The organism is Janthinobacterium sp. GW823-FHT03B06 (assembly GCF_058796955.1).
In genome coordinates, this window is the sequence record NZ_JBXAJE010000002.1 from 323099 (window position 1) to 435277 (window position 112179).

The 112179-nt window shown below is 63.0% G+C and carries 111 protein-coding genes and 4 tRNA genes (2 of these 115 only partly in view); 22 read left to right on the forward strand and 93 right to left on the reverse strand.

Translation table 11 applies throughout. The features are described from left to right. From AC1RBA_RS07355 to rpsO, 5 genes are all read right to left on the reverse strand, one after another. A protein-coding gene (locus AC1RBA_RS07355) for a methyl-accepting chemotaxis protein (protein WP_070224117.1) crosses the window boundary here: on the reverse strand, positions 1-656 show its 5' end (the start). 1291 nt of this gene lie to the left of the window's left edge; only the first 656 of its 1947 coding nucleotides appear in the window; it begins with the start codon at positions 654-656; the stop codon falls past the left edge of the window. A 143-nt stretch (positions 657-799) separates the two neighbouring features. Beyond that, positions 800-1096, reverse strand: coding sequence for a hypothetical protein (locus AC1RBA_RS07360; RefSeq protein ID WP_070311338.1), 297 nt, complete (start codon positions 1094-1096; stop codon positions 800-802). A 9-nt stretch (positions 1097-1105) separates the two neighbouring features. Next, positions 1106-1801 (reverse strand): hypothetical protein, encoded by a 696-nt coding sequence (locus tag AC1RBA_RS07365; RefSeq protein WP_070311337.1) that lies wholly within the window; start codon positions 1799-1801, stop codon positions 1106-1108. 216 nt (positions 1802-2017) lie between these two features. Beyond that, complete coding sequence (pnp, locus tag AC1RBA_RS07370; RefSeq protein ID WP_070224120.1) at positions 2018-4135, reverse strand: polyribonucleotide nucleotidyltransferase; 2118 nt, start codon at positions 4133-4135, stop codon at positions 2018-2020. Between the two features lie 232 nt (positions 4136-4367). Beyond that, entirely contained in the window at positions 4368-4637 is a 270-nt protein-coding gene (gene rpsO, locus AC1RBA_RS07375; protein ID WP_010399743.1) for a 30S ribosomal protein S15, read from the reverse strand. 185 nt (positions 4638-4822) lie between these two features. Here rpsO and bamE point away from each other — a divergent pair, with 185 nt between their 5' ends. Further along, positions 4823-5320: an outer membrane protein assembly factor BamE domain-containing protein gene (gene bamE, locus AC1RBA_RS07380; protein ID WP_492417444.1), complete on the forward strand. Its 498-nt coding sequence runs from the start codon at positions 4823-4825 to the stop codon at positions 5318-5320. A 76-nt stretch (positions 5321-5396) separates the two neighbouring features. Here the strand turns inward: bamE and AC1RBA_RS07385 are convergent, their stop codons facing one another. From AC1RBA_RS07385 to AC1RBA_RS07425, 9 genes are all read right to left on the reverse strand, one after another. Next, positions 5397-6941 carry a 2-isopropylmalate synthase gene (locus AC1RBA_RS07385; RefSeq protein WP_492417446.1) on the reverse strand — a complete coding sequence of 515 codons (1545 nt, stop codon included), beginning with the start codon at positions 6939-6941 and terminating at the stop codon, positions 5397-5399. A 48-nt stretch (positions 6942-6989) separates the two neighbouring features. Further along, positions 6990-7841, reverse strand: coding sequence for a CDP-diacylglycerol--serine O-phosphatidyltransferase (pssA, locus tag AC1RBA_RS07390; protein ID WP_070288765.1), 852 nt, complete (start codon positions 7839-7841; stop codon positions 6990-6992). Positions 7842-7998: 157 nt separating this feature from the next. Beyond that, the gene (locus AC1RBA_RS07395; RefSeq protein WP_492417448.1) at positions 7999-8754 is read right to left on the reverse strand and encodes an SIMPL domain-containing protein; all 756 of its coding nucleotides are present in this window, start codon (positions 8752-8754) and stop codon (positions 7999-8001) included. Between the two features lie 115 nt (positions 8755-8869). Beyond that, positions 8870-9625 carry an SIMPL domain-containing protein gene (locus AC1RBA_RS07400; protein ID WP_492417450.1) on the reverse strand — a complete coding sequence of 252 codons (756 nt, stop codon included), beginning with the start codon at positions 9623-9625 and terminating at the stop codon, positions 8870-8872. A 205-nt stretch (positions 9626-9830) separates the two neighbouring features. Further along, complete coding sequence (locus AC1RBA_RS07405) at positions 9831-11057, reverse strand: MFS transporter (RefSeq protein ID WP_492417452.1); 1227 nt, start codon at positions 11055-11057, stop codon at positions 9831-9833. A 177-nt stretch (positions 11058-11234) separates the two neighbouring features. Then, entirely contained in the window at positions 11235-11645 is a 411-nt protein-coding gene (locus tag AC1RBA_RS07410) for a hypothetical protein (RefSeq protein WP_492417454.1), read from the reverse strand. A gap of 149 nt (positions 11646-11794) precedes the next feature. Further along, positions 11795-12811: a ketol-acid reductoisomerase gene (gene ilvC, locus AC1RBA_RS07415; RefSeq protein WP_034750044.1), complete on the reverse strand. Its 1017-nt coding sequence runs from the start codon at positions 12809-12811 to the stop codon at positions 11795-11797. Positions 12812-12885: 74 nt separating this feature from the next. Beyond that, positions 12886-13377, reverse strand: a complete 492-nt coding sequence (gene ilvN / locus AC1RBA_RS07420; protein WP_010399754.1) for an acetolactate synthase small subunit — start codon at positions 13375-13377, stop codon at positions 12886-12888. 1 nt (position 13378) lies between these two features. After that, a complete protein-coding gene (locus AC1RBA_RS07425; RefSeq protein ID WP_071650268.1) occupies positions 13379-15109 on the reverse strand; it encodes an acetolactate synthase 3 catalytic subunit in 1731 nt (576 codons plus the stop codon). A 496-nt stretch (positions 15110-15605) separates the two neighbouring features. Here AC1RBA_RS07425 and AC1RBA_RS07430 point away from each other — a divergent pair, with 496 nt between their 5' ends. The 5 genes from AC1RBA_RS07430 (at position 15606) to AC1RBA_RS07450 (ending at position 18361) form a co-directional block, all read left to right on the forward strand. Continuing rightward, the gene (locus AC1RBA_RS07430) at positions 15606-16175 is read left to right on the forward strand and encodes an RNA polymerase sigma factor (protein ID WP_034779551.1); all 570 of its coding nucleotides are present in this window, start codon (positions 15606-15608) and stop codon (positions 16173-16175) included. Further along, entirely contained in the window at positions 16172-16576 is a 405-nt protein-coding gene (locus AC1RBA_RS07435; RefSeq protein ID WP_070311322.1) for a DUF3619 family protein, read from the forward strand. Before AC1RBA_RS07430 ends, AC1RBA_RS07435 begins: the two co-directional genes overlap by 4 nt. Then, positions 16577-17344, forward strand: coding sequence for a DUF3106 domain-containing protein (locus AC1RBA_RS07440; protein ID WP_492417456.1), 768 nt, complete (start codon positions 16577-16579; stop codon positions 17342-17344). It abuts the gene before it with no gap. Next, entirely contained in the window at positions 17334-17870 is a 537-nt protein-coding gene (locus tag AC1RBA_RS07445) for an RDD family protein (protein WP_230505106.1), read from the forward strand. Before AC1RBA_RS07440 ends, AC1RBA_RS07445 begins: the two co-directional genes overlap by 11 nt. Positions 17871-17932: 62 nt before the next feature. Then, complete coding sequence (locus AC1RBA_RS07450) at positions 17933-18361, forward strand: group III truncated hemoglobin (protein ID WP_492417458.1); 429 nt, start codon at positions 17933-17935, stop codon at positions 18359-18361. Here the strand turns inward: AC1RBA_RS07450 and AC1RBA_RS07455 are convergent. The 15 genes from AC1RBA_RS07455 to AC1RBA_RS07525 all read right to left on the reverse strand — a co-directional run bounded on the left by AC1RBA_RS07455 (position 18358) and on the right by AC1RBA_RS07525 (position 30087). Further along, positions 18358-19116 (reverse strand): rRNA pseudouridine synthase, encoded by a 759-nt coding sequence (locus AC1RBA_RS07455; RefSeq protein WP_492417460.1) that lies wholly within the window; start codon positions 19114-19116, stop codon positions 18358-18360. The two genes, AC1RBA_RS07450 and AC1RBA_RS07455, sit on opposite strands and share 4 nt — an antisense overlap. Before the next feature lie 198 nt (positions 19117-19314). Beyond that, positions 19315-20232 (reverse strand): class I SAM-dependent methyltransferase, encoded by a 918-nt coding sequence (locus AC1RBA_RS07460; RefSeq protein WP_070311301.1) that lies wholly within the window; start codon positions 20230-20232, stop codon positions 19315-19317. Beyond that, positions 20219-20413: a Fe-S cluster assembly protein IscX gene (gene iscX / locus AC1RBA_RS07465; RefSeq protein ID WP_070288776.1), complete on the reverse strand. Its 195-nt coding sequence runs from the start codon at positions 20411-20413 to the stop codon at positions 20219-20221. Before iscX ends, AC1RBA_RS07460 begins: the two co-directional genes overlap by 14 nt. Before the next feature lies 1 nt (position 20414). Beyond that, positions 20415-20756, reverse strand: a complete 342-nt coding sequence (gene fdx / locus AC1RBA_RS07470; RefSeq protein ID WP_034750070.1) for an ISC system 2Fe-2S type ferredoxin — start codon at positions 20754-20756, stop codon at positions 20415-20417. Positions 20757-20827: 71 nt separating this feature from the next. After that, positions 20828-22708: a Fe-S protein assembly chaperone HscA gene (gene hscA, locus AC1RBA_RS07475; RefSeq protein WP_492417462.1), complete on the reverse strand. Its 1881-nt coding sequence runs from the start codon at positions 22706-22708 to the stop codon at positions 20828-20830. A 108-nt stretch (positions 22709-22816) separates the two neighbouring features. Then, positions 22817-23332 carry a Fe-S protein assembly co-chaperone HscB gene (gene hscB, locus AC1RBA_RS07480; RefSeq protein ID WP_492417464.1) on the reverse strand — a complete coding sequence of 172 codons (516 nt, stop codon included), beginning with the start codon at positions 23330-23332 and terminating at the stop codon, positions 22817-22819. 66 nt (positions 23333-23398) lie between these two features. After that, positions 23399-23719, reverse strand: coding sequence for an iron-sulfur cluster assembly protein IscA (gene iscA, locus AC1RBA_RS07485; RefSeq protein WP_034750079.1), 321 nt, complete (start codon positions 23717-23719; stop codon positions 23399-23401). Positions 23720-23770: 51 nt separating this feature from the next. Further along, positions 23771-24160, reverse strand: a complete 390-nt coding sequence (gene iscU / locus AC1RBA_RS07490; RefSeq protein ID WP_034779562.1) for a Fe-S cluster assembly scaffold IscU — start codon at positions 24158-24160, stop codon at positions 23771-23773. A 175-nt stretch (positions 24161-24335) separates the two neighbouring features. Next, on the reverse strand, positions 24336-25592 hold the full coding sequence (locus AC1RBA_RS07495; protein ID WP_070288779.1) for an IscS subfamily cysteine desulfurase: 1257 nt from the start codon (positions 25590-25592) through the stop codon (positions 24336-24338). 40 nt (positions 25593-25632) lie between these two features. Next, positions 25633-26109, reverse strand: coding sequence for a Fe-S cluster assembly transcriptional regulator IscR (gene iscR, locus AC1RBA_RS07500; RefSeq protein WP_034779566.1), 477 nt, complete (start codon positions 26107-26109; stop codon positions 25633-25635). Positions 26110-26298: 189 nt separating this feature from the next. Then, the gene (gene ybiA / locus AC1RBA_RS07505) at positions 26299-26850 is read right to left on the reverse strand and encodes a riboflavin biosynthesis intermediates N-glycosidase (RefSeq protein WP_070224139.1); all 552 of its coding nucleotides are present in this window, start codon (positions 26848-26850) and stop codon (positions 26299-26301) included. A 38-nt stretch (positions 26851-26888) separates the two neighbouring features. Continuing rightward, a complete protein-coding gene (locus tag AC1RBA_RS07510; protein ID WP_070288781.1) occupies positions 26889-27668 on the reverse strand; it encodes a uracil-DNA glycosylase family protein in 780 nt (259 codons plus the stop codon). Positions 27669-27804: 136 nt separating this feature from the next. After that, positions 27805-28455 (reverse strand): maleylacetoacetate isomerase, encoded by a 651-nt coding sequence (gene maiA / locus AC1RBA_RS07515; RefSeq protein WP_070288782.1) that lies wholly within the window; start codon positions 28453-28455, stop codon positions 27805-27807. Between the two features lie 15 nt (positions 28456-28470). Beyond that, positions 28471-29505 carry a fumarylacetoacetate hydrolase family protein gene (locus tag AC1RBA_RS07520; protein WP_492417467.1) on the reverse strand — a complete coding sequence of 345 codons (1035 nt, stop codon included), beginning with the start codon at positions 29503-29505 and terminating at the stop codon, positions 28471-28473. Positions 29506-29553: 48 nt separating this feature from the next. After that, positions 29554-30087, reverse strand: coding sequence for a VOC family protein (locus tag AC1RBA_RS07525; protein ID WP_070224143.1), 534 nt, complete (start codon positions 30085-30087; stop codon positions 29554-29556). Positions 30088-30193: 106 nt separating this feature from the next. Here AC1RBA_RS07525 and AC1RBA_RS07530 point away from each other — a divergent pair, with 106 nt between their 5' ends. Both AC1RBA_RS07530 and AC1RBA_RS07535 read left to right on the forward strand, forming a co-directional pair. Beyond that, positions 30194-31162 (forward strand): LysR family transcriptional regulator, encoded by a 969-nt coding sequence (locus AC1RBA_RS07530; protein WP_492417469.1) that lies wholly within the window; start codon positions 30194-30196, stop codon positions 31160-31162. Positions 31163-31191: 29 nt separating this feature from the next. After that, positions 31192-31851, forward strand: a complete 660-nt coding sequence (locus AC1RBA_RS07535) for a gamma-glutamylcyclotransferase (protein WP_492417471.1) — start codon at positions 31192-31194, stop codon at positions 31849-31851. Here the strand turns inward: AC1RBA_RS07535 and AC1RBA_RS07540 are convergent. The 12 genes from AC1RBA_RS07540 to AC1RBA_RS07595 all read right to left on the reverse strand — a co-directional run bounded on the left by AC1RBA_RS07540 (position 31848) and on the right by AC1RBA_RS07595 (position 44712). Further along, on the reverse strand, positions 31848-33038 hold the full coding sequence (locus tag AC1RBA_RS07540) for a PA0069 family radical SAM protein (protein ID WP_492417473.1): 1191 nt from the start codon (positions 33036-33038) through the stop codon (positions 31848-31850). The two genes, AC1RBA_RS07535 and AC1RBA_RS07540, sit on opposite strands and share 4 nt — an antisense overlap. A gap of 80 nt (positions 33039-33118) precedes the next feature. Beyond that, complete coding sequence (locus AC1RBA_RS07545; RefSeq protein ID WP_492417475.1) at positions 33119-33826, reverse strand: tRNA-uridine aminocarboxypropyltransferase; 708 nt, start codon at positions 33824-33826, stop codon at positions 33119-33121. 86 nt (positions 33827-33912) lie between these two features. Further along, positions 33913-35670 (reverse strand): methyl-accepting chemotaxis protein, encoded by a 1758-nt coding sequence (locus AC1RBA_RS07550; RefSeq protein WP_492417477.1) that lies wholly within the window; start codon positions 35668-35670, stop codon positions 33913-33915. Positions 35671-35934: 264 nt separating this feature from the next. Continuing rightward, positions 35935-36447 (reverse strand): lipocalin family protein, encoded by a 513-nt coding sequence (locus AC1RBA_RS07555; RefSeq protein ID WP_070224147.1) that lies wholly within the window; start codon positions 36445-36447, stop codon positions 35935-35937. 25 nt (positions 36448-36472) lie between these two features. Continuing rightward, on the reverse strand, positions 36473-37273 hold the full coding sequence (locus AC1RBA_RS07560; RefSeq protein WP_492417479.1) for a substrate-binding periplasmic protein: 801 nt from the start codon (positions 37271-37273) through the stop codon (positions 36473-36475). A 33-nt stretch (positions 37274-37306) separates the two neighbouring features. Continuing rightward, a complete protein-coding gene (gene tssA, locus AC1RBA_RS07565; protein WP_492417481.1) occupies positions 37307-38344 on the reverse strand; it encodes a type VI secretion system protein TssA in 1038 nt (345 codons plus the stop codon). Between the two features lie 34 nt (positions 38345-38378). Beyond that, positions 38379-41021 carry a type VI secretion system ATPase TssH gene (tssH, locus tag AC1RBA_RS07570; protein ID WP_492403276.1) on the reverse strand — a complete coding sequence of 881 codons (2643 nt, stop codon included), beginning with the start codon at positions 41019-41021 and terminating at the stop codon, positions 38379-38381. Continuing rightward, on the reverse strand, positions 41018-41494 hold the full coding sequence (tssE, locus tag AC1RBA_RS07575) for a type VI secretion system baseplate subunit TssE (protein WP_409028177.1): 477 nt from the start codon (positions 41492-41494) through the stop codon (positions 41018-41020). Before tssE ends, tssH begins: the two co-directional genes overlap by 4 nt. 65 nt (positions 41495-41559) lie before the next feature. Beyond that, positions 41560-42051 carry an Hcp family type VI secretion system effector gene (locus tag AC1RBA_RS07580; protein WP_034750126.1) on the reverse strand — a complete coding sequence of 164 codons (492 nt, stop codon included), beginning with the start codon at positions 42049-42051 and terminating at the stop codon, positions 41560-41562. A 31-nt stretch (positions 42052-42082) separates the two neighbouring features. Next, complete coding sequence (tssC, locus tag AC1RBA_RS07585) at positions 42083-43573, reverse strand: type VI secretion system contractile sheath large subunit (RefSeq protein ID WP_070224152.1); 1491 nt, start codon at positions 43571-43573, stop codon at positions 42083-42085. 1 nt (position 43574) lies between these two features. Then, on the reverse strand, positions 43575-44084 hold the full coding sequence (tssB, locus tag AC1RBA_RS07590; RefSeq protein ID WP_121670092.1) for a type VI secretion system contractile sheath small subunit: 510 nt from the start codon (positions 44082-44084) through the stop codon (positions 43575-43577). A 37-nt stretch (positions 44085-44121) separates the two neighbouring features. Further along, positions 44122-44712 (reverse strand): tetratricopeptide repeat protein, encoded by a 591-nt coding sequence (locus AC1RBA_RS07595; protein WP_099411616.1) that lies wholly within the window; start codon positions 44710-44712, stop codon positions 44122-44124. A 271-nt stretch (positions 44713-44983) separates the two neighbouring features. Here AC1RBA_RS07595 and tssJ point away from each other — a divergent pair, with 271 nt between their 5' ends. Genes tssJ through icmH form a run of 3 tightly spaced genes read left to right on the forward strand, consistent with a single transcriptional unit; the run spans position 44984 to position 47770 of the window. Continuing rightward, the gene (gene tssJ / locus AC1RBA_RS07600) at positions 44984-45580 is read left to right on the forward strand and encodes a type VI secretion system lipoprotein TssJ (protein WP_070288792.1); all 597 of its coding nucleotides are present in this window, start codon (positions 44984-44986) and stop codon (positions 45578-45580) included. A 37-nt stretch (positions 45581-45617) separates the two neighbouring features. Beyond that, positions 45618-46988 carry a type VI secretion system baseplate subunit TssK gene (tssK, locus tag AC1RBA_RS07605; RefSeq protein WP_492417484.1) on the forward strand — a complete coding sequence of 457 codons (1371 nt, stop codon included), beginning with the start codon at positions 45618-45620 and terminating at the stop codon, positions 46986-46988. Continuing rightward, positions 46985-47770, forward strand: a complete 786-nt coding sequence (gene icmH, locus AC1RBA_RS07610; protein ID WP_070224157.1) for a type IVB secretion system protein IcmH/DotU — start codon at positions 46985-46987, stop codon at positions 47768-47770. The genes tssK and icmH overlap by 4 nt, the downstream gene beginning before the upstream one ends. Before the next feature lie 14 nt (positions 47771-47784). Here icmH and AC1RBA_RS07615 read toward each other — a convergent pair whose 3' ends face one another. The 4 genes from AC1RBA_RS07615 to AC1RBA_RS07630 form a co-directional block, all read right to left on the reverse strand. Beyond that, the gene (locus AC1RBA_RS07615) at positions 47785-48564 is read right to left on the reverse strand and encodes an OmpA family protein (RefSeq protein ID WP_070311256.1); all 780 of its coding nucleotides are present in this window, start codon (positions 48562-48564) and stop codon (positions 47785-47787) included. Positions 48565-48573: 9 nt separating this feature from the next. Continuing rightward, the gene (tagF, locus tag AC1RBA_RS07620) at positions 48574-49554 is read right to left on the reverse strand and encodes a type VI secretion system-associated protein TagF (RefSeq protein WP_492417486.1); all 981 of its coding nucleotides are present in this window, start codon (positions 49552-49554) and stop codon (positions 48574-48576) included. Then, positions 49551-53372 (reverse strand): type VI secretion system membrane subunit TssM, encoded by a 3822-nt coding sequence (gene tssM / locus AC1RBA_RS07625; protein ID WP_492417488.1) that lies wholly within the window; start codon positions 53370-53372, stop codon positions 49551-49553. The genes tagF and tssM overlap by 4 nt, the downstream gene beginning before the upstream one ends. A 217-nt stretch (positions 53373-53589) precedes the next feature. Beyond that, positions 53590-54429, reverse strand: a complete 840-nt coding sequence (locus AC1RBA_RS07630; protein ID WP_070288797.1) for a M15 family metallopeptidase — start codon at positions 54427-54429, stop codon at positions 53590-53592. Between the two features lie 144 nt (positions 54430-54573). On the opposite strand from AC1RBA_RS07630, the gene AC1RBA_RS07635 reads away from it, so the two are divergent. Continuing rightward, positions 54574-55278, forward strand: coding sequence for a hypothetical protein (locus AC1RBA_RS07635; RefSeq protein WP_492417490.1), 705 nt, complete (start codon positions 54574-54576; stop codon positions 55276-55278). A gap of 23 nt (positions 55279-55301) precedes the next feature. Here the strand turns inward: AC1RBA_RS07635 and AC1RBA_RS07640 are convergent, their stop codons facing one another. Both AC1RBA_RS07640 and AC1RBA_RS07645 read right to left on the reverse strand, forming a co-directional pair. Next, on the reverse strand, positions 55302-55679 hold the full coding sequence (locus AC1RBA_RS07640; protein WP_492417492.1) for a VOC family protein: 378 nt from the start codon (positions 55677-55679) through the stop codon (positions 55302-55304). Beyond that, the gene (locus AC1RBA_RS07645) at positions 55676-56467 is read right to left on the reverse strand and encodes an alpha/beta fold hydrolase (RefSeq protein WP_070288798.1); all 792 of its coding nucleotides are present in this window, start codon (positions 56465-56467) and stop codon (positions 55676-55678) included. Before AC1RBA_RS07645 ends, AC1RBA_RS07640 begins: the two co-directional genes overlap by 4 nt. 340 nt (positions 56468-56807) lie before the next feature. Here AC1RBA_RS07645 and AC1RBA_RS07650 point away from each other — a divergent pair, with 340 nt between their 5' ends. After that, positions 56808-57191: a hypothetical protein gene (locus AC1RBA_RS07650; RefSeq protein ID WP_227742012.1), complete on the forward strand. Its 384-nt coding sequence runs from the start codon at positions 56808-56810 to the stop codon at positions 57189-57191. 151 nt (positions 57192-57342) lie between these two features. Here AC1RBA_RS07650 and AC1RBA_RS07655 read toward each other — a convergent pair. After that, positions 57343-57418 (reverse strand) — tRNA-Asn (locus AC1RBA_RS07655). 270 nt (positions 57419-57688) lie between these two features. Here AC1RBA_RS07655 and AC1RBA_RS07660 point away from each other — a divergent pair. Next, a complete protein-coding gene (locus AC1RBA_RS07660) occupies positions 57689-58396 on the forward strand; it encodes a GntR family transcriptional regulator (protein ID WP_492417494.1) in 708 nt (235 codons plus the stop codon). A 68-nt stretch (positions 58397-58464) separates the two neighbouring features. Here the strand turns inward: AC1RBA_RS07660 and AC1RBA_RS07665 are convergent, their stop codons facing one another. From AC1RBA_RS07665 to AC1RBA_RS07700, 8 genes are all read right to left on the reverse strand, one after another. Continuing rightward, complete coding sequence (locus AC1RBA_RS07665; protein WP_492417496.1) at positions 58465-59763, reverse strand: NCS2 family permease; 1299 nt, start codon at positions 59761-59763, stop codon at positions 58465-58467. A 99-nt stretch (positions 59764-59862) separates the two neighbouring features. Then, positions 59863-60264: a GtrA family protein gene (locus AC1RBA_RS07670; protein ID WP_070224166.1), complete on the reverse strand. Its 402-nt coding sequence runs from the start codon at positions 60262-60264 to the stop codon at positions 59863-59865. A 143-nt stretch (positions 60265-60407) separates the two neighbouring features. Next, positions 60408-61886: a c-type cytochrome gene (locus tag AC1RBA_RS07675; RefSeq protein ID WP_492417498.1), complete on the reverse strand. Its 1479-nt coding sequence runs from the start codon at positions 61884-61886 to the stop codon at positions 60408-60410. Further along, positions 61883-63541, reverse strand: a complete 1659-nt coding sequence (locus AC1RBA_RS07680) for a GMC family oxidoreductase (RefSeq protein ID WP_070224167.1) — start codon at positions 63539-63541, stop codon at positions 61883-61885. Before AC1RBA_RS07680 ends, AC1RBA_RS07675 begins: the two co-directional genes overlap by 4 nt. Continuing rightward, complete coding sequence (locus tag AC1RBA_RS07685; RefSeq protein ID WP_492417500.1) at positions 63538-64197, reverse strand: sugar dehydrogenase complex small subunit; 660 nt, start codon at positions 64195-64197, stop codon at positions 63538-63540. The genes AC1RBA_RS07680 and AC1RBA_RS07685 overlap by 4 nt, the downstream gene beginning before the upstream one ends. A gap of 290 nt (positions 64198-64487) precedes the next feature. Further along, positions 64488-64790 carry a hypothetical protein gene (locus AC1RBA_RS07690; RefSeq protein WP_492417502.1) on the reverse strand — a complete coding sequence of 101 codons (303 nt, stop codon included), beginning with the start codon at positions 64788-64790 and terminating at the stop codon, positions 64488-64490. Positions 64791-64927: 137 nt separating this feature from the next. Further along, positions 64928-65003 (reverse strand) — tRNA-Asn (locus AC1RBA_RS07695). A gap of 73 nt (positions 65004-65076) precedes the next feature. Beyond that, a complete protein-coding gene (locus AC1RBA_RS07700) occupies positions 65077-65403 on the reverse strand; it encodes a Dabb family protein (RefSeq protein ID WP_492417504.1) in 327 nt (108 codons plus the stop codon). Between the two features lie 203 nt (positions 65404-65606). Between AC1RBA_RS07700 and AC1RBA_RS07705 the strand changes: the two genes are divergently transcribed. Continuing rightward, positions 65607-66545: an alpha/beta fold hydrolase gene (locus tag AC1RBA_RS07705; RefSeq protein ID WP_492403299.1), complete on the forward strand. Its 939-nt coding sequence runs from the start codon at positions 65607-65609 to the stop codon at positions 66543-66545. 12 nt (positions 66546-66557) lie between these two features. Here the strand turns inward: AC1RBA_RS07705 and AC1RBA_RS07710 are convergent, their stop codons facing one another. From AC1RBA_RS07710 to AC1RBA_RS07730, 5 genes are all read right to left on the reverse strand, one after another. Then, positions 66558-67304: an alpha/beta hydrolase gene (locus tag AC1RBA_RS07710; protein WP_492403301.1), complete on the reverse strand. Its 747-nt coding sequence runs from the start codon at positions 67302-67304 to the stop codon at positions 66558-66560. Between the two features lie 186 nt (positions 67305-67490). Continuing rightward, positions 67491-67566 (reverse strand) — tRNA-Asn (locus AC1RBA_RS07715). A 122-nt stretch (positions 67567-67688) separates the two neighbouring features. Beyond that, positions 67689-68920 (reverse strand): IS3 family transposase gene (locus AC1RBA_RS07720; RefSeq protein ID WP_492417506.1). Its coding sequence is split into 2 segments (ribosomal slippage): positions 67689-68552 and positions 68555-68920, totalling 1230 coding nucleotides; the frame shifts between segments, so codons are not numbered across the junction. Positions 68921-69019: 99 nt separating this feature from the next. Further along, positions 69020-69095, reverse strand: a tRNA-Asn gene (locus AC1RBA_RS07725). Positions 69096-69226: 131 nt separating this feature from the next. After that, positions 69227-70441, reverse strand: a complete 1215-nt coding sequence (locus AC1RBA_RS07730) for an amino acid aminotransferase (RefSeq protein WP_492417507.1) — start codon at positions 70439-70441, stop codon at positions 69227-69229. 112 nt (positions 70442-70553) lie between these two features. Here AC1RBA_RS07730 and uvrB point away from each other — a divergent pair, with 112 nt between their 5' ends. Then, positions 70554-72641: an excinuclease ABC subunit UvrB gene (gene uvrB, locus AC1RBA_RS07735; RefSeq protein WP_492417509.1), complete on the forward strand. Its 2088-nt coding sequence runs from the start codon at positions 70554-70556 to the stop codon at positions 72639-72641. A 135-nt stretch (positions 72642-72776) separates the two neighbouring features. Here the strand turns inward: uvrB and denD are convergent, their stop codons facing one another. The 6 genes from denD to AC1RBA_RS07765 are packed head-to-tail and all read right to left on the reverse strand — an operon-like array spanning position 72777 to position 78766. After that, the gene (gene denD / locus AC1RBA_RS07740) at positions 72777-73748 is read right to left on the reverse strand and encodes a D-erythronate dehydrogenase (protein ID WP_492417511.1); all 972 of its coding nucleotides are present in this window, start codon (positions 73746-73748) and stop codon (positions 72777-72779) included. A 2-nt stretch (positions 73749-73750) separates the two neighbouring features. Beyond that, complete coding sequence (otnI, locus tag AC1RBA_RS07745; RefSeq protein ID WP_492417513.1) at positions 73751-74542, reverse strand: 2-oxo-tetronate isomerase; 792 nt, start codon at positions 74540-74542, stop codon at positions 73751-73753. 17 nt (positions 74543-74559) lie between these two features. Then, positions 74560-75204: a 3-oxo-tetronate 4-phosphate decarboxylase gene (gene otnC, locus AC1RBA_RS07750; RefSeq protein ID WP_070221939.1), complete on the reverse strand. Its 645-nt coding sequence runs from the start codon at positions 75202-75204 to the stop codon at positions 74560-74562. Then, entirely contained in the window at positions 75201-76502 is a 1302-nt protein-coding gene (gene otnK / locus AC1RBA_RS07755) for a 3-oxo-tetronate kinase (RefSeq protein WP_492418128.1), read from the reverse strand. The genes otnC and otnK overlap by 4 nt, the downstream gene beginning before the upstream one ends. 21 nt (positions 76503-76523) lie before the next feature. After that, a complete protein-coding gene (ltnD, locus tag AC1RBA_RS07760) occupies positions 76524-77423 on the reverse strand; it encodes an L-threonate dehydrogenase (protein ID WP_492417515.1) in 900 nt (299 codons plus the stop codon). Between the two features lie 14 nt (positions 77424-77437). Beyond that, positions 77438-78766 carry an MFS transporter gene (locus AC1RBA_RS07765; RefSeq protein WP_070221935.1) on the reverse strand — a complete coding sequence of 443 codons (1329 nt, stop codon included), beginning with the start codon at positions 78764-78766 and terminating at the stop codon, positions 77438-77440. A 189-nt stretch (positions 78767-78955) separates the two neighbouring features. Here AC1RBA_RS07765 and AC1RBA_RS07770 point away from each other — a divergent pair, with 189 nt between their 5' ends. Then, a complete protein-coding gene (locus tag AC1RBA_RS07770; protein ID WP_492417517.1) occupies positions 78956-79768 on the forward strand; it encodes a FadR/GntR family transcriptional regulator in 813 nt (270 codons plus the stop codon). A 39-nt stretch (positions 79769-79807) separates the two neighbouring features. Here AC1RBA_RS07770 and AC1RBA_RS07775 read toward each other — a convergent pair whose 3' ends face one another. Continuing rightward, a complete protein-coding gene (locus tag AC1RBA_RS07775; protein ID WP_070221933.1) occupies positions 79808-80722 on the reverse strand; it encodes a LysR family transcriptional regulator in 915 nt (304 codons plus the stop codon). A gap of 252 nt (positions 80723-80974) precedes the next feature. Between AC1RBA_RS07775 and AC1RBA_RS07780 the strand changes: the two genes are divergently transcribed. Together AC1RBA_RS07780 and AC1RBA_RS07785 are read left to right on the forward strand one after the other, a co-directional pair. Further along, on the forward strand, positions 80975-81778 hold the full coding sequence (locus AC1RBA_RS07780; protein ID WP_141749872.1) for a substrate-binding domain-containing protein: 804 nt from the start codon (positions 80975-80977) through the stop codon (positions 81776-81778). A 32-nt stretch (positions 81779-81810) separates the two neighbouring features. Continuing rightward, positions 81811-83145 (forward strand): MFS transporter, encoded by a 1335-nt coding sequence (locus tag AC1RBA_RS07785; RefSeq protein ID WP_492417519.1) that lies wholly within the window; start codon positions 81811-81813, stop codon positions 83143-83145. Positions 83146-83172: 27 nt separating this feature from the next. Here AC1RBA_RS07785 and AC1RBA_RS07790 read toward each other — a convergent pair whose 3' ends face one another. After that, entirely contained in the window at positions 83173-83799 is a 627-nt protein-coding gene (locus tag AC1RBA_RS07790) for a flavin reductase family protein (protein WP_070292226.1), read from the reverse strand. A 203-nt stretch (positions 83800-84002) separates the two neighbouring features. Between AC1RBA_RS07790 and AC1RBA_RS07795 the strand changes: the two genes are divergently transcribed. Together AC1RBA_RS07795 and AC1RBA_RS07800 are read left to right on the forward strand one after the other, a co-directional pair. Then, the gene (locus AC1RBA_RS07795) at positions 84003-85064 is read left to right on the forward strand and encodes an AI-2E family transporter (RefSeq protein WP_409028158.1); all 1062 of its coding nucleotides are present in this window, start codon (positions 84003-84005) and stop codon (positions 85062-85064) included. Between the two features lie 130 nt (positions 85065-85194). After that, positions 85195-85854, forward strand: coding sequence for a glutathione S-transferase family protein (locus AC1RBA_RS07800; protein WP_070310464.1), 660 nt, complete (start codon positions 85195-85197; stop codon positions 85852-85854). 19 nt (positions 85855-85873) lie between these two features. Here AC1RBA_RS07800 and AC1RBA_RS07805 read toward each other — a convergent pair whose 3' ends face one another. The 19 genes from AC1RBA_RS07805 to ndk all read right to left on the reverse strand — a co-directional run bounded on the left by AC1RBA_RS07805 (position 85874) and on the right by ndk (position 104566). Next, positions 85874-86179 (reverse strand): NIPSNAP family protein, encoded by a 306-nt coding sequence (locus AC1RBA_RS07805; protein WP_492404643.1) that lies wholly within the window; start codon positions 86177-86179, stop codon positions 85874-85876. After that, positions 86176-87102 (reverse strand): WD40 repeat domain-containing protein, encoded by a 927-nt coding sequence (locus AC1RBA_RS07810; RefSeq protein WP_492417522.1) that lies wholly within the window; start codon positions 87100-87102, stop codon positions 86176-86178. The genes AC1RBA_RS07805 and AC1RBA_RS07810 overlap by 4 nt, the downstream gene beginning before the upstream one ends. Further along, a complete protein-coding gene (locus AC1RBA_RS07815; protein WP_492417524.1) occupies positions 87099-87608 on the reverse strand; it encodes a GNAT family N-acetyltransferase in 510 nt (169 codons plus the stop codon). Before AC1RBA_RS07815 ends, AC1RBA_RS07810 begins: the two co-directional genes overlap by 4 nt. Before the next feature lie 65 nt (positions 87609-87673). Next, positions 87674-88219: a phosphoribosyltransferase gene (locus tag AC1RBA_RS07820; protein WP_034752020.1), complete on the reverse strand. Its 546-nt coding sequence runs from the start codon at positions 88217-88219 to the stop codon at positions 87674-87676. A 66-nt stretch (positions 88220-88285) separates the two neighbouring features. Then, positions 88286-89599 (reverse strand): adenylosuccinate synthase, encoded by a 1314-nt coding sequence (locus tag AC1RBA_RS07825; protein WP_034752021.1) that lies wholly within the window; start codon positions 89597-89599, stop codon positions 88286-88288. 3 nt (positions 89600-89602) lie between these two features. Continuing rightward, positions 89603-90763, reverse strand: a complete 1161-nt coding sequence (locus AC1RBA_RS07830) for an ATP phosphoribosyltransferase regulatory subunit (RefSeq protein WP_070310467.1) — start codon at positions 90761-90763, stop codon at positions 89603-89605. A gap of 267 nt (positions 90764-91030) precedes the next feature. After that, positions 91031-91918 (reverse strand): protease modulator HflC, encoded by an 888-nt coding sequence (gene hflC, locus AC1RBA_RS07835; RefSeq protein ID WP_070221917.1) that lies wholly within the window; start codon positions 91916-91918, stop codon positions 91031-91033. Next, positions 91918-93210, reverse strand: a complete 1293-nt coding sequence (gene hflK, locus AC1RBA_RS07840; RefSeq protein ID WP_070221916.1) for an FtsH protease activity modulator HflK — start codon at positions 93208-93210, stop codon at positions 91918-91920. The genes hflC and hflK overlap by 1 nt, the downstream gene beginning before the upstream one ends. A 2-nt stretch (positions 93211-93212) precedes the next feature. Further along, on the reverse strand, positions 93213-94436 hold the full coding sequence (gene hflX, locus AC1RBA_RS07845) for a GTPase HflX (RefSeq protein ID WP_046685708.1): 1224 nt from the start codon (positions 94434-94436) through the stop codon (positions 93213-93215). Positions 94437-94550: 114 nt separating this feature from the next. Next, a complete protein-coding gene (gene hfq / locus AC1RBA_RS07850) occupies positions 94551-94787 on the reverse strand; it encodes an RNA chaperone Hfq (protein ID WP_008450615.1) in 237 nt (78 codons plus the stop codon). 242 nt (positions 94788-95029) lie between these two features. Continuing rightward, positions 95030-96376 (reverse strand): ribosome biogenesis GTPase Der, encoded by a 1347-nt coding sequence (gene der / locus AC1RBA_RS07855; RefSeq protein ID WP_034752028.1) that lies wholly within the window; start codon positions 96374-96376, stop codon positions 95030-95032. A 4-nt stretch (positions 96377-96380) separates the two neighbouring features. After that, positions 96381-97526 (reverse strand): outer membrane protein assembly factor BamB, encoded by a 1146-nt coding sequence (gene bamB, locus AC1RBA_RS07860; protein ID WP_070221914.1) that lies wholly within the window; start codon positions 97524-97526, stop codon positions 96381-96383. Between the two features lie 88 nt (positions 97527-97614). Then, on the reverse strand, positions 97615-98283 hold the full coding sequence (locus AC1RBA_RS07865) for a YfgM family protein (protein WP_070221913.1): 669 nt from the start codon (positions 98281-98283) through the stop codon (positions 97615-97617). 54 nt (positions 98284-98337) lie between these two features. Then, a complete protein-coding gene (gene hisS, locus AC1RBA_RS07870; RefSeq protein WP_070221912.1) occupies positions 98338-99699 on the reverse strand; it encodes a histidine--tRNA ligase in 1362 nt (453 codons plus the stop codon). Between the two features lie 57 nt (positions 99700-99756). Next, complete coding sequence (ispG, locus tag AC1RBA_RS07875; protein WP_070221911.1) at positions 99757-101019, reverse strand: flavodoxin-dependent (E)-4-hydroxy-3-methylbut-2-enyl-diphosphate synthase; 1263 nt, start codon at positions 101017-101019, stop codon at positions 99757-99759. Between the two features lie 39 nt (positions 101020-101058). After that, a complete protein-coding gene (locus AC1RBA_RS07880; RefSeq protein WP_492417526.1) occupies positions 101059-101994 on the reverse strand; it encodes a helix-turn-helix domain-containing protein in 936 nt (311 codons plus the stop codon). 67 nt (positions 101995-102061) lie between these two features. Further along, on the reverse strand, positions 102062-102838 hold the full coding sequence (pilW, locus tag AC1RBA_RS07885; protein ID WP_492404656.1) for a type IV pilus biogenesis/stability protein PilW: 777 nt from the start codon (positions 102836-102838) through the stop codon (positions 102062-102064). Positions 102839-102849: 11 nt separating this feature from the next. Next, entirely contained in the window at positions 102850-104025 is a 1176-nt protein-coding gene (gene rlmN / locus AC1RBA_RS07890) for a dual-specificity RNA methyltransferase RlmN (RefSeq protein WP_034752035.1), read from the reverse strand. A gap of 124 nt (positions 104026-104149) precedes the next feature. Continuing rightward, entirely contained in the window at positions 104150-104566 is a 417-nt protein-coding gene (ndk, locus tag AC1RBA_RS07895; protein WP_070223377.1) for a nucleoside-diphosphate kinase, read from the reverse strand. Between the two features lie 219 nt (positions 104567-104785). On the opposite strand from ndk, the gene AC1RBA_RS07900 reads away from it, so the two are divergent. After that, entirely contained in the window at positions 104786-105472 is a 687-nt protein-coding gene (locus AC1RBA_RS07900) for a Bax inhibitor-1/YccA family protein (protein WP_034752039.1), read from the forward strand. Between the two features lie 129 nt (positions 105473-105601). Here the strand turns inward: AC1RBA_RS07900 and AC1RBA_RS07905 are convergent, their stop codons facing one another. The 5 genes from AC1RBA_RS07905 to rlmD form a co-directional block, all read right to left on the reverse strand. Next, complete coding sequence (locus AC1RBA_RS07905) at positions 105602-106447, reverse strand: LysR family transcriptional regulator (RefSeq protein WP_409028154.1); 846 nt, start codon at positions 106445-106447, stop codon at positions 105602-105604. Positions 106448-106459: 12 nt separating this feature from the next. Beyond that, positions 106460-107620, reverse strand: coding sequence for a cyclopropane fatty acyl phospholipid synthase (gene cfa / locus AC1RBA_RS07910; RefSeq protein ID WP_492418130.1), 1161 nt, complete (start codon positions 107618-107620; stop codon positions 106460-106462). A gap of 284 nt (positions 107621-107904) precedes the next feature. Next, entirely contained in the window at positions 107905-108945 is a 1041-nt protein-coding gene (locus AC1RBA_RS07915; protein ID WP_492417528.1) for a cupin-like domain-containing protein, read from the reverse strand. An 81-nt stretch (positions 108946-109026) separates the two neighbouring features. Then, positions 109027-110949 (reverse strand): glycosyl hydrolase family 18 protein, encoded by a 1923-nt coding sequence (locus AC1RBA_RS07920; RefSeq protein WP_492417530.1) that lies wholly within the window; start codon positions 110947-110949, stop codon positions 109027-109029. 627 nt (positions 110950-111576) lie between these two features. Further along, positions 111577-112179: the 3' portion of a 23S rRNA (uracil(1939)-C(5))-methyltransferase RlmD gene (gene rlmD, locus AC1RBA_RS07925; protein ID WP_492417532.1), read on the reverse strand. Its footprint extends 738 nt past the window's final position; only the last 603 of its 1341 coding nucleotides appear in the window; the start codon falls outside the window, past its right edge — the gene reads right to left on this strand; the stop codon is at positions 111577-111579.

A 112179-nucleotide genomic window follows, 5' to 3' on the forward strand; every position in this document is an offset into this window, starting at 1 on the left:
GCGCTCAGGCCCGGGTCCAGTTCGGCCAGCGGCTTCAGGGTCAGCTTGCCGTCCGGGTGGGCGATGATCTTGCCGCCGCCGTCGACAAGGAAGGCGTAGCTGGATGCCGTCGGCTTGATCGAGGCGACGTTTTGCACGACGGCATCCATCATCACATCGGCCGCCATCACGCCCGTCACGCTGCCCTTGCCGCCCAGCGGCTCGGCAAACGTCACCACCAGCTTGCCCGTGCTGGCGCCGATATACGGCGCCGTGATGATGGGGCCGCCCACTTCGGACGCCAGCTTGTACCAGGGCCGTGCCGTGGGATCGTAGTCGGCGGCGCGCTTGCGCTCCTGCGAAAAGACGGCGTGCTTGTCGGCAAAGCCGATATACGCCATGTCGAACGTGCCTGCCTGCTCGGCCGCCTTCAGCGCCGGCAAGGGATCGGCCGCCGTGGCGCCCTGCTTGAGCGAGCCCACGACGGCTTGCTTGGAACGCAGCCATTCGGCGATGGCTTGCGCATGGCTGTGCGACAACTGCAGCATCTGCGTGTCGAGCGCGGCCAGGGTACTTGCGCGCGTCGTGAAGAAATTGGCGATGGCGACGGCCAGCATGGCCAGCACGACGATGGAAACGGCGATGGCGATCAGCCGCGCCTTAAGGGAGGACAACATGGTGCATCCAATAAAAAAGAGAAAATCGGGAGGGATGCGCCATGGTCAGGGAATAAGATTTTGTCGTCAAGCAATACCGACTCTCAATTACCCATAAACAACAATTGATACCTTATATTAAGCGCGCGATAATATAATATTAACTATATCTCGCCGCGCAGCTTGCGCAGGGCCGGCGATTCGCCGCCCGTTGCTTCGATGCGGAAGCGGGCAAATGCCTGCTCCAGCGCGGGATACCGGCGCAAGCCGCCCTCCGTAAAATAGCGCCCGCCGGGGATATCGCCCCACGGCAGCGGTGCGCTCAAGGCACCGCTGCCCGCCAGGGCCAGCAGCGGCTCGAGCGCGCTGCGCAGGTCGGCCACCTCGCCGTCGGCGCTCGCCAGGCGCGCCAGCAACTGCTCCAGTTCAGCGGCATGGGCTTGCAAACGCTGCTGATCCATCTTCTCTCCTCAATTCTTGATCGTGCCGATCAGCACGGGGGCCGACCACAAGCTGCGGTTGGGGAGCAAATACTGCTGCGCCCCGCCCTTGCGCCGCACCAGCCCGCCCAACTCTTCCGTCGGCGCGACCTGGCTGACGAACACGTTGACGGTGCCCTTGGGCATGATCTGATACACATCATACAGCGGCGCCTCGCTCTTCAAGGGCAAGCCGAAGCAGTCGGCCAGGGTGGCGCAGCGGCCCGATGCCAGCTGCAACTGCGCGCTGGTGGTGAAATATGGCGAATACGGCGACACATTCTGGCCATGCGGCACGATTTTTACCAGCGCGGCAGCCATGGGCTGCAGGTCCGGCAAGGTGCTGCCGGACGCGAGCTGCTCGACGGCCCGCGCATAGAGGGTGTCGGCCGAGGCGGCAGGATCGGCGGCGCGCAGTTCGCGCAAAAATTGCTGCCCTGGTCCGCTATCGAGATAGGAGTCGATAGCGTCCCGCGGCAAGCCCGCCGTCCTGAAGGTGCTGAGGTCATTGATTTCGCGCGCATGCACGGCGCGCAAGGCGTCGAGGTCTTGCGCCGGCATGGCCCCAGACGCGGCGGCGATGGGGATGGGCAGCGGCACCGGCGTGGGTGCGTTGTCCAGCTGTGCCCAGGCGCCGGGCGAAACGGCAAGCAGAAAGGCGGCGGCCAGCCCGCAGAATGTGCGCATGCTGCATCTCCTTGGAAGACTCGTTCGAGGGAAAATCCCACTTCGAATCTACAAGGCGCGGCAGCGGCCGATACGCGCTGGATCAAGGCCCGTGCACGCGTCGGCATACATCTTCGATACAGCGCAAACGCCGCGCATAAAAAAACCGCCAGGGCTTGCGCGCTGGCGGTTGTTGAGCATGCGGCCGAGGCCGCATTCAGGCGAACTCGAAGGAAATTAAGCGGCTGGCGCTTCGTTGCCTTCGGCAGCTTTCATCGACAGCTTCAGGCGGCCGCGGTCGTCCGTTTCCAGCACTTTGACGCGGACCAGCTGGCCTTCTTTCAGGTAGTCGGCCACGGCGTTGACGCGCTCGTTGGCGATCTGCGAAATGTGCAGCAAGCCGTCCTTGCCTGGCATGACTTGCACGATGGCGCCGAAGTCCAGCAGTTTCAGCACGGTGCCTTCGTAGGTCTTGCCCACTTCGACGGAGGCCGTCAGTTCTTCGATGCGGCGCTTGGCTTCCTGGCCGGCGGCAGCATCGACGGAAGCGATGGTGACCACGCCTTCGTCGCTGATGTCGATCTGCGTACCCGTCTCTTCGGTCAGCGCGCGGATCACGGCGCCGCCCTTGCCGATCACGTCACGGATTTTTTCCGGGTTGATCTTGATGGTGATCAGACGCGGTGCGAAATCGGACAGTTCGGTTTTGACGTGCGGCATGGCTTTTTGCATTTCGCCCAGGATGTGCTCGCGGCCTTCCTTGGCTTGCGCCAGCGCCACTTGCATGATTTCCTTGGTGATGCCCATGATCTTGATGTCCATCTGCAGCGCCGTGATACCGTTGCGGGTACCGGCTACCTTGAAGTCCATGTCGCCCAGGTGATCTTCGTCGCCCAGGATGTCGGACAGCACGGCAAACTTGCCGCCTTCCTTGATCAGGCCCATGGCGATACCAGCCACGTGTTCTTTCATCGGCACGCCGGCGTCCATCAGTGCCAGGCAGCCGCCGCACACCGATGCCATCGACGAGGAACCGTTCGATTCCGTGATTTCCGATACCAGGCGCACCGAGTAGCTGAACTCCTCGGCTGCTGGCAGGGCAGCGATCAGCGCGCGCTTGGCCAGGCGGCCGTGGCCGATTTCGCGGCGTTTTGGCGTACCGACACGGCCCGTTTCGCCGGTGGCGAACGGAGGCATGTTGTAATGCAGCATGAACGAATCGGTGAACTCGCCCATCAGCGCATCGATCTTCTGGCTGTCGCGGGCGGTGCCCAAGGTAGCGACGACCAGCGCCTGCGTTTCGCCGCGCGTAAACAGCGCCGAGCCGTGGGTGCGTGGCAGCACGCTGGTGCGGATCGAGATCGGACGCACGGTGCGCGTGTCGCGGCCGTCGATGCGTGGCTCGCCGTCCAGGATTTGCGTACGCACGATCTTGGCTTCGATGTCGAACAGGATGTTGTTCACTTCAGCGCTGTCGATCGACGCGCCGCCGTTGGCAGCCGCTTCGGCCGACAGGTCGGCGATCACTTCCGACGTTGCCGCCTTCAGCTTGGCCGTACGCTCTTGCTTGTCCTTGGTTTGATACGCATCATTGATCTTGGCGTTGGCGAAATGCGCGACGCGGGCGATCAGTGCTTCGTTTTTCGGCGCAGGCGCCCATTCCACTTCCGGCTTGCCGCCGTCACGCACCAGGTCGTGAATCGCGTCGATGACGACTTTCATCTGGTCGTGGCCGAAGACCACGGCGCCCAGCATGATTTCTTCGGACAGCTGTTTCGCTTCCGATTCGACCATCAGCACGGCCGTTTCGGTACCGGCGACCACCAGGTCCATTTCCGACGTTTTCAGTTGCTGGACGGTCGGGTTCAGGATGTACTGGCCGTTGGCGTAACCGACGCGCGCGGCGCCGATAGGACCGTTGAAAGGCACGCCCGACACGCACAGGGCGGCGGAGGCTCCGATCATGGCGGCGATGTCCGGATCGATTTCAGGGTTGACCGACAACACGTGAATGATGACTTGCACTTCATTCAGGTAGCCTTCCGGGAACAGCGGACGGATAGGACGGTCGATCAGACGCGATGTCAGTGTTTCTTTTTCGGAAGGACGGCCTTCGCGCTTGAAAAAACCGCCCGGAATTTTACCGGCAGCATAGGTTTTTTCGACATAATCAACCGTCAAAGGGAAGAAATCCTGGCCTGGCTTGGCATCTTTGCGTGCCACCACCGTTGCCAGAACGACGGTATCTTCGATCGACACCAGCACTGCGCCGGATGCCTGACGTGCGATTTCGCCGGTTTCCAGGGTCACTTGATGTTGACCGTACTGGAAGGTTTTCGTAACTTTGTTAAACATGGGGTATCCCTTTTCTAATTGCCGACAGATTTTCAGGGGCTGTCGTTCACCTCACCACAGGCGGCGTAAAAATGCTGCCTTTACTTGTTACCACCTTTGCTACTTTACTTTTAAAACATGATATCGGTAGAGAATACTGTACTTCTCGACATAAATCCGGAATTCAAATGACAAAATGCCCGCGTCAGCGAACTGGCGCAGGCATTTCTGTATAAACCTTGTACGGCAAAAATTACTTGCGCAGACCAAGTTTAGCGATCAGGTCGCGATAACGGGTAGCGTCTTTAGCCTTCAGGTAGGACAACAGGCTCTTACGACGGTTGACCATCATGATCAGGCCGCGGCGGGAGTGGTGATCTTTCGAGTGGGCTTTGAAGTGGCCGTTCAGTTCGTTGATGCGAGCTGTCAGCAGTGCAACTTGCACTTCAGGGGAGCCGGTGTCGTTTTGACCACGTGCGTTGTCCGCGATGATAGCGGCTTTGTTGATGTTTTCTACTGTCATGATAAACCTTTCACATGCGGTGCACAGAGTCTGAACCCTATCCACCGTGAACTACGATTATTAAAATACTGGCCTAGGCTTCCAACCAGACGCGCAAGTATATCGGAAAAATGCCCGCCTGTATCCTGCCGTGCGGGCTTTTCTCGGTGCATGATAGGATTTTCCTGCATTTCAGGAGGTCCAACATGAAAAAACTGCTCAAATTAGCAACACCACTGCTGTTTGCCGTGCTGGCCGGCTGCGCCAGCTGGAACGCCCCGCCACCGCAGCCGGGCGAACCGCGCACCGCCGTGGAAGCACGCCTCGGCCGTCCGACGAATATCTACCAGTTGCCCACGGGGCCCGAACTCGAATACGCGACGGGGCCGTACGGCCAGTACACGTATATGGCCCGCTTCGGCCCCGACGACAAGCTCATTTCCTACGAACAGGTGCTCGACACGCCGGGCTTTGCCCGCATCAAGGTAGGCGTGTCGACGCAGCAAGACGTGCTGCACACCCTGGGCCGCCCGACGGAAACATCGTATCTGCCGCTGCCCAAGCTCCACGTCTGGTCCTACCGCTACAAGGAATCCGGCGTGTGGGATTCCATGATGCACGTGCACTTCGACCACGACGGCATCGTGCGCATGATGATGAACGGGCCCGATCCGGACAAGGAAGAGCGCCGCTTCTTCTGGTGACGAGCGTCTTGCACCAAGACTAGCGCCTATCCCAAATGCAAATTCTGGGGTCAGACCCGGCGGGTCTGACCCCGGCTTACGGCTGCGGGTCGATGCGCTCGTCTTTCGCGTGTAATTTATTCAGCGCCGACAAATACGCCTTGGCCGACGCGACGATGATGTCGGGGTCGGCGCCCACGCCGTTGACGATGCGCCCGTCGCGCGACAGGCGCATCGTCACTTCGCCCTGCGACTGCGTGCCCGTGCTGATGGCATTGACTGAGAACAAGACCAGTTCCGCGCCGCTGGCGGCCGCGCTTTCGATGGCGTTGACGGTCGCGTCGACGGGGCCGTCTCCCCGCCCTTCGCAGCTGCGCTGTTCGCCGCCGACGAGAAATTCCACGCGCGCATGGGGCACGGCGCCCGTCGTCGACTGCTGCGCCAGGGAGATGAAACGGTAGTGCTCACTCTCCTGCGCCTGCTGCTCCTCGCTGACGAGGGCCATGATGTCTTCGTCGAAAATCTCGGATTTGCGGTCGGCCAGCTCCTTGAAGCGCAGGAAGGCGGCGTTGACTTCCGCCTCGGATTCGAGCGCGATGCCCAGCTCGTGCAGGCGCTGCTTGAAGGCATTGCGGCCCGACAGTTTGCCGAGGACGATCTTGTTGGCCGTCCAGCCCACGTCTTCGGCGCGCATGATTTCATACGTCTCGCGCGCCTTTAAAATGCCGTCCTGGTGGATGCCGGACGCGTGCGCAAATGCGTTCGCGCCGACCACGGCCTTGTTCGGCTGCACGGCGAAGCCCGTAATTTGCGACACCATTTTCGAGGCGGCCACGATTTGCGTCGTATCGATGCCCACCGTCAGGTTGTAATAGGCGGCGCGCGTGCGCAGCGCCATCACCACTTCTTCCAGCGCCGTGTTGCCGGCCCGCTCGCCCAGGCCATTGACCGTGCATTCGATCTGCCGCGCGCCGCCGATCATGACGCCGGCCAGCGAATTGGCGACAGCCAGGCCCAGGTCGTTATGGCAATGGACAGACCAGATGGCTTTATCGGAATTCGGTATGCGTTCGCGCAAGCGCTTGATGGTATTGCCGAAGATTTCAGGCACGGCGTAGCCGACCGTATCGGGGAAATTGATGGTGGTGGCGCCCTCGGCGATCACGCCCTCCAGCACGCGGCACAGGAAATCCTCGTCGGAGCGGCTGCCGTCTTCGGGGCTGAATTCGATGTCGTCCGTGAACTGGCGCGCGTAGCGCACGGCGTTCTGCGCCTGCAGCAGGACTTCCTCGGGCGTCATGCGCAGCTTCATCTGCATGTGCAGGGGCGAGGTGGCGATAAACGTGTGGATGCGCTTGCGCTCGGCGGGCGCCAGCGCTTCGGCGGCGCGGGCGATGTCGCGGTCGTTGGCGCGCGACAGCGAACAGATGGTCGATTCGCGCACGGCGCCGGCAATCGCCCGTATCGACTCGAAGTCGCCCTGCGAGGCGGCGGCGAAGCCCGCTTCGATCACGTCGACCTTCATGCGCTCGAGCTGCTTGGCGATGCGCAGCTTTTCCTCGCGCGTCATGGAAGCGCCCGGCGATTGCTCGCCGTCGCGCAAGGTGGTGTCAAAAATGATGAGTCGGTTGCTGGTGTTCATGGCTGCTCCTGGCTGGCTGAAGACTGGCGACGCTACCGACTCGCCGTATTAATGCTCGGGGTCGGTCTGGATGATGCTGACGGGCTTGCCCTTCGCCATGCGCCAGAAAAACACGGCGTAGCCGGACAAGCCATAGACGACGAAAATCGGGAACAGCACTTTCGGCGGATCGATGGAAATGAGCGCGAAGAACAATGCCAGCAGGAATACCACGATGAAGGGCACGGACTTGCGGAAATTCACATCCTTGAAGCTGTAGAACGGCACGTTGGTGACCATGGTCAGGCCCGAGAACAGGGCGATCGTCCACGACACCCAGGCCAGCTGGTTGCCGGCAAATTCCAGGTCGTTCATGAGCAGGATGAAACCGGCCACCATGGCCGCCGCCGCCGGGCTGGGCAAGCCCTGGAAGAAGCGTTTGTCGACCACGGCGATGTTCGTGTTGAAGCGGGCCAGGCGCAGGGCGGCGCCCGCGCAATACACGAAGGCGGCCAGCCAGCCCAGTTTACCCATGCCGCGCAGCGACCATTCGTAGATCACCAGCGCCGGTGCGGCACCGAACGACACCATGTCGGACAGGCTGTCGTACTGGGCGCCGAATTCGCTCTGCGTATTCGTCAGGCGCGCGATGCGTCCGTCGAGGCCGTCGAGGATCATGGCGATGAAGATGGCCCAGGCCGCGTGTTCGAATTTCTGGTTCATGGCCATGACGATGGCGTAGAAGCCGCAAAACAGGGCTGCCGTCGTGAAGGCGTTCGGCAACAGATAGATGCCGCGGCGGCGCAAGGTTTTCTTGCCAGTGCCATCGGTCACCGGCTGGCGCACGAATTTGCTGAAGCGGGACGCTTTGGATACTGCGGGGGTGCCGTTCTTGCCTCTACGACGGGGGAAGTTTGCCATGTTGTTCCATATCTTGTGTACTGCGGGGGAATCGGTGCCAGATGGCAGGCGCATGACTGTCAGGGCATGCGCCTGCCGATGTTGTCATTATAGAGGAGCCGCCGCCAAAGAAAAGCGCGGCGGCGTCAAGCCGGCAATATTGACACCAATACTAGCCTTATTTGAACTTGACCTTGGCCACCAGGCCCATGTTGAGGGTCGTTTCGCCCGGTTCAAAGCTCGGTTCGGCCACCTGGCTGCCGCCGTAGCCCATGGAATCGGCGCTCATGGCGCGCGCGCCTGCCACGTTCGCGCGCTGCGCATAGTTGCCCGAACCTTCGAAATCGATGGTGTCGATCACGGCGTCATTGACGTTGCGGCCCATGGCGCCGGCGATGGCGGCCACGCGCTCGCTGAGGTTCTTGTAGGCGGCGGCGATGCGCTGGTCGTCGAGCTTGCGCACGGTGGCGGGCGCCAGGCCGAAGTTCAGGCGGTTCAGGGTCAGCACGCCTTGCGCGGCCGACACGGTTTTCGGCAAGGCGGCCAGGTTGGTCGTCGTCACCTGCAGGTACTGGCCCACTCGCCAGCCGGTCGGCACCCTTGGCTTGGCGGCGACGCCCGGCGGCAAGGGCGCCGTTTCCGGGTACACGGCATACGTGTAATAGCCCTGTGTCTTCAGCACGGCTTGCGGATCGGCCTTCTTGACGATGGCCGTGCCCTGGTTCATCTTCTGGTTGACGCGCGAGGCGGCGGCGGCCTTGTCCTTGTCCTGCTCTTCGATGGCCAGGGTGACGGTCACCTGGTCGTTCGCGTGCACCACTTCGCCATTGGCGGGCACCACCACGAGGGTGCCGGAAGTGGGCAAGGCCTGGGCTTGGGCGCCCAGGGCAACGGTAGCGGCGGCTGCGGCCAGCAGCGATTTCATGACGGTCATGGTGTTTCTCCAGGAAAATAATGGGGCAAAAACGACCATGGGGCCAACAGCCCCATGATTTTTAAAACATGCTGACGCGGAAATTTTCCCGCCGCATTGATCAGCTTACTTCAGCTTACTTGAACTTGACCTTGCCGACGACGCGCATGTCGAGCGTCGTTTCGCCCGGCTCGAAGCTCGGTTCGGCGACGGTGCTGTCTTCGGCCATCTTGGCGCTGCGCATCATCATCGGCGCGGCGGCAGGACGGCTTTCCGTGGCGTAGTTGCCCGAACCTTCGAAGTCGACCGTATCGAGCACGGCGTCCGAGACGTTGCGGCCCATGGCCTTGGCGATGGCAGCCACGCGCTCGTTCAGGTTTTTATAGGTGGCGGCGATGCGCTGGTCGTCCAGCAAGCGGATGGTTTCCGGCTTCAGGCCGAAATTCAAGCCATTCAGGGTCAGCACGCCTTGCGCCGCCGACACGGTTTTTGGCAGGGACGCCAGGTTGGCCGTCGTCACTTCCAGGTACTGGCCGACGCGCCAGGCCGTTGGCAAACGCGGCTTGGCCACGGCGCCAGCCGGCAATGGACGCTCTTCCGGATACACAGGGTAGGTGTAGTAGCCGTACGATTTCAGTGCCGCCGACGGGTCGGCCTGCTTGACGATGGCGATACCCTTGTTCATCTTCTGGTTGACTCTCGACGCAGCGGCAGCCTTGTCCTTGTCCTGTTCTTCGACGGCCAGGGTAGCGACCACCTGGTCATTGACATGCTTGACTTCGCCAAACGCGGGGACCACCACCAGGGTGCCGGAAGTCGGCAAAGATTGGGCTTGCGCGCTCAGGGCAACGGTGGCTGCGGTGGCAACAAGGACGGATTTCATCACGGTCATGGGGGTACTCCTAGGTAGTTAATGTGGCTGACAGCCCGCGAAAGGGACGCTTTTGCCATCCCTTTCGCCTGAGAAACTTGTCAAACTGTGTAGATTCTAACGCCTCATTCATTCCCGTGGCGCAAATTAACAAATCGTCACAAAATGTGCTTGCCAGTCACATCTGCTCACATTTCAACACACTGTTATTCAAAATAACAATGTGTTAATGACCCAGCACCGCGCCGCCGCTGCGCCGGCCCGGCTTGAAACTGTGGCGGTGCGCGCACCAGGCGATGGTCAAGGCCACCAGCAGCAAGGCCAGCATGGCCCACGGGAACGATGCCGCGCCATAGCCGTCGAGCAGCATGCCGCCCGCCAGGCCGCCGCCCGCGATGGCCACGTTCCAGATGGTCGCCACCATCGCTTGCGCCACGTCCATGCCGTCGCCGGCCGCGTCCGCCGACGCCGTCTGCAGCAGGGTGCCGGCGCCGCCAAAGGTGATGCCCCAGATGGCCATGCTGACATAGATCACGGCGGGCGAGTCCATCGCCAGGCCCAGCGCCACCATCACGAGGGCAAAGGCGGCGATGCAGCCCAGCACCAGCGGGCGCAGCCAGCGGTCGATCAGCTGGCTGACCAGCCAGATGCCGGCCAAGGAGCCCACGCCATACACGAGCAGCACCAGGTCGACGCGGGGGCGCAAGCCGGACGGCGCCAGGAACGGCGCGATATAGGTATAGAGAATGTTATGCGCCAGCATCCAGGCGACGATCACCGCCAGAATCGGCCGCACGCCCGGCGTCATGAACACCTGGCGGATCGACAGACGCTCGCCGTTCTTTTGCCCCGGATAATCGGGCACGATCAGCAGCACCCACGCGACCAGCACCACGGCCAGGCCGGACATGATGCCGAAGATGCTGCGCCAGCCCAGCACGCCGCCCATCAAAGTGCCCAGCGGCACGCCCAGCGACAGGGCCAGCGGCGTGCCGATCATAGCGATGGCCATCGCCCTGCCCTGCTGCTCGACGGACACCATGCGGCGCGCGTAGCCGGCCATCAAGCCCCAGGCCAGGCCGGCCGCCATGCCCGTCACGAAGCGCGCGACCAGGGCGACGATGTAGCTGGGCGCCAGGGCCGTCGCCGTATTGAAGATCAGGAAGCCGATGATGGCCAGCAACAGGACATTGCGCCGGCGCCAGGTGCTGGTCAGCGCCGTCAGGGGGATCGCCGTCAGGATGGAACCGATGGCGTACACGGTCACAAGCTGGCCCGTCATGACTTCGGAAATATTCAGGTCGCGGGCAATCTGCGGCAGCAAGCCGGCCGGCAAGGTTTCCGACAGGAGGGCGAGAAACGCCGTCATGGCCAGGGCCAGCAAGGCCAGGATGGGAATGGAAGAGTCAACAGCAGCCTGCGAGGGCCCCGTGGCGGTGATACGGTCAGTCATGGAGGTCTTTCTGGTTGCGCAAGCGGCTAAAAAACTAGCGCCTGGCGTGCTACAAAAGCGGTGATGCGCGTTGCGGTCGGCAGATACCGAAACAGATGCAGTCCATGGGAAACTGCAAAGGAAGGGCGGGATTGTAAAGCAAACGCGCCAACAGCGTGTGCACGAAATCAACCGTACTCAAGCTGGCGTCATGCAAGCATCATTGGCCGCCTTGCGCGGCGAAAACCAGGCATTCGATTTCGGACTGTACAGGAAGGCGCAGATGACGGCGAACATGAGCGCGCCAGGCAAGACGTTCATCTTCAGCGGCAAGGTCGCCAGACAGAACGCAATGTCGATCACGCCCCACACCAGATACACGGTGCGCGCGCCACGCTGCCTTTGCAGCATGGCCAGCGCTGTCACCAGGGTAAGGCCCAAGCTGAAGAGCATCATCGCGTATTGCACCTCGGCGGGAATCACGCCGTGCCCCATGCCGGCCAGCATGGAGGGATCGTTGCGGCCAAGGTAAGCCGAGGCCAGCGATAACAACGAGCCGAGGACCAGAAACCAGCAGCTGATGGCAACCGAGACGGGGCGCTTGACCACATGAAGATTCCCGACAAAAACTTTAGAAAAAACGAGCATGGTGCTGACGCTATGGTTGAATGGGCCTGATTGTAACGGATGTTGGCGGCCAAACGCCCGCGCAAAAAAAAGCCGGCTTGCGCCGGCTTCGTGTGAGGAACGATTGCTGCTTAGTTCTTCGACTGGTCAACCATCTTGTTCTTGGCGATCCAAGGCATCATGGCGCGCAGTTTCGCGCCCACTTCTTCGATCTGGTGCTCGGACGTCAGGCGGCGGCGCGAGATCAGGGTCGGTGCGCCTGCCTTGTTTTCCAGGATGAAGCTCTTCGCGTATTCGCCCGTTTGAATGTCTTTCAGGCATTGACGCATCGCATCCTTGGTGGCCGAGGTCACGACCTTAGGACCGGTCACGTATTCGCCGTATTCCGCGTTGTTCGAGATCGAGTAATTCATGTTGGCGATGCCGCCTTCATAGATCAGGTCGACGATCAGCTTCAGTTCGTGCAAGCACTCGAAGTACGCCATTTCAGGCGCGTAACCCGCTTCCGTCAAGGTTTCGAAACCGGCCTTGATCAGTTCCACGGCGCCGCCGCACAGCACGGCTTGTTCACCGAACAGATCCGTTTCGGTTTCTTCGCGGAAGTTCGTTTCGATGATGCCGGCACGGCCGCCGCCGTTGGCCGAGGCGTACGACAGGGCGATATCGCGGGCGATGCCCGATTTGTCCTGGTACACGGCGATCAGGTGGGGCACGCCGCCACCCTGGGTGTAGGTGGCGCGCACGGTGTGGCCCGGCGCTTTCGGTGCGACCATGATCACGTCCAGGTCGGCGCGTGGCACGACTTGGCCATAATGCACGTTGAAGCCGTGGGCGAAGGCCAGTACGGCGCCCTGCTTGGCGAATGGCGCGATGTTTTCGTTGTAGACCTGGGCGATGTTTTCATCCGGCAGCAAGATCATGATGACGTCGGCCGCTTTCACGGCGTCGTTGACTTCCGCTACTTTCAGACCCGCTTGCTCGACCTTGGTCCACGAAGCGCCGCCCTTGCGCAGGCCGACGGTGACGTTGACGCCCGAATCGTTCAGGTTTTGCGCGTGCGCGTGGCCTTGCGAACCATAGCCGATGATGGCGACGTTTTTGCCTTTGATCAAGGAGAGGTCAGCGTCTTTGTCGTAAAAAACTTTCATGGTATTTCCTATCATTTGATGATGCGTTGTTGTTTTAAATGCGGCCCCAGGGCCGCGTAGTGCTGCTTATATTTTTATACTTTGAGGATGCGTTCGCCGCGGCCGATGCCGGAACCACCCGTACGGACGGTTTCCAGAATGGCGGCGCGGTCGATCGAATCGATGAACGCGTCGAGCTTGACCTTGTTGCCGGTCAGTTCGATCGTGTACGTCTTTTCGGTGACATCGATGATGCGGCCACGGAAGATATCGGCGGTGCGCTTCATTTCCTCGCGCTCCTTGCCCACGGCACGAACCTTGATCAGCATCAGCTCGCGTTCGATATGCTGGCCTTCGGTCAGGTCCACCACCTTCACCACTTCAATCAGACGGTTCAGGTGCTTGGTGATCTGCTCGATGATGTCGTCCGAACCGCTGGTGACGATGGTCATGCGCGACAGGGTCGAGTCTTCCGTCGGCGCCACGGTCAGTGTTTCGATGTTGTAGCCGCGTGCCGAGAACAGGCCCACCACACGCGACAGGGCGCCCGCTTCGTTTTCCAGCAAGACAGAAATAATATGGCGCATATTAGAGATCCTCCGAACCGAGCATCATTTCGGACAGGCCTTTGCCGGCTTTCACCATGGGCCACACGTTTTCGGACTGGTCGGTAATGAAGTTCATGAATACCAGCCTGTCTTTCATGCCAAACGCCTCTTTCAGCGCGCCGTCGACGTCGCCCGGTTTTTCAATTTTCATGCCCACGTGGCCATAGGCTTCCGCCAGCCTTTCGAAGTCGGGCAGCGAATCCATGTACGACTCGGAATAGCGCGAACCGTAATCGATTTCCTGCCACTGGCGCACCATGCCGAGGAAACGGTTGTTGAGCATGATGATCTTCGGCGTCAGGTGATACTGCTTGCACGTGGCGAGTTCCTGGATGCACATCTGGATCGAACCTTCGCCGGTAATACAAGCAACGGTGGCGTCCGGATTGGCCATCTGCACGCCCATGGCGTACGGCAAGCCGACACCCATGGTGCCCAGGCCGCCGGAATTGATCCAGCGGCGCGGCTTGTCGAAGCCATAGTATTGCGCCGCCCACATCTGGTGCTGGCCCACGTCGGACGTGATGAAGGCGTCGCCCTTGGTGATCTGGAACACTTTTTCCACCACCGATTGCGGCTTGATGACCAGGTCGGAAGTCGGGTATTTCAGGCATTCGCGGCCACGCCATTCGGCGATCTGCTTCCACCAGTTGCTCAAGGCATTGACGTTCGGCTTGGCTTCGGCCGCGTCGAGTTGCGCGAGGAACTCGATCAGCACGTCCTTGACGTTGCCGACGATGGGGATATCGACCTTGACGCGCTTGGAAATCGACGATGGATCGATGTCCACGTGGATGATCTTGCGCGGATGCGAGGCGAAATGTTTCGGGTTGCCGATCACGCGGTCATCGAAACGGGCGCCGATGGCGATCAGGACGTCGCAGTTCTGCATCGCCATGTTCGCTTCATAGGTGCCGTGCATGCCGGGCATGCCGACATACTGCTCGCTCGAGGCGCGGTAGCCGCCCAGGCCCATCAAGGTGTTGGTGCACGGGAAACCCAGGCGGTCGACCAGCTTGTTCAGCTCGGCCGAGGCATTTGCCAGGATGACGCCGCCGCCCGTGTAGATCATCGGGCGTTCGGCTTGCAGCAACAGCTGCACGGCCTTGCGGATCTGACCCGAATGGCCCTTGTCGACGGGACGGTAGGAACGCATCTCGACTTCCTTCGGATAATCGAAATGGCATTTGTGCATGCTGATATCCTTGGGGATATCGACCAGCACGGGTCCCGGACGGCCGGTACGGGCGATAAAGAAGGCTTTCTTGATCGTCGCTGCCAGGTCCTTGACGTCCTTGACGAGGAAGTTATGCTTGACGACGGGGCGGGTGATGCCGACCGTGTCGCATTCCTGGAACGCATCCTGGCCGATGGCGTGGCTCGGCACCTGGCCGGAGATCACCACCATGGGAATCGAGTCCATGTACGCGGTCGACAGGCCCGTGACGGCATTCGTGACGCCCGGACCGGACGTGACGATGGCGACACCGACTTTGTTCGAGCTGCGCGAATAGGCATCGGCGGCGTGGATCGCGGCCTGCTCGTGGCGTACCAGGATATGCTGGAATTTGTTTTGCTGGAAGATGGCGTCGTAGATGTAGAGTACGGCTCCGCCCGGATATCCAAAGACGTGCTCGACGCCCTCTTCAGCCAGACAGCGCACGACAATTTCTGCGCCCGTAATTGGTCCTGCTGCTGCTTCGGTATTCATGAAACATTCCTTTCAAGGTCCATTGGAGATTGATCGGATGTTCTTTCCTGACGAGGTACGCCTAACGCAACAGTGCTCCTGCTTCCCTTTTCATGCGGTCACGCAATTTCTTTGGGCACCCATAGATACCTTACAAAACAACGCTTAACGCAACTCGTTTGGCCGGAGTTTCTGTGGCGCCTGTACGAACCGCTCGCGCTTGTGGCGCGGGTTAGAACAAACTGCCTACAAATGAAAGCGCGTCTTGCCGCTGCTGGCCTTGTGTGCCGGTCGCGACCTGACCATAGGGCTTTGGGGTGTTCAAAGCGTCCCATACGTTATCGCGTTGCACCATGATGGTCAAGGAAAATGTCGGCCTCGCTGCATTTTTGCTCGCACAACGTGCAAAAACCCTGCGGAAACGCACATTTTTTGCTAGCATGCACGGGGTTGCAAAAAGCATACCCGCCCCCATTTCGCCCACCGCACCCCGCAGCCGCTAAGATCCCCATACCGCATGGCAACAGACAAAGAATTATCCGACTTTCTAGAAAATGTCGAGCGGCGCGCTTTCAAGCAGGCCGCCTACGCGGTCCGCAAGGAAGAATCGGCCCTCGACATCGTGCAGGACGCCATGATCAAGCTGGCCGAGAAATACGGCGACAAGCCGGCCGCCGAGCTGCCGATGCTGTTCCAGCGCATCTTGCAGAACACCATCCTTGATTATTTCCGCCGTGAAAAAGTTCGCAACACCTGGGTCAGCCTATTTTCCGGCATGAAGCCCTCGGGCGACGAACATGAAGATTTTGATATACTTGACACCTATGAATCGGAACAGGGCTCCAGCGCCGCCGAATCGTCGGCCGACCAGGTCGAACGCGCGCAAATCCTTGATTTGATTGATGCCGAGGTACAAAAACTGCCCTCACGTCAACGCGAAGCCTTCCTCATGCGTTATTGGCAGGACATGGATGTGGCTGAAACAGCGGAAGCGATGGGTTGCTCCGAAGGTAGCGTGAAAACACATTGCTCTAGAGCTACCCACACGCTCGCCGAATCGCTGAAAGCCAAGGGAATTAAATTATGAACACCGACGATCTCAATTTCGCTTACAAAGTGCGCCATGCACTGAACGAAAAACTCGACGACCTGCCCGCATCGACCACCGATCGCCTGGCAGCGGCACGCAAGCAGGCTCTGTCGCGCAAGAAGGCGGACGCGCCCGCCGCTGTCGCCGTGCGCCAGAACGTGTTCGCCGGCGTCGCCAGCAGCCTGTTCGTCGAGCCGCTGTCGTGGCTGGGCCGCATGAGCGTCATCATCCCCCTGCTGCTCCTCGTCGGCGGCCTGGTGGGCATCTATCAGTTTGAGCAGGAACAACATATTGCCGAACTGGCAGAAATCGATGCCGCCGTGCTGTCGGACGAATTGCCGCTGTCTGCGTACATGGACCATGGCTTCAACGCCTACCTGACGAAACGCGAGCAATAAATGGCAGGCACGAGCGTACGCAAAGGCTGGCTGGCCGGCGGCATCGGCCTGGGCGCCTGCGCCCTGGCGGGCGCCGCCTGGGTAGGCGCGCAGCAACATCCCGCGCCCGCCGCGCCTCCCGTGGCGCCAGCGCCCGTGGTGGCCCCGGCCCCGGCCTCAGCCGTCAAGCCCGGTTCGCCCCGCACAGCCGGCAAGGGCGGCACGCCGCCCAAGGCCAGCGAGAATCCATCGTGGAACAAGCTGTCGCGCGCGCAGCAGGAAGCCCTGCAGCCGCTGGCGGGCGAATGGAACAAGCTGGAACCGCTGCGCAAGCAGAAATGGCTCGATATCGCCAGCCGTTTTGCCTCGATGACGGCGGACGAGCAAATCCGCGTGCATGAACGCATGCGCGAATGGATCAAGCTGACGCCGGAACAGCGCCGCCTCGTGCGCGAAAACTACACGCGCACGAAGAAGATTGATCCGGGTCAAAAAACCGCGCAATGGGAGCAATACCAGCAATTGCCGGAAGATCAAAAGAAAAAGCTGGCGACGGAACTCGTGCCGAAAAAACCGCTGGGCAAGGTGCCAGCGATCAATTCGACCACGAGCAAGCCGCCCGTGATCGTGCCGCCCGCCACGCCGGCAGCGCCTGCCGCCGCGCCCGTCCTGCCGCCAGCCGCTGCGCCAGCGGCGGCCGTGCCGCTGACGGATCCTGCCGCGGCCCCCGCCGCCGTGCCTGTCACGCCACCTGTTACGCCTGCCCCACTGCCGACCAATGTCAAATAGCACGCCCGCCGCCAGCATCACTTCCCATCCCACGATCAAGCGCCGCCTGATTTCCATGGTGTACGAGTCGCTGCTGGCCCTGGCCGTGCTGTTTTTGCCCTTCCTGCTGTTTGAACTGGCCGTGCAGGGCGCGCATACGCCCATGACGGAACACATGCGACAATGCCTGGCCTTCCTCGTCATGGGCGCGTATTTCATCCACCAATGGAGCCGCGAAGGGCAAACCCTGGCCATGAAGACGTGGCGCCTGAAAGTCGTGCTGCCGGGCCACGCCCACGTGCCGCTGCGCGTGGCTGCCTACCGCTACATCCTGTCATGGATGTGGCTGCTGCCAGCGCTCGTGGCGGCGTATGCCTTCGACCTGCAGCACTGGACAGCGCTGGGCGCCATCGGCGTGGGCATCCTGGCCTGGTCGGCCACGGCCCTGTTCACCGGCAACGGGCAATTCCTGCACGACAAGCTGGCGGGCACGCAGATCGTGCAATTGCCGGCACCCGCGAAAAAGTCGAAGAAAGTCGCCGCCTGAGTTTTATGCGGCTTGACCTGGGTCATTGAAGCGCCACGGGGGCTCTGCGATCATGGCATGCCATGAATAATACCGCCCCCCTCCCCCACACACGCTTCGCCCCCTATCGCGAGGAAGTCTGCAGCGAAGACGACGTCAAGCATCTCGTCCACACCTTTTATGCGGCCGCGCGCGACGACGCCATGCTGGGCCCCATCTTTGCCGCCGAGGTCAAGGATTGGGATGCCCACTTGGCAACATTGGTCGATTTCTGGTCAGGCTTGCTGCGCGGCACCATGCGCTACCACGGCAAGCCGCTGGCCCAGCACGCGAATATGGAAAACCTGACGCCGTGCATGTTCCGCCGCTGGCTGACCCTGTTCTTCGCCACGACGGAAAGCATGGGCAACCCGGTCCTGCAGGAAAAGGCCGATACCATCGCCTTGAATATTGCCGAACGGCTATGGAAAAGCTTTGCGGAAAACCACGCCATCGTGGCACCGCAGCTTTAGAACCTCTCGTAACCTTGAAGGTAACGCCATTGCCCCACGGGCATGGCGCCCATCGGGATGCGGCCGATGCGCAAGCGCTTCATGGCAACGACGTCCAGTCCCACCATCTTGCACATATGGGCGATCTGGCCCAGCTGCACGTTTTTCAGGGCGAAGCGCAGGCGCGTCTCGTTCTGCCAGCTGACCTTGATCGGCGGCAAAGGCTTGCCATTGAAGGGCAAGCCGTGATTGAGCAGCGCCAGGCCATTCTCAGCGATAGTGCCCGACACTTCCACGATGAATTCCTGCTCCACCGTTTTCGCTTCATCGACCAGCTTGCGGGCGACGCGGAAATCCTGCGTGAACACTAGCAGGCCGGACGCCATGGTGTCGAGCGGATTGGTGATGGTCAGGCCGATCAAATGGCGCTTGAGGAAACGCGTGATGGAGCTGGGCGCCACGTTTTCCGGCGTAAAAATCTCTTCGGGACGCAAACAGCTCAGGGCAGGCTTGCCTTCCGCGCCGACGCCGCCATTGATGCCGGCCGGCTTGTGCAGCAGGATCGTCACGGGCGGCATTTCTTCCAGCGTGGCGTTCGGCAGCAGCACCACGGTCTGGTTGTCGGCCACGCGCGCGCCCGACTCTTCCACCAGCACGCCATCGACCGTCACCCAGCCGCCCTCGATATACAGCTCGGCCTCGCGGCGCGAACAGGGCACGTCTTCGGACAGGCGCTTGGCCAGGCGGACGGTGGGCATTTCGTGTGGTGTGGTCATGGGGAGGCGCAAAAAGCAGGAGGAGGAGAAAGCCGGTATTGTAACCGACCCGCTCCTCCCCTTTTACGACTTGCGCTGCTGATTGTCGGATTACGCTGCTGATTGTCGGATTACGCTGCGCTAATCCGACCTACCCGACCTACCTGACCATGTGCGGTTTTGTAGGTTGGCTTAGCGGCTTGCCGCGTAAGCCAACAATCAGGCTTGCGCCTTGGCCAATTCCTCGGCAAAGAAGCGGTGGCCCATCTCTTCCAGGCCCAGCGTTTGCAGCACTTCCTGCAGGCGCTCCGTCGGGCGCTGGCGCGGCAGATTTTTGTAGCTGGCGATGATCAGTTCATTCTTCATCGAATGCTCCCAGCCCACCAGTTCCGTCACGCTGACCTGGTAGCCATGGGCTTCCAGCTGCAGACAGCGCAGCACGTTGGTGATCTGGCTGCCGAACTCGCGCGTGTGCAGCGGGTGGCGCCACAATTCCGTCAAGACGTTCTTGCCCAGGCTCTTGCCCTTGTTCTTCTTCAGGACGGAAGCGACTTCGGCCTGGCAGCACGGCACCAGCACCATGAACTTCGCCTTTTTCTTCAGGGCGAAGTGGATGGCGTCATCGGTGGCCGTGTTGCAAGCGTGCAAGGCCGTGACGATGTCGATCTGCTGCGGCAGCAGGTTCGATTCCGTCGATTCGGCCACGGACAGGGGCAGGAACGACATGCCGGGGAACTTGAATTTCTTCGCCAGCTCTTGCGAGCGCTGCACCAGCTCTTCGCGCGTCTCGATGCCGTAGATGTGCGAACCGTCGTTGCCGTTCTTGAAGAACAGATCGTACAGAATGAAACCCAGATACGACTTGCCGGCGCCGTGGTCGACCAAGGACACGCCGGGGTGGTCCAACTGCACTTCGCGCAGCAGCGGCTCGATGAACTGCGTCAGGTGGTACACCTGCTTGAGCTTGCGGCGGCTGTCCTGGTTCATCTTGCCGTCGCGCGTCAGGATGTGCAATTCCTGCAGCAAGGCGACCGACTGGCCATCCTTGATCTCGGGCATGTTGCTGGCGGCCGTGATGACGTCTTTCGGCGCAGCGGCTGCGGTGGCGGCGGGTGCCGCGCCCTTAGCGCGCTTCATCGATCCACGCCATCTGTATCGCTTCGAGCACTTTTTCGCCGCCGCGCGTGTGGTCATCGTCGAAGCCGTCCAGTTCCACCACCCAGTTGTGCAGGTCGGTGAAACGCACGGTCAGCGGATCGATGTCCGGATGCGCATCGAACAAAGCCTCGGCGATCGCGTGTATGTCGGACCATTTCATGTTAGTGGCTGCCTTCGCTGACCTGGTTGATCGTGTATTTCGGGATTTCGACGACGAGGTCGGCCTCGGCCACGATGGACTGGCACGACAGGCGCGACACGGCTTCCAGGCCCCAGGCCTTGTCCAGCATGTCTTCTTCCAGTTCCGTCGCTTCGTTCAGGGATTCGATGCCTTCGCGCACCAGCACGTGGCAGGTGGTGCAGGCGCACGATTTTTCGCAGGCGTGCTCGATGTCGATGTCGTTTTCCAGCAGGATGTCGCAGATGGACTTGCCGGCCGGGGCTTCGATGACGGCGCCGTCCGGGCAAAGCTTGGCGTGCGGCAGGATAACGATTTGTGGCATGGTTTCTTCTTTCAGTCTGTCATTCGGAGCGCCGCCGCGGCGAGTGCCTGCGGCGTGCTGTTCAATTAGTGTTATACGACCTGATCCAGCGACTTGCCGGTGAGAGCAGTACGCACGCTGCGGTCCATGCGGCGCGAGGCGAAATCCTCGGTGCCGTCGGCCAGCGCCTCGATCGCCAGTTTTAATGCCTGGTGGTCGATGGCGCCGCTTTGCGACTGCGCAATGGCGTCGCGCACCTTCGTCATCAAGCCATCGACAGCCACGCGCTCGGTGTCGTCCAGCAAGCCGCCGTCCTCGTCCAGCGCCGACTGCGTGGCCAGCAGGATGCGTTCCGCTTCCACCTGCTCTTCGCGCAGCGCGCGCGCCACCATGTCGGTGTCGGCCGAGGTGTAGGAATCCTGCAGCATGCGGGCGATGTCGTCGTCGCCCAGGCCGTAGGCCGGCTTGACGCTGATCGACGCTTCCACGCCCGAGCGCAGTTCGCGCGCCGAGACGGACAGCAAGCCATCCGCATCGACCTGGTACGTGATGCGGATGCGCGCGGCGCCCGCCACCATCGGCGGAATGCCGCGCAATTCAAAGCGCGCCAGCGAGCGGCAATCGCTGACCAGTTCGCGCTCGCCTTGCAGCACGTGCACGGCCAGGGCCGTCTGGCCATCTTTAAATGTCGTGAATTCCTGGGCGCGCGCGCACGGTATCGTCGAATTGCGCGGAATGATCTTTTCCACCAGACCGCCCATGGTTTCGATACCGAGCGACAGCGGAATCACGTCCAGCAACAGCCAGTCGTCGCCGGCGGCACGGTTGCCGGCCAGCAAGTTCGCCTGGATGGCCGCGCCCAGCGCCACCACCTTATCGGGGTCGATATTCGCGTGCGGCGTCGTGTGGAAGAATTCGCTGACGGCGCGCTGCACGTGCGGCATGCGCGTGGCGCCGCCCACCATCACCACGCCGTCGACGTCGTCCGCATCCACGTTCGCGTCGCGCAAGGCTTTCTTGATGGCATTCATGGTCTTGGCCACCAGGTGCTGCGTCATGGCGGCAAAGTCCGCGGCCGTGATGCGCAGGTGGATCTCTTCGCCCGAGTTCAGGGCCGCATCGATCATCGTTTCCGGCTTGGTCGACAGCGTTTCCTTGATCTCGCGCGCTTTCACCATCAGGATGGCCGTGTCTTCGTCGGACAGCGGTGCCAGCTTGGCCTGCTCGCTGATCCAGCAGAACAGGCGGCGGTCGAAATCGTCGCCGCCCAGGGCCGAGTCGCCGCCCGTGGACAACACCTCAAACACACCCTTGCTCAGCTTCAGGATCGAGATATCGAAAGTGCCGCCGCCCAGGTCGTACACGGCGTACACGCCTTCGGAGGCGTTGTCGAGGCCATACGCGATGGCGGCAGCCGTCGGCTCGCTCAGCAGGCGAAGCACATTGATGCCGGCCAATTGCGCCGCATCTTTCGTCGCCTGGCGCTGCGCATCGTCAAAGTAGGCGGGCACGGTGATCACGGCGCCCACTAGGTCGTCGCCGAGCGAGTCTTCCGCGCGCTGGCGCAAGGTGGCGAGGATTTGCGCCGACACTTCGACGGGGCTTTTCACGCCGGCCACGGTTTTCAGCTGCACCATGCCAGGCGTATCCTGGAAGTCGTACGGCAGGTTTTCCGCGTAGGCGATGTCGGCCAGGCCGCGGCCCATGAAGCGCTTGACGGACACGATGGTGTTCTTCGGGTCGGTGGTTTGCGCGGACAGGGCCTTGTAGCCGATGTTGGCGTGGCCGTTCGGCAGGTAGCGCACGACGGACGGCAGCAAAGAGTGCCCTTCTTCGTCGTTGAGCACCTCAGGAATGCTGTTGCGCACGGTCGCGACCAGGGAATTGGTGGTGCCAAGATCGATGCCGACGGCCAGGCGGTGCTGGTGCGGCGCGGTCGACATGCCTGGTTCGGAAATTTGCAGAAGTGCCATTGTATTCGTGCCTCGATTAATTTTTTGCGTGATGCAGCTGATGCCTGGTGCGCATTATAAGACGGGGGCCGGACTGGCGCTTGGCACGCCGGTCAAGCGATCGCCGGGTCAAGCCTCGATGGCCTCATAGGCAAAACGCACTTCCTCGCCGAATTTGTCGAGGAACATCAGGGCGCGCACGCTTTGCGCCGCATTCACGTAGTCGGCGGCGTCCAGCTGGGCGGCCACCTGGGCCAGCAGTGCCTTGCGTTCGCCGCGCAGCTGGCGGTCCAGGGAGTCGAGCGCGTCGGCATCCTTGCCCGCGCGCGCATCGCCCAGTTCCTCGCGCCATTCCATTTGCTGAATCAGGAAGCTGACGGGCATGGCCGTGTTCGATTCCGTCTGCAGGTCGACGCCATTGAGTTCGCACAGGTATTGCGCGCGCTTTTGCGGGCTTTTCAGGGTTTGGTAGGCTTCATTGGCGCGCGTGGCCCATTGCATCGCTACGCGCTTCTCGGCGCTGCTGGCGTTGATGAAACGGTCCGGGTGGACCTTGCCCTGCACGTCGCGGTAGGCCGCGTCCAGCGCGCTCATGTCGAGCCCGAACTGCGCCGGCAACTGGAATAATTCGAAGTGGTTTTGCATAATTGTCAGTGGTCGCTGTACCGCAATCGATGGGTACAGCGCACCGACCGGGGTCTTGCCAGCTGTTTAAATCCTGAAGGACTCGCCGCAGCCGCAGGCGTCTTTTTCGTTCGGATTGTGGAACTTGAAGCCTTCGTTCAAGCCTTCGCGCGCGAAATCGAGTTCCGTGCCGTCGATGTAAGGCAAGCTTTTCGGGTCGACGAAGACTTTCACGCCGTGCGATTCGAAGACGCTGTCTTCGGCCGCCGCCTCATCGACATATTCGAGCTTGTAGGCCAGGCCCGAGCAGCCCGTGGTGCGCACGCCGAAGCGCAGGCCCATGCCCTTGCCGCGCCGTTCGATATAACGGTTGATGTGTTTCGCCGCTTTTTCGGTCAGTGTGATCATGTATTTCTCCGTAACTGCCCCGGCCTTGCGGCTGGGGCGGGCTACCAACGATTAAGCTGCTGCCGGGTGACGCGTTTGATAATCCAATACCGCCGCCTTGATGGCGTCTTCCGCCAGGATGGAGCAGTGGATCTTCACTGGCGGCAGGGCCAGTTCTTCGGCGATCTGCGTGTTCTTGATGGCCAGCGCCTGGTCCAGGGTTTTACCTTTGACCCATTCCGTTACCAGCGAGCTCGACGCGATGGCCGAACCGCAGCCATAGGTCTTGAATTTCGCGTCTTCGATCAGGCCATCGGCGCCGACCTTGATCTGCAGTTTCATCACGTCGCCGCAGGCGGGCGCGCCCACCATGCCGGTGCCGATGGTTTCATCACCCTTGTCGAAAGCGCCCACGTTGCGCGGGTTTTCGTAGTGATCGAGTACTTTGTCCGAGTAAGCCATTTTGATGCTCCTTTAATATTCTTGCCGGCCCCATTCACGAGGCCAATTTATCTTCAAGTGCCTGGAAAACCGTAGCGAGCGGCAGTGAGTTGTGGCCGAGAAGCGGAACTGTGCTGTAGCACAGTGAGCATCGCAGGCCGCAAATCGCGACGCGCAGTAGGTTTAACAGGTGCTTTTAGTGGGCTGCCCATTGGATGGAGTTAATATCGATACCCTCTTTGAACATGTCCCACAGCGGCGACAGTTCGCGCAGCTTGTGTACTTTCGATTTCAGCAGGTTCACGGCGAAGTCGATGTCTTCCTCGGTCGAGAAGCGGCCGATGGTGAAGCGGATCGAGCTGTGCGCCAGTTCGTCGCTGCGTCCCAGGGCGCGCAGCACGTACGATGGCTCCAGGCTGGCCGAGGTGCAGGCCGAACCGGACGACACGGCGATATCCTTGATCGCCATGATCAGCGACTCGCCTTCGACGTAGTTGAAGCTGACGTTCAGGTTGTGCGGCACGCGGTGGTCCATGTCGCCGTTGATGTAGACTTCTTCGATCTCCTGCAGGCCCTTGGCCAGGCGGTCGCGCAAGGCCTTGATGCGGCCGATTTCGCTGTCCATCTCTTCCTTGGCGATGCGGAAGCTCTCGCCCATGCCGACGATCTGGTGCGTCGGCAAGGTGCCCGAGCGCAGGCCGCGCTCATGGCCGCCGCCGTGCATCTGCGCTTCCAGGCGCACGCGCGGCTTGCGGCAGACGTACAGGGCGCCCACGCCTTTCGGGCCGTAGGTTTTATGTGCCGTGAAGGTCATCAGGTCGACCTTGGTCTTTTGCAAGTCGATGACAACCTTGCCCGTCGCTTGCGCGGCGTCGCAATGGAAGATGATGCCTTTCGAGCGGCAGAACACGCCGATCTCGTCGATCGGCTGGATCACGCCGATTTCGTTGTTCACCAGCATCACCGACACGAGGATGGTATCCGGGCGCACGGCCGCGGCCAGCTGCTCGACGGTGATCAGGCCGTTGTCCTGCGGTTCCAGGTAGGTCGCTTCGAAGCCGATGCGTTCCAGTTCGCGCACCGTGTCGAGCACCGATTTGTGCTCGGTCTTGACGGTGATGATGTGCTTGCCCTTGGTCTTGTAGAACTGTGCCGCGCCCTTGATGGCCAGGTTGTTGCTTTCCGTCGCGCCGGATGTCCAGATGATTTCGCGTGGGTCGGCGTTCACCAGGGCCGCCACGTGGCCGCGTGCCTCTTCCACGGCTTTTTCCGCCGTCCAGCCGTACATGTGGCTGCGCGATGCCGGATTGCCGAACTGCTCGCGCAGGTATGGAATCATCTTGTCGGCGACGCGTGGATCGATCGGCGTGGTGGCCGAGTAATCCATGTAGATCGGGAAATGCGGTGCGGTTTCAAAGTGCACTTGGCCTACGTTTTTTTCTGGGGCGTTCATCAATAACTCCTGCAATCAGCAACTTGGTATTTTGTTATGTTCAACCGAGGGCGGCGTGGTTACGGTGCATCACCATCACGCTTTGTTCGGCAATCTTTTGTCTCTGCTGGTCGACCAGGTCCTGCAAGGACACAGAATCCAGATAATCGACCATTTTTTCGTTGAGCGTGGACCACAATTCATGCGTCATGCAGCGCGCGCCCGTGGCCGCGTCGGCGCCGTGGCAATGCTCCTTGCCGCCGCACTGCGTGGCATCGAGCGGCTCGTCGACGGCGATGATGATGTCGGCCACCGTCACCTTGTCGGCACGGCGCGCCAGGCTGTAGCCGCCGCCCGGGCCGCGGATCGATTCGACGATCTCATGCCGGCGCAGCTTGCCGAACAGCTGCTCCAGGTAGGACAGGGAAATCGACTGGCGCTGGCTGATGCCGGACAAGGTGACCGGTCCCTTGCCCTGGCGCAGGGCAAGATCGATCATCGCTGTCACGGCAAAACGGCCTTTTGTAGTCAGACGCATACATCCTCTGGTCAACTGGTTTAAAATATTGCGGTTTTTCAACTCCTCAAACCCTGAGTAGTTGAATGATTTAGTCAAGTATAACAAATTCGGCGGGGTTTGTCAGAGCGCCCCTCGATGACCACAGGGCTGGCAGGGGCATGGCCGGCCGCGCCAGGCGCGGCGGCATCAGGAAAACAACAATACTGCTCAGGCACGCAGAGCGCTACGTACTTTCATTAACTCAAACCCCAGCAGGTTCAAGCCGTCCCAGCGGGCCGGATCGCCGATGCGCGGATTGTCCGACGCCAGGCCCACGCCCCAGATGCGGTCGACGGGACTGGCTTCGACGATGACGCGCTCGCCCGTACCCAGCAAGAACTTGCGCAGCGCGGCTTTTTGCGAGAACTTGGCGAAGTTGCCATCGAAGACGATGCCCGCGCGCGCCGCCTCCCACGCCCTGGCGTCAAAATTGGCCACTTCGCGCCCCAGCTTCTTCACTTCCGACGGCCGGGCGGCCGCCACGATGCGCGCCTGCACGGCCGTGTCGCCGAACAGGGCCGCCTTTTGCGCCATCATGTAGTGCTCGGCCGTGGCATACGTCACGCCAGCGAGGCTGAACGGCGACGGAAACCACTGGCTGAAGCAGCTTTTGTCGGGCACCTGCGGCTGCGCCGGCGTGTGGCCCCAGAAATACAGATAGTCGGGCTCGCCGCCCGCCGCGATCCACGCCTTCAATTCTTCCACGTTACTGATTTGCATATTCCCCGCACTTCCGCCAGACAGGCGATGATTCAAGCTCAAGCACGCAACAGTTGCATCGGCCCAAACAGGGCCTGCATGTCGCTGTTGCCGATAAAGGACAGATTATACGGATGTTCCGCCGTCACCTGCGGCAAGGCTGCGGCCACCGGCAAGCGTTTGATGAGCTCGGCAATCTTGCCCCACAGCACCAGTTGCGGCAAGGCCGCCCCGCCCTGCAGCGCCAGCGCTTCCAGCACCACCTGCAGGAAAGGCAGCCAGCCGCGCGCATCCTGCACGGGCGGCACGTGGGCACGGAATACCAGCGCCGCATTGAGCAGCAAGAAACCCTGCTCCGTCATCTTGCGCTGCAAGTCGGGCAGGGTCTGGATCGCGCCGCTGCCCGGCAGCTGCGCGGCGGCGGCCACGGGCGCCATGGCCACGCCGGACGTGTCGCCGCCCTGCAGCTGGCCATCGGCCACCAGCAGCATCTTCATGAAGTTGCGCAGGGATGTGGCGCGGTTGACGGGCTTCGACAGGCCCGTCGCCGACCACAGGCTGCCCACGGCGCCATCCATGAAGCACACGCCCGTGGCGCTGTCGGCGCGCGGATACGGTCCCTCGCCCACCAGCACGTAGCGCACCTGCGCCAGCGGCAGGGCAAAGGCGGCGAACAGCCGGCCCTGCGTGGGCAGATAATCGTCGGCAGCCAGCGCCGGCAGGTAGGCGGGATCGGCCGCCATCACGGCGTGCAAGCCGCGCAGCAGGACGGGACGCCAGGAAGCATGCGCCAGGGACAGGGCATCGGTGATGCTGGCAGGAACGGTTGTTGCGGTCATGGCGCGTCAGTAAAATATTTGGGCAAACGCAAATTGTAGCCTACCGGCAAGCGGGTATTGACTGCCCAAATCAAGCACGCATAAAAAAACCCCGCCTGGTGCCCGGCGGGGTGTTCTGGCTCGCGCCTTATAAAAGCTATTCGGCGTCGGGCTGCTGCGACGGATGGGCGGCGGCAAACGCCGGCAAGCCGGCGCAATGCGCGTGGATGCGCGCCACGCGCGGGTACGGCGCCAGGTCGATGGCGAAGCGCTGCGCATTGAACACTTGCGGCACCAGGCAGCAGTCGGCCATCGTCGGGCTGTCGCCATGACAGAACAGGCCAACTCCGGCCGGATCGCCCTGCGCCAGCAGCGCTTCCACGGCCGCCAGTCCCTCGGCCATCCAGTGGCGGTACCATTCCTGCTTGGCCTCGTCCGACAGCCCCAGGGTGTTTTTCAGGTATTTCAGGACGCGCAGATTCGTCAACGGATGGGCGTCGCAGGCGATCGCCAGCGCCAGCGCGCGCACGCGGGCGCGTCCCAGCGCATCCGCCGGCAGCAGCGGCACCGCTGGCCGCGTCTCGTCGAGGTATTCGAGCATGGCCAGCGACTGCGTCAGGATGGCGCCCTCGTCGTCGAGCGCCGGCACCAGGGCCGACGGGTTGACGGCGCGGTAGGCCGGCAGCAGCTGCTGGCCGCCGTCCTGCAGCAGGTGCACCGGGATGCTGTCGTAATCGATGCCCTTCAAATTCAAGGCGATGCGCACGCGGTAGGCGGCCGAACTGCGGAAATAGGTGTACAGCTTCATGGCGCGGCCTCCCCCTCAGGCGCGGCCGGCGCTGTTGCCAACATACAGCGCGACCGTCTGCTCGATGCTGCCGAAGATGCTGGCGCCGGCCGCGTCGCGCATCTCGATGCGCACCGTGTCGCCGAACTTCAGGTACGCCGTTTTTGGCGCGCCGTGTTCGATGGTTTCATACATGCGCACTTCGGCCAGGCAGCAGTAACCGACGCCGCCGTTTTCGATGCTGGAGCCGAACAGGTTGCCCTGCTTGTTCGACACGGTGCCGGAGCCGACGATGCTGCCGGCGCCCAGTTCGCGCGTCTTCGCCGCATGGGCGACGAGCTGCGCAAAATTGAAGGTCATGTCTTCGCCCGCATTTGGTTTGCCGAACGGCTTGTCGTTCAAGTCCACCAGCAGCGGCAGGTGCAGCTTGCTGTCCGCCCAGTCGGCACCCAGTTCATCGGGCGTGACGGCGACGGGCGAAAACGCGCTGGCCGCCTTCGACTGGAAGAAACCAAAACCCTTGGCCAGTTCGCCCGGGATCAGGTTGCGCAAGGAGACATCGTTGACCAGCATCACCAGGCGGATCGCTTTCGCCGCGTCGTCCGCGCCGGCGCCCATGGCCACGTCGCCCGTGACAACGGCCACTTCCGCTTCCAGGTCGATGCCCCATTCTTCCGAAAGGGCGAAGATGGGGTCGCGCGGGCCGATAAAGCTGTCGGAGCCGCCCTGGTACATCAGCGGATCCGTGTAGAACGAGGCCGGCACTTCCGCGTTGCGCGCCTTGCGCACCAGTTCCACGTGGTTGATGTAGGCCGAACCGTCGGCCCACTGGTAGGCGCGCGGCAGCGGCGAGTGGCACAGATTGGCATCAAACGGCTGCGCGTCCGGCGCCTGGCCCGCGTTCAGGGCCGCGTAGGCGGTTTCGAGCTTGGGCGCCACAGCGTCCCAGTTGTCGAGCGCCGCCTGCAGGGTGGGAGCGATGGCGGCCACGCGCTGGTACTGGCGCAGGTCGCGGCTGACGAGGATCAGGGCGCCGTCGCGGCTGCCGTTTTTCAGGGTTGCGAGTTTCATGGGTTTCCTTGTTCGGTGTCTGTTTCAGAAGGTATCGGTCTGCGGCGCTCAGGCTTCGGCCGGCGCGTGCATCCAGGCGGCGTGCTTCGGCGCGCGGCGCGTCTGCGACCATTCTTCCAGCATTTCCCATTTGACGGCGTCCAGTTTGGCCATCATCTCGGGCGTGCCCACGTTGGCCGCCAGTTCCAGGCGGTGGCCGTTCGGGTCGAAGAAATAGATCGACTGGAAGATGGCGTGGTTCACCGGGCCCAGCACCTCGATGCCGGCGGCCACCAGGCGCTCCTTGGCGGCCAGCAGTTCTTCCATGCTGCCCACTTCCAGCGCCAGGTGCTGCACCCAGGCCGGGGTATTGCGGTCGCGGTCCATCGGCGGCTGCGTCGGCAGTTCAAAAAAGGCCAGCACATTGCCCTGGCCCGCGTCGAGGAAGACGTGCATGTACGGGTCCGGCGCCTTGGTCGACGGCACCAGGTCTTCGGCGATGGCGAGGACGAAATTCATGTTCAAATGCTTGACGTACCACTCGACGGTTTTCTTCGCGTCGATGCAGCGGTAGGCGACGTGGTGGATTTGCTTGATCTTCATAATGTCTGTCTCCGATGGATGGCGGGTTTTTCAGCTTTTCACCATTAGAATCGAGTTACAGCTATCATACAAACAATTTTTAACCATCGATTTATCGGATTATCTTATGAGTCCCAGCCTCCGGCAGATGCGCGCCTTCGTGGCGCTGGCCAAGACCGGCAGTTTTACCCTGGCCGCCGAATACCTGCACGTGACGCAGTCCGCCTTGAGCGGCTTGATCAAGGAACTGGAGAGCGTGCTGGGCGTGCGCGTGGTCGAGCGCAGCACGCGCAAGACGCAGCTGTCGGAAATCGGCCGCGAACTGTATCCGCTGTTTGAAAAGATGATCGAAGACCTCGACGGCGCCATGGCCGGCATCGCCCAGCGCAAGGCCCTGAAGACGGGTCTGGTGCGCATCGCCGCGCCGCAGATGATGGCCTGCACCCTGCTGCCGGAAGTGATCGCCGCCTACCGCCAGGCGCACCCGGAGGTGCAGCTGCGCCTGGTCGACTGCCCCGTGGAAAACGTGTCGGCGCGCGTCTTCAGCGGCGAAGTCGATTTCGGCATCGGCCCCGAGCGCGATCCGACGGCGGAAATCGCCGCGCAAGTGCTGTTCGAGATGCCCTTCGTACTGGTCTTCCCCGAGCAGCATCCGCTGCAGCAGAAAGAGCGCGTGACCTGGGCCGACGTGGGCGACTACCCGTTCATTTCGCTGCAGGGCCAGTTCACAGAGCGTTTGCTGCGCGACATGCACGGCGCGTTTCGCGAACTGTCGCTCAATCCCTATAACGAAGTGACCTTCATGACGACGGCGCTGGCCATGGTCAGCGCCAACCTCGGCATCACGGTCTGCTTGCCGTACGCGGAACCGATGGTCAAACTCTACAAATTGCACATGCGCACCCTGCACGAGCCGGAACTGACGCGGCGCTTTTTCGTCTACACGAAGACGGGGCGTTCGCTGTCGCCGGCCGCCGAAAGCTTCATGGCCTTCCTGTTCCGCTTTGTCGAGACGCACGAGTGGAACGTGGGAGCGGGGGGCCCGGCCGCCCGCGACACCCCGCCGGCCGGCGGCCTCGCCGACGCCCCTTTATAATGGCGCATCGCCCCTTATCCGCTTGCACCATGACCCAGCCTGACCAGCACGCCCTGTCGCCCACCGACGCCGCCACCATCGCCATCAACCAGCGCATGAACAAATTCGACGGCCATGAGCAGGTGTGGCTGTTCGGCTATGGCTCGCTGATCTACAAGGCGGACTTCCCCTATATCGAACGTCGCCCCGCCAGCATCGAAGGCTGGACGCGGCGCTTCTGGCAAGGTTCGCACGATCACCGGGGCACGCCGATGGCGCCGGGCCGGGTCGCCACCATCGTGCCGCAGGCGGGCGCCGTGTGCGACGGCATGGCGTATCTGATCACGCCCGAAGTCTTCGCCCACCTCGACCACCGCGAAAAAAACGGCTACCTGCGCCTGGCCACCGACATCACCTTCGACGATGGCAGCAAGGTCGAAGGCCTGGTGTACATCGCCAACGAGGAAAACGCCGCCTTCCTCGGCGCCGCATCGGAACTCGATATCGCGCGCCAGATCGCCCGATCAAACGGCCCCAGCGGTCCGAACAGCGAGTACCTGCTGCACCTGGCCAGCGCCCTGCGCGAACTGGGCAAGAGCGATCCGCATGTATTTGCCATCGAGCAACATCTGGCGCAGCTCCAGGCACATAGCCAGGACAGCGCCGCGGCACACCCCTGCGGCATCAGCGCTGACGCCGGTTTAACTTAAAACAAATCCAGCTGCCCCGCATTGCCTTTTTTTACTTTTGCACCCAGCGGCGGCACCACCAGCGGCCGGCGGAATTGCGTGCAATCGAGCTGCTTGAAGCGGCCGCCCTTGCCGTGCAGCCCCAGCCGGTGCACGGCCTTTTCAAAGCGCTGGCGGATGAGGTCAGCCCACACCCCCTCGCCGCGCATGCGCGCGCCGAACGCGCTGTCGTAATCCTTGCCGCCACGCATTTCGCGCACCCGGTTCATCACGCGCTGGGCACGCTCCGGAAAGTGCGCTTCCAGCCATTGCTGGAACAAGGGGCTCACTTCCCACGGCAGGCGCAGCACCACGTAATGGGCGTGGATGGCGCCCGCGTCGCGCACGGCTTCGAGCAACTGCTCGATTTCCGGCTCCGTCACGAAAGGGATGATGGGCGCGATGCTCACACCCACGGGAATACCCGCCTCCGTCAGGGTGCGGATGGTGCGCAGGCGCCGCGCCGGGGCGGCCGCGCGCGGCTCCAGGGTGCGCGCGATGGCCGGGTCCAGCGTCGTGACAGTGACGGCCACGGCCGCCAGGCGCCTGGCCGCCATGGGCGCCAGTATGTCGATATCGCGCTCGATCAGCGATGACTTCGTGATCAGCGCCACGGGGTGGTCGCATTCGTGCAGCACTTCCAGCACGCGCCGCGTCAGCTGCCGTTCGCGTTCGCACGGCTGATACGCATCGGTATTGACGCCCAGGGCGATCGGTTCGGGCACATACGACGGCTTGGCCAGTTCGCGCCGCAACAGTTCGGGGGCGTTCACCTTGGCGTAGATGCGGCTTTCGAAATCCAGGCCCGGCGACAGGCCCAGATAGCTGTGCGTGGGGCGGGCAAAGCAATAAATACAGCCATGTTCACACCCCCGGTACGGGTTCAGCGACACGTTGAAGGGCAAATCGGGCGAAGCGTTGCGCGTGAGAATGGTACGCGCCTGTTCGTCGCTGACCTGCGTCTTCCATCCCGGTGCCGTCTCTTCCCCAGCCGCCTCGTCCAGGCCGCCCACGCTCCAGCCGTCATCGAAACCGGCGCGCGCATGCGTCTCGTGGCGCCCCTGCAGGTTCGAGACGGCCCCGCGGCCCTTTTGCGCTTTCAGCGATTGCGGCGGCAACATGGCTTGCCCGGCAAAGCTGTCATCGTGCTCTGGAATGATTGCTTTCATGAACGGCCCCATCAACTGTATATACGTACAGTATACTATGCCGCTGTGCGGCCAAGATCAAGGGCTACCGTGCTGTCGTTTCAAGCTTTTTCGCCATGCGGCATGACATAACTCAACTGCTGCGCGACAAACCCGTCAAATGCCGTGATCAAGGGAACGAAGCGGGAAGCGTCTTGCTCCAACTGCATCAGGGCATAACACGTCGCTTCCAGCGTCGATAACTGGTCTGGCGCATGCGCCTTGCGGATCAGATAATGGGAAGCGGGTGTATCGCGCAGCGGCAGGCGCGGCAGCTGTTGCAACAGGGGATTCAGATACAGCATCTTGCGGCTCTTGCGCCAGGTGGCGTCCAGCACCACCAGCCGCAATTGGCTCGAAAATCGGGCCGGATCGAGCAAGATGGACGGGTCGAGCGCTGGCGGCGGCGCGATGCCCAGCGAACGGTCGCCTGGCGTATCCGGGTACAGCAGCACATTGTGCTTGTCGGCCAGCAGTTCAGCGAGAGCCTCCGGGGCAAACTGTTCGCCCGTCAACAGGCGGCTGTTGGGCAGGCTCAGATGCAGCAAGCGGGCGCTGCCCTTGGCATTGTGGACTTCCAGCGGATGCTGGAGGATCAGCACGTCCACGGCGTGGGCGACGGGGGCAGTCCAGCGGCAAATGCAGCTGGACGCAGCGCGCAGGCAGACCGGGCAGCGTGCGCGTTTGGCGGGTTCAGCCTGGAAGGAGGATGCGGCGCCAGGGCTGGCGATCGCGCTGGAAATAGAGCTGGAGGTACGGCGGGTGGTCATGGCGGAGCGCGTTCGCGGGATTCTTCAAGCCGCGATTGTAGCGCCCGTGCCATGCCAAGGGAAAGCTGCGCTTAAAACACCTGCGCTTAAAACTCTTCCCAGTCGTCGGCACCGGATGCCACCGTCGTCTTCGGTGTGCGTGCGCGCACAGCGTCCGCTGGCGCCGCCTTGCCCGGCGCAGGCGCGGCCACGGCGGGTGCCGGCGTCTGCGGCGTGGCGTGCCGCATGGCAGGCCGCACCGCAGCTTTGATGGGCGCAGACGCCGTCACGGACGGGCCAGCACTGGCCGAAACATAGCGCTGTGTGGCATCGAGCTTGAACACGCCCACCACGTCGGCCAGCTTGGCCGCCTGTTCCTGCATGGATTCGGCCGCCGCAGCCGCTTCTTCCACGAGGGCCGCGTTTTGCTGCGTCACCTGGTCCATCTGGCCGATGGCCCGGTTGACTTGCTCGATGCCGGTGCGCTGTTCATCGCTGGCGTCGGTGATCTGGTTCATGATCTGCGTCACATGGCTGATGCTTTGCACGATCTCGTCCATGGTGCGGCCCGCCTTGTCCACCAGTTGCGAACCGGCCTCGACCTTTTGCACGGAATCGTCGATCAAGCCCTTGATTTCCTTGGCCGCCGCGCTGGAGCGCTGCGCCAGGTTGCGCACCTCGGAGGCCACGACGGCAAAACCACTGCCCTGCTCGCCGGCGCGGGCCGCTTCGACGGCCGCGTTCAGGGCCAGGATATTCGTCTGGAAGGCGATGGCGTCGATGACGCTGATGATGTCGACGATCTTGCGCGAGGAATCGTTGATCGAGCCCATGGTGCTGACCACTTCCGAGACCACCACGCCGCCCTTGCTGGCGATCTGCGAGGCGTCGATGGCCAGCTGGTTGGCGCTGCGCGCATTGTCGGCGTTGAGTTTCACGGTGGAGGTCAGCTCTTCCATGGACGATGCCGTCTCTTCCAGCGAACTGGCCTGCTCTTCCGTGCGCGACGACAGGTCCAGGTTGCCGGCCGCGATTTCGCTCGACGCCGTGCTGATTGATTCGGTGCCGGCGCGCACCTGGCCCACGATACTGACCAGTTTATCGTTCATGTTTTTCAGCGCGTGCATCAGCTGTCCCGTCTCATCGCGGCTTTCCACCACGATATGGCTGGTCAGGTCGCCGGCGGAAACGGCTTGCGCCACCTCGACTGCACGCGTGATGGGACGCGTGATCGAGCGCGTGATCCAGTAGGCACAGGCAATGCCCAGCAAGATGGCCACCACGCCCAGCGAGATCAGCAGCAGACGGCCGTTTTCGTAGCGCGAACGAATTTGCGCAGCCGTTTCATCGAGCAATTTGGCTTCCAGCCGTTCCAGCTTCTTCAACGACGCCAGGTAGATGTCGCGCTTGGCGGCCATGTCGCCTTCGTACAGGCGCTTGCCCAGTTCCAGATCGCCCGCATTCTTGGCCTTGAACACATTCTTGCGTACTTCCGTGTAAGCCTTGCGCGTGCTCAGCACCTCCTGGTACAGCGATTGCTCTTCGGCATTCAGCTCGCTTTTGCCGATAGCGTTCTGAATTTCCGTGGCGCGTGCCGACGAGACGGCCATTTCCTGTTCAAACTGCTTCTGGTGTTCGGGATCGCCGACTTTCCAGGCGGCCGCCGTGCGCGCCGCGTTCACCTCGATGACCTTGGTCCATTCACCGATCAGGCGCTCGTTGCGCACCTTGACGTTGACCAGCGCATCGGTTTCCTTGCTGGCGCTTTGCATCTGCACGATACCCACCACGGTCAGGGTCGTCAACAGGAGCAGGACGGCGGCAAAACCGCCACCGAGACGTACGCCGATTTTGAGGTTTTTCATTGCGTGATTCCTATCTGAAAAAAACAATGCACAGACGCCACGAAACCGACCTGCTGCTACGTATCAATATAGCAGGCATCTGCCGTGCGGCAATCACGAGCGGCGACGCAATGGCAGGCGCGTCACCAGAATGGCAGCACGCCGCAGCGCACCACTTTGGAGCAGATTGTGAGTGAATCAGAGTGGTATTGCAAGAAATAACATGCAGAAAAGCAACAACCAGAAGACGGTATGCCGCCACGAACGGGCGGCAGGCAAGCAAGGTCAGTTTTGCTTCACATAGATCAATTTTGATGTATCGAAACCCAAGCCACCGGCTTTCTCGATCAAACGCCGCTGCAAGGCAGGATCCATGGTGGGCGTGCGCGACAGCAACCAGAAGTAGGACTTGTCGGGGCCGCTGATCATGGAATAGCTGTAATCTTGCTGGTCCAAATCAAACACGATGTAGGAACCATAGAAGGGACCGAAAAAAGACACTTTCAGGTAGCCGACGTCTTTCTTGTCGACGAAATACGCCTTGCCTTCCGCTTCCTTCCACTTCGCGTCCGCATCCTGGTAGCCGCGGTTGAGCACTTTCAGGCCGCCATCCTGGCGCAGGCTGTAGTCGGCCGTCACGTGGCTCAGGCCCCGCTCGAACGAGTGGTCGAGGCGCGCGATCTCATACCATTTGCCCAGATAACGGGTCGTGTCGAAATTGCTGACAGGTACAATATTCTCGGGCCGGCCTACGCAGCCGGCCAGCACGAGCACACATAGCAATAATATTCTTTTCATGTTTTTCTCCATCGGGTTGAATCAGTCAGGGCAGCAGCGCGCGGTCGACGATGCGGCGGATTGCGCCATTGGCTTGCATGCGCACGATGGCCGCATTGAATTGTTCGATAAAGTCATCGCGATAAGGGTAGGCGGCGGGCCGGCGCTCCGTAAAACCCAGGTGGCCCTGCTGGCTGGCCAGCTGCGCGGTTTCCTGTATCGCCTGCATCGGCGTGCCCGGCGCACCCTCGCGCCGGATGCGCTGCAATTCCCACTGCGCCGACAGGCGGTCGCTGACATAGCAATCGATACGCCCGCGCATCAGCTTGAGCAGATTCGTGCGCGTGCCCTTGGCCGTATCGAACACGATGCTGGCCGCTTGCAGGGCTGCCGTCTGTTGCGCATCGCCCAGCAAAAAACCCGCGTTCACGCCGATGTGCAGGCCGCCGTAATCGGCGGGCCACTGCCGCAGCGCGCGCTTCGCCAGCACGTCCTGGTTGCACAGCACCACCAGCTGCTCCATCAGCAGCGGCACGGAATAGCGCACGTACGGCCGCTCGCTGCGCCACGAATACGGCGGATACAAGGCAAACGCCTCGCCTGTCTGCAGCATCAGCACGCCCCGTTTCCACGGCACGGGACGCAGTTGCACCGCATATTGCGGCATCGATTGCACGGCTTCGCGCACGATCTCCGTGTAGATGCCTTTCAGCTGGCCGTTGTCGACGTAGGAGTACGGCGGATAATCGTCGTCGCCATAGATCACCAGCGGCGTCGCCCCCTCCGCCCGCGCACTGGCAGCGAGGAACAGGCATAGCGCGGCAGGCAGGATGAACATTCTGGACATGCCGGAAGATTAGCATGGAAGCGCGCAAACCGATCATCCGTTCGCGCTGTTCGTGCCCAGCATTTCGTCGAGTTGCGCCAGGGTGCTTGAATCCTTCACGACGGCGCGCAGCCACAGGTGCAGCGGCAGCTCGCCCCAGCTGGCGGCCTTGTCGGCCAGGTAGGCGACGGGGCTGTGCGGCTCCGTGCGGCGGAAAAAATCGGCCACCTGGCGCAGCTGGGCCAGCGCCTGCTGGCGCTGCACGATGGCGCTCCCGCCTGCGCCTGCGTCAGCGCCCTGGCCAGCGGCCCTCGGCGCGTCGGCAAAGTCCGCATCCGGTGACAGCGGCGCGATGAAATGAATGGCGTTTTCCAGCGCTTCGCGCGCGGCGCGAAAACTCGGACCGTCGACGCCGAAACGCGCGTCGACGCTGCGCTCGAACGCCAGCAGCGACTGCATGCAGTACTGCGCATCGGCCAGCAAGGCGTCGGAAAAGGCGCGCGAGTTCCTTTGCCGCGCCGCCTCCATCTGCGCCAGGGTCACGCCTTCGTCGTGGCGCGCATCGCCCCAGCCCTGCTCCGCCGCGCCCGGCGCCAGGCTGGCGGCCGCGCGCTGGCGCGCCGCATCGAAATCCTGCAGCGAAAACAGGCCGTCGGCGCCTTCCGTCAGCGGAATCTCGCGCAGCAACTGCGGCGTGCGCGAGAGCAGCCAGAAGACATTGCCGATGCGCTGCTCCTGGTCGCCCTCTTCCGCCGGCGGATACAGGCCATCCCAATAGCGCTCGCACAGGCCGGCCAGCAGCGCGTAGCCGTCGCCCAGGCCGCGGAAGTGGCGCGTTTTCGCGTGCGCTTCGGCCAGCCAGACGGCCACGCGCAAATCCTTGCTGTGCGTGGCGATCAGCTGTTCGCAGCGCGTCGCCACGAAAGGCCAGTCGGCTTCCTTCAGCGCCGTCACCCACTCGCCCTGGTCCAGGCTCGGGTCGTCGTGCTGGCGCGCGCGCGCGATGGCGTCGAGCTCCTGGCTGAAGGTGATGTCTTCGCCGCAGGGACTGACGGCGCTGACGGGGTGCAGCAACTGCTCCAGATTGAACATGGTGCCCTCCGCGGGGTGACGTTACTTGCTGACGTTATTTGATGGTGTATTTGAACTGCCCCTGCTTATTTGCAGTGACGCGTATCGACGCGAGCGGCTCGCCTGCCGCCATGCGCGCCAGCACCGCTTCGGCGATCGCCGGCAGCAGGCTGCCGTTCAGAATTTGATCGACATTACGCGCGCCCGAATCGACCTCGGTGCAGCGCGCCAGCACGGCGTCGACCAGGCCAGCATCGTGACTGAACTGCGCCTGGTGGTTGCGCGCGATGCGTGCGCCTATCCTCGCCAGCTTCAGGGCGATGATTTCGGCCAGCACCGCGTCGTTCAGGGGATAAAACGGCAGCACTTTCAGGCGCCCCAGCAGGGCCGGCTTGAAGTGCGCCACCAGTTGCGGGCGCACCAGTTCTTCCAGCGCGGCCGGCGTGGGCAAGTCTTGCGCGACCCGGTTCAGGCAGGCGGCCATCATGGCGCCGGACCCCAGGTTCGACGTGGCGATGATGATGGTGTTGCGAAAATCGACTTCGCGCCCTTCCGCATCATCGAGCACGCCCTTGTCGAACACCTGGAAGAACAATTCGAGCACGTCGGGATGGGCCTTTTCCGCCTCGTCGAGCAGCACCACGCTGTAGGGCTGGCGCCGCACGGCTTCCGTCAGCACGCCGCCTTCGCCATAGCCGACATAGCCGGGCGGCGAGCCTTTCAGGCCGGCCACGCTGTGCGCTTCCTGGTACTCGCTCATGTTGATGGTAACGAGCTTGCGCTCGCCGCCGTACAGCAGATCGGCCAGCGCCAGCGCCGTTTCCGTCTTGCCCGTGCCCGACGGCCCCGTGAACAGGAACACGGCTTGCGGCTTGTTCGGGTCGTCCAGGCTGGCGCGCGCCGTGCGCACGCGCTGCGCCACCGCGTCGATGACGTGGTCCTGTCCCAGCACCCGTTCGCGCAGCGCGCCCTCCAGGGTCAGCACCGTGCGGATCTCGTCCTTGAGCATTTTCCCCAGCGGGATGCCGGTCCAGCCGGCGACGATGCCGGCCACCACCTGCGCATCGACTTCCAGCGGCGACAGCGGCGCTTCTCCCTGCAGGGCCGCCAGCTCTTCCTTCAGCGCCAGCAGGCGCGCCGCGCCGATCTCGCCCGGCCGCTCGCCGCGCAGCTGCGCGCGCAAGTCGCCGATCTGCGCCACCAGCGTTTTTTCGCGCTCCCAGCGCTGCGCCAGCGCCGCGATCTGCGCCTGTCCTTCGTCATGCTCGCGCCGCAGCTGCGCCAGGCGCGCGGCGCCGGCCTTGTCGGGCGCTTCGCCATCGGCCGCCTCGCGGCTCAGCGCGGCGATTTCCGCGCCGATGCGTTCCTGCCGCCGGTTCGCGTTTTCCAGCTGCGCCGGCGTGGCGCGCTGGCCCAGCGCCACCTTGGCGCACGCCGTATCGAGCACGCTGATGGCCTTGTCGGGCAGCTGACGCCCGCTGATGTAGCGGTGCGACAGGCGTACCGCCTCGACGATGGCGGCGTCGCGCACGCGGATGCCGAAATGGCGCTCCATCAGCGGCGCCATGGCGCGCAGCATGGCGCAGGCGATGTCTTCGCTCGGCTCTTCCACCTTCACCACCTGGAAGCGCCGCGCCAGCGCCGCATCCTTTTCAAAGTACTTTTTGTACTCGCTCCAGGTGGTGGCGGCGATGGTGCGCAGGGCGCCGCGCGCCAGCGCCGGTTTCAGCAGATTGGCCGCGTCGTTCTGTCCCGCCTGGCCGCCGGCGCCGATCATGGTATGCGCCTCGTCGATGAAGAGGATGATCGGATGCGGGCTTTTCGCCACCTCGTCGATGACATTTTTCAGCCGGCTTTCGAACTCGCCCTTCACGCTGGCGCCGGCCTGCAGCAAGCCCATGTCGAGCGCGTGGATGTGCGCGCCCTGCAGCACCTCGGGCACGTCGCCGGCGGCGATGCGCAAGGCCAGGCCTTCCACCACGGCCGTCTTGCCCACGCCCGCCTCGCCCGTGAGTATCGGATTGTTCTGGCGCCGGCGCAGCAGGATGTCGACGGCCTGGCGTATCTCGGCCTCGCGGCCGATCACGGGATCGAGCTTGCCGTCGCGCGCCAGCTGCGTCAGGTCGGTGGTGAACTGGTCCAGCGCCGGAGTTTTGCTGGCCAGGGCGGCAACAGGATCTTCGGACAGGTCGGCAAGCTGCGGCACTGCCGCGCTTTCCTCTTCATCAGAACCTGCCGTCAGCTTGTCCGGATGGTGTTTCAACTGCTCCACGCTGAAGCGGGCGAACAGCTTCGAGCCGCGGTACGCGAGCTGCGACAGTTCCGGCTCCGTCAGCAGCGCCAGCAACAGATGGCGGCTGCGGATAGGCCCTGGCCGCGTCGTGTCCAGCGAAGCGATCAGCCAGGCGTGTTCGAACAGCAGCGGCAAGTGGCGCGAAAACACGGGCGTGCGCGCGCTGCCCGTCCGGAAGCCGCCGATCTCGCGGCGCAAATCCGCCTCCAGCGCCGTCAGGCTGATTTCGCTGCGCCGCGCGATGGTGACGAAATCGCTGCGCTCCTGCTCCAGCAGCGCCAGGAACAGGTGCTCGACATCGACTTCGTACTGGCCCAGTCCCACGCAGATGGCGGCGGCGCGGGTGGCGGCCGTGCGCGCCGTGTCATTGAGTTTGGCGATCAGGGTTTTCAAATGATTGCTCATGCGGCGGCTCCCTTGCGGTTGATCGAATAGCGCAGCGACGACGGCTGCAGCACGGCGTCGAAATTGACCGCCTCGCCGCCTGCCATCACGGCCAGGGTGCCGCTGATGACGAAGCCGACGCGGTTGATGCTGCCCGCTTCGCGCTCCAGGCGGGCGCGCACATTGCGCAGGCGCGGTTCATGGCGTTCGATGGCCGCCTTCAGCGCGGCGCAGATGCGGGCGCGGTCATCGCTGCTGGACAGGCACATGCCGGCGAAATCGATGAGGCCATAGTTGACGATGGAGGCCGCGCATTCCGGATAGGCGTCGAGCGCGCCGGGCGGCAGGGCCACGCGCGTGTTGAGCAGTTCCTCCAGGTCGCGCGCCACCGCATCCTTCAATTGTTCCAGCGACAGGCGCACCGCCACGCCGCCCGCCGCACTGCCGCCGTCATCCATCAGGCGGTCAAACAGGCCAGGTACATAACTGTCCATGCGCTCTCCTGAAAAATCGGCGCGGCGCGCGGCGAAGGTGGCCGCCGCGCGCCGCGCACCATGGATCAAGCCACGCGGTTCGCGGCCAGGTCCCAGCCGCCCGAGGTATTGCCGCCGGCGCCGCCCGTCACTTTTTGCTGCGTGTATTTCCACTTCACTTTCGAGAATTTGAAGCCGACGTGTTCACCGAGGATGTCGCCTTCTTCCACATTCGGCGTCACGGCGCCGATCAATACGTTCTCGATTTCGATTTCAAAATACTTGACGCGCTCCCCCTGGCCGTCGGCGCGCATGAATTCGAAGCGCGCCTTGGGGATGGTCTTGCCGGCCGAGCAGGTCTGCAGCAGCACCGGCGAGGCCAGATCGGCCAGCTTGGAGATGACGATGTCCTTGTGTTCGCAGCGTTCGGCCGTGTGGCCGCCGCCCGTCGAAGCGGTGGCGGACTTCGGCTGCTCGACGCTCCAGCTGACCGATTTGCATTCGATCCAGTCCTTGTGCTTGTCATCGGTGGACTCGCCCTTGATGCCGTCTATCTGCAGATATACATCGATTGCCATGGTGTGCTCCTCTGGTTGAAAGATGGGTGATTCAGGAATTGGTCGACTTCGGCAACTCCGCGACCAGTCGGAGCGAAACGGATAATTCATCGAGCTGGAAGTGCGGCCGCAGGAACGACACGGCGCGGTACACGCCGGGCCGGCCCGGTACTTCATGCACCTGCACGGACGCTTCGCGCAGCGGGAACTGCGCCTTCTGTTCCTGGCTGGCGTTATCGTCGAGCAGCACGTACTGCATCAGCCAGCGGTTCAGAAAATCTTCCACGCTGGAGGCGGCGGCAAAGCTGCCGATCTTGTCGCGCATCATGGCCTTCATGTAGTGCGCGATGCGCGAGACGGCGAAGATGTACTGCAGCTGCGACGACAGCACCGCGTTGGCGTTGGCCGCGTCGCTGTTGTACTTGCGGCTTTTCTGCGCCGACTGCGCGCCGAAAAACGCCGCATACGCCGTGTTCTTGCAATGCACCAGCGAGATGAAGCCCAGGTCCGACAACTCCTTTTCGCGCCGGTCGGTGATCGCCACTTCGGCCGGGCATTTCAGGGCCACGTCTCCCTCGTCCGTCTTGAAGGTGTGGGTCGGCAGGTCGTCCACCAGGCCGCCGCCCTCCACGCCGCGGATGGCGGCGCACCAGCCGTAGTCGGCAAAGGCGCGCGTCAGCTTGCTGCCAAACGCATACGCGGCGTTACACCACAGGTATTTGTGATGATCGCTGCCGTCGACTTCCTCGACAAAGTTAAAACCGTCGACCGTGGTGCCGTCGACGGGATTGAACGGCAGCCGGCCCAGGAAGCGGGGCAAGGTCAGGCCGACGTAGCGGGCGTCCTCGGATTCGCGGAAGGCTTTCCATTTCGCGTACTCGACGGTATCGAACACCTTGGCCAGGTCGCGCGGCTTGCCCAGGTCACCGTAGCTTTCCAGGCCAAACAGTTCCGGCGCAGCCGAGGCGATGAAGGGCGCGTGCGCGGCGGCGGCGACGTGCGACATCTGCTCGACGAAATACATGTCTTCCGGCTGGCGCGAGATGGCGAAGTCGCCCAGCAACGCGGCAAATGGCGCACCGCCGAAGGTGCCGAATTCCTCTTCATACACCTTCTTGAACATGCTGCTCTGGTCGAACTCCAGCGCGGCCTGGAAATCCTTCACCAGTTCGCGCTTGGTGGCGTTGAACATGCGGATCTGCAGGCGCGTGCCCGTGTCGGAATTGCCGACCAGGTAGCGCAGCCCCGTCCAGCTTTGTTCGAGCTGCTGGAACGGCGCCGCGTGCATGATTTCGCTGAGCTGGGCCGAGATCAGGCGGTCGATCTCCGCCACGCGCGCGTCCAAGGTGGCCGACAGGCTGCTCGACATCAGCACCGTGCCGTCGAGCACCTGGGCCACCAGTTCCGAGATCAGGTCGCGCGCGCGCGCATGTTCGGCACCGGACTTGGCGACGCGGCTTTGCTCGACGATCTGGTCGAGCAAATCGGTCGCGGCCGGCGCGCCGGGCGTGGATACTGCTAGGGCCTCTGCCTGGGTACTCATCTCAATCCTCCTGCGCCGGGAACTGCGGTTTCAGGGTAGCCAGGCTGTCCGTGTTGTTCAGCACTTCCGTCAGCAAGTCTTCCAGCTTGTCGTTGCCGGCCAGCTTGTTGCGCAGGTCGGCCAGCTTGGTGCGCGCCTCGAGCAGCTTGCGCAAGGGATCGACCTGGCGCACCACCGATTCCGGGCGGAAGTCGTCCATCGAGCGGAAGTGCAGATCGACGGCGAACGTGCCGCCCGCCTCGCTGATACGGTTCGGCACGGCGAAACGGGCCACCGGCTCCACGCCGGACAGCACTTCATCGAAATTGGCGCTGTCGATGGAAACGAACTTGCGGTCCTTCAGGCGTTTTTTCTCGCTGTCAGGGTTGCCGCCAAAGTCGCCCAGCACGCCGACCACGAAGGGCAGCTCCTTGTTTTCAATCGCGTCGCCGATCTCGACGTCATAGGTCATTTGCACGCGCGGCGCGCGTACCTGCTTCAGGCGTTTTTGCACGCTGTCGGACTTGGACATGTCGCTTCCTTTGCAAGGAGATGGTGGGGATGCTCGCTTATTTCAGGCCGCTGAACGGGTCGGCCGCGCTGCCTTGCTGCGCCGCGCCCTTCGCCGCCGGCGTACCGGAACCGGCCGCGCGCTTGCCGGCCGCCGGCGGGCGCCTGGCCGGCGGCACCAGGACGTCTTCGCCTATGCTTGCGCGCAGCAGCTTGGCCAGGTCCTGCGCTTCCGAGCGCAACGAACCATTCAGATTATTTTGCCGCGACAGATCGGCCAGCGCCTTGCCGGAAAGGCGCAAGCCGCTGACGGCGACGATGCTGTTGGCCACCTTGTCGTCCGGGTCGCGCTCCAGCGCTTCAAGCGCATGGCCGATGGCGTCGCCGTACTGGCCGCGGTCGAACTTCATCTGCGCCATTTGCAGCCACGGCGCCTTGTCGGCGGGATAGCTCGCGCCGCCGCGCTGAAGCAGGGTCATGGCACGCTCGTACTGGCCGGCGCGCGCCGCCGCATCGGCGTCGCTCATCACTTGCGCCAGGGTCGGTGCGGCAGGTTTTGGGGACGCCGACTGATCCGGCGTGGCGCAGGCGGCCAGCAGCAAGGCGCTGGCAAGGCAGACAATACGGAGCGATATCGTGGCTGGCTTCATCGGGGTACTCCTTCACGTGGAGGACGCTACCGCTGGGAAAGATGGGCGGCGTGAAGACTATTATTGATCGGCAATTTTTTACCAAATTGAGATTAATCAGCAAAGAAGAAGTTCCACGCTACAGCCGCGTAGGACGACATGAATCCTGATCTGGCGCAGTAATTGTCTTGATCGCAGACCGATCTTGCGCCAACGCAAGCAGGTCGCCCGTGCATGCGTTTAAATGACTGCAACACTTTTGTTTCCACACTACATCTTGCAAAGGTCGCCCATGCCACCTGACGCCCTGCTCCGCCCGGCCCGCGCCACCGCGCTACCGCTGCTGGCATTGCTGCAAGCGTTGCTGCTGACCGGCTGCGCGGGCGGCGCCATCGGCACCCTGGCCAACGCGGCGCTGCAAATGGCCGGCGTGGCCAAGCCGCCGCCGGAACTGCCCGACGCGCAGCAGCCGCCGCGCAACGTCAGCATCCGCCTGCACGCGGCGCAGCGCCTGAACACCGATGCCGACGGCCGGCCGCTGGCGCTGGTGGCGCGCATCTACAAGCTGCGCCAGAGCGCCGCCTTCGAGCAGGCGCCTTACGACAGCTTCCTCGACGCGCAGCGCGAAAAAGCGGCGCTGGGCGCCGACCTGATGGAAGTCAAAGAGGTGCTGCTGGTGCCGGGCCAGCGCTACGAAGTGCAGGAAAAAGTCAGCAAGGAAGCGTATTTCATCGGCGTCGTGGCCCTGTTCCGCGCGCCTGCGACACAGCGCTGGCGCGCCACCTTTGCCGCCGCCGACGCGGAACGCAGCGGCATCACCGTCGGCCTGCATGCGTGCGCGCTCAGCATCAGCGGCACGTCCACGCTGTCGGCCCCGCGCTGCCAATAGCACCAACAGACACGCCACACATTCAAGGAGAAACGAGATGGGCATGGCAGCGAAAGTCTTGTGGGGAGAAGGCCTGTTCCTGCGGCCGCAGCATTTCCAGCGCCAGGACCAGTATCACGAAGCGCGCCTGCATCACACGGCCAGCGCGCTGCATCCCTACCTGTGGGGCGTGGCGCACATGGAGTGGGACCTGGCGGCGCTGAAGACGGGCACCCTGCGCCTGCAGGCCCTGTCGGCCATCTTCCGCGACGGCGAAGTGTTCGAGGCGCTGGGCGACGGCGCGCCCGGCAGCGATATCCTGCCCCCGCCGGTGGACCTGGAAGCGCTGCCGCCGGCGGTGCAGGAAGTGACGTATTACGCGGCCCTGCCCATCCTCAACCGCGAAGGCATGAATTACACGGCGCAGGCGCCAAATGCCGGTACGCCGGCGGCCACGCGCTTCGCGCACGCCATGCGCGCCACGCCCGACCTGTTTACGGAGTCCGCCGTGGCCGACGTGGCCTATCTGAAAAAGACCGTGCGCCTGATTCCCGACAGCGAGGCGCGCGGCTCCTACGACTGCCTGCCGCTGATCGCCCTGCGGCGCACGGTATCGGGCGGCTTCGAACCCGTGCCCTCGTTCATGGCGCCCAGCCTGGCGATCGCCGGCGCGCCGCGCCTGCAAGGCGTGCTGGAACACCTGCTCGACGCCTTGCAGGCGAAAGTGAGCGCGCTGCACGGCCACCACCGCGAACCGAGCCGCAACGTGATCGAATTCCGCTCGGGCGACGTGTCCTCGTTCTGGCTGCTGCACACGGTCAGCACGGCCGCCGCCGCGCTGATGCACTATGTGCGCCACCCGGCCCTGCATCCGGAGCGCCTGTACGAGGCGCTGCTGGGCCTGGCGGGCGGCCTGCTCAGCTACTCCAAGCACTACACCCTGGCCAGCCTGCCCGCCTACGACCACGCGCAGCCGGGCGCCTGCTTCGATGCCATCGACGCGATCATCCGCGAACTGCTCGACACCGTCATCTCGTCGAAGTATTTTTCCATCGCCCTGCTGGAAGACAAGCCCTCTTACTACCTGGGCAAGCTCGATTCGGGCAAGATCGATCAGCACACCACCCTGTACCTGGCGATACGCGCCGCCATGCCCGCCATCGAGCTGGTGGACGTGGTGCCGCTGCGGGTGAAAGTAGGCGCGCCCGACGACGTGGAAAAATGCGTGCTCACGGCCATGCCCGGCCTGAAACTGTCGCATGCGCCGCAAGTGCCGGCGGCCATTCCCGTGCGGCCCGACACCTATTATTTTGCGATTGAAAACCGCGGCGCGCTGTACGAGCAGATGCTCAAGGCGCAGTCGATTTCCGTCTACGTGCCGGCCGGCATACGCGACCTGCAGCTGGAACTGATCGCGGTGACGGCATGAGCCAGCTCATCGAACGGCGCGCGGCGCCCTCCCTGCTGGGACCACGCGGTGCCGCCCCGGCAGGCAGCAGCCGGCATGCGGGCAGCGCCCTGCTGGACCTGATGCACGAAGGCTTTTACATGCTGTTCATGCTGAAGCACGGTTCGGCGCCCGGCGACGAGCAAAGCTTCATGGACCGCATCACGGCCTTCCTCGACGACTTCGAACGCGAAGCGAAGAAGATCCGCGCCGATGGCGACGATATCGAGGCGGCCAAGTATGCGTTCTGCGCGGCCGTCGATGAAATCATCCTCGCCTCGCCGTTCGCCCTGCGCAAGCAGTGGGAGCGGCGCCCGCTGCAGCTCCTGATCTTCGGCGACCAGCTGGCCGGCGAACACTTCTTCGACCGCCTCGACGCCTTGCGCGGCAAGGGCGCCATGCGCGTGCAGGCGCTGCAGGTGTTCCACATGTGTTTATTGCTGGGATTCCAGGGCAAGTATGCGATCGACGGCGGCGAAAAACTCAGCTATCTGACGGCGCGCCTGGGCGACGAGATCGCCCACATCAAGGGCAAGAGCCGCGGCTTCGCGCCGCGCGCGGAACGCCCCGACCAGGTGGTCAACAAACGCGGCAGCGACGTGCCGCTGTGGGCGCTGTCGAGCTTTTTCGCCCTGCTGGCCATCTGCGCCTACCTCGGTCTGAAAACGCATCTGACGCGCGGCACGCAAACGACCCTGGCCGCGTATGCGGACCTGGTCAAGCTGGCGCCGCGGCCCGCGCACCTGACCATTACTCTGCCCTGATCAGTGGGCGCGGATCATTGAGCAATGCGGAACTCGATGCGCCGGTTCCTCGCCCGGCCATCGGCCGTGGCGTTGCTGGCCACGGGACGGTCCGGCCCCTGGCCCGACACCAGCACGGTATCGGCCGCGACGCCCTTGCTGGCCAGGTAGGCGCGCACGGATTCGGCCCGTGCCTGGCTCAGGGCCACGTTGCTGGCGCGCAGGCCCGTGTCGTCCGTATGGCCGATCACCTCCACCTTGCGGCCCCGCAGCCTGAGCATGGCGGCCGCCATCTCGTCGAGGATGGCCTGGCCGGCCGGCGTGATGGTGGCCTTGCCGCTGTCGAATTCAATGATGCGTTTATCGAGCGCCGCATCGAGCAAGCCCTGCTCGGCCTCGGCCGCCTTGACACGCAAGCCATTGTTGACGGTGTAGGTGGGATTGAGGCTGGTGGCGATATCGCTGGCGATCTGCTGGCGCTGCGCCTCGTTCGCCACTTCGCCGCGCACGCTGACGTTGTTGCCGGCTATGCTGATCTGCCCCCGTGAAATCAGCTTCAGGTTCGGCGCGATCAGCTTTTGCACGTAGCCGTTCCAGTTGGCCGGCACCGCCACATTGCCGATGCTGATCTGGTCGACCACGCGCTCGGCGCCATACAGTTCGCGCAGGCGGCCCAGCACGGCCGCCTTGCCCGCCTCGTCGGCCAGGGTGCCCGTGACGAGGATCTGGCCCGGCATCGGCGTCTGCGGCGCTTGCGCCTGGGCGTGGCAGGCAGTGGCGGCAAGCTGCAGCAGGAAGAAAACGGTTGGTTTCATCGCAATCCCTCAGGTAAAGGTATTCGTGAACATGGCGCAGGCCGAGCGCAGCGACAGCTGCTCCTGCTGCAAACAGGCGGACAACCGGCGCAGCGCCGATGCGTGTCCCAGCTGCTCCTCGACCCAGTCGAGCTGGTCGAAGATGATCAGCCGTTCGCTGCCGGCCTGCGGATCGATCAGCGCGCGCAAGCCATGCGGGTCGGCGCCGCAAAAACCGATCACCAGCACGGGCGCCTCGTCGAGGTGGGAAAAGAACAGCGCCAGTTCGAAATCGGCCTGGCGCAGGAAAGGCGCGATCAGATGCAGCCAGAAGCTGGCCACCAAGTCGCGCAGCTGCGCGTCTTGCGGCAGCGGCAGCACCAGGCTTTTTTCCAGGCGCGGCAAGCCGCTCCGGCGCACCGGCTGCAGCAGCAGGCCCAGGCCCAGCAGCAATTCGCGCACCGTCACGGGGAACGCGGGCGAAGCGAGCATCGTTTGCAGGCCATGCACGGTCTGCGCCTGCAAAAAGGCGGCCAGCCGTGCCGCGTGCTCAGGCGCGGCCGGTTCGACCTCCACCACGTTGCCAGCCAGCGCCAGCAAGGCAGGACCCGGCTCCGGGCTGGCCACGATGCCTTGCGACAGCTGCTCCACGCGCTGCCACAGGGGCGCCAGCGCCAGCGGGCTGCAGCCGACAAAGGCTTCGGCGTCGTCGATTTCCAGCGCGCCCATGGCCATGAAGGGAAAGCGCCGCTGCGACTGGTCGTTGCTCGCTTCGAGGCGCCCGGCGATGGCGCGCCGGCTGCGCGTACCGACGAAGGCAAAGCGCAGCGGCGGTAAGGCGTCGTAATTGAGCTTCCAGCGCGGCTCCACCGTCAGCGCAGTCATGACCTGCGCCAGCCAGTCGTCGAGCAGCTGCACCAGCGCGTGATTGTCGCAAGCCTTGATGAAATCGCCGCGCGCGGGGATCTTGCCGAAGTAGCCGAGGCGCACCGGCTGCTGCGCGCGCATCATGGCGACACTCCCGCAGCCGCAGCGATGACCGGCACAGAAGCCGGAGCACCCACGATGGTCTCGGGCAGCTGCATGCCGCGAAAGCCCTGCTCCTGCACCGCCGCAGTTCCGCCCGCACCCGTCGCCGTCGTTTCCGCGCTGCTGGTGATTTTCAGGTCGACCGCCACGGCCACCTCGCCGCGCGTCCAGCGCAGTTCGAACACGCCGCCGTCCTTGCGCTTCTTGGCCGCCGCATCGATCATGCGCTTCAAGCCAAATTGTCCCGGCTCGTTGAACAGTTCCACCGTGCGCCCGTCGAAGGTGACGGCCGTGATGCGCGCCCCCTGCATGCCCGCCGCGCCCTGCGGCCCCGGATGGACCATGTTCGTCCACTGCGCCGGCGTGTTGCGGTAGCGCAGCTGCTGGCCGTCGATCTCCACCGTGTATTCCAGGGTGCCCGGTGCGGGCGACGGCTGGATCTGGAACACGGTTTGCGCCGCCGTCGACGTGGCCGCCACGCCGCCCGCGCCCAGCGGCGCGATCCAGCCGGGGAAGCGCGCCACCACCTGCGGCGACAGGCTGATGCCCATGTCGGCCCAGGTGCGCGGCGCCAGCACGTCGCCGCGCCGCACCACCAGGGGCCCCATGGACGTCGTGACGAATTTCGCCACCAGGCCTTCCGGGCCGAAGAACTGCCCGATCTCCAGGTTGCTCGCCTCAATGCGCGCGCTTGGGGCAAACGGATATTTGTTGGCCAGCGATTTCTGGAACGGTTCGTACACCTGCGCCGCCCAGGTCTTGTTGATATCGAGTTCGGCCGGCGCGACGATGACGGCAAAGGTCTGCATCAGCGGGCGCACGAGGATGGGGCGTATCGCCTGCTTTTGCGCGTCGCTCATCCCCGTGAGCAGCTGCTCGTCGACCAGTTTCAGGGCGTCGGCCAGCTCGGAGCCGCTGCCCTCCAAGGTCTGCTGCATGAACTGGCGCGCGCCCGGCCCTGCGTCGCCCTGGTTCTTCAGCAGGTTCAAGCGGCTGCGCAGTTTCGACAGCGCTTCCAGGTAGGCGCGCATCAGCGAGGCATTGTTGTCCCTGGCCGCCACCAGCTTGCCCACGCCGGCAAATTCGCGTCCCACGGGGCCCATCGGTTTGTCCAGGCGGGCCGGATCGAGCTGCGCATTGACGCCGGGACTGGCCGTCAGCTGCGACGGCGCGCGGCGCAGCACGGTTTCCTTGAACCACGCGATGATGCCCCGCTCGGCCTTGCGCAATTGGGCATTTTGCAGCGCCGGGTTGTCCCACGAAGTTTCTTCGTAAATCGTCGTCAGCAGTTTGGCGATCGGCGACGACTGCGGGTCGCCCAGGCGGTTCATCGCCTGCACGGCGCCGTCAAAACCTTTCAGGTCGGCGACGGCGACGCCCTGCACGAATTTTTGCCACTCGCGCGCGTAGTCGGCCTTGTACATGGCCACGAGGTTTTTCTCGATCTGCTCCGGACTGCCTTCCAGGGTCAGGTCGTCGGTGGAGGCGCTTTTCAGCACCCAGTCGGCGCTTTGCAGTTCGCGATTGGCGGCGTCGCGAAACGCGCCCTCGACGAACTTTTCCCAGGCCTGGCGCGTAAAGGCGCCGGAGACGGCATAGCTGCCCGCCAGCAGGGCCTGATCCTGTTCGCCGACGATACGCGCCACCGTCATGCCGGGAAAGCGCGTCGAGGCGCGGGCCTTGATGTCGGCATACACGCGCTCGCGCGCCGGCATGCCGCGCACCACGCGGCGCAGGTTTTCGCGCGCCTGGTCGACCAGCGCCAGCTTTTGCTCGATGCGCGGCCAGGACGGGTCGCCGATCTGCGCCAGGTAAAACGTCAGCAGCCGTTCGGCGCTGCGTATCATCTGCTCGCGCGGCATGGCGCCCCGGTTGCCCTCCAGCCAGCCGCGCCAGAAACGCGTCATCTGGTCGTTCAGGTGGGTGCTTTCCGCATGCGTCTTGTCGGCCAGCATCAGATAGGTTTTCAGCGCGTTGTAGGCGTCTTCCACATTCGTCGCGCTGGCCGCCTGGTATTGCACGTTGCGCGGCGCGGCGGGCGCCGCAGCGGGCGATGCGGCGCCCGGCGTCTGCGGCGTGCGCGCCGTGGGCTGCAGCTGGTCGGCGCTGGCGTTCATCTCGAACAGCAAGGCTTCCAGCGCGCCCGCCACAGGGGTCAGCATGACCTGGCGCGCGCCGGCGAAATATTCCTCGCGCAGCTTGCGCTCCAGTAAATCGCCCTGATACAGGCCCAGGCGCAAGGACCACGGCCTTTGCTCCCGGTACGCTTCCAGCTGCTCGATGCGGTCCTGCAAGATCTCGAGCGCTTCCAGGCGCGACTGCAAGTCCAGCCGCTTCTCCTGCAGCTTCACCACTTTATTCAGATCGGCTTCGACGTTGGCCACCAGTTGGCGGTTGCCCAGGTAGGACCAGCTCCAGCCGCCCAGGCAGGCGCCCAGCGACACGGTGGCGGCAAAGAACACGGCATATTTGAAGCGCAGCCTGGCGCGGTTGGCATAGGTGGCCACCAGGTGCTTGTCGGCAAAAATCACCTTGCGGAACAACTCCAGCAGGAAATAGCCATGCTGGCGCGCGCCCGATGGCGCCGTGGCCGGGGCCGGCGCGAAGGCCAGGTCGAAGCGGCGCGCCACCTGCTGCGAGGAGGCACTGACGGGCTCGCCCTCCTGCAGCGCGCTGGTCAAGTAAAAACCGCGGAACACGGGCTGGAACTGGAACGGGTTTTCCTCGAACAGGGTGGCGATGAAGGCGCGCAGGGCCGGCTTGATGGCGGCAAATTCCAGCGGGAAGGTGAACACGCCGGGCGCCATCGTCTTGCGTTGCCGGTGCGCCATGTTGGCCAGGCTCAGCTCCGTCAAGCCATCGTGCAATTCATCGAAGCTCTGGTCGAAAAAACTCAGCAAGTCCGCCGTGGGCAGCTTGCGCTGGTAGGGCATGGTGGCGCCCCATACGCGCTCGCGCTCGCTGCGTTCGGCATCGGCAAAAAACTCCGTGAAGCCGGCGATCAGGTCCGCCTTGGTAAACACGATGTACAGGGGCGCGAACACTTCCAGGCGCTCGATGACGTCCTGCACGCGCTTGCGCAGGCTGCGCGCCAGCTGCATGCCGACGTCAGGGTCGCCCTTCAATTCGGCGATGCTGACGGCGATGAGGATGCCGTTGATGGGCGCCTTGCGCCGGTATTTTTTCAGCAGGTCGAGAAAGCCGAACCACTCGCCCCGGTGCTCGTCGACGACGGAGTAGCGCCCTGCCGTGTCGAGCACGATGCCGTCCGTGGTGAAAAACCAGTCGCAGTTGCGCGTGCCGCCCACGCCCTGCACGATCTTGCCGTCGGCGAAAGGAAACTGCAGGCCCGAATGCAGGATGGCGCTGCTCTTGCCGGCGGCCGGATTGCCGATGATCATGTACCACGGCAATTCGTACAGGGCGGCGGCGCCCGACTTGAGGCCCAGCTTGGAGGTCTTGATGGTCTCGATGGCGGCCAGCATGCCCGTGCGCACGGCGTCGAGTTCGCCCTGCTGCGTGTTGCTGGCTGTCGAGGACGAGGCCGCCTGCGCGGCGGCGATCTCGGCCTCGTTGAGGATGGCCTGGCCCAGCGCCTGCGCATTGCGCCGCGCGCGGCGACGGCGCCACAGCCACAGGCCCAGCCACGTGACAAAAGCCAGCAGCAGCAAGGCCAGCGCCCAGATCAGCGCCACTTCCAGCACCTCGGCGCCCAGGTACAGGGACACGGCCAGCGCCACGAAGCCGAAGATGGTCAGATTGCGGCTGTCGGTGAGGAAATGCCAGAGTCGTCGCAGCATGATGAGCCCAGGGTGAGGTCGCAAAACAGGAGGAACGCCGCCGCGCAGCGAGGCGGATTCGGCCCATGCTGACAGCAATGCGGCGCGCCTTTGTTGACATACGACAAGTATCTGGTGCCAGCGCACGGCCCGCGCCGGTGTGCAATTGACGCTGCGCAAGTAAGCTTGCAGCGGTGAAATTCAGGCCGGTACGCGGCGCTAGAATGGCTGGCGCGGCTTACTTGCCCGGCCCGCGCGGTTGCGGCAATTCCGTGTGGCCGAAATCCATCATGGTCCAGCGCCCGCCCCAGCGCAGGCCCACCGATTCGGCCGTCACGCCATACAAACGGTAGCCGCGCATGGCCCAGGCATTTTTTTCAGAAATGATGAGCTTTCCTTCATGCATGAATGCGCAATCGGCGGCCAGGCCGTACTGGTGATAGCTTTGAAACGCCCTGGCGTTCGTCACGTTCGGCCCGGCCGCCGCCAGCTGGTCCTGGCGCGCGGGGCTGCGATAGCCCTCCAGCAAGACCATGTCATAGCCATGCACCTCCTTCATGATCTTGAAGACCAGCAGCAGGCGTTGCGCGAAATCGTGGTCGAGCAATTGCCAGTTGCGGCTGGCGCCGCCCAGCAGCGGGCGCAGCTGCGTGACTTCGGCAGTGGAAAACAGCAGCGGCGGCAAGGTCGGTGGCGGTACCAGCTGTTCGCCCTTCAGCAAGTCGCTGACCTGGTCATTGATGACGTGTTGCTGGTCGGCATAGCCGCGCAGGGCGATGCGGTCGCTGGACAGCCAGGCCAGCAGCGGGGGCACGATGACCAGCACGCTGCCTGCCAGGCTCAGCCAGCGATGCCGCCACAGCAATTGCCAGGCGCGTGCCATGCCCGAGCCCGTGTGCTGCTGCACGCGCTGCCACTGCGCGCCGCCGCCCCGCTGCAACCCTTGTGCGCGCCGCTGCATGCGCCAGCCCAGGTTGACGAGCGTGTGCAGCACGATGGCGCGGCCGCCGGGAAACAGCAGCAGCCAGCAAGCGAGACAGGCGAGCAGGAAATACATCAGGACCAGGGCGACAAACATGGGATGGGGCGCTCCGTGACGGGAATCGGCGGGGCCGGGCAATCCATTGCTCGGCGGTATCGTTAGATCGTAGGCGTCCGCGGCCCGCATAAGCGCGGTTTACATCAAGGTCAGTCGAATTTGATCCATTGCGGAGGTGATATTTTGTCTTTACTGAAAACCGGAGATGGCCAGGCGCGCGGTCCTGACCTGCTGAGCACGGCCGGCGCGGCTGGCGCGCGCATCGAAGGCAAGGGCATCCTGTCGCAGCTCGAGCACGGTGCCGCCGCGCCCGCAGCCATGCCGGCCCCGCGCTGGCGCCCCGGCTGGCGGTACGGCGCCGCCGGCGCACTGTGCCTGGCGGCGCTGATCATGGCCGTGCTCGCCTACGACACGGAGGTGCCGCCCCTGCCGCCGGCGCCCGCCACAGCCATGACCGAGATTCCGCCCGCTCCAGCAGCAACGGCGCTGCCGCACGCGGCACAGGCGGCCACCATCGTCAACACGGCGGCGCCGCCCTTGCCTGCTGCGGTCGCCGCCACAGCAAGCGCGCCGCCCAAGACGCCGCCGCCCGCGCGCCAGGCGGCCGCCCGCCCACAGGGAGCGAAACCGGCCGCAGCATCCGGCGACAGCGACGTCGCCTTGCTCACGGCGATGGTCGCCCATGCGCACCGGCAGGAAGGCATGGCGCCGCCAGTGCGCGACGTGGTGCTGCGCAGGCAGGAGCAGGGACAGGGACAGGGACAGGAACAGGAACAGGACACGGCGGAACTGTTGCGGCGCTGTCAGCAGCTGGGCCTGATCGAAGGCATGCTGTGCCGTTCGCGCATCTGCTCGGGCCGCTGGGACAGCGATCCCGCCTGCCATTGAACGCCTGGGCGCCGCATGAAACCTCAGGCGCGCTCGGACACTTCGATCAGGTTACGGTCCGGGTCGCGCAGATACACGGAGCGGATGGGCCAATTGGCGCCCGTGCGGGACACTGGTCCTTCCTCAATGGCAATGCCCAGCGCCGCCAGATGGGCGATGAACACGTCCAGCGGCACGGCGGCGATGGAGCACAGGTCCAGCGCGCCGGGCGTGGGCAGGTCCGCCTTGGGCAGGAATTCCTTGCCGGCTTCATGCAGATTGATCTTTTGCGCGCCAAACTTGAAAGCATGGCGGCCGGCGCCGAACGTTTCCAGCTGCATGCCCAGCACGCGCGTATAGAAATCGATGCAGGCCGGTTTGTCGCGGGTGGTCAATACCAGGTGATCGAGGTGGTCTATCATATAGTTTTCGGATGAGCGGCCGCGTCCATGCGGCCTTGCAAGAAACCTTCCATCAGCGCCAGCAATGCCTGCGGCTGCTCCTGGTGCGGCGTATGCCCGCACTGCTCGACCATGGCGGGCATGGCGTTGAGGGCCTGCGCCACGATCGTGTCGACCTGGGCCGCGCTGCCATACTGGTCCTCGCTGCCCTGCACCACCAGCGCCGGGCATTCGACGGAAGGCAGCAGGTATTCGATGTTCCAGAACTGGAAACCGTAGCTGAGCCAGGTGTCCGACCAGGCCTTGAAGATGGTTTCCGTCTTGTCGCCATGGTATTTCGCCAGCGCCCGCAGCTTGCCCGCGCCAAACGCCGCGTCCGCCACGCGGATGCCATCGAGCGTGATGCCTTCGACAAACACGTGCGCCGCCTCGGTAATGATGCCACGCAAGCGCGGCGGCTGCTGCGCCGCATAGATCAGGGCGATGCTGCCGCCATCGGAGTGGCCGACGAGAAAATGGTCCTGCCCCGGCAGCAGTGCCGCCAGCACTTGCGGCAGTTCGCACAGCGCGTAGTCGTGCAAATAATGGAGTTGGCGCCGCGCCGCCAGCGGCGACGACCGCCCATAGCCATGACGGTCATACAGCAAGCCGCGGCACCCCGTCGCCTGACATAGCTGCGCGGGAAAATCTTTCCACATCGCACAGCAACCGAGTCCTTCGTGCAGGAATACCAGGCAGGGCTTGGCGGGGTCGCCTTCGATCAGTTCGTAATAGATATCGGTTTCGGCACTCAGGTTCAGTATCGGCATGGGCTAGGCTCGCAACGGGTTCCGTATCGGCAGGTCGGCTGGGCCTATTGTGCCATTGTCCTGCGCCGCATGCGTGGCGGCCCCGTAAAAATAGCCTGGGGGAAAATATCTTGCCGCCTGCTTGCAAGGTGTTTGCGCCAGCACAATCGCACGCCGCTTTTCCGGCGGCCCAGCGCGCTTTCCGCCCCTGCGTATGCCTAGAATGAATTACTCCAACAGGATGGAGCAGGCGGCTACCTTATCAGCCAGGACGTGACACTGGCCGTCACGGCAGCACAGATAGGGCGTCTTGCCGCACGACGACAGGCGCGGCGTCCAAACTATCGATCAGGAGTACATCATGGAAATGAAAGTAGAACATCGCACCGGCAGCAACCTGGCACTGGATGAAACCGATACGCCGATGGAGCAGGAAGGCCAAAGCGCCCAAGGCGCGGCCGCACAGGACTTGAACCTGAGTCCCGCCGCCTTCACCACCTACTATACGTGGACGGCCAATGGCGTGCATCCTTCGGTCAACTTCGCCAATGCCAATGTGCACGCCAATTCGCGCGTATTTCTCAATATCAGCGAATATGGCGCGAATCCCCAGGACCGTTTCATCGGCGCCGCCCGCATGGCCGTGTATAACATCGCGCCATACAACGGCGGCTTCCGTGCCTGGGTAGAAATCTCCTGGGGCAGCCCGCTCAAGGTGCGCTTCGACGTGTTTGTCGATCCCTGATCCGGGCATCATTGCGCGTGCACCTGCCACCAGCGGGATGGCATCGCGCAGGCCGTTGATACACTGACGGGATGGCAAGCATGGATGAAAACCATGCGCACATGACAAAAGGGCCACGTGTTGCCACGTGGCCCTTTGCTGCTGCTTGTTCTGGCTCCCCGACCTGGACTCGAACCAGGGACCTGCGGATTAACAGTCCGTCGCTCTACCAACTGAGCTATCAGGGAAAGGAGGCCGAATTATATACGTCAAAATTTCCCATGTCCAGTCGTTACTACATGGTTGCTGCATGACCAGCAAAACAGGCAGCCAGGGAGCATGCCTCGCCACGCGGCGGGCCCCGTCTGCGCGCCGCCAGGCAAGATAGTAGAATAGCCATGCCTTGCCGATACGCAAGGCGCACAACGGCATGCCGGCAGCGGGGCGTCAACCACGCCGCCGCGCGGACATGCGCTTGCAAGGTTCGCCTTGCCCCTGGCTGACTGCTCTTACCCGACATGACAGAATCAAGCGCAACCCTGGTAGACAAGGCCGGCAGCGGCGACAGCTCGGCAGAAATTGCCGAACATATGGCGGCCGCCATCGTGGCGCACCAATTGCCGCCCGGTACGCGGCTGCGCGAAGAGGCGCTGTGCCGGCTGTATGGCGTCAGCCGCACCAAGATACGCGCCGCCCTGCTGATTCTCTCGAAAGACAAACTCATCCGCATGGTGCCCGACAAGGGCGCCTTCGTCAGCCAGCCCACCGAAGCGGAAGCGCGCGACATCTTTGCCGCGCGGCGCATCATCGAAGCGGCCCTGGCGCGCGAATTCGTCGCGCAGGCCAAACCTGCCGACTACAGGATGCTCGATCGGCACCTGAAAGCGGAACGCCTGGCGCTGGCGCAAGCGACGCCGCTGCGCTCGCAACTGCTGGGCGACTTCCACGTCTTGCTGGCCGATATCGCCGGCAACGCCGTTCTGCGCGACATCGTGCGCGAACTGGTGGGCCGCAGCTCGCTCATCACCATGCTGTACCAGTCGGGTCACGCGGCCGCCTGCTCGTGCGACGAACACGGCCGCTTTCTCGATGCGGCACGCAGCGGCGACGCCGATCTGGCGGCGCGCCTGATGGTCGAGCACCTGGCGCATGTGGAAGCGGCCTTGCGCTTCGACGGCAGCGCCGGCGACGCCAAAAAAGACCTGGTGGCCGCGCTGCTGATGTAAGCGGCGCCAAAAAAAAGGCCGCCCTGCTGGTGCGCGGGCGGCCTTGTCAGTGCTTGCAGGCAAACTTGCTATTCGCCCAGGTAGATGAACTTGAACAGGAAGATGGCGGCGATGATGTAGGCCACCACCGAGACCTGCTTGCCCTTGCCCGTCAACAGTTTCAATACCGCATAGGTGATGAAACCAAAGGCCACGCCGCTGGCCACCGAATACGTAAACGGCATCATCAGCGCCGTGATGGCGGCCGGGATGCTTTCCGTGCTGTCATCCCAGTCGATATACGTCAGTTCGCGCAGCATCAGGCAGGCCACGTACAGCAGCGCGGGCGCCGTCGCGTACGGCGGCACCGTGTGCGCCAGCGGAGCGAAGAACAGGCTGCCCAGGAACAGCAGCGCGACGGCGACGGCCGTCAAGCCCGTACGTCCGCCCGCCTGCACGCCGGCTGCGCTTTCGACGAAGGCGGTGGTGCTCGACGTGCCCAGGCAGGCGCCGGCGGCGATCGCCGTGCTGTCGGCCAGCAAGGCCTTGTTCATGCGTTCCATCTTGCCGTCTTTCAGCAAGCCGGCACGGTTGGCCACGCCCATCAGCGTGCCCGTCGCATCGAACAATTCAACCAGGAAAAACACCAGCACCACGTTGACGATGCCGATCGACAGCGCGCCCATGATGTCGAGCTTGAACAGGGTCGGTTCGATGGCGGGCGGCGCCGAGACGATGCCGTTGAACTGGTTGCCGCCAAAGAAGAAGCTGGCGATGGTGATGGTGAGGATGCCGATCAGGATGGCGCCCGGCACTTTCAGGCGGTCCAGCGCGACGATGATGAAGAAACCGAGGATGGCCAGGATGGGCGCCGCCTGGTGCAAGTCGCCCAGCGCGATGATGGTGGCGGGATTCGATACCACCACGCCCGCGCTTTTCAGCGAAATGATGGCCAGGAACAGGCCGATACCGACCGTAATGGCCGTGCGCAGCGCGGGCGGGATGCTGTTGATGATCATCTCGCGTATCTTGAACAGGCTGACCAGAATGAACAGGCAGCCGGAAATGAAGACGGCGCCCAGCGCCACTTCCCAGCTCATGCCCATGCCCTTGACCACCGCATACGAAAAATACGCGTTCAAGCCCATGCCCGGCGCCAGCGCGATCGGGTAGTTCGCGTACAGACCCATGATCAGTGTGCCGATGGCGGCCGCCAGGCAGGTGGCGACAAACACGGCGTCTTTCGGCATGCCCGCGTCGCCGAGGATGGTCGGATTGACGAAGATGATGTAGGCCATCGTCAGGAACGTGGTCAGGCCGGCCAGCAGCTCCGTGCGCACATTGGTCCCGTTGTCCTTCAGTTTGAAATAGCGTTCCAGGAACTGCATGATTAACCCCTTGTTTTGGTAAAACCGCGCGCCTGGTCTTGGACTATGCGCATCTTTTTTTCTTGCAACAACTGCTTACTTGCTTACTTGATTACTTGATTACTTGCCTGGCGCGCCGGCCGGCTTGAAGGCCCACCAGCGGCTGCCCGCGAAATTCCAGACCAGCCCGATGCCCGTCGCCAGCACCTGCGCCAGCCAGTAATACCAGCCCAGCTGGTGTACCAGCAGCCACATCAGCCCCGTATTGATGCACCAGCCGATGCCCAGCAGGGTGAAATACTTGCTGGCCGCCTCGCCATGGCCCTTGTCGCTTTTAAACGTGAAAAAGTAATTCAGGAGGTAGTTGACGACGGAACCGAGGATGTAGCCGATGCCGGACGCGGCGGCGGCGCTGATGCCCGCCCATTCCACACCGCCCCACAGCACGCTGTATTGCACGGCCGTGCCGGAAGCGCCGACGGCGGCGAAACGCAAGAATTGGTGATGCAGGGAATGGGACATTGTCAGTTTTCAAATGAACGATAGCAGGGTCGGGCCAGAATAAAAAATGGCTACGATTGCTCGTAACCATTTTTCAGCCTGCATTTTACTGCAAGTTGCGCCCAACGTTCATATTCGCCGCCGATACTCCACGGCTCCGATGCCTATTTCTTGACTTGACGGCGCCGGCGCAGCCACACGCACAGCGCGATCAGCAGCAAGATGGCCGCGATGCCGCCCGGCAGCATGAACGGCTGCACGCGCGCCAGCACGGGTTTCTCGCCGCCGCTGCGCGCCTGCGCCACGTAGGCAGGCGTCACCGACATGTCCGGGTTGCCGTACTGTTTCAGCACGTAATTGGCGATCGAGGCGATCTGCTCATCCGTCAAGGGCTGCACGTACGAGCGCTGGTCGAAACGGGGCATGAACGCTTCATGCTCTTCCCCTTCGATCTTGCGTTCGACGCCAAACAGGATGGCCGAGACCAGGTTGGCCGGCGTGTTGCCGCCCGTGGCCGTGTTGTTGAACAGGGCCGGATAACTTTGCCCCGTGCTGCCGGTGCCGCTGGCCGAATGGCAGCTGGCGCAATAGCCGGAAAACAGCACGGCGCCGCTATTCAAGGAGTGACGCTCGGTGGCAGCGGCCATGCCGCGCAATGCCGCTTCCTCGCTGGCGGCGCTGCCGTGGCTGAAGGCAGCCTTGGTCTGCCCCGGCGCGCGCACGGGCGGCACGGTACGCAGCCAGGCGACGATGGCGGCCACGTCGTCGTCGCGCAAGAATTGCAGGCTGTTCTGGATGGCTTCGGCCATGCCGCCCGCCGCCTGCCCCTTGCCTTCCACATGACCCGTCTTCAGGTAAGCCGTGAGTTCCGCATCCGTCCACGCGCCGACGCCGCTGACCTTGTCGGACGTGATGTTCGGCGCATGCCAGGAGCCGAGCGCGGCGCCCGCCAGGGTCTGGCTGCCGATCTCCGCCATCAGCGCGTTGCGCGGCGTATGGCAGGCGCTGCAGTGCGCCAGCCCTTCGGCCAGGTAGGCGCCGCGGTTGATCTGCGCGCTCTTCGCCGGATCGGGCACGAAGCGTTTATTGTCGAGGAACAAGGTGTTCCAGCCCAGCATGGACAGGCGCACATTGAACGGGAATGGCAGGGCCGTCTGGCGCGCCGGCTCGTCGACGGGTTTGACTGCCTGCATGAAGTAGTAATACAGGTCGCCCACGTCCGTATCCGTCAGCTGCGCATAGCTGGTGTAGGGCATGGCCGGGTACAGGTGGCTGCCATCGGCGCGCACGCCTGCGCGCAGGGCGCGCGCAAAGTCGGCTTCCGTGTAGCGGCCGATGCCACCTTTTTTGGAGGGCGTGATATTCGTCGCATAAATCGTGCCCAGCGGCGAATCGATGGCGTAGCCGCCCGCATACGGCTTGCCGCCCGCCGCCGTATGGCAGGCCATGCAGTCGGCCGCGATAGCCAGGTAGCGGCCCCGCTCCAGCCGTGCATCGGGCTTGGCGGCTGTGCTTGCGGCCGGCGCGGCCGGACGGTCCGGCGTCAGGGTGACGGGCGGCGCCGGCGGCACAGGTGGTAAAGCACGCGCGGCCAGCGGCAAGCCGGCCGCCAGGGTCAGGCCCAGCAAGAAACGGCGCATCATGCAGCCTCCCTTGCCAGGGTGCGGGCGATGTCGTCGGCCGCGCGCAAGCCGAGCGCGGCCATGCTGAGGGTCGTGTTGACGACGCTGGCCGACGGCATGGCGCCGCCGCCCGGCAGCCACAGGTTGGCATGGTCGTGGGCGCGGCAATTGCCGTCGACCACGGAGTCAAGACGGTTACTGCCCATGATGACGCCGCCCATGATGTGGTTATTCGCATTCAGGCTGTCGGTGATATGGAATTCCACGGCGCCGAACAGCTTGCCGATGTGTTCGAGCTGCGCATGCGCGGCCTTCGCGCCATCGCGTACGTAATCGCCTACGTCATAGTAGATGTCGGGACAGGCCAGGCCCAGCGGGTCCTTGCGCGTCTTGCTCAAGGTCAAACGGTTGTGCGCTTCGGGCAGCGGTTCCAGGCTGATCGACAGGTCGACGCCGAACGCGGCGCGGCGGCGGATCTCGTCGTCGAGGTCCTTGCCCACCAGGCCCAGCTTCAATGACTGCTGCGTTGCAGGTCCCACCCTGGTGATATTGTTCAAGATCATCTTGTTGGCCGAATACTGCGCGCGGAAGGCGCCGTCGCGCGGGCCCACCAGGCAGCTGCTTTGCGCGGGGCCACGGCCCGTCCAGATCGGTTCATTGGCCAGGAAGGTACAGTGGAAACCCGAGTGGTCCATCATGTTGCGGCCGACCTGGTCCGAACTGTTGGCGATGCCGTTCGGATTGTTCTGGTTCGCCGCCAGCAGCAGCAAACGGGGCGTTTCGATGCCGTTGCAGGCGATGACGAAGGCCTTGCCCGTCGCCATGTGCGACTGTTTCTTGGCGTCATACCAGTGCACGGCCGTGACACGGTTGTTCTGGTCCGTGTCGATGCGGTAGACGACGGCCTCGGCCAGCACGCCCGCGCCTTTCAGCTCGGCCCGCTCCACGTGGTGGATGCCGTTGTACATGGCGCCGATCGGGCAGATAGGCTGGCAATTGTTATTGCCGCAGCACGTGGGACGGCCCTGCCATGGGCGCGTCGAGCGCCCTTGCGGGATCGGCACGGAACGGTAGCCGTGCGGGTTGACCACTTCGGCGAAGCGCTTGTCGCCATAGCCCCAGGGCACCATGTCCATCGGGTACGGCGCGCTGCGCTCGCTGGGCGACTGCAAGGCGGGATCGTTGGGGCCGGCCACGCCCATTTCCTGCTCGGCGCGGCAATAGTAGGGTTCCAGTTCCTCATAGGAAATGGCCCAGTCGCGCCCGACGCCGTAATCGCTCTTCATGCGCATGTCCGACGGCAAATGGCGCCAGCACGACGCGGCCCAATGCCAGGTCGTGCCGCCCACCGTGCGCAGATAGCCCTGCTGGAAACTGCTGCCGCTGGGACCGGACAATTCCACATAGTTATTCTTCGGGAAATACAGGGGCGCAGGCGCATTGTCCGCCTGCGGATACAGGCCCTGGAAGTCGGAACCGACGCGGTTCTCGAACGGCATGTTGCGCCAGTTTTCCACGGCTTGTCCCCGCTCGATGCGCAGGCCCGCTTCCAGCATGATCACGGAATGGCCTTGCGCGGCCAGCTGGTCGGCCATCATGGCGCCGACGACACCCGTGCCGACGATGACAACATCGGCGACGACGTCGCCATTACTCTTGAATTGCGGTGATTTCATTTTGCTTGCTTGCCTTTCGGTTCGGGAGTGCCGGTAGTGGCCGGGGCCGGTACGGGTTTGGGCGCCACGGGCGCGGAGACGCGCACGGCCGGCGGCGCCTTCAGCCACCACAGGGGGCCGTAATTGCAATAGGTCGGCACGACCTGGCCATCGGCCACCGTGCGGTACATCAAGGCTTCCGCATACGCGACGACGATGGACTTCGTGCCCTGCGCCGCATTGCCGGCGACGGTGCCCGTGTACCAGGCGGCGACGATGGCCAGCGCCAGCTCGCGCAAGCCGGCGTCCGCAGCGGTGGCGGCCGCCAGCAGCGCCTTGGCTTCCTGGCCCGTGACGAGCAGCGCGCCCAGTTGCGGCAAGCGCTCGGCGAAGCCGGGCACGTTCGTGCGCATGGCTTGCTCGATGCGCGCCGCCGTCGCGGCGGACAGGTCGCGGTGGCCCGTGATGGTTTGCGACAAGGTGTAGAACAGCATCGTGGCAGGCGCCAGGCCGGGCGCCGGAGCGCTGGCTGGCGCCGACATGGCGGCCGAGAGCGGATTGCTCCAGAAACCGGCCTGCGCCAGCAAGGCGGCCAGGCCGATCAGGGCGTGGCGGCGGCTGATGCGGGGAAGGGATGAAACGGATGTTGCAGATGGTTCGCTGCCTGGATAGTTCATGAGACTCCCGCAAGACTTGTTGTTTTATTGACTTCGATGATTGCGCCACATTGCATTTGCGCATAAATGGAACCGGTTCCACATTATCCTACAGAAGTAAATTGTCTGCCAATGTAGTATTACTATTGAGAATTTGCCCTGCGCGATGCCGGCATCGCACGAGGGCGGCGTCCGGCGATATCGATGGCCATACGGGCCTCGTGCCGGTCAGGCTGTACCACGATTTATGGGGCCGCTTGGGCATCGCCCCCATGCCGGCACAGCTTCAGGCGCTGCGCAGGGGGCAATGGTCACGACGCCGCGGCATTTTCCTCGCGCCACTTGCGCACCATCTCGCTGCTGATTTCGCGTTCGTAGCAAATGGGGGCATAACCGCCCTTCCTGCTCCATGCGCTGCGTCCTCCGCAAGCGCTGCCATTCTTGGCGGCATGGTAGGGACAGGGGCAGCGCCCGGGATAGGCGGCAATCGATTCGGCGATGATCTGCTGCTTGACCTTCGCTTCGGACAAGGGCTGGCGTCCCTGGCCGCTGGCAAGGGGCGCGTAGACGATGCCGGCGGACAGCATCAGCACCAGGGCGCAGATATTCTTCATGGGAAGGCTTGTGTTCATCGAGAGGCGACAAATATGCCTTGCAAGTATGACAGATGCTTTTCGACACATCTGCGTGCAATGTCACAATGCAAAAAGCCCAACCGTAATGGCTGGGCTTTTCGATACTGCTGATGTTCTGGCTCCCCGACCTGGACTCGAACCAGGGACCTGCGGATTAACAGTCCGTCGCTCTACCAACTGAGCTATCAGGGAAAAGAGGCCGCATTCTATAGCGCAAATTTTCAGTTGTCCAGATTTACGCGAAAAAAATTATGCGCGGCATACCTCAGCCCGGATTTTCCTGCGGATGATAGTCGAACACGAGTACGCGGCCCAGCCATGGCTTAAGCAGCTCGACAAAAGCCTGGTGCGCGGCATGGGTCAGATACGCATCGCGCGCGCCCGTATCGGCAAAACTCAAGCTGAAGCAATCGGTAAAGCCGTCATCGAGGCCTTCCGGGCTGACGTTCGGCCCCCATTCGAATTGCAGCACGCCGAGGATGCGATGTTTAAGCTGGGAAAATTCATAGACCAGCTCGGCATGCTTGGCCGGTGTGATGTCCTCAAGAAAATCACAGAGAACGATATGGCGCAACGGGATAGAACAGGTCATGGTGGCAACTCTCCTATGGGGTTGCATTCAGGATAGCGCAAAACGGGAAAAGACACAGGCCGCAGCCCGCCATGGCGCCACTGCGGACGCGCTGCAGATATTTTTCATATGCAACATGTTATTCGGATAACATCCTAAATGGACACCCCATACCTGCCAGCAACCATCCATACCAGCCCATGACAAAAAACAGCATAATGGCCGTGTTATTCATCGCCTTGATTCCATTTTATGCATGTAAAGCACAACCCGTTCCGCTTGCCATCGACGTGCTGCTGACTCCCGACATTGGCGGGATAAAGCAGTTTGTGGAAATCAAAACAGATGACTCCAACAAGCCTGCTCTTCTCTTTCTATCGGGCGGGCCGGGAAGTTCGATGATGAAGAATGCGGATGCGTTTACCGCCATCCTGAAAAAGAGATTTACGCTTGTGCAATGGGACCAGCGCGATGCAGGAAAAACCCTGAAACTGAATCCTTCGCCAAGCCAGCCTTCCGTCGCGCAGATGGAGCAGGACACGTACCAGGTCATCACGTTTCTACAAAAAGAGCTCAAGCAGGAAAAAATATACTTGCTGGGCAGTTCCTGGGGCAACGTCCTGGGCTTTTATATCGTCAAGCATCATCCGGAACTGCTGCATGCCTATTTCGCGTCCAATCCTGTCGTGAGCCAGCTGGAAAGCGAGAAAGAATTGCTGAAAACCTTGAAAGTGCATTTCAAGGACAATGCCGTCGCCAGCCAGGAACTGGACAGCGTCAGTTTCCCGTTTGCAAGTGACGAAAGCATGTTTTATTTAAGGAAATGGCTTTTTTATAAGGATGGCAAGGAATTTGCCACGAGCGAGGGCTTCAAGACGGGCTTTCTTCAATGGTCGAAAACCTGGTCGCCAGTCTGGAACGAGGTCATGAACATCGATCTGCCCAGGACCTTGAAGAGCGTTGACTGCCCCGTGTATTTCTTCGTCGGCAAAAACGATATCCAGACCTCGACCAGGATCACGCAAGCGTATTTTGAAACATTGAAGGCGCCAAAGAAGGGGCTGTTTTTCTTTGACCATTCCGGGCATCAAATTCACCAGGATGAACCGGTGCAGTTCCAGGAAGCCATCATCAAGACATTGAATGCGGCGCCGAAGTCCTGATACAACGCCCCGTCACGGGAAGCCACTCCCGGAAGCCGACAGGCTGGCCTGGCCGCCGGCAATGCCGGCGGCGGCCTTGCGGATCAGCGTCGCCACCGCATGGGCTTGCGAAATGTAAATGGCATGGCTGCCGGCGACTTCGACCACCTTCGAGCCCGCGCGTTCGGACATCTTGCGTTGCATCGCCGGCGCAATCATCTTGTCCTCCGTCGCCACCAGGTACCAGCTGGGCTTGCTCCTCCACGCTGGCGCGCTGACCACGCCGGTCAGCGCGGCCACTCCCCAGGGCACTTGCGATACCGCCATGAAGCGGGCCTTGTCCCTGGGCACATCGGCCGCGAAGGCGGCCGCAAACTTTTTCTGGTCGAGCAACAGGAAGCCATCGTGCGGCGGCAAGATCGGCGGCACAGGTGCGCCAGGCGGGGCATTCTTCAGCAAGGAATCGACGGACTCGCCTTGATCCGGCACAAACGCCGCGATGTAGACCAATGCCTTGACCTTGGGATCGTTCCCCGCTTGCGTGACCACGGCACCGCCATACGAATGACCAACGAGGACCACGGGACCCGGCGACGCGGCGATGACCCGTCCGGTCGCGGCCACATCGTCCGCCAGCGATAGCGTTGGGTTTTGCACAATGGCAACGTGACAACCCTCGTCACGCAGCGCCCGGTAAACGGCTTCCCAACCCGACCCGTCGACAAAACCGCCATGCACGAGCACGATCGTTGCCGACCCAACACTTGTGACCTCATCCATTTCAGCCCCTCCAGGAAGTTGAAGGCGATGACAGGCCTGCCGGCGCCTTGTCGCCTCCAGCATAGCGCCGGGTGCCTGGCGGCCTATGCGCGGGATCAAGAGTGATGACACGGATGCCTCATGCAGGCTCTGAAACGCGAAAAGCCCAACCGGTGAAGGCTGGGCTTTTCGATACTGCTGATGTTCTGGCTCCCCGACCTGGACTCGAACCAGGGACCTGCGGATTAACAGTCCGTCGCTCTACCAACTGAGCTATCAGGGAAAAGAGGCCGTATTATATAGGGCAAGCAAGCACATGTCCAGATTCCCCCAGGGAAATTTCTATCCCGGACAGCAGCTGCCCGCCGACAGCGCATGTCCAGTCCTAAAATAGGTTGACAGTGTTTATTGCTGCACAAACGCCCGATGCACCGCATCGGGCGTTTGGTACTTCAAGGCCGTATGTGGTCGTTCCTGGTTGTATATCCGCACCGATTGCGCCACCATTTTGCTCGCCTGTTTCAGGTCTGCAGGTCGGTTCAGCAAGAACTCGCCTTTCAGGATGCCGTTGATACGTTCGGCCAGCGCATTCTGATAGCAGTCGTAGCCGTCGGTCATGGAGCAAGTCAGTCCATGACGACGATGAATTTCTTGATAGTAAGTCGAGCAGTACTGGATGCCCCTGTCTGAATGATGGATCAGCGGCGTCTTGCGCTGTCGTGCTCGCAGGGCCATCTTCAAGGCCTCGCTGACCTCTTCGGTTTGCAGGCTTGCGTGCACGTGATAGCCCACGATCTTGCGCGAATACGCATCCGTTACCAAGCTCAGATAGACGAATTTTCCGGCGGTCGGGAGATACGTGATATCGGCTACCCACACCTGCTCCGGCCGCGTGGCGAGCACTTGTCCCGGCCCCTCCTTGAGTAAATTGGGATGGCGCCGGAAGCGGTGATGGCTATTCGTGGTCTTATGATAGGCCCGCTGTGGTTGCACCAGCAGCCGCTCCTGGCGCAAGATATCAAAGAGTCCATCGCGTCCCAATTTGATTTTTGCACCGGAAAAGGCTGCACCGAGCATGCTGTGCAGCTTGCGCGTGCCGATGCGTGGCTGGCGCAGGCGTATCGGCTGCACCAGCTTGACGACAGTTTGCGCCCTGTCCAGGCAATGTCGCTCGCGCTGACGGCGCTGGTAATACGCTTGGCGGCTGATGCCGACACAGCGGCAGGCCCGTTCGACGCTTAATCCTTCGACTTGCTTGCGCGCGATGACCTGCCCAAAGGCTTTTTTACCGGCACCCCGTATTCGTCACGCAGGACGTCGAGAACCGCCTCGAACAGCGCGGATTTCTGTTTTTCTTCCTTGAGCTGACGCTCCAGCTCCTTGATGCGCTGCTCTGGCGTCAGTGGCCTGGCTGGTGTGTCTGTCATGGTCGCTCTCCGTTGGCTTCGGTCCCTGGGATGCGTCCAATCCTGCAGGCCGTGTTTGCGACACCATACCAAAACTGTCGACCGACCCTGTATTCCGTAGCGCGTTTGCGCCTGCTTGTACGTCATCTCGCCTTTTTCAACCTGCTCGACAACGCTCAATTTAAAAGCCAGGCTGTAATCTCGCTGACTGCGTCGAAACCCTTGTTCCATCGGACACTCCTTCTCTGTAACGAAAAAGTGTCAACTTATTCCAGGACGGGTCAGCAAAAACAAAAAAGGCCACGTTTTTCAACGCGGCCTTTCGAATTCTGGCTCCCCGACCTGGACTCGAACCAGGGACCTGCGGATTAACAGTCCGTCGCTCTACCAACTGAGCTATCAGGGAAAAGAGGCAATATTATATGTCGCTTGTTCCATATTTGCAAGACGGATACTGCATCTTCACAAACACGGCCATCGCCGACTTTCTACTGCCATCAGCGCCGCACTTGCATGCAGCGCCGAAGAAGCAAGATCTTAAAGCACTTTGGCGATCGCGTCAATAACGATGTCGATGTTGCGCGAATTCAATGCTGCCACGCAGATACGGCCCGTGTCGACGGCGTAGATCGATTGCTCGCGCAGGGAAGCCACTTGTTCCTTGCTCAGGCCCGAGTACGAGAACATGCCGATTTGCTGGCGCACGAATTCGAAGTCGTGGTCTGGCGCCTTGGCTTTCAGCTTTTCCACGAAGGCATTGCGCATTTCGCGGATGCGCACGCGCATGCCGGCCAGTTCCTCTTCCCACAGCTGGCGCAGTTCCGGCGTGGCCAGGACGGTGGCAACGACCTTGCCGCCGTGGACTGGCGGGTTCGAGTAGTTGGTGCGCACGACGCGTTTCAATTGCGACAGCAGGCGGGCCGCCTCATCGGCGCTGGCGGCGACGACGCTCAGGGCGCCCACGCGCTCGCCGTACAGCGAGAACGATTTCGAGAACGAGTTCGACACCAGCAGCGGGCCGCCCGCGTCGGCAAAGCGGCGCACCACGGCGCCGTCTTCGGCGATGCCGTTGGCGAAGCCTTGATAGGCCATGTCCAGGAACGGCACCAGGCCGCGCGACGTGACGACGGCGATGATCTGGTCCCACTGGGCCACGCTCAGGTCGGCGCCGGTCGGGTTGTGGCAGCAGGCGTGCAGCACGACGATGGAACCGGCCGGCATGGCGTTCAGGCTGGCCAGCATGCCGTCGAAGTTCACGCCATGGGTGACGGCATCGTAGTACGTGTAGTTATTCACAACGAAACCGGCGTTCTCGAACAGCGCGCGGTGGTTTTCCCAGCTCGGGTCGCTGATGTAGACCTGGGCACCCGGCGCGAAGCGCTGCAGGAAGTCGGCACCGATCTTCAGTGCGCCCGTGCCGCCGATGGCTTGCACGGTGACGGCGCGGCGCTCTTGAATTACAGCGCTATCGGCGCCAAATACGAGTTCTTGCACCGCCTTGTCGTAGGCAGCGAGGCCTTCGATCGGCAGATAGGTGCGTGGGGCGGCCTGTTCGATCAGGATGGCTTCCGCCTTGCGTACGCAAGCTAACAGAGGCACTTTACCGTTGTCGTCATAATAGACGCCAACGCCCAGATTGATTTTGGCGGGATTCTGGTCCGCGTTAAATGCTTCGGTGATGCCCAGGATCGGGTCGCGTGGGGCCATCTCGATGGCGCTAAACAGACTGGCAGAAACAGTTGGGTTCGTCATGATAAGATTGGATTCGATTGGAAGCAGGTTCACAGCGGAGTTGTAGACAGCGCCCCGAAATACAACGCCAGGGCCGCCAGCAGAGCACTATTCTAACAAAGGTCTGATTCACATGCCCGAATTATCTACCGCCAGCGAGGCGGAAAGCGCAATTATCTCTTTCCCGGACTCCCCCTTCAAGCTGCACCAGCCCTTCCCTCCGGCCGGCGATCAGCCCACGGCAATCGACCAGCTGTCAGAGGGGATTGCCGACGGACTGGCCTTCCAGACCCTGCTGGGCGTGACCGGTTCGGGCAAGACCTACACCATGGCCAACGTCATCGCGCGCATGGGCCGGCCCGCCATCGTCTTTGCGCCCAACAAGACCTTGGCGGCGCAGCTGTACAGCGAGTTCCGCGACTTTTTCCCGCAAAACGCCGTCGAGTACTTCGTCAGCTACTACGATTACTACCAGCCCGAAGCCTACGTGCCGCAGCGCGACCTGTTCATCGAAAAGGACTCGTCGATCAACGAACATATCGAACAGATGCGGCTGTCGTGCACCAAGTCGCTGATGGAACGGCGCGACGTCATCATCGTCGCCACCGTCTCGGCCATCTACGGTATCGGTAACCCGAACGAATACCACCAGATGATATTGACCCTGCGCGTCAAGGACAAGGTCGCCCAGCGCGACGTCATCGCGCGCCTGATCCAGATGCAGTACACGCGCAACGAGGTCGATTTCGGCCGCGGCACCTTCCGCGTGCGCGGCGATACCATCGACATCTTCCCCGCCGAGCATGCGGAGCTGGCCGTGCGCCTGGAAATGTTCGACGACGAGATCGAATCGATCCAGCTGTTCGACCCGCTGACGGGCCGCGTACGGCAAAAGATCCCCCGCTTCACCGTGTACCCGGGCTCGCACTACGTGACGCCCCGCTCCACCGTGCTGCGCGCCGTCGAGACCATCAAGGACGAGCTGCGCGAGCGCCTCGAGTTCTTCCGCAAGGAAAATAAACTGATCGAGGAGCAGCGGCTGGAACAGCGCACGCGCTTCGACCTGGAAATGATGGCGGAGATCGGTTTCACCAAGGGCATCGAGAACTACTCGCGCCATCTGAGCGGCGCGCTGCCGGGCGAACCGCCGCCGACCCTGGTCGATTATTTACCGCCCGACGCATTGATGTTCCTCGACGAGTCGCACGTGCTGACGGGCCAGCTGAGCGCCATGTACAACGGCGACCGCTCGCGCAAGACCAACCTGGTCGACTACGGTTTCCGCCTGCCGTCCGCGCTCGACAACCGGCCCTTGAAATTCGAGGAATTCGAACAGAAGATGCGCCAGACCGTGTTCGTCTCGGCCACGCCGGCCGAATACGAAAAGACCCACTCGGACCAGGTGGTCGAACAGGTCGTGCGCCCGACCGGCCTGGTCGACCCGCAGATCATCGTGCGTCCGGCCAGCAGCCAGGTGGACGACCTGATGTCGGAAATCGTCGAGCGCATCAAGAAGGACGAGCGCGTGCTGGTGACCACCCTCACCAAGCGCATGTCCGAGCAATTGACGGAATACCTGGGCGACCATGGCATCAAGGTGCGCTACCTGCACAGCGATATCGAAACGGTGGAGCGCGTGGAAATCCTGCGCGACCTGCGTCTGGGCACCTTCGACGTGCTGGTGGGGATCAACCTGCTGCGCGAGGGCCTGGACTTGCCGGAAGTATCGCTGGTCGCCATCCTCGACGCGGACAAGGAAGGCTTTTTGCGCTCCGAACGCAGCCTGATCCAGACCATCGGCCGCGCCGCGCGTAACCTGAACGGCACGGCGATCTTGTACGGCGACCGCATCACGGACTCCATGCGCCGCGCCATCGACGAGACGGAACGCCGCCGCGCCAAGCAGATCGCCTTCAATACGGCCAACAACATCATCCCGATCGGCGTGAAGAAATCGATCCGCGAAATGATCGACGGCGTCTACAGCCCGCAGGAAGCGCGCGAGACCCTGCAGGTGGCGCAGGAAGCGGCGAAGTTCGAGGCCATGAGCGAAAAGCAGGTCAGCAAGGAAATCAAGCGCCTGGAAAAACTGATGGTCGACCACGCCAAGAACCTCGAGTTCGAAAAGGCGGCTCAGGTGCGCGACCAGCTGCACATCCTCAAGCAGCAGCTGTTCGGCGCACCCGGCACCGACAACGTGGCGTCGATACTGGGCAAATAAGCCCCACGCGCTGGCATGGCGCAGGTCGGATTAGCTGGCTGACAGGCCAGCGTAATCCGACATCAGTACTTAAACCAACGCCAGCAATATTGTCGGATTACGCGGCGTGCCGCCGCCAATCCAACCTACGCGGCTTCATGCTTTCACATCGTCGATATACGCGCGGATGATGCTGGCGAAATCCGCATCGGCCGTCAAGCCTAGCGCTTCGGCCCGTGCCGTGTCCCAGGCGCCGGGCCAGCTCTTGACGATGCGCTCGACGACCGGATCAGGGGCATAGCTGATGCGGGCAACGACGTCCGCGCCGGCGACTTGTTCCAGCGCGGCGATCATCTCGCCCACGCTCACGCTCAAGCCCGGCAAGTTCACCGTGCGGCTGGCGCCAAACATCTCGCCCGCCAGTTCGTGGCCGGCGATCAGCGAGGCGATGGCGCCGCGTGGCGACAGCAGCCACAATCGCAAATCGGTGGACACGGGGCAGACGGCCGCCTCGCCATTCAACGGTTCGCGGATGATGCCGCTGGCGAAAGACGACGCCGCCTTGTTCGGCTTACCGGGACGCACGCTGATGGTGGGCAGACGCAGCACGCGGCCATCGACAAAGCCGCGGCGGCTGTAGTCATTGAGCAGCAATTCGCCGATGGCCTTTTGCGCGCCGTACGACGATTGCGGGTTCAGCGCGGTGGTGTCCTGCACCACGTCCGGCAGCTTGCCGCCGTAGACGGCCACGGAGCTGGTGAAGACCACTTTCGGCTTATGTCCCAGTTCGCGGCAGATATCGAGCAGCAAACGCGAGGCATCGAGGTTGATGCGCATGCCCAGCTCGAAATCGGCTTCCGCCTGGCCGCTGACGATGGCGGCCAGGTGGAAGATCGACGCGGTCTGCACATCAATGGTGGCGCGCATCAACGTACCGTCGGCGATGTCGCCCGTGACGACCTTGACTCTCGCATCGTTGAAATCGTGCGCGGCCACCACGTCGACCAGTACCAGCTCGCTGATGGTCTGCAGCTGGCCCTGGCTGTCCGTCAGCTGGCCTTGCACCAGCAACTGGCGCGCCAGGCGCTGTCCCAGGAAACCCGCACCGCCGGTAATCAGTACTTTCATCTTCATGCTCCTTGTGTGTGGTGGTAAGCGGCAAGCCAGCCCAGGCCATCCTCGGTGCGACCGCGCGGACGGTATTCGCAGCCGATCCAGCCCTCGTAGTCGAGCTCGTCGAGCAGCCTGAATAAATACGGGTAATTGACTTCGCCATCGTCCGGTTCGTTGCGGGCGGGAACGCTGGCGATCTGCACGTGGCCGATGCCGTCGAAGTTGTTTTGGAACGTCATGGCGATATCGCCCTCGACGATCTGCGTGTGATAAAAATCCATCTGCACCTTGACGTTGGGCGCACCCGACTCCAGGCGCAGCGCATGGCCCTGCGCCTGCGTGACGAGGAAGTAGCCGGGCATGTCGCGCCCGTTGATCGGTTCGATCAAGAGCTCGATGCCATGCTCGCCCACGGCTTTCGCCGCGTACCGCAGGTTGGCCAGGTAGGTGGCGCGGTGCAGATTGACGTCGGCGCCCACGGGCAGCAGGCCCGCCATCATGTGCACGCGCGGCGTGCCCAGCGCCAGCGCATACGCGATGCCCTGTGCCACGCCAGCGCGAAATTCCGCTTCGCGGCCCGGCAGCGAGGCGATGCCCCGCTCACCGGCCGCCCAGTCGCCCGGCGGCAGGTTGAACAGCACGTTCTGCAGCTTGTTTTCGCGCAGCCAGCCGGCCACTTCCTGCGGCGCGTGATCGTAGGGGAACAAAAATTCGACGCCCGTGAAACCCGCTTGCGCCGCGGCGGCAAAGCGCTGCGGGAAAGGCACTTCATTAAACATCATGGTCAGATTGGCGGCAAAACGGGGCATGCGTGTCTCCTTGAATTCTATAGTTCGAGTTTGAATGTCTGCTTCAGGTCCGCGATCTGCGCCGCGTCGAGCGGGCGCGTGGGCACGTCGCGCAGCAGCAGGAACAGCTTGGCCGTCTCTTCCAGTTCCTCGGCCGCATACACGGCCGCTTCCAGGCTGGTGCCCGACACGACGGGACCGTGGTTGGCCAGCAGCACGGCCGAGTGCTTGCGCGCCATGGCGCCGATCGCGCCCGCCAGCGCCGGGTCGCCCGGACGGTGATACGGCACCAGGGGCAAGCGCCCCACCTTCATCACAAAGTATGGCGTGAGCGGCGGGATGCAGTCGTCATGGTTCAAGCCGCACATGCACGACACGGCGGCCGAATGCGTCGAGTGCAGGTGCACGATGGCGCCCGCGCTGCTCCGCTCTGCGTACATGGCGCGGTGCAGGAACGCCTCCTTGGACGGCGGCGCTCCGCTGATCAGCTTGCCGTCCCAATCGAGCTTGGACAATTGCGCGGGATCAAGCCGGCCCAGGCTGGCATTCGTTGGCGTGAGCAGCCAGCCGTCGGACAGGCGCACGCTCAGGTTGCCGCTGCTGCCCGCCGTCAAGCCCCTTTCGAACAGGGACTTGCCGAAGTCGACGATCAGCTCGCGCTGGCGCGATTCGGTGGCGCTCATGCCAGCACCTGCCAGGCCTTGCTGAAGAAATCCACGGTGCCGAAATTGCCGGACTTGAGCGCCAGCGCCAAAGGCGCCCTGCCTTCGTCACCCGGCGCGGCCAAGGCTTGCGTCCAGGGCACGCCGGGGTCGATCTCGGGACCGATACGCAAGCCCGCCACGCCCAGCGCGTTCACCACGGCGCCCGAGGTTTCGCCGCCAGCGACGATCAGCTGGCCCACGCCGAGGCGCACGAGCCCCTGCGCGATGGCGGCCAGGGTTTCCTCGACGAGGGCGCCGGCCCGCTCCACGCCCAGCTGCGCCTGCACGGCGCGCACGGCGTCCGGCGTGGCCGTGGCATAGATCAAAATGGGGCCTTGCGCCAGGTGCTGATTCGCCCAGGCCAGCGCCTGCGCCACCACGGCGTCCACCACCTCGCCGCCCGCGGCCAGCGACAAAGGGTCGACGTGGAAGGACGGCGCCAGTTCGCGCAGGTGCGCCACCTGCTGCTGCGTGGCCACGGAACAGCTGCCCGAGATCACGGCGCGCAATCCGGAGGCCGGCGGCAAGCGCCCCGCCTGGCCCGCAGGCGATGGCGACAACTGGCCCCGCTGTCGAAAATTCTGCGGTAATCCCAACGCGATGCCGGAACCGCCCGTGATCAGTTTCAAGTCCGCGCAAGCGGCACCGATGGCTTCCAGGTCGCGGTTCGACACGGCATCGACGACGGCGAAATGGCAGCCCTGGCCGCGCAAGTCCGTGAAGCGCTGGGCGATGGCGGCCGCGCCCTTCTCCACCACACTGTAATCGGCCAGGCCCACCTTGGCCTGCACCTGCTGCTGCAGCACGCGCACCAGATTCGAATCCGTCATCGGCGTCAGGGGATGGTCGCGCATGCCAGATTCGGCCAGCGGCACGTCGCCGACGAAGAGGTTGCCCTTGTAGATGGTGCGTCCGTTGGCCGGGAACGCTGGGCAGGCGATCGTGAAGTCCGTGTCCAGCGCCCGCATCAGCGCTTCGGCCACGGGGCCGATATTGCCGCGCGGCGTGGAGTCGAACGTGGAGCAGTACTTGAAGTAGAACTGGCGGCATCCGGCTTGCTGCAGCCAGGCCAGCGCGGCCAGCGATTCGGCCACTGCCTCTTCCGGCGCATTCGTGCGCGACTTGAGGGCGATGACGACGGCGTCGACATCGGCCGGCGGTGGACCTTGCGGCACGCCGATCAGCTGCACCGTGCGCATGCCGGCCTTGACCAGCATGCCGGCCAGGTCGGTGCCGCCCGTGAAATCGTCGGCGATACATCCCAGTAATACAGTCATCATGATTCCTTTTTGATTCAGTTACGCTTTCGCCGGCAGATCGATACCGGGGAAAGTTTTAATCACGGCCGCATCGTCCTCGCCGCCAAAGCCAGCGGCCGACGCCTGCATGAACATCTGGTGCGCCGTGGCCGACAGGGGCAGTGGAAAGACGCTCTTTTTCGCGTAATCGAGCACGATGCCGAGGTCTTTCACGAAAATGTTCACGCTTGATAACGGCGTATAGTCGCCCTTCAAGATGTGCGGCACCCGGTTCTGGAACATCCAGGAACTGCCGGCGCTGTTCGAGATCACTTCGTACAAGGCATCGGCATCGCAGCCGGCGCGCAAGCCCAGCGCCATCGCTTCGGCGGCGGCGGCGATGTGCACGCCGGCCAGCAGCTGGTTGATCATCTTGACTTTCGAGCCCTGCCCCGGCTGTTCGCCCAGGCGGTACAGCTTTGCACTGATGGCGTCAAAAATACCGGCGCAAGCGTCGAACGCATCGGGTCCGCCGGCCGCCATCACCGACATCTCGCCGGCTTGCGCCTTGGCCGCGCCGCCGGAAATGGGCGCGTCGATGAAGCGCAGTCCCATGGCCGCCAGGCGAGCACCGAGCGCTTCGGCAAATTCGGGCGCCACGGTGGCGCAGGCGATGACGACGCTGCCCGGCGTCAGGGCGCTGGCCGCGCCGTCTTCGCCAAACAGCACGGTTTCCGTCTGCTGCGCATTGACGACGACGATCAGCAAGGCCTGCACCTGCGCCGCCAGCGCGGCCGGCGATTGCGCCGCATGGGCGCCCTTGTCGACCAGTGTTTGCACGGTTTCCGGGCGCACGTCGCAGGCATGCACTTCAAAGCCCGCGCGCAGCAACGATTGCGCGATGCCCATGCCCATGGCGCCCAGGCCGATCACGCCCACTTTTTTCATTTCTACGTTCATCTGCTACTCCAGTCTTATTTGTTCACCAGCTTGGCCGGCACGCGCATGATGATGAATGCGCCGATCACCAGGATGCCGGCCAGCAGGTAGATGGCGATGTCGGTCGATTGCGTCAGGTCCTTGATGGAACCGATCATGTACGGCGCCGCGAAGCCGGCCAGGTTGCCCACCGAATTGATGGCGGCGATGCCCGCGGCGGCCGAGACGCCGCCGAGGAAAGCCGTCGGCAGGCTCCAGAACATGGGCGAGGCGGCCAGGATGCCGCCGGCGGCGATCGTCAGGAAGAAGATGGCCCAGCCCGTGTTGTGGGCGCCGGCCAGCGCGCTGCAGACGATGGCGGCGGCGCCGACCACCAGCGGGATCGCCATGTGCCAGCGGCGTTCGCGGTATTTGTCCGAGCTGCGGCCCAGCAGGATCATCGATGCCACGGCCACCGAATACGGGATCGCCGTGAACAGGCCGATATTGAGCACGCCCGTCACGCCGGCTGCCTTGATCAGGCTGGGCAGCCAGAAGGTCAGCGAATACTGGCCCATCACACAGCAGAAATAAATCAGGGCCATGACCCAGATGCGCGGGTCGGCGAACATGGCGCGGATCGACGGGTGCGAGACCTTGCCCTGCGCTTCCGTGGCGATGCGCTGCTCGAGGATAACTTTTTCATCTTCCGTCAGCCACTTCGCGGCGCGGATGCTGTTGTCGAGGTAGAGCAGCACGGCCACGCCCATCATCGCGGCGGGTATCGCTTCGAGCACGAACATCCACTGCCAGCCCGCATAGCCGTGCCAGCCGGCGAAGGTTTCCATGATCCAGCCCGACAGAGGGCCGCCGATCAGGCCCGCCACGGGAATGGCGGCCATGAAGGTGCACACCATGCGCGCGCGGCGCTCGGACGGATACCAGTAGGTCAAATAGAGAATGATGCCGGGGAAGAAGCCCGCCTCGGCGATGCCGAGCAGGAAGCGCATGACGTAGAACTGGGTCGGCGTGGTGACGAACATGAAGGCGCCCGAGATGATGGCCCAGGTGATCATGATGCGGGCGATCCACACGCGCGCGCCGATCTTGTGCAGCATCACGTTGCTGGGCACTTCGAACAGGAAGTAGCCGAGGAAGAACACGCCGGCACCCAGGCCGTACACGGTTTCGGAAAACTGCAGGTCGGCCAGCATCTGCAGCTTGGCGAAGCCCACGTTAACACGGTCGAGGTAAGCGACGATGTAGCACAGCATGAGGAAAGGGATGATGCGCCAGGTCACCTTGCGATAGACGGCGTCGTCGATGGTTTTCTGGCTGGCGGCCACGCCGGCCGCCTGTCCGGGCAATGCTTGTGATACGTCCATGCTTGTCTCCTGATCGCTGGGGGATCGACCGTGCCGGGTTTTTATGGTCCACCGAAGGTGGCTGGCAACTTGTCTAAAATTTGTATGGATGTATATTATGTGTGTGTTTTGTGTGTGTCAAGCTGTATATTCCATATAATGGCAAGCAGGCAAGCCCGCATAAAAACCGCTAGCACAAGGATGCACCCGATGGACCGCACGTTCCGCTTTACCCTTCCCCCGCCGGAGCCCGCCGCGGGCAGTTTTACCACCGGTACCCTGGGTGCGCGGGTGGCGGCACGGCTGCGCCAGCAAATCCACAACGACGGCCTGGCCGGCGGCACGCGCTTGCCGTCGGAGCAAGCCATGGCCAGCCACTTCGGCGTGAGCCGCACGGTGCTGCGCGAAGCCATCGCCCTGCTGCAGGCGGACGGCATCGTCGCCACGCGCAAGGGCAGCGGCACGTTCGTGTGCGCGCAGGATGGCGCGAAGACGGGCGAACGGGGCGACGAACTGACGGAGCAGTCCGTGCAGTCGCTGCTGAATCTGATCGAGGTGCGGCAGGGACTGGAAGCGGAAATCGCCGCGCTGGCGGCCGTGCGGCGCACGCCGGGCCAGCTGGCCGACATCGAACACGCGCTGCGCCGCATCGAGGAAGCCGTGGCGGCCGGCGTCGACGGCGTGGAAGAAGACGTGCGCCTGCACCTGTGCATCGCCGAAGCGACGGGCAACCCCTATTGGCCGAAATTCGTCGCCATGTTCGCCGACCCGATCCGCGCGGCCGTGAAGGTGACGCGCGCGAATGAAGCGCGGCGCGCGGACTTTTCCATCGAAGTGCGGCGCGAACATGAAAAGATCGTGCAGGCCATCGCCGACGGCGACCCGCAGCGGGCACGCCAGGCGGCCATGGAACACATGCAGCACGCGGCCGAGCGCGTGCGCCTGGCCGACCGCGAATTCTGGCGCGGCGACGGCGGCGCGCTGGCGCGCACGCTGGGGCGCGATCCCATCATGCAAAAATAAGGTCCAGGTCCTCGATTCTCCTGCGCCGCACTGCAGCGCTCATGCCCGCCGCCCCTGCTTTCCTATGCTCGCGCTCATCATGTCGAACAGGGTGCGTGACGCGGGCGGCATCGCGTGCTGATGCCGGCTGATCAAGCCCAGCGTGCGCTTGACGGCGGGATTGACGAGCGGCACGCCGACCACCGCGCCTTGCCGCTCCGGCAGAATCGACAGGCCCGGCACCGCCGCCACGCCCAAGCCCGACTCCACCAGCGCCAGGATGCCTGACACGTGGTTGATCTCGCACGAGATCCACGGGTGTTTTTCCACGCCGGCCAGCGCCGCATCGAGCACGCTGCGGTTGCCGCTCGACTTGGCCACCGAGATATAGCGTTCGTCGACGGTATCCTTCCAGCTCAGCTTCTTGCGCTTGGCCAGTCTGTGATCGGCCCGCATCGCCAGCACGTAGGTCTCGACGTAGATGGGCTGGAAATGGATCTCCGGATTTTCCGCGCCCGTAAAGCTGATGCCGAAGTCCGCCTCGCCGGACAGCACGAGGTTGAGCACGTCCTGCGCGCTTTCGTCATGCACGCGCACGCGGATTTTCGGAAACTGCGCGCTGAAGCGCTTGAGCACGTCCGGCAGGAAATGCCACACGGCCGAGGGCACGCAGGCAAACGTCACCGTCCCCGTGCGGTGCGCGGCCAGGTCGGCCACGCCCAGCACGGCATCTTCCAGGCCGTTGAGCGCATCGCGCACGTTCACCAGGAACACCTGCCCGACGTTGGTCAGCTGCACGCGCCGGGTGGTGCGCTCGAACAGCTTGACCCCCAGCGCATCCTCGAGTTTTTCGATGCGGCGGCTGAGCGCCGGCTGCGACAGGAACAGGTCCGCCGCGGCCTGGCGAAAGCTGTTGCGCTCCGCCACGGCCACGAAGGCCTGCAAATCATGAAGCTCGTAATTGATGCGCTGCATGCATTAATTCCCGGAAAAATTGCAATTATCAAATTATGCCATTTCAACGATGATGGGGTCTGAATGCTGAGCCTCGCCAAGAAGGCCTGAACTGAAAAAGGAGACATGATGCGACACCATTCCACGTTCGCGCTTTTACCGGCGGCCGGCGGCGCAACGCTGCCGGCGTCACGGAAACACACCTCAACAACCGCCACGGCACGGGCTTGACACCCGGCCTCATGAAAAAATTTTAACATCAGGAGAACCATCATGCCTCAGCATACTCTGCTGCAAACCTCGCGCCCGCTGCTCGCGGCGCTGGTGCTGCTGGCCGCCGGCGCGGCCCATGCCGCCGACATCCGCGTGGTCAGCTCGGGCGGCTTCGCCCAGGCCTACAAAAACCTGGCGCCCGCCTACGAACGCGCCAGCGGCGACCAGTTGCTGTCCGAATGGGGTCCGTCGATGGGCACCACCAGGAATGCGATCCCGGCGCGGCTGGCGCGCGGCGAGCCGATCGACGTCGTCATCATGGTCGGCGACGCGCTCGACAAACTGATGCAGGAAGGCCGCCTCGTCCCCGGCAGCAAGGTGATCCTGGCCAATTCGCCGATTGCCTGCGCCGTGCGCCACGGCGCGGCAAAGCCCGACATCAGCACCACCGAGGGCTTGCGCAGCGCTTTCCTGCAGGCGCACAAGGTGGCCTATTCGGACAGCGCCAGCGGCGAATACATCGAGAAGCAGCTGATGAAGACACTGCACATCGCGGAGCAGATGCAGGGCAAGGCCGCGAAAATTCCCGCCACCCCCGTCGGTGAAATCATCGCGCATGGCGAGGCCGATTTCGGCTGCCAGCAGCGCAGCGAGCTGCTGCCGGTCCAAGGCATCGACATCGTCGGCCTGCTGCCGCCGGAAGTGCAGTTGATGACGCAATTTTCGGCGGCGCTGGTCCCGGGCGGCAAGGAACCGGAAGCCGGCCGCGCCTTGCTGCGCTTCCTCGCCGCCCCTGCCAACGCCGGCGCGATCGAAGCGACCGGGCTGCAGCCGGCATCGGCACCAGCGACAGCAACGCACTAGGCGACGTCACTCATCTTTCATCGAGGTAAATCATGGCCATTCCATCGACCGCCGCACCCCTCGCCGAGCCGACAGCGCCGCGCGCACAGGCACGCCCTCCTTCGCGCATCGCCACCGTCATCCGCGTCACGAGCGGGAACTTCATCGAAATGTACGATTTTTTCCTGTTCGGCTTTTACGCGACGTATATTGCCAAGGCCTTCTTCCCCGCCACCAGCGAATACGCGGCCCTGATGATGACCTTCGCCACCTTCGGTGCGGGGTTTTTCATGCGGCCGCTGGGCGCCATCATCCTCGGCAGCTATATCGACCGCATCGGCCGCCGCAAGGGACTGGTGCTGACCCTGGCCATCATGGCTTCCGGCACGGCGCTGATCGCCTTCGTGCCCGGCTATGCCACCATCGGCTTGCTGGCGCCGTTCCTCGTGCTGATCGGGCGCTTGCTGCAAGGTTTCTCCGCCGGCGTGGAGCTGGGCGGCGTGTCGGTCTACCTGTCCGAGATGGCGACACCCGGCAACAAGGGCTATTACGTCAGCTGGCAATCGGCCAGCCAGCAAGTCGCCATCATCTTTTCCGCGGCGCTCGGCTACTATCTCAACGAAACCTTGAGCAAGGAATTCATCGCGGACTGGGGCTGGCGCATCCCGTTCTTCATCGGATGCTCCATCATCCCCGTGGTGTTCTACATCCGCCGTTCGCTGCAGGAGACCGAGGCCTATCTGACGCGCAAGTCGCATCCGACGTTTCGCCAGATGCTCAAGACCATCAGCCTCAACTGGCCGCTGGTCGTCAGCGGCGCGATGCTGATCGTGCTGACGACGGTGGCGTTCTATCTGATCACCGTCTACACGCCGACCTTCGGCAAGAGCGTGCTCAAACTGAGCACCAAAGACAGCCTGCTCGTCACCTTGTGCATCGGCCTGTCGAACTTCCTCTGGCTGCCCGTCATGGGCGCGCTGTCCGACCGCATCGGGCGCTGGCCCATCATGGCCGCGTGCGCGGCGCTGACGATGCTGACCGCGTATCCGGCCCTGTCCTGGCTGGTCGCCCATCCCAGTTTCAATCACATGCTGATGGTCGAGCTGTGGCTGTCCTTCCTGTACGGCAGCTACAACGGCGCCACCATCGTCGCGCTGACGGAAATCATCCCGGCCAGCGTGCGGACCACGGGCTTTTCGCTGGCCTACAGCCTGGCCACCGCGCTGTTCGGCGGCCTGACGCCGCTGGTGTCGACCCTGCTGATCGAAAGCACCGGCGACAAGGCGGCGCCAGGCTACTGGATGGCGGGCGCCGGCGCCATCAGCCTGCTGGCGACGTGGCTGATCTATCGCGGCATCGTCAAGGAGCGCCATCCAGTTCCCGATTGAACCAGTACGGCCTGGCCAGACGGCGCATTACGGCCAGGCTGGCCGGCGCATGTGGAACAGGCTGGCCGGTCCGATCTCGAAATAATCGGCCGGGCCGCCGCCGCGCAATATCGGCGCAGCGGCGGCCGTGTCGTACACGCCGTCGACCAGCAGATGGCGCGCGATGTGCACGCCCACCACTTCCCCCAGCACCAGCCAGCTGCCGACACCGTCGCCATTGACGCCTTGCAGCTCGATGATCTGCGTGCGCCGGCATTCGAAGGACACGGGGCTTTCGGCCACGCGCGGCACGTCCACGATGCGCGAGGCGGCCGGCGTCAGGCCGGCCAGCGCGAATTCGTCGACTTCGGGCGGCGCCGGCGCGCAACTGGCGTTCATGGCCTCGGCCAGCGGACGGGTCGCCAGGTTCCACACGAATTCGCCCGTCTGTTCGATATTGCGCAAGGTATCCTTGCGGCCGATGCTGGAAAAGCCGATCAGCGGCGGATGGTAATTGAAGGCGTTGAAAAAGCTGTACGGCGCCAGATTGAGCACGCCCGCACTGCTGCGCGAGGCGATCCAGCCGATCGGACGCGGCCCCACGATGGCGTTAAAGGGATCGTGCGGCAGGCCGTGGCCCTGCGCAGGTTCATAAAAATGGATGGGGTCAAGCACGCGGATTCCTGAAGTCAAAGGAAGTCAACGGCGCCCGGGATGGAACGCCTGGAACGACAGCTTACTGGAATTGCCGCCACCGCGTTGCCAGCCCGCCGACGCGCCGGGTGCGCTCGCGCACGCAGCACGACAATTGTATGGCGCACGGCCCTTGGCCTCGCTTATGATGGGGCAACTCAACCCTTATCATTGCGCTATCGCCCATGCCTACCCTCACGCTGCACCAGAAAGTGTTCCTGCTCCTCTTGAGCATCGTCACCATCGGCTTCGGCTGGATATTGGCGCCGTATGCGGGCGCCATCTTCTGGGGCGTCATCCTGGCGATCCTGTTCGCGCCCGTGTACCGCTGGCTGCTGGCCAAAACCCGGGGCCGCGCCGGCCTGGCTTCGCTTCTGACCTTGCTGTTGATCATCGTCATCGTGATCCTGCCGCTGTCGCTCATTTCCGTATCGCTCGTGAACCAGGCGGCCAGCGTCGTGGAGATGGTGCGTTCGGGCGAAATCACGGTCGCCATGTTCTTCAATAAAATCATGGCCGTGCTGCCGCAGTCGCTGATCAACCTGCTCGAGCGCTTCAACCTGACCAGCCTGGCGAGCCTGCAGGACAAGCTGGCCGAGGGCGCCACGCAGGTAAGCCAGGTGGTGGCCGTCAAAGCCATCAATGTGGGCCTGTACACCTTCGAATTCCTCACCAGCCTGTGCATCATGCTGTACCTGCTGTTTTTCCTCATGCGCGATGGCTCGACCCTGTCGGCCCGCATCAAGAACGCCGTGCCGCTGAGCCGCAAGTACAAGCAGCGCCTGTTCACCAATTTCACCACGGTGATCCGCGCCACGGTGAAGGGCAACATCCTCGTGGCGATCGCCCAGGGTGCCCTCGGCGGCCTGGCGTTCTGGTTCCTCGACGTGCCGGCGCCCCTGCTGTGGGCCGTGCTGATGGCCTTCCTGTCGCTGCTGCCGGCCGTCGGCGCCGCCCTCGTGTGGGCGCCCGTGGCAGCCTATTTCCTGGCCACGGGCGCCATCTGGCAAGGCGCCGGCCTGGCCGCCTTCGGCGTCTTCGTCATCGGTCTGGTCGACAACGTGCTGCGCCCTATCCTGGTGGGCAAGGACACGAAGATGCCCGACTACGTGGTGCTGCTGTCGACCGTGGGCGGCATGGCCCTGTTTGGTCTGAACGGCTTTGTCATCGGCCCCGTGGTGGCGGCCCTGTTCATCGCCTCGTGGGACCTGTTCGTCTCGGCCAGCGAATTCCAGGCTGAGGATTAAAGCCTGGCACTGGGGGAGCGGGCAATGCCACGGCCAACATCAGCATGGCCCGGACCGCTTGCATTGATCCGGTGATTGCACTATCGTTGCTGCACGCGCGTGTTGCCAACCTTGCACAGGAGATCCCACCGTGTCGCTGATCCTCTACGGCCATCCCTTTTCCTCGTACACGCAAAAGGTGCTCATCGCCCTGTACGAAAACGCCATACCGTTCGATTTCCGCTGCCTGGCGCCGGACATGCCGCAGCACCTGCAGCAGTGGCTGGAACGCTGGCCGCTGCGCAAGTTTCCGCTGCTGGTGGATGGGGAGCGCAACGTCGCCGAGACCAGCATCATCATCGAATACCTGCAACTGGCCCATCCCGGCCCGCTGCGCCTGCTGCCGGACGACGCCATGCAGGCGCTGGACGTGCGCTTTCTCGACCGCTATTTCGACCTGCACGTCATGACGCCCGTGCAGCATGCCGTCGGCGCCGCCCTGACGGGTGACCCGGCGAAGACCGAGGAAGGCCGCGTGTTTGCCGGCAACAAGCTGGACCTCGCCTACGCCTGGCTGGAAACCCGCCTGGCCGGCAAGACGTGGGCGACGGGCGAAGACTTTACCCTGGCCGACTGCGCCGCCGCTCCGTCGCTGTTCTATGCGGACTGGACGCAGCCGATTCCCGCCACGCTGCCCCTGCTGCACGCCTATCGCGCCCGCTTGCTGGCCCGTCCATCGTTCGCCCGCGCGGTGGACGAGGCACGTCCGTACCGCCACCTCTTCCCCCTGGGTGCGCCGCAGCGCGACTGACCCTGTTCAGTAAACCTGTTCAGGCAAACACGGGGCGGAAAAAACTGCGCTCGTAGCTGACGATGCAGCGCGTCTCCTCGGCATAGCGGAAGGCGGCCTGGCATTCGGCGTCCAGCATCGAATCGCTGCGGTACTGCTCGTACAAGGCCAGGCTGGGGAACGAGAACATGGCCAGGGCCACATTGCTCGCGCCTTCCGACGGCAAAAAGTAGCCGTGGTGCTGGCCGCCGAAGCGCTCGACCAGCGGTATCCACAGCTTGCCGTAGGCTTCGAATTCCCGCAATTTGTACGGGTCGATGATGTAGCGCAGGTAACAGGTAATCATGCGGTCTCCTTGTGAACGTTCAACTCCATCAGCATGCCGGATTCCCAGGAGCCGATGGCGGACAATGGCGAGCCAGGCAAAAAGTCCAGCGCGCAGGGATACATCAAAGCGTGTTGTGTCAGCACGTCGAGACCCGGCCAGCCATACAACAGCAGCTTGCCCTTGCCGATGCGTCCCAGCGCGCTGCCGTCGGGCAGCCAGCGCAGGGCGTCGCCCGTGCCGCCGCCCGCCTCCACCGGCACCGTGGCCAGCCGGCGGCCATCGGCCAGCGCATACACCGACAGGAACTCCTCGCCGCCCGCGTGATGCAGCACGGCCAGGGACGCTCCGTCGGGCGATGGCGCGCACGACTTCAGTCCTGGCAGCGACAGCACCTTGCGCCCGCCGCCCGCCTGCAGGGGCCAGTCCCATACGCTGCAGTAGTCGGGCGGCTGCACCTGCCCCTCGTCCACCGATTTGACGCCGTGCAGGACCAGCAAGCGCCGCCCGCCGTCGATAACGTGGACACCGCGCAGCATCTCGCCCGGGTGCTCCTGCATGAAGCGCACCTCGCCCGTCTGCGCGTCGCGCAGCCGCAGGCGGCCATCCCAGGCGCCGTCGGCAAGATACTGCCCGCACGGCGACCACGCGGGGCCGCAGCCTTCGCCATCCTTCCTGTTCTGGAAATTGAGCAGCAGTTGCCCCGATGCCGCTTCCACCACGGCCAGCTGGCCCGTCGTGCTCTTGATGGCCAGCCGGCTGCCATCGGGCGAAAAGGCAAGGTCCGACATGTGCGCGATGAATTTGCCGCGCCACAGTTTCTGGCGTGCCGCCACGTCCCACAGGACCAGGTCGCGCCCCAGCACCGCCAGGCGCGTGCCGTCGGGCGAGAACCGCACGCCGTAGCTGCAGCCCAGCTTCAGCGGCTTGCGCGCTGCCGTCATGGGCGCGCCAGGCGGTAGACCACGCTGTCGATATCGTAATGGCGTTCCATGCCCACATATTGCATGCCCAGGCGCGTCATGACCTTGATCGAGGCGGCGTTGTCGGGATGGGCCACGGCCACCACTTCCGGTGCGCCGACGACGTCGAACGCATGCGCGACGATGGCGGCCGCCGCCTCGCTGGCATAGCCCTGCCCCCAGCCCGTACGCGCCAGGCGCCAGCCGATTTCAAGGGGATTGGCCCTGTCGCCGGAGAGGTGCTGCAGGCAGGCCATGCCCACCAGTTCACCGTCATCGAGGCGTATCAGCGCCCACCACGAATAGCCCCATTCGACCCAGCGGCCCATGATGCGCGCGATGGCCGCGCGCGTCACCTCTTCGGTCTCGGGCTGGCCCGCGTTCAGGTAGGTCATCACCTCGGGATCGGTGTTGAGCGTGCGCATGCGCTCGTAGTGGCTCTCGTTGATCGGTTCCAGGCGCAGCCGCGCCGTCGTCAGTATGGTCATCGCATTTCCTTGGACGAAAAAAAAGACGATACACGATCGTCTTTTTTTTGCAAGCGCGCACGCAATTACTTGCCTGCCTCGCCCTTCTTGATCCACGCCGCCAGCTGGTGCGGACGCAGGCCGTCGTAGTCTTCGAACGGCTGATGGATCCACGGATTGTGCGGCAGTTCGTCGAGGAAGTAATCGGGACGCACGACGGAGCAGCCCTTGAGCCAGATCACGGCCGATTTGACTTCGGTCACGTCTGGGAAGTTTTCCTTCAGGTGACGCGTGACCTTGTCCAGCGTGACGCCCGAATCGGCCAGGTCGTCGACCAGCAGGATGCGGCCGGCCAGCGGGCCCTTGGTCATGGTCATGTACTTGGCGATATCGAGGTCGCCGCGCACCGTGCCCGCGTCTTCGCGGTAGGAGCTGGTCGACAGGATGGCCAACGGCAAATCAAAAATGCGCGAGAACACGTCGCCAGGACGCACGCCGCCGCGCGCCAGGCACAATACCTGGTCGAATTTCCAGCCCGATTCGTAGACCTTGAGCGCCAGGCGCTCGATCAGGCGGTGGTACTCTTCCCAGTTGACCCAGAGATGTTGATCGTTCGATTGTGGGGTAGTCATGATAGTGAAATCTTATTATTAGCGTGATTAAAAAAATCCGCCTTGCGGCGGATTGTGTCCAGCAGCTTACTCGAATGGGTGACGCAGCACGATCGTTTCTTCACGATCCGGACCGGTCGAAACCATGTCCACCGGTACGCCGACCAGTTCTTCGATGCGCTTGATGTAGGCGCGCGCCGTGGCAGGCAGGGCCGCCAGCGATTTCGCGCCGACCGTGCTTTCCGTCCAACCCGGCATCTCTTCGTACACGGGCACGCAACGGGCGGCTTCTTCAGCGCCCGATGGGAAGATGTCCGTGGCCACGCCGTCGATGGTGTAGCCGGTGCACAGTTTCAGCGTTTCGATACCGTCCAGCACATCCAGCTTGGTCAGGCACATGCCCGTCACGCCGTTGATCTGCACGGAGCGGCGCAGCAAGGCGGCGTCGAACCAGCCGCAGCGGCGGGCACGGCCCGTCACGGTGCCGAATTCATGGCCGACTTGCGCCAGATGGTGGCCAACGCCTGCATCCGTTGGCAGTTCCGACGGGAACGGGCCGGAGCCGACGCGCGTCGTGTAAGCCTTGGTGATGCCCATGATGTAGTGCAGCATGCCAGGACCGACGCCCGAACCGGCGGCGGCATTGCCGGCCACGCAGTTCGACGAGGTGACGAACGGATAGGTGCCGTGGTCGACGTCGAGCAGGGAACCCTGCGCGCCTTCGAACAGCAGATTCGCGCCGGCCTTGTGCGCCTTGTACAGCGCGCTCGACACGTCGGTGACCATCGGACGCAGACGCGGCACATAGGCCAGCGCGTCATCGAGGGTCTTCTGATAGTCGACTTTCGGCGCCTTCAGGTAGTTTTCCAGCACGAAGTTGTGGTAATCGAGGTTTTCGGCCAGCTTTTCGGCAAAGCGCTTCTCGTTGAGCAGGTCGGCGATACGGATCGCGCGGCGCGCCACTTTGTCTTCGTAGGCCGGGCCGATGCCCTTGCCGGTGGTGCCGATCTTCGCATCGCCACGCTTGGCTTCACGCGCCAGGTCGATCGCGGTGTGGTAAGGCAGGATCACGGGTGCCGCGTCCGACACTTTCAGGCGCGAGGCGACTTCGACGCCGACCGCTTCGAGCTTGTCGATTTCGCGCAGCACGTCCGGCACGGAAACGACCACGCCGTTACCGATGTAGCAGGCGACGCCTGGACGCATGATGCCCGACGGGATCAGCTGCAGTGCGGTTTTGACGCCGCCGATGACCAGCGTGTGGCCTGCATTGTGGCCGCCCTGGAAGCGCACCACGCCTTGGGCGTGATCGGTCAACCAATCGACGATCTTGCCTTTACCTTCATCGCCCCATTGGGTGCCGATGACAACAACGTTCTTTGCCATAATTTTCTTTGACATCACTCAACCTAAGTTTTTAAGAATCCAGCTACTACCATTATCGGCAAGTACCAGCACGCGATCGCACTCGAACTCGTCTTGTTCATTACTGTGACCCGGCATACTCTGGATCACGACCTCGCCCGCCTTGCGCAACTCGGCGATTTTTTCCTTCAATTCTGGCGCGCTGCCCCACGGCGCGCGGATCGAATGCTTCCGTTCCGCGGTCGGCAACAGGCGCGCCAGTTCGCGCAAATCGAGCGAGAAGCCGGTCGCGGGACGTGCCCGGCCGAACGCTTCGCCGACGTGGTCATAACGGCCGCCGCGCGCAACCGCGTTCGGCAAGCCTGGTACATACAGCGCAAACATCGCGCCGCTTTCATATTGGTAGCCGCGCAGGTCGGCCAGGTCGATCGCCACTTCGGCGCGGCCCAGCGCGGATCCTGCCAGCGCGGCCAGTTCGGCCAGCGCCTTGAGCACGCCCGGCAGCGGCGGCAGCACTTCGCGCGCACGCGCCAGCACATCGATGTCGCCGTACAGGTTCGGCAAGGCCAGCAGCGCATCGCGCGTGACGGCATCGTAGGATGCGGTCAGGGCACGCAGGCCCGGCGCATCTTTCGCGCGCAGCAAGGCGTACAGCGCAGCTTCGTCACGCCCGGCGGCGGCGTCTTGCGCAATAATAGCGCGCAACAGGCCGACGTGCGACAGATCCAGGCGCACGCTGTCGAAACCGGCCAGTGCCAGCGAAGCGAGCGCCAGTTCCTGAATCTCGGCATCCGCTTCCAGGCCGGCGTGGCCATAGATTTCGGCGCCGATCTGCAGCGGTTCGCGGGTGGCGTGCAGGCCCGACGGACGGGTATGCAGCACGCTGCCGGCATAGCACAGGCGGGTGACGGTGGCACGGTTGAGCAGGTGGGCGTCGATGCGCGCCACTTGCGTCGTCATGTCGGCGCGCAGGCCGAGCATGCGGCCCGACAGCTGGTCAACCAGTTTGAACGTGCGCAGGTCGGTATCCTTGCCAGCGCCGGTCATCAGCGATTCCAGATACTCGAGCAGCGGCGGCATCACCAGTTCATATCCGTACAGACGGAAATTATCCAGCATGAGGCGGCGCAGCTCTTCGATCTTGCGCGCTTCCGACGGCAGAACATCGGCAATATTTTCGGGCAAAAGCCAATTCGGCATGAGGGAGCGAGATACGGAAGAAAGTTGAAAAAATGCATCATGCGAGGCAGCGGCGGGCGCGCCAGGCAAGAGGCCGAACCTGATATTTTACGCGAAAACACGGGCCTTTAGGGATAAGTTGTCCGAAACGCTGCCGCACGGCCCTAAAAACACCGCATTTTACGCCTTCCCGCAACAACTGGACGGGCACAAAAAAACGGGGCCGGCATCGATGCCGGCCCCGCTGCTGCCACCCGTCCTTGCGGACTGGCGCAGTGCGATGCTGTCTTACTTCTTGGACGGAGCGGCCGTGCCGTTACCCTTGAAGTACTTGAAGAATTCCGAACTCGGATCGACCACCATCACGTCGCCCTTGTCCTTGAACGTGGCGCGGTAGGCTTCCAGGCTGCGGTAAAACTTGTAGAACTCCGGATTCTTGCCAAACGCTTCCGCATACACCTGCGATGCCTTGGCATCGCCCTCGCCGCGGATCTTCTCGGCTTCGCGATACGCTTCGGCCAGGATCACCGTGCGCTGCTTGTCGGCGTCGGCGCGGATCTTCTCGGAGTCGGCCGAACCGGTGGAACGCAGTTCATTGGCCACGCGCACGCGCTCGGACTTCATGCGCTCGTACACGGAGTTGTTGATCTGCTCGACGTAATCGACGCGCTTCAGGCGCACGTCGACGATGCCTACGCCGATGGCCTCGGCCTCGGCCGCCACCTTGGCCTTGATCGCCTGCATCACCTTGCCACGCTCGCCCGAGATCACTTCGCGCACCGTGCGCTTGGTGATTTCATCGTTCAGCGCCGCCTTGACGATTTGCGACATGCGGTTGCGCGCACGGCTTTCATCGCCGCCGAAGCTGCGGAAATAGGTCTTCGGATTGACGATGCGCCACTTCACATACGCGTCGACGAGGATATTCTTCTTCTCGGCCGTGATGAAGCGTTCCGGTTCCGGCGTATCGAGCGTCAGGATACGCTTGTCCAGGTAGATGACGTTCTGGAACGGCGGCGGCAGCTTGAAGTACAAGCCTGGCTTGCTGATCTCGTCCTTGACTTCACCGAGGGCGAAGACGATGGCGTATTTACGCTGATCGACGACGAACACGGTCGAGGACAAAAGCATGATCGCGATAAAGCCCGCGATCAGGGCGGCAACGATACGGTTCATTAGCGGCTCTCCCGTTCACGCGAAGAGCGGCTGTCACGGCGCTGATTGACTTCTACTGTCGGCATGGCTTCCTGTGGCAAAACGGTGTTGGCTGCGGGTGTCGCGGCAGCACGGGCGGCAGCAGCGGCAGCATCGGTGGCAGCCGTCTGGGCGATCAACTTGTCGAGCGGCAGATACAGCAGATTGCTGCCCGTCTTGGCGTCAACCATGACCTTGCTGGCACTGCTGAACACTTGCTGCATCGTTTCCAGATACATGCGGTCGCGCGTGACAGCCGGCGCCTTCTGGTACTCGACCAGCACCTGCTTGAAGCGCGACGCGTTACCTTCGGAGTTCTCGGTCACCATGGCCCGGTAGGCCTCTGCTTCCTGCACCAGGCGGAATGCTGCGCCGCGGGCTTTCGGAATGACGTCATTGGCGTAGGCCTGGCCTTCATTCTTCTGGCGTTCACGGTCCTGGCCTGCCTTGACGGCATCGTCGAAGGCGGCTTGCACCTGCTCCGGCGGCTGCACGGCCTGCATCGTCACGTTGTTAATCAACACGCCAGCCTTGTAATCTTCAAGAATCTGCTGCATCAATTTCTGCGTATCAAAAGCCACTTTTTCGCGGCCTTCATACAGCACGAAGTCCATCTTGCTGCGGCCAACCACTTCGCGGATCGCCGTCTCGGCGACCTGGCGCAAGGTGTCTTCCTGGTCGCGCAGGCTGAACAGCCATTCCACGGGATCTTTCAGGGTGTACTGCACCGCGAACTGGATGTCGATGATGTTTTCATCATCCGTCAGCATCAGCGACTCGCTGGCCTGCTTGTTGCGCAGCGAGGTGCGATACCCCACTTCCACCGTGCGCACCTGCGACACGTTGACGGTTTCATCGGTCTGGAACGGATACGGCCAGCGCCAGTTGAGACCGGCCGGCGCCGTGCGCGTGTATTGGCCAAACGTCAGCACCACGCCGCTCTGGCCCTCTTGCACGATGAAGGCGCCGCTGGCGAGCCAGATGAAGACGGCGATCACGCCAACGACGCCGGCGGTGATGCCGGCGCCCTTCATGTCGGGGCGCGGGCCACCGCCGCCACCGTTGTTATTGCCGCCGTTGTCGGGACGGTTCTTCTGTCCGAAAAAGGCGTTCAGGCGCTGATTGAAATCGCGCCACAACTGATCGAGGTCCGGCGGACCTTCGCCGGGCTTTTTGCCTTCTTGGGCTTTCTTGCCGTCGTCCTTGCGATTGCCCCAGCGGGGATCGTTCAGGGACAACTTCAAGCCTGTTTTTTTGAGTAGGGAGACAAGCATAACTATCGTGTTCCGACTTGGGAGTGGGTGGAAATCCTATCGTCCTCGCCAGGCTCTTCGTCCTGGTCCGGGGCGGCGCCATCGTGCTGGTCGTACTGACCGTCAAACTGATCTTCCTGCGGTGCTTCGTCGTTCTGATACAGGTGGGCAGAACGGGGCGCCTTCCTGGCCATTTCGACGATCGCATCGCGCAGCAGGTCAAGCCCGCTGCCCTTCTGCGCACTGACGAACACGCGACTGATCGTAGCATATTCGTCGCGCTCCACCGAAGGCTCCAGCCCGGCCGCATCGATCTTGTTCCACACGAGGATTTGCGGAATATGATCGGCGCCGATCTCTTTCAAGACCAGGTTGACCTGCTCGATCTGCTCCATGCGCACCGGCGACGCGGCGTCGACGACGTGCAGCAGCAGATCGGCATGGATGGTTTCTTCGAGCGTGGCGCGGAAGGCGGCCACCAGCTGGTGCGGCAATTCGCGTACGAAGCCGACCGTGTCGGAGATCACCACGTTGCCCACTTCCTGGCCCAGGTAAACCCGGCGCGAGGTGGTGTCGAGGGTGGCGAACAACTGGTCGGCGACATACACGCCGGCCTTGGTCACGGCATTGAACAGGGTCGACTTGCCGGCATTGGTATAACCGACGAGGGACACCGAGAATGTGTGATTGCGGCCGCGCGCGCGGCGCTGCGTTTCGCGCTGCTTGTGCAGTTTTTCCAGGCGCGCGCGCAGGGCCTTGACACGGTCGCCGATCAGCCGGCGGTCGGTCTCGAGCTGCGTCTCGCCGGGACCGCGCAAGCCGATACCGCCCTTTTGCCGTTCCAGGTGAGTCCAGCCGCGGATCAGGCGCGTGGCCAGATGCTGCAGCTGGGCCAGCTCGACTTGCAGCTTGCCCTCGTGACTCTTGGCGCGCTGCGCGAAGATGTCGAGGATCAGGCTGGTGCGGTCGAGCACGCGCACATTCAGGCGCTTTTCCAGATTGCGCTGCTGGGCGGGCGAGAGGGCGTGATTGAAGATGACGATTTCCAGGCCATCGTTGACGACGACGTCGCCAATTTCATCGGCCTTGCCGCTGCCGACGAAATACGCGGAATCGGGACTGGAACGCTTGGCCGTGATGGTGGAAATCGGGTCCGCGCCAGCCGAACGCGACAACAGCATGAGTTCCTCCATGCTGGCGGCGAAGTCGCTGTGACCGAAGTCAACCCCGACTAGTGCCGCGCGCATGATGGCATCTGATGAGTTGCGGCGAACGCCGACGCCGATGCAAACGCATCAGCGCCGCTGGCGCGGACGGGGGCGATGGAGGGTGAAAGGCGCTGGGCCGTCAAGCTCAACGCTTTACTCCGCTTCAGATTCAATATTGAGATTGACGGCACGGGCCGGCACCACTGTCGAGATGGCATGCTTGTACACCATCTGTGTCACCGTATTGCGCAGCAATACGACATATTGATCGAACGATTCGATATGGCCCTGCAATTTAATGCCATTGACCAGGTAGATCGAGACAGGAACATGCTCTTTGCGTAATGCATTGAGGAATGGGTCTTGTAACAGTTGCCCTTTGTTGCTCATAACAGCTCCGTTGTTTATGTTGTTGTGTAAGAATTGGAGGCGACTCGCTTGATTTCAAGTGCTCTCACACCTTTCAAAGAAAGAAAGATGCGTCATAGCTACTGTAACCTGTTTTCGCGATCGCTGTCGCGCATGGCGCATTAACACTTTATTATTTCCGTGCAAATAACCATTGAATTGGCTGTCGGCGCCGCATTATCTCCGCGGCGCCTTAATATGCACTTAATCCAGCTGTTAACTCATTACTTGCTTGGCGTGCGTGCAAACGGGTTTTTACCCGTACGCAATTCGATGCGCAGCGGCGTGCCGACCAGGGCAAACGTATCGCGGAAATGTTTTTCCAGATAACGCTTGTAGGGATCACCAACGGCGTCGAGCGCATTGCCGTGAATAACGATCACAGGCGGGTTCATGCCGCCCTGGTGGGCATAGCGCAGCTTCGGACGGATCGAACCCTTGCGGCGCGGTTCCTGCTTCTCCACGGCTTCGATCAGGGCGCGCGTCAGCTTCGGCGTCGACAGGTCGCACATGGCGGCCGCATACGCGGCGTTGAGCGACTTCATCAATGGACCGATGTTGGTGCCCTTCAGCGCCGAAATGAAATGCATCTGCGCGAACGACAGGAAATCGAGCTTGCGGTCGATATCGATCTTGATTTCATCGCGCTCGTGCGATTGCAAGCCATCCCATTTATTCACGGCCACGACCAGCGCGCGGCCCGATTCCAGGATAAAGCCGGCGATATGCGCGTCCTGCTCCGAAATATCCTGCTGCGCGTCGAGCATCAGCACGACCACGTTGGCTTCGGAAATCGACTGCAGGGTTTTCACCACCGAGAATTTCTCGATCGCCTCAAACACCTTGCCGCGGCGGCGGATGCCGGCCGTGTCGATCAGGGTGTATTGCTGGCCATCGCGTTCGAACGGGATCTCGATCGAGTCGCGCGTCGTGCCCGGCATGTCGAAGGCGATCACGCGCTCTTCGCCCAGCAGGGTGTTGATCAAGGTCGACTTGCCCACGTTCGGACGGCCGACGAGGGCGATCTTGATGCCGCGGTCGGTCTTTTCCAGCTCTTCAGGCTCATCCGGACGCTGCGCGAACGCCAGGTCCAGCATCACTTCGACGAGGTCGTTGACGCCGTCACCGTGCGCCGACGAGATCGCATACGGATCGCCCATGCCCAATTCATAGAATTCGGACACGACGGCCGTGTAGCGCATGCCTTCGCTTTTGTTAACCACCAGCAAGACCGGACGACCGCTCTTGCGCAGGAAGTCGACGATGGTCTTGTCATGCGGGGTCAGGCCCTGACGGCCGTCCACGATGAACACCACCACGTCGGCCTCGGCCACGGCCTGCTTGGTCTGCAGTGCCATCTGGTGCATGATGCCTTCCTTGGCGACGGGTTCGAAACCACCCGTATCGATGACGAGGAAGGGACGTTCGCCGACACGGCCTTCGCCATAGTGACGATCGCGCGTCAACCCAGGCAAATCCGCCACCAGCGCATCGCGCGAGCGGGTCAGACGATTGAATAAAGTCGATTTCCCAACATTGGGTCGACCTACTAGTGCAATTACCGGCTTCATTGTATTACTCGACCGCGAGAGCGGTCACTGTCCCTGATTGGGTTTGAAAAATCAAATTCGAACCGGCAACAACGGGAGCCGAAACAATCGGGCTACCGTCGGTGCTGACACGACCTATTAATGCGCCATCTTCCCGTGACAGGAAGTGGATATAACCTTGATAGTCGCCGACGGCGACGCTGCGGCCGTAGGAGGCCGGCGTCGACAGGCGGCGGCGCGCCAGCGCCTCATTCTTCCAGGCGCTCTGGCCGGCTTCGCGGCTGAACGCCACCACGGCGCCCTGGTCATCGGCAACAAACACGAAACGCTGGTCGACGGCCACGCCCACATCGGACGAAATCGGCTTGGTCCAGCGCGGCACGCCGGTGGCGGCGTCGAAGCAGCCCGCCTTGCCCTGATACGTGACGGCGCACACTTCGCCTTCGAACACCACCGGCGTGCCGGCGATGTCGGAGACGCGCTCCAGTTCGGTGGCACCGCGCGGTTCGCTGACGACGATCTCCCAGCGTACCACACCGGTCGCTGCCGTCAGTGCCAGCAGCTTGCCGCCCGGCTGGGCCACGTAGATGTTCGCGCCGCCCAGCACCATGCCCGGCGCATTGCGCAAGGTCAATGCCGGCGTGGCGCGCTGCACCGTCCATTTGCGTTCGCCCGTCTTGGCGTCGAAGCCGACGATGCGGTTGTCCACGCTGCGCACCACGACCACGCCCTGCCCCACGACGGGCGCCGTCAATACTTCGCTGGACGCCTGCGCCTTCCACAGCTGCTTGCCATCGGCGTCAAACGCCAGCACGGCGCCCTTGGCGGCGCCGACGGCGACGACGGCACCATCGCTGCCGGCACCCGAGGTGATGTCGCTGCCGGCCTTGATGCGCCACGTTTCACGGCCGCTGGCCGCATCCAGGCGCGCCAGCGCGCCATCGGCGCTGACCACGTACAGGCTGCTGCCGGCCAGCGCAGGCGTCAACGCGTACACGCCGGCCTTGCCGATCGAATACTTCCAGGCGTCGCGCACGGCAATGCTCGATTTTAACTCGACCAGCTTGGCCGGCTCGACTTTCGGATCTTTCGAGGCGAACGGGTTCCAGGACGAGCAACCGGCCATCAGGGCCAACAGACTTGCAGCTACCAGCTTTTCAGTGACACGCATAAGTGTTATCCAACCTTTTTCTTGTACTTGTAAGGGCAAGGCAGGCGGCGCACAACGCCGCGCGGCCGCACCACCATCAGTGTTCCTGTCAGGCGGCGGCCTTGTCAGCCTTGGCCTTGTCTTCCGGTACCGTGCCGCCGATCGCTTCCAGTTTGACCTGGATCAGTTGACGGCCTGGATTGTTCTTGTCCGTCGCGGCTATCGCGGCCAGGTAGGCCGTGCGGGCATCGGCCAGCTTGTTTTGCGCCACCAGGATGTCGCCCTTGCGGTCGGCCACGGCACCGGCAAATTGCGCCACGGTGGCCGTCGCCAGCACCTTCAGCGCTTCATCATAGGCTTTTTCGTCCAGCAGGACGCCGGCCAGGCGCAGCTTGGCGATGGCCTTGTACTCTTCCGTACCGTGCTCGGCCACCCATTGCAGCTGGGTCTTGGCCGTTTTCAGGTCGTTCGCGTCGAACGCCACCTTGGCCGCGGCCAGGGCGCTCATCTGTGCATATGCCGTGCCGCTGAAACGCGACTGCATGTCGCTGGTCGCGCGCATTACCTTGGCCGTGTCCTTGGCGGCGATGGCGTTCTGCAGTTCGTCGTACAGCTGGCCCGCTTGCGCGGCCTGCGTGCGCTGGTAGTACTGCCAGCCAGCCCAGCCGCTGTAGCCGGCCAGCGCCACGATCAGGACCCAGGAGGTCAGATTGCCATTGCGCTGCCACCAGGCCTTGAGGGTTGCCAGTTGTTCTTGTTCTTCGTGATCGTATGCCATGGGTCGTCAGTTTGAATGAGTAGTTGATCGAGGGTAGTACGGTCTTGCTGCAAATTAATGGTGGTGATGCACGTGACCGCCAGGACCGTGGTCGTGGCCGCAATCGTGGTCGCCGATAATCTGGTCCACCACGTAATCGACGACATCGTCGAACGGCACCGTGCTCTGCTGCGCGCCCGCATCGGCTTCGCGCATGGCTTTCACCGTCGCGACATTGTTGGCGATTTCATCATCGCCCAGGATCACGGCAAACGCCGCGCCGCTGGCATCGGCCTTTTTCATTTGCGTCTTGAAGCTGCCGCCGCCGTTGCTCGCTGCGCAATGTAGCACAACGTCCAGGCCCGCATCGCGAATCCGCTCGGCCAGCACGAACGCTTGCAAGCCGGCCTGCTCGCCCTGGTGCACCAGATAGACGTCGCACTGGGCCGGCGCTTCCGGCTCGGCCGCATCCTTCATCAGCAGCACCAGGCGTTCGACGCCCATGCCGAAACCGACGGCGGGCGTCGATTTGCCGCCGAACATTTCCACCATGCCATCATAGCGGCCGCCGGCGCAGACCGTGCCTTGCGCGCCCAGCTTGTCGCTGACCCACTCGAACACCGTGCGGTTGTAGTAATCGAGGCCGCGCACCAGGCGTGGATTGATGGTGAACGGGATATTGTTGTGGTTCAAGATCTTCTGCACGCCGTGGAAATGGGCCAGCGATTCCTCGCCCAGGTAATCGAGCAGCTTCGGCGCGCCATTGACCAGGTCCTGCATGGCAGGGTTCTTGGTGTCGAGGATGCGCAGCGGATTGCTGTGCAGGCGGCGCTTGGCTTCTTCGTCGAGCAGCTCGCTGTGGCTTTCCAGGTAGGCGATCAGGTCGGCGCGGTGGCGCAGGCGCTCGGCCGCGTCGCCGATCGAGTTCAGTTCCAGGCGGATGCCTTCCAGGCCCAGGTCGTCCCACAGGCGGCGCGACAGCATGATGATCTCGGCGTCGATATCCGGACCCGTGAAACCGATGGCTTCCACGCCGAACTGGTGGAACTGGCGGTAGCGGCCTTTCTGCGGACGCTCGTGACGGAACATCTGGCCCTTGTACCACAGGCGTTTCGGACCTTCGTAGACGAGGTTGTGCTCGACGACGGCGCGCACCACGCCGGCCGTGCCTTCCGGGCGCAGGGTCAGGTTGTCGCCGTTCATCGAATCGGTGAACGAATACATTTCCTTTTCCACGATATCGGTCACGGCGCCGATGGCGCGCGCGAACAATTTCGTCTCTTCCACGATCGGCGTGCGGATTTGCTGGAAACCGTAGCTTTGCAGAACGGACTGGGCCGTGTTTTCAAACAATTCCCACAGCGGGGCGTCGGCGGGCAGGATATCGTTCATGCCTTTGACGGCGGTGATTTTATCGAGCTTTTTATTTTCGGACATAGTGTTCTTCTTTGCTTTAACTTGATTGTCGGATTACGCGCGTAGCGCTAATCCGACCTACGCTGCTGCGCCGTAATGGCTTTTAACATAATTGAGGACGATGTCCTGGAATTCCTCGACGATGCGTTCGCCGCGCAGGGTGACGACTTTTTCGCCGTCGACAAACACGGGGGCGGCTGGCGACTCGCCCGTGCCGGGCAGGCTGATGCCGATGTTCGCATGCTTCGATTCGCCGGGACCGTTGACGATGCAGCCCATGACGGCCACGTTCATCGCTTCCACGCCCGGATACGATTTCTTCCACTCCGGCATCTGCTCGCGCAGATACGTCTGGATGTTGTCGGCCAGCTCCTGGAAGGTGGTCGACGTCGTGCGCCCGCAACCGGGACAGGCGATCACCATGGGCGCGAACTTGCGCAAGCCCATGGTTTGCAAAATTTCCTGGCCGACGATCACTTCGCGCGTGCGGTCGCCGCCCGGTTCCGGCGTGAGCGAAATGCGGATGGTGTCGCCGATGCCCTCTTGCAGCAGCACGGCCAGGGCCGCTGTCGAGGCGACGATGCCCTTGCTGCCCATGCCCGCTTCCGTCAGGCCCAGGTGCAGCGGATAGTCGCAGCGCTGCGCCAGTTCGCGGTACACGGCGATCAAATCCTGCACGCCCGAGACTTTGCACGACAGAATGATCTTGTCGCGGCCCAGGCCCAGTTCTTCGGCGCGCACGGCGTTTTCAATCGCCGACGTCACCAGCGCTTCATACATGACGGCTTGCGCCGGCCACGGTTCGGCGCGGCCCGCGTTTTCATCCATGATGCGCGCCAGCAAGGCTTGATCCAGGCTGCCCCAGTTCACGCCGATGCGCACCGGCTTGTCATACTTGCACGCCGCCTCAATCATTTGCGCGAATTGCGTGTCGCGCTTGGCGCCCTTGCCCACATTGCCCGGATTGATGCGGTACTTCGACAGCGCGCGCGCGCAATCGGGGTAGTCGTTAAGCAGGGTATGGCCGTTATAGTGGAAATCGCCCACCAGCGGCACGTCGATGTCCATCTTGTCGAGCTGCTCGCGGATGTAGGGCACGGCCGCAGCCGCTTCGGGACGGTCCACCGTCAGACGCACCAGTTCCGAACCGGCACGCGCCAGTTCCTTGATCTGGATCGCCGTGCCGATGGCGTCGGCCGTATCCGTATTCGTCATCGACTGCACCACCACGGGGGCGTCGCCGCCCACCCAGATCTGGCGCTGGCCGTGCGCGATCAGCACCTTGCGGCTGTCGCGGCGGCCGGAAGGACCGGAGCCGATCGCTGTTTTCGAGGTAGCCATAAATATTATCTTCTGAGTTTGCTTGAACGATTACTGCAATTATTTGATGCTGACACGCGAGATCGTGCCGCCGGCCACGGTCGGCAGCTCCAGCTTGGCGCCGCGCAAGGTTGCCTGCACAACACCCGGCTTGCCCACCACCAGAGTGGCCGGACCCGTGATATCGAACGTTTCCGTGCTGCCCGCCTTGACCATGCGCGAAATCAGCGGAGAAGCGCCGGGACGGCGGATCTCGACCCAGGAATCCTGCTCCACCTTCAGCACCAGCGCATTCGCGCCCACGGCAGGGGCAGCGGCAGCGGCGGGCGGCGTGACGGCAGCCGTCGCCGCTGTCGCCGCTGTCGCCGGAGCTGGCACGGCGGCTGGCGGCACGGCGGCGGCCGGCGCCGAAGCGGCGGCAGCGGCAGGTGCGCCCGTCTGCGTATCGTTGCCTGGCGGCGGCGGCACGGAAATCAGGGGCACGGACGGCGTCTGCACGGGCGTCAAGTCCTGGCCCGGCTTGATCAGGGTCGTTTCCACCGGGCCCACTTCCGCATGCGCGGTTTCCTTCCCGGCCTGCGCGGACAGCAGGCTGGCCGGCACGTAGCCGAGTTTATAGGCGCCAAAGGCGGCCGCCACGACGACGGCCACGGCGCCGGCGATCCAGATTGGCGTCTGGTTCGACGAGCGCTGCGTCATCGACGGGAAACGCGATTCCGAGAACGTGGCGGAAATCTCGCGCCGCGCGGGCGCGGCCGGGTCTTGCGCCGGCGCCGGATGGACTTCGATCATGGCCACCAGCGGCGCCGCGTCGAGACGCACCACCTTGGCGTAGGCGCGCACGAAACCGCGCACCACGGCCACGTTAGGCAAGGCCGCCATGTCGCCCTCTTCCAGCGCGATCACCTGGCGCGGCGCCAGCTTGAGCTGGTCGGCCACCTGCTCCACGGGCCAGCCCAGCGCTTCGCGCTGCGCCTTCAACTGTGCGCCTGCCAACGCAAGATTGCCCTGGGGCTGCTGCTGAGGCGTTTCTGCCCACTCTGAATTCATTGGTATCCCTGTCTCACTCATCAAACGCCCCATTTTGATAAGCAGCATATTCGGGGGAGCCGGAATGGTGGTTGCGCAAATGCGCCCCCAGGCCAGCTTCCGCACCCGCATCCCCGAGCTTATGCTGCACCTTGATCCCGAGCCACAGCACATCGGCCGTCTGGCTCTCCATTGTCGCTACTTTACCGAGCCGCTCAAGGTAATGAGCCGCTTGCCGGTAGTCTTGCTGTTGGTAATACACGCGCACCAGGCCGGCATACGTGATTGCCGCGCCAGGTGCGATGCGCTCCGCCTTGAGCCAGTAGTCAGCGGCGCGCGGGTAATCTTTCATGACCAGGCTGCACGCCGCCGCATTATGCAGCGCCAGTTCAGGCGTGCCATAGGCGGCATCTTGCAATGCGGCATCAAAATACGCCAGCGACTGCGCCGCGCGCCCGGTCTGGCACAGAAACTGGCCATAATTATTGCTCAACTCGGGATTGTGGGGCGCGAGGCGCAATGCGTAAAGAAAATCTTTTTCAGCAGCCCCAGGTTGGCGCAGGGCAGCAAGAATCAGGGCCCGCATGCCGCGCGCCTGGACATTGTCCGGCACCAGCTGCACCGCCTGCTCTGCTTCGGCCAACGCCACCACAAACTGATCCTGCATATAATAGGCGCTGGCCAGCTGCAAGCGCAAGGCGGCGCGCTGCTCGACAGATGCAGCTTGCTCCTTGTCTGCGGTGGAAGCACAGCCGACCAGCAGCACAGCCAGGCAAACAGCGGCCATAGCAAGCGAGCGTTGGTAAGCCATGCCTTCCCTCATCAGGAGCGGATCTCCACGATCTTGCCGAAATTGGCGCCAAATTTCTGTTGATACTCAGTCATCTTTTCCATGCGTTCCTGCACCCGGGTGCGGTCCTTGACTTCGCCGGCCAGCTGGCCGCAGGCCGCATCGATATCATCGCCGCGCGTCTTGCGCACGGTGGTGATGATGCCGCCATCCATCAGCACCTGGGCAAACGCCTTGATGCGCGGGTTTTTCGAGCGGAACAGGCCCGACTCGGGAAACGGGTTGAACGGAATCAGGTTGAACTTGCAGTTCACGCCGAACTCGCGGTCTTGCACCAGCGCCAGCAGTTCGCGCGCGTGCTCGTCGCTGTCATTGACGCCGTCGAGCATGCAGTATTCGAAGGTGATGAAATCGCGCGGCGCGAATTCCAGGTAGCGCTTGCACGCCGCCATCAATTCCTTCAGCGGGTATTTCTTGTTCAGTGGAATCAAACCGTCGCGCAAGGCGTCGTTCGAGGCGTGCAGCGAGACGGCCAGGGCCACCGGCACTTCCTGCGACAGCTTGTCCATCATCGGCACCACGCCCGACGTCGACAGGGTCACGCGGCGGCGCGACAAGCCGTAGGCGTTGTCGTCAAGCATCAATTTCAGGGCCGTGACGGTCGGCTCAAAGTTCAGCAGGGGCTCGCCCATGCCCATCATCACCACGTTGGTGATCTGACGCTCGCCTTTCGGGCCCGGTTCGATGCCCTTGGTGCGGCGCAATTCGAATTCCGCCATCCACAGCTGGCCGATGATTTCGCCGACGCTGAGGTTGCGGTTGAAACCTTGCTTGCCCGTCGAGCAGAAACGGCAGTTCACGGCGCAGCCGGCCTGGGTCGAGATGCACAGGGTGCCGCGGTTTTCTTCCGGAATGAACACGGTTTCCACGGCATTGCCATTGCCCACGTCGACCAGCCACTTGCGCGTGCCGTCCGTTGACGTGTGGTCGCTGATGATGGCCGGGGCGCGCACTTCGGCGCGCGTAGCCAGCTTGTCGCGCAGCGACTTGGCCAGGTCCGTCATGGCGTCGAAGTCGGAAGCGCCGAACTGGTGTATCCAACGTTGCAATTGTTTCGCACGAAACGGTTTCTCTCCCAACTCGGCGCAGTAGGCGATGAGTTGCGCGGGATCGAGGTCCAGCAAGTTGGTGAGGGTCGTCGTATTCATGATCTTGTCTATTCTAAAAATCCGTCCCCGCGCGCATTAGGGGCAAAGCACCACAGCGCAGCGGGAACAGGGGGTGATAAGTTATTTCACAGATAACGCCAGGAAATAACGTTATCTAAGGCAATTAAGCCTTCAGTTCTGGGAAGAAGTAAGCGATTTCCACTTTAGCAGCTTCGACAGCGTCGGAACCGTGTACGGCGTTAGCGTCGATCGAATCGGCGAAATCGGCGCGGATCGTGCCTTTTTCTGCTTTCTTCGGATCGGTCGCGCCCATCAGGTCACGGTGGGCCAGAACGGCGTTTTCGCCTTCCAGGGCCTGGATCATGACTGGACCGGAAACCATGAAGTCGACCAGATCCTTGAAGAAGCCGCGCTCTTTGTGCGCTGCGTAGAAGCCTTCAGCTTGTTCGCGCGACAGTTGGGTCATGCGTGCTGCAACGATTTTCAGGCCAGCGTTTTCAAAACGGGTGTAGATTTGACCGATTACGTTTTTTGCAACTGCGTCTGGTTTGATGATCGACAGGGTGCGTTCGATTGCCATGTGTGAAAACTCCAATAAAAGTAAGGTTTAAAACGGTAAATTGATAACTCAATCAACCTTTGATTTTACCATACTCCACCCCATATCACCCAGACAGGCAGGGGCATCTTGCCGCCCTGCCCCTGTTTAATGAAATCTTAAGCTGCTTTTTTGGCAAATTCCGGCCCCCATGCTATCCTTGGGTAAAGCAGTAATTTGAATTGACAACACGGAGGCACTATGAATCAGAACATGCAACGCACCTTTGACCTGTCGGGGGGCATGCAGCAAGTCCGCCACCAGGTCTTGCGCAACACTTACTGGCTGCTGGCACTGTCCATGATACCGACCGTGCTGGGCGCCTTCATCGGCGTGCAAATGCATTTGCCGATGCTGACCGGCGGCATGGGCTTCATCATCTTCATGGCCGTCGCATTCGGCTTCATGTACGCGATCGAGAAAACCAAGAACTCGGGCCTCGGCGTCGCCGTCCTGCTGGGCTTTACCTTCTTCATGGGCCTGATGCTCACGCCCATCCTGACGCGCACGCTCGGCTACTCGAACGGCGGCATGCTGATCATGACGGCATTCGGCGGCACGGCCACCATCCTGGCCGTGATGGCGACGATCGCCACTGTGTCGAAGCGCGATTTCTCGGCCATGGGCAAATGGCTGTTCGCCGGCGTGATCGTGCTGATCCTCGCATCGGTGGCGAACATCTTCCTGGGCCTGTCGGCACTGTCGATCGTGATCTCCATGGTCGCCATCGCCATCTTCTCGGCCTACATCCTGTATGACGTGCAGCAAATCATCAACGGCGGCGAGACCAACTACATCTCGGCCACCCTGCGCATCTACCTGGACGTGTACAACATCTTCACCAGCCTGCTCTCCCTTCTGGGCTTCGCTGGCGGCAGCCGCGACTAAGCGCTAACGCAAAAACGCCCAGGGCGGCGTTGCAGTGCTTTGCCCTGAACGTTTTATGCGCTGCGCTTATGCGCCAGAGCATGAAAACAAAAGCCGACCCGCGGGTCGGCTTTTTTACGTCCGTTCAAATTACTTGATCTTCTCCGCCACCTCGAGCAGGCAGGCGCGGGCGCGGTCCAGGGTCGGGTTGTCGCGCTGGGCCGCATACACGGCGTAGGCGGAATGCGAGAATTCTGGCGCGTCGCGCACGCGGTACAGCAAGCCCCCATCGAGATACGGCTGCGCGCTGCCGATACGAAAATAACTGGCGCCGCCCACTTCCAGCAGGTACACGAGGGCCAGCGGGCCCAGCGAGATCGACACGGGCGGGCTGCTCAGTTCAGGATACGCCGCCTGGTGGTTGGCCGCGAAGCTGGGTCCCCAGTCGACGTACACATAGGTATCGGCCTGCATCTGCCCGTCGGCGCGCGTGGTCACCATCACCAGCTTTTCCTCGGCCAGCAATTCGCCGGCCAGACCCGGGCGCTGCGGCGGGTTGTACAGCACGGCGAGGTCCAGCGAGCCGTCGTGCACGGCGTCGAGCAGGCGCGCGGGACTGTCGACCTCGGCGCGCAAGGCGATTTCGGGACAATCGCGGCTCATGCGTATCAGCCAGTCGCCGAGCAGCGGCTGCCACAGGCTCAGTTCGCAGCCGATGCTGACGGCGTCGTCGCGCCCCGGCGGCAAGGCTACCTGGTGGCGCGCCCGCTCCCACACCTGCACCATGGTGGCGGCGTGGCGCATGAAGCGCTCGCCGGCCGGCGTCAGGCGCGCGCCCGCCTTGTTGCGCACGAACAGCTGGCGCCCCAGCTGCTGCTCCAGGGTGCGGATGCGGGCGCTGACGGCCGTCTGCGTCACGTGCATGCGCTCGGCCGCCATGATGAAGCTGCCGCAGGAAGCCACTTCGAGGAAGGTACGCGCCTGATTGATGTCCATCAAGCCATGATATCAGCTGACGCGATCATAGCCACCGAGCACGCCCTGCTTCGACAAGACCCATTGCCACAGCTGCAGGTCGCGCGCGCGGAAGGCGCCCGCGCAGGACAGCAAATAATATGACCACATGCGGTGGAAGCGCTCGCCCAGCTGGGCCGCAAACTGCGGCCAGGCCTGCTCAAAGTTCGCATGCCAGGCCATCAGGGTCTTGTCGTAGTCGGCGCCGAAGTTGTGCAAGTCCTCGGCGATAAATAAATCATCGATGGCGTCGCCGATCTGGCCGATGGAGGGCAAGTCGCCATTCGGGAAGATGTACTTGTCGATCCACGGATCGCATGCGGAATCGCGCTTGTTCTTGCCGATCGTGTGCAGCAGGAACAGGCCGTCGTCTTCCAGGCAGCGGTGCGCCACTTGCATGAAGGTGCGGTGATTCTTGTGCCCCACGTGCTCGAACATGCCGATGCTGACGATGCGGTCGAATTTTTCATCGGTGTCGCGGTAATCCTGCAGGCGGAAGTCCAGGTTTTCTCCGCCCGGCATGCCGCGCGCGTAGGCGACCTGCTCTTGCGAAATCGTCACGCCCACGCATTGCACCTGGTATTTTTCCGCCGCATAGCGCATGAAACTGCCCCAGCCGCAACCGATGTCGAGCACGCGCATGCCCGGTTCCAGGCGCAGCTTGCGGCAGACCAGATCGAGCTTGGCTTCCTGCGCCTCGGCCAGTTTGCCGGCGTCCTTCCAGTAGCCGCAGGTATAGGTCATGCGCGGATCGAGCATGGCCGCATAGAAGGCGTTGCCCAGGTCATAGTGCTCCTTGCCCACCATCCACGCGCGTCGCTCCGTCTGCAGGTTGAACAGGCGCGCGTACAGCGCGTGGAAGGCCAGGCGCATGGGGCGCACATCGTCGGCCACCCTGGCGCGCAGCAGATGGCAAAAGAATTCGTCGAGCTGCTGCGCATCCCAGTCGCCATCCATGTACGCTTCGCCCAGGCCCAGGTTGCCGCTGGCAAAAGCCCGCTCGGGCACGCCCGGCTTGCGCAGCTGCATGTCCCAGGCGGCGCGGCCATTCAAGTGGATATCGGCCCTGGCCAGCAGCTCGGCCGCTTCGCGGGTCAGCCGCGTGTCAAGCTGGAGTTCCGTACTACTTGCCGGTGCTTGCTGTAACTGTGTCATTTGCTGCGTGTTCATGCCCTGCCGCCTCCAGATGGTTGTCGGTGCCGGTGCGCACCGGCAAGCCCGCTCAGAGGCCCGGCGCCGCGCCAGCCATCAAATTATCCGCCCGCCATCACCAGCTGGATAATGAAACATCATGGCGATTCATATCAAAATAATTGCTGCAAAATGATTTCAATCAATTATTTTATGGAAATATCTTATACAAGAAGCACACCGTACAATGAAAAAAGCCGCCTGTTCGGCGGCTGTTCCCTGCGCGTTCGCGGCAATCCGCGCGACGATCAAAAGTCGTGATTCGGCGGATACTTGCTGTAAAAATCGTTATCCCATTTGAAGTTGGTAAACGCCACCGTCATCGATACGTCGAGCGCTTCGACGAAATGCCAGCAGCCGACGGGCAAAAACAGGATCTCGCCCGGTGCCAGCACGCATTCGCGCACCTGCACGTCGGCCATCAGCGGATAGCGCTGCAGGTCGATGGCGCGTCCGTCGACGGGTGTAAAACAGTGGCGCTGGTTGTACACGCGCGCCACCTCGCAGGCGGCCATGATGCGCAACCGCTTGCGCCCTTTGACTTGCGCCATGAAGTTGTTCGTCAGGTCATGGTGGAACGGCGTCACCGTACCAGCCGGGCCGAACCATAGAAAACCCGTCGGGCCGCCACTCTGCTCCAGGTACTCGGGCAGCTGGCCGATATCGTCCCACAGCTCGCGCAAGGCTTGCCGGTTCTGCGAATTGTTATTTGCCGTCATATAGAAATCATTGGTCGCACCGCTGCCCTCGACCAGGCTCGCGTACTCGCCGAACGCCATCTTGCGCTTGTGCGCCACGCTGTTCATTTCATACTGGGCATCCGCTTCGCGGCCGAACTGCACTTCCACTTCACGCTGCGCAAAATGGTCGCGGAAGTAGGCCGGGCTCCACTTGGCCATGGCGGGCCAGTCATCCATCATGCCCGTGATGATGACGGGCTGGTTGGTCGAATAGTATTCGTCGAGGAATTCCTGCGCGGACAGCTTGTCGCGGCGGGGAATCTCGGGCGGGCGCAGCTGGTTCAGCTTGCGCTGGATATCGATCACCCAGTCGCGCTTGGCCAGGCGGTTCGACAAGCGCACGGCGCCGGCCAGGTAGGGACTGTGCAGCGCCAGCTCCACTTCGCGGCGCGCCAGGGTTTCCGTGATGCCGGCCTTTTGCAGCACCGGCATCAGCGCCGACGGATGGCTGCCCAGCATGAGGTTTTCCGCAATCCAGCTACGCCACTCGCGGCTCAGCTCCTGTTCCTGTTCCTGTTGCTTGACTCCGAATGCCGATACTGCCGCCATCACCCGTCTCCTCTTTTTTTATATGAACAAGCGGCCGGGCAGCAATGCCGCCCGGCCGCATCCTGCTACGCTAGCACACGGTTAGCGTACCTTCCACACCTCGGTCGCCAGCACGCCATTCGCGTCGCCATCGAGTTCCCACGAGAACGCGCCGCGCAAGCCCTGGTCCTTCACGTATTTCACCTTGGTGCCGATGACGGTCGGATCATCATAGCTCCACCACTGGCCGCCCGCCCCCGTGTACAGGTACAGCTGCTTGGTCACGGGATGGTAGTAGCGCGTGCCGGCTTTGGCGACGAGGATTTTATAGTCCTCGATACCCGACTCGTACGTACCCGGCGCCGTGCCCGTGGCCGCCTGGTACAAGCCATCGCCGTTCGGTCCCGGCGCCACGCCCGTCCAGCCGCGGCCATAGAACGGTATGCCCAGCAGCAGCTTGTCGCGCGGCACGCCGGCGGCAATCATGTACTGCACCGCCTTGTCGCCCACGTATTCGCGCGCCATGCCCGTTGACGGATCGGCAGGGTCGGCAAACAGCTGGGCGTTGAAGTTGGTGCTGTTTTCCCAGCCGCCGTGGAAGTCGTACGTCATCAGGTTGATCCAGTCCATGTACTGCGAGTACAGGGCCGGTTCCGTGTTGTCGATCTTGTCCTTGCCGGCACCGACAGCGGCCGTCAACAGGTAGCGCTTGCCGTTGGCGGCGCCGAGCGCATCGAGCTGGCTGCGGAATTCCGCCATCAGCAAGGTGAAGTTGCGCTTGTCGTTGGGGCTGACCGTGTTGTACGGCTGGCCGCCGCCGACCGGGTATTCCCAGTCGATGTCGATGCCGTCAAAGATGTTGGCCGCCGCACCCACGCCGCCGCGACCGCCCTGCACCGGCAGGTTGCCCTTGATGTAGATATCGATACACGAGCGCACCATCTGCTTGCGCAGCGCATCGGTGGCCGAACCGACGGAGAAGTTCTTCGACCAGCTCCAGCCGCCCAGGGAAATGAACAACTTGAGGTTCGGGTGCGCCGCCTTCAGCTTTTTCAGCTGCAGGAAGTTGCCCGACAATGGAGCGTCCCACGGAATGGCCTGGCCATCGACGGTGCGCTTCGGCGTGCGGATGTAGTCGGCCTCGGCATCGCCGCCCGTGCCCGCGTCCGGCGAATTCGGATTCGTCGCGCCCGGCTCCGTCTTGGTGATCATGCCGCATTCGTAGCCGCCGTTTTTCGGATAGATATTGCCGAAAGCGTAGTTGATGAAGGTCAGCTTGTCGGCCACGCCGCTGGTATGCACGTTCGCCACCTCATAGTCGCGGCCATATACGCCCCATTGGGCGAAATAGGAACCGACTTCGCGGCCGGTCGGCGTTGGCGTTGGCGTTGGCGTTGGCGTCGGTGTCGGGGTTGGAGTCGGTGTTGGCGTCGGCGTCGGCGTCGGTGTCGGCGTCGGGGTTGGCGTCGGCGTGGTGCTGCAGATCTCCAGGCTGGTCCAAGGCTTGCCCGTGCCGGCAGCGCCGCTGCTGGTCGACGGGTTGTCGCCCTGCGTCCAGTAGTTGGCGCGGTAATTCGTGCCCGCATAGCTGACGGTGGCGCCCGCGCTGTAAGCCGTGCCGGCCGCCCACGCCAGTGCGCAGGTGCCGCCGGTTGGCGTCGGAGTGGGTGTCGGGGTCGGGGTTGGATTCGGCGTCGGGGTGGGCGTCGGAGTTGGCGTGGGAGTCGGTGTCGGCGTAGGAGTTGGCGTAGTTCCGCCATCGCACGTGCCGCCCGCGCTCCACAGGCTAGGCGTGGAAACGGGGTTCCAGCCCGAGCCCACGTGGTCGGTCTGCGTCACCAGGGCCGTGTAATTGGCGCCCAGGTAAGTGACCACCGTGCCCGCGTTGTACGTGCCGCCCTCTTGCCACGGCACGCAGGCGACCACCGTGCTGGCCGCCAGCAATTGCGAGCCAGCCGGCGCGCTGGCATCGCCGCCACCGCCGCAAGCCGCCAGCACGCCACCGCTGGCCAGACATATCATCATGTTCCTGATCGTTTTTTTGAGTATTAAATTTTCCACGCTGTCTCCTGTTCAGGTTTGCGGAAATACCACTCTGCTTCGATAAAAAGCTACCCTGTGATTTTGTTTTTCTGCAGTTGCAAGAACAGCATGCTGCTGAAAAAATAGGCGGTCAAGTGGTTTTGAAGTGGCCTCGAAGTGGGCAATACCACTTCGCACAAAAAGCGCAGCGGCTTATGCGAACGGCGTGTTGTCCTACTGGACAATCAAAAAACGGCAGAGGGAGGATGAAAAAAGACGCTGGATCGGGAAAAGACAGACCAGTTTTTTAATACGCTGTAAGTGGTATTAGCGCGGAATCAAGGCCAGCGCATGGGGGAGCTTCAGCGCGCCTGAAAAACGTTCAGAGCAAGGCGCCTTGCCGAAGACAGTACGAATAGTACGGCTAGGCAAGGCAACGCAGCTATGGACGTTTTTCCACGTTCAGAGCAAGTCACCTTGCCAAAGACAGTACGTTAGTACGGCTAGGCAAGGCAACGCAGCTATGGACGTTTTTCCACGTTCAGAGCAAGTCACCTTGCCAAAGACAGTACGTACGTAAGTACGGCTAGGCAAGGCAACGCAGCTATGGACGTTTTCTCAGGTGTGCCCTCAGAGCAAATCAAACACTGCCATGGATTCCACGTGGGACGTGTGCGGGAACATGTTCACCACGCCCGCCTTGCTCAATACATAACCCGCTTCCAGCGCCAGGATGCCGGCGTCGCGCGCCAGGGTCGACGGGCTGCACGACACGTACACGATGCGCTTGGGCAGCAGGTCCGGACGCACTTGCGACAGACCGACCAGTGCCTGGCACAGGGCCATGGCGCCGTCGCGGGGCGGGTCGACGAGGATGCGATCAAAACGGCCCAGCGCGATCAGGTCGTCCGTCGTCACTTCGAACAAGTTACGCGTCGAGAACGAGGTTTTTTCCGCCAGGCCATTGGCCAGCGCGTTTTCCAGCGCCCGCTCCGTCAGGGTGGTGCTGCCTTCAATACCGACCACTTCGCTGCCTTGCGTGGCCAGCGGCAAAGTAAAATTGCCCAGGCCGCAGAACAGGTCGGCGACGCGATCCGTCGGCTGCACTTCCAGCAAACGCAGGGCTTTCGATACCAGCACGCGGTTGATGTGGTGGTTCACTTGCGTAAAATCAACAGGCTTGAACGGCATCTTGACGCCGAATTCCGGCAGCAGGTAGTGCAATTGCTTGTC

Coding starts and splice junctions, on each gene's coding strand:
- AC1RBA_RS07360 (WP_070311338.1), bottom strand. CDS start 1,096: ATGGATCAGCAGCGTTTGCAAGCCCATGCCGCTGAACTGGAGCAGTTG.
- AC1RBA_RS07365 (WP_070311337.1), bottom strand. CDS start 1,801: ATGCGCACATTCTGCGGGCTGGCCGCCGCCTTTCTGCTTGCCGTTTCG.
- pnp (WP_070224120.1), bottom strand. CDS start 4,135: ATGTTTAACAAAGTTACGAAAACCTTCCAGTACGGTCAACATCAAGTG.
- rpsO (WP_010399743.1), bottom strand. CDS start 4,637: ATGACAGTAGAAAACATCAACAAAGCCGCTATCATCGCGGACAACGCA.
- bamE (WP_492417444.1), top strand. CDS start 4,823: ATGAAAAAACTGCTCAAATTAGCAACACCACTGCTGTTTGCCGTGCTG.
- AC1RBA_RS07385 (WP_492417446.1), bottom strand. CDS start 6,941: ATGAACACCAGCAACCGACTCATCATTTTTGACACCACCTTGCGCGAC.
- pssA (WP_070288765.1), bottom strand. CDS start 7,841: ATGGCAAACTTCCCCCGTCGTAGAGGCAAGAACGGCACCCCCGCAGTA.
- AC1RBA_RS07395 (WP_492417448.1), bottom strand. CDS start 8,754: ATGACCGTCATGAAATCGCTGCTGGCCGCAGCCGCCGCTACCGTTGCC.
- AC1RBA_RS07400 (WP_492417450.1), bottom strand. CDS start 9,625: ATGACCGTGATGAAATCCGTCCTTGTTGCCACCGCAGCCACCGTTGCC.
- AC1RBA_RS07405 (WP_492417452.1), bottom strand. CDS start 11,057: ATGACTGACCGTATCACCGCCACGGGGCCCTCGCAGGCTGCTGTTGAC.
- ilvC (WP_034750044.1), bottom strand. CDS start 12,811: ATGAAAGTTTTTTACGACAAAGACGCTGACCTCTCCTTGATCAAAGGC.
- ilvN (WP_010399754.1), bottom strand. CDS start 13,377: ATGCGCCATATTATTTCTGTCTTGCTGGAAAACGAAGCGGGCGCCCTG.
- AC1RBA_RS07425 (WP_071650268.1), bottom strand. CDS start 15,109: ATGAATACCGAAGCAGCAGCAGGACCAATTACGGGCGCAGAAATTGTC.
- AC1RBA_RS07430 (WP_034779551.1), top strand. CDS start 15,606: ATGGCAACAGACAAAGAATTATCCGACTTTCTAGAAAATGTCGAGCGG.
- AC1RBA_RS07435 (WP_070311322.1), top strand. CDS start 16,172: ATGAACACCGACGATCTCAATTTCGCTTACAAAGTGCGCCATGCACTG.
- AC1RBA_RS07440 (WP_492417456.1), top strand. CDS start 16,577: ATGGCAGGCACGAGCGTACGCAAAGGCTGGCTGGCCGGCGGCATCGGC.
- AC1RBA_RS07445 (WP_230505106.1), top strand. CDS start 17,334: ATGTCAAATAGCACGCCCGCCGCCAGCATCACTTCCCATCCCACGATC.
- AC1RBA_RS07450 (WP_492417458.1), top strand. CDS start 17,933: ATGAATAATACCGCCCCCCTCCCCCACACACGCTTCGCCCCCTATCGC.
- AC1RBA_RS07455 (WP_492417460.1), bottom strand. CDS start 19,116: ATGACCACACCACACGAAATGCCCACCGTCCGCCTGGCCAAGCGCCTG.
- AC1RBA_RS07460 (WP_070311301.1), bottom strand. CDS start 20,232: ATGAAGCGCGCTAAGGGCGCGGCACCCGCCGCCACCGCAGCCGCTGCG.
- iscX (WP_070288776.1), bottom strand. CDS start 20,413: ATGAAATGGTCCGACATACACGCGATCGCCGAGGCTTTGTTCGATGCG.
- fdx (WP_034750070.1), bottom strand. CDS start 20,756: ATGCCACAAATCGTTATCCTGCCGCACGCCAAGCTTTGCCCGGACGGC.
- hscA (WP_492417462.1), bottom strand. CDS start 22,708: ATGGCACTTCTGCAAATTTCCGAACCAGGCATGTCGACCGCGCCGCAC.
- hscB (WP_492417464.1), bottom strand. CDS start 23,332: ATGCAAAACCACTTCGAATTATTCCAGTTGCCGGCGCAGTTCGGGCTC.
- iscA (WP_034750079.1), bottom strand. CDS start 23,719: ATGATCACACTGACCGAAAAAGCGGCGAAACACATCAACCGTTATATC.
- iscU (WP_034779562.1), bottom strand. CDS start 24,160: ATGGCTTACTCGGACAAAGTACTCGATCACTACGAAAACCCGCGCAAC.
- AC1RBA_RS07495 (WP_070288779.1), bottom strand. CDS start 25,592: ATGAACGCCCCAGAAAAAAACGTAGGCCAAGTGCACTTTGAAACCGCA.
- iscR (WP_034779566.1), bottom strand. CDS start 26,109: ATGCGTCTGACTACAAAAGGCCGTTTTGCCGTGACAGCGATGATCGAT.
- ybiA (WP_070224139.1), bottom strand. CDS start 26,850: ATGCAAATCAGTAACGTGGAAGAATTGAAGGCGTGGATCGCGGCGGGC.
- AC1RBA_RS07510 (WP_070288781.1), bottom strand. CDS start 27,668: ATGACCGCAACAACCGTTCCTGCCAGCATCACCGATGCCCTGTCCCTG.
- maiA (WP_070288782.1), bottom strand. CDS start 28,455: ATGAAGCTGTACACCTATTTCCGCAGTTCGGCCGCCTACCGCGTGCGC.
- AC1RBA_RS07520 (WP_492417467.1), bottom strand. CDS start 29,505: ATGAAACTCGCAACCCTGAAAAACGGCAGCCGCGACGGCGCCCTGATC.
- AC1RBA_RS07525 (WP_070224143.1), bottom strand. CDS start 30,087: ATGAAGATCAAGCAAATCCACCACGTCGCCTACCGCTGCATCGACGCG.
- AC1RBA_RS07530 (WP_492417469.1), top strand. CDS start 30,194: ATGAGTCCCAGCCTCCGGCAGATGCGCGCCTTCGTGGCGCTGGCCAAG.
- AC1RBA_RS07535 (WP_492417471.1), top strand. CDS start 31,192: ATGACCCAGCCTGACCAGCACGCCCTGTCGCCCACCGACGCCGCCACC.
- AC1RBA_RS07540 (WP_492417473.1), bottom strand. CDS start 33,038: ATGAAAGCAATCATTCCAGAGCACGATGACAGCTTTGCCGGGCAAGCC.
- AC1RBA_RS07545 (WP_492417475.1), bottom strand. CDS start 33,826: ATGACCACCCGCCGTACCTCCAGCTCTATTTCCAGCGCGATCGCCAGC.
- AC1RBA_RS07550 (WP_492417477.1), bottom strand. CDS start 35,670: ATGAAAAACCTCAAAATCGGCGTACGTCTCGGTGGCGGTTTTGCCGCC.
- AC1RBA_RS07555 (WP_070224147.1), bottom strand. CDS start 36,447: ATGAAAAGAATATTATTGCTATGTGTGCTCGTGCTGGCCGGCTGCGTA.
- AC1RBA_RS07560 (WP_492417479.1), bottom strand. CDS start 37,273: ATGTCCAGAATGTTCATCCTGCCTGCCGCGCTATGCCTGTTCCTCGCT.
- tssA (WP_492417481.1), bottom strand. CDS start 38,344: ATGTTCAATCTGGAGCAGTTGCTGCACCCCGTCAGCGCCGTCAGTCCC.
- tssH (WP_492403276.1), bottom strand. CDS start 41,021: ATGAGCAATCATTTGAAAACCCTGATCGCCAAACTCAATGACACGGCG.
- tssE (WP_409028177.1), bottom strand. CDS start 41,494: ATGGACAGTTATGTACCTGGCCTGTTTGACCGCCTGATGGATGACGGC.
- AC1RBA_RS07580 (WP_034750126.1), bottom strand. CDS start 42,051: ATGGCAATCGATGTATATCTGCAGATAGACGGCATCAAGGGCGAGTCC.
- tssC (WP_070224152.1), bottom strand. CDS start 43,573: ATGAGTACCCAGGCAGAGGCCCTAGCAGTATCCACGCCCGGCGCGCCG.
- tssB (WP_121670092.1), bottom strand. CDS start 44,084: ATGTCCAAGTCCGACAGCGTGCAAAAACGCCTGAAGCAGGTACGCGCG.
- AC1RBA_RS07595 (WP_099411616.1), bottom strand. CDS start 44,712: ATGAAGCCAGCCACGATATCGCTCCGTATTGTCTGCCTTGCCAGCGCC.
- tssJ (WP_070288792.1), top strand. CDS start 44,984: ATGCCACCTGACGCCCTGCTCCGCCCGGCCCGCGCCACCGCGCTACCG.
- tssK (WP_492417484.1), top strand. CDS start 45,618: ATGGGCATGGCAGCGAAAGTCTTGTGGGGAGAAGGCCTGTTCCTGCGG.
- icmH (WP_070224157.1), top strand. CDS start 46,985: ATGAGCCAGCTCATCGAACGGCGCGCGGCGCCCTCCCTGCTGGGACCA.
- AC1RBA_RS07615 (WP_070311256.1), bottom strand. CDS start 48,564: ATGAAACCAACCGTTTTCTTCCTGCTGCAGCTTGCCGCCACTGCCTGC.
- tagF (WP_492417486.1), bottom strand. CDS start 49,554: ATGATGCGCGCGCAGCAGCCGGTGCGCCTCGGCTACTTCGGCAAGATC.
- tssM (WP_492417488.1), bottom strand. CDS start 53,372: ATGCTGCGACGACTCTGGCATTTCCTCACCGACAGCCGCAATCTGACC.
- AC1RBA_RS07630 (WP_070288797.1), bottom strand. CDS start 54,429: ATGTTTGTCGCCCTGGTCCTGATGTATTTCCTGCTCGCCTGTCTCGCT.
- AC1RBA_RS07640 (WP_492417492.1), bottom strand. CDS start 55,679: ATGATAGACCACCTCGATCACCTGGTATTGACCACCCGCGACAAACCG.
- AC1RBA_RS07645 (WP_070288798.1), bottom strand. CDS start 56,467: ATGCCGATACTGAACCTGAGTGCCGAAACCGATATCTATTACGAACTG.
- AC1RBA_RS07650 (WP_227742012.1), top strand. CDS start 56,808: ATGGAAATGAAAGTAGAACATCGCACCGGCAGCAACCTGGCACTGGAT.
- AC1RBA_RS07660 (WP_492417494.1), top strand. CDS start 57,689: ATGACAGAATCAAGCGCAACCCTGGTAGACAAGGCCGGCAGCGGCGAC.
- AC1RBA_RS07665 (WP_492417496.1), bottom strand. CDS start 59,763: ATGCAGTTCCTGGAACGCTATTTCAAACTGAAGGACAACGGGACCAAT.
- AC1RBA_RS07670 (WP_070224166.1), bottom strand. CDS start 60,264: ATGTCCCATTCCCTGCATCACCAATTCTTGCGTTTCGCCGCCGTCGGC.
- AC1RBA_RS07675 (WP_492417498.1), bottom strand. CDS start 61,886: ATGATGCGCCGTTTCTTGCTGGGCCTGACCCTGGCGGCCGGCTTGCCG.
- AC1RBA_RS07680 (WP_070224167.1), bottom strand. CDS start 63,541: ATGAAATCACCGCAATTCAAGAGTAATGGCGACGTCGTCGCCGATGTT.
- AC1RBA_RS07685 (WP_492417500.1), bottom strand. CDS start 64,197: ATGAACTATCCAGGCAGCGAACCATCTGCAACATCCGTTTCATCCCTT.
- AC1RBA_RS07690 (WP_492417502.1), bottom strand. CDS start 64,790: ATGAAGAATATCTGCGCCCTGGTGCTGATGCTGTCCGCCGGCATCGTC.
- AC1RBA_RS07700 (WP_492417504.1), bottom strand. CDS start 65,403: ATGACCTGTTCTATCCCGTTGCGCCATATCGTTCTCTGTGATTTTCTT.
- AC1RBA_RS07710 (WP_492403301.1), bottom strand. CDS start 67,304: ATGGATGAGGTCACAAGTGTTGGGTCGGCAACGATCGTGCTCGTGCAT.
- AC1RBA_RS07730 (WP_492417507.1), bottom strand. CDS start 70,441: ATGACGAACCCAACTGTTTCTGCCAGTCTGTTTAGCGCCATCGAGATG.
- uvrB (WP_492417509.1), top strand. CDS start 70,554: ATGCCCGAATTATCTACCGCCAGCGAGGCGGAAAGCGCAATTATCTCT.
- denD (WP_492417511.1), bottom strand. CDS start 73,748: ATGAAAGTACTGATTACCGGCGGTGCGGGTTTCCTGGGACAGCGCCTG.
- otnI (WP_492417513.1), bottom strand. CDS start 74,542: ATGCCCCGTTTTGCCGCCAATCTGACCATGATGTTTAATGAAGTGCCT.
- otnC (WP_070221939.1), bottom strand. CDS start 75,204: ATGAGCGCCACCGAATCGCGCCAGCGCGAGCTGATCGTCGACTTCGGC.
- otnK (WP_492418128.1), bottom strand. CDS start 76,502: ATGACTGTATTACTGGGATGTATCGCCGACGATTTCACGGGCGGCACC.
- ltnD (WP_492417515.1), bottom strand. CDS start 77,423: ATGAACGTAGAAATGAAAAAAGTGGGCGTGATCGGCCTGGGCGCCATG.
- AC1RBA_RS07765 (WP_070221935.1), bottom strand. CDS start 78,766: ATGGACGTATCACAAGCATTGCCCGGACAGGCGGCCGGCGTGGCCGCC.
- AC1RBA_RS07770 (WP_492417517.1), top strand. CDS start 78,956: ATGGACCGCACGTTCCGCTTTACCCTTCCCCCGCCGGAGCCCGCCGCG.
- AC1RBA_RS07775 (WP_070221933.1), bottom strand. CDS start 80,722: ATGCAGCGCATCAATTACGAGCTTCATGATTTGCAGGCCTTCGTGGCC.
- AC1RBA_RS07780 (WP_141749872.1), top strand. CDS start 80,975: ATGCCTCAGCATACTCTGCTGCAAACCTCGCGCCCGCTGCTCGCGGCG.
- AC1RBA_RS07785 (WP_492417519.1), top strand. CDS start 81,811: ATGGCCATTCCATCGACCGCCGCACCCCTCGCCGAGCCGACAGCGCCG.
- AC1RBA_RS07795 (WP_409028158.1), top strand. CDS start 84,003: ATGCCTACCCTCACGCTGCACCAGAAAGTGTTCCTGCTCCTCTTGAGC.
- AC1RBA_RS07805 (WP_492404643.1), bottom strand. CDS start 86,179: ATGATTACCTGTTACCTGCGCTACATCATCGACCCGTACAAATTGCGG.
- AC1RBA_RS07810 (WP_492417522.1), bottom strand. CDS start 87,102: ATGACGGCAGCGCGCAAGCCGCTGAAGCTGGGCTGCAGCTACGGCGTG.
- AC1RBA_RS07815 (WP_492417524.1), bottom strand. CDS start 87,608: ATGACCATACTGACGACGGCGCGGCTGCGCCTGGAACCGATCAACGAG.
- AC1RBA_RS07820 (WP_034752020.1), bottom strand. CDS start 88,219: ATGACTACCCCACAATCGAACGATCAACATCTCTGGGTCAACTGGGAA.
- AC1RBA_RS07825 (WP_034752021.1), bottom strand. CDS start 89,599: ATGTCAAAGAAAATTATGGCAAAGAACGTTGTTGTCATCGGCACCCAA.
- AC1RBA_RS07830 (WP_070310467.1), bottom strand. CDS start 90,763: ATGCCGAATTGGCTTTTGCCCGAAAATATTGCCGATGTTCTGCCGTCG.
- hflC (WP_070221917.1), bottom strand. CDS start 91,918: ATGAACCGTATCGTTGCCGCCCTGATCGCGGGCTTTATCGCGATCATG.
- hflK (WP_070221916.1), bottom strand. CDS start 93,210: ATGCTTGTCTCCCTACTCAAAAAAACAGGCTTGAAGTTGTCCCTGAAC.
- hflX (WP_046685708.1), bottom strand. CDS start 94,436: ATGCGCGCGGCACTAGTCGGGGTTGACTTCGGTCACAGCGACTTCGCC.
- hfq (WP_008450615.1), bottom strand. CDS start 94,787: ATGAGCAACAAAGGGCAACTGTTACAAGACCCATTCCTCAATGCATTA.
- der (WP_034752028.1), bottom strand. CDS start 96,376: ATGAAGCCGGTAATTGCACTAGTAGGTCGACCCAATGTTGGGAAATCG.
- bamB (WP_070221914.1), bottom strand. CDS start 97,526: ATGCGTGTCACTGAAAAGCTGGTAGCTGCAAGTCTGTTGGCCCTGATG.
- AC1RBA_RS07865 (WP_070221913.1), bottom strand. CDS start 98,283: ATGGCATACGATCACGAAGAACAAGAACAACTGGCAACCCTCAAGGCC.
- hisS (WP_070221912.1), bottom strand. CDS start 99,699: ATGTCCGAAAATAAAAAGCTCGATAAAATCACCGCCGTCAAAGGCATG.
- ispG (WP_070221911.1), bottom strand. CDS start 101,019: ATGGCTACCTCGAAAACAGCGATCGGCTCCGGTCCTTCCGGCCGCCGC.
- pilW (WP_492404656.1), bottom strand. CDS start 102,838: ATGGCTTACCAACGCTCGCTTGCTATGGCCGCTGTTTGCCTGGCTGTG.
- rlmN (WP_034752035.1), bottom strand. CDS start 104,025: ATGAATACGACGACCCTCACCAACTTGCTGGACCTCGATCCCGCGCAA.
- ndk (WP_070223377.1), bottom strand. CDS start 104,566: ATGGCAATCGAACGCACCCTGTCGATCATCAAACCAGACGCAGTTGCA.
- AC1RBA_RS07900 (WP_034752039.1), top strand. CDS start 104,786: ATGAATCAGAACATGCAACGCACCTTTGACCTGTCGGGGGGCATGCAG.
- AC1RBA_RS07905 (WP_409028154.1), bottom strand. CDS start 106,447: ATGGACATCAATCAGGCGCGTACCTTCCTCGAAGTGGCTTCCTGCGGC.
- cfa (WP_492418130.1), bottom strand. CDS start 107,620: ATGACACAGTTACAGCAAGCACCGGCAAGTAGTACGGAACTCCAGCTT.
- AC1RBA_RS07915 (WP_492417528.1), bottom strand. CDS start 108,945: ATGGCGGCAGTATCGGCATTCGGAGTCAAGCAACAGGAACAGGAACAG.
- AC1RBA_RS07920 (WP_492417530.1), bottom strand. CDS start 110,949: ATGATGATATGTCTGGCCAGCGGTGGCGTGCTGGCGGCTTGCGGCGGT.